General features: G+C 68.4%; 66 protein-coding genes and 2 pseudogenes (1 of these 68 running past the window's edge). 18 read left to right on the top strand and 50 right to left on the bottom strand.

The window, feature by feature from the left end; translation table 11 throughout:
* Positions 1-13: 13 nt before the first annotated feature.
* From WS92_RS00005 to WS92_RS00140, 28 genes and pseudogenes are all read right to left on the bottom strand, one after another.
* Entirely contained in the window at positions 14-655 is a 642-nt protein-coding gene (locus WS92_RS00005; RefSeq protein ID WP_171845171.1) for a biotin/lipoyl attachment domain-containing protein, read from the bottom strand.
* A pseudogene (locus WS92_RS00010) lies at positions 652-2,252 on the bottom strand (efflux transporter outer membrane subunit). The gene WS92_RS00005 and the pseudogene WS92_RS00010 overlap by 4 nt, the downstream one beginning before the upstream one ends.
* A gap of 50 nt (positions 2,253-2,302) precedes the next feature.
* The gene (locus tag WS92_RS00015; RefSeq protein WP_061083845.1) at positions 2,303-3,262 is read right to left on the bottom strand and encodes a glycosyltransferase family 2 protein; all 960 of its coding nucleotides are present in this window, start codon (positions 3,260-3,262) and stop codon (positions 2,303-2,305) included.
* A gap of 107 nt (positions 3,263-3,369) precedes the next feature.
* A complete protein-coding gene (locus WS92_RS00020) occupies positions 3,370-4,947 on the bottom strand; it encodes a DHA2 family efflux MFS transporter permease subunit (protein WP_061083792.1) in 1,578 nt (525 codons plus the stop codon).
* Positions 4,944-6,245: a glycosyltransferase gene (locus WS92_RS00025; RefSeq protein WP_059931670.1), complete on the bottom strand. Its 1,302-nt coding sequence runs from the start codon at positions 6,243-6,245 to the stop codon at positions 4,944-4,946. The genes WS92_RS00020 and WS92_RS00025 overlap by 4 nt, the downstream gene beginning before the upstream one ends.
* A gap of 220 nt (positions 6,246-6,465) precedes the next feature.
* Complete coding sequence (locus WS92_RS00030; protein WP_006029873.1) at positions 6,466-7,377, bottom strand: alpha/beta fold hydrolase; 912 nt, start codon at positions 7,375-7,377, stop codon at positions 6,466-6,468.
* Between the two features lie 534 nt (positions 7,378-7,911).
* Positions 7,912-8,187, bottom strand: a complete 276-nt coding sequence (locus tag WS92_RS00035) for a hypothetical protein (protein WP_059931668.1) — start codon at positions 8,185-8,187, stop codon at positions 7,912-7,914.
* A gap of 279 nt (positions 8,188-8,466) precedes the next feature.
* Positions 8,467-8,760, bottom strand: coding sequence for a hypothetical protein (locus WS92_RS00040; RefSeq protein WP_009914468.1), 294 nt, complete (start codon positions 8,758-8,760; stop codon positions 8,467-8,469).
* A 148-nt stretch (positions 8,761-8,908) separates the two neighbouring features.
* Positions 8,909-9,268, bottom strand: coding sequence for a DUF6277 family protein (locus WS92_RS00045; protein WP_006029749.1), 360 nt, complete (start codon positions 9,266-9,268; stop codon positions 8,909-8,911).
* 58 nt (positions 9,269-9,326) lie between these two features.
* The gene (tssM, locus tag WS92_RS00050) at positions 9,327-12,830 is read right to left on the bottom strand and encodes a type VI secretion system membrane subunit TssM (RefSeq protein WP_059931566.1); all 3,504 of its coding nucleotides are present in this window, start codon (positions 12,828-12,830) and stop codon (positions 9,327-9,329) included.
* Positions 12,827-14,497: a type IVB secretion system protein IcmH/DotU gene (gene icmH, locus WS92_RS00055; RefSeq protein ID WP_059931564.1), complete on the bottom strand. Its 1,671-nt coding sequence runs from the start codon at positions 14,495-14,497 to the stop codon at positions 12,827-12,829. The genes tssM and icmH overlap by 4 nt, the downstream gene beginning before the upstream one ends.
* A gap of 82 nt (positions 14,498-14,579) precedes the next feature.
* Complete coding sequence (gene tssK, locus WS92_RS00060; protein WP_015602850.1) at positions 14,580-15,941, bottom strand: type VI secretion system baseplate subunit TssK; 1,362 nt, start codon at positions 15,939-15,941, stop codon at positions 14,580-14,582.
* A complete protein-coding gene (tssJ, locus tag WS92_RS00065; RefSeq protein ID WP_059931562.1) occupies positions 15,938-16,531 on the bottom strand; it encodes a type VI secretion system lipoprotein TssJ in 594 nt (197 codons plus the stop codon). The genes tssK and tssJ overlap by 4 nt, the downstream gene beginning before the upstream one ends.
* Positions 16,532-16,536: 5 nt before the next feature.
* Positions 16,537-16,926, bottom strand: coding sequence for a DUF4150 domain-containing protein (locus tag WS92_RS00070; protein WP_009914464.1), 390 nt, complete (start codon positions 16,924-16,926; stop codon positions 16,537-16,539).
* Positions 16,927-16,962: 36 nt separating this feature from the next.
* Entirely contained in the window at positions 16,963-17,661 is a 699-nt protein-coding gene (locus WS92_RS00075; protein WP_059931559.1) for a DUF3540 domain-containing protein, read from the bottom strand.
* Positions 17,662-17,663: 2 nt separating this feature from the next.
* Positions 17,664-18,734 carry a pentapeptide repeat-containing protein gene (locus WS92_RS00080; protein ID WP_015602998.1) on the bottom strand — a complete coding sequence of 357 codons (1,071 nt, stop codon included), beginning with the start codon at positions 18,732-18,734 and terminating at the stop codon, positions 17,664-17,666.
* Positions 18,734-20,950: a DUF2169 family type VI secretion system accessory protein gene (locus WS92_RS00085; protein ID WP_059931557.1), complete on the bottom strand. Its 2,217-nt coding sequence runs from the start codon at positions 20,948-20,950 to the stop codon at positions 18,734-18,736. Before WS92_RS00085 ends, WS92_RS00080 begins: the two co-directional genes overlap by 1 nt.
* Positions 20,951-20,953: 3 nt before the next feature.
* Positions 20,954-23,245 carry a type VI secretion system Vgr family protein gene (vgrG, locus tag WS92_RS00090; RefSeq protein WP_061083793.1) on the bottom strand — a complete coding sequence of 764 codons (2,292 nt, stop codon included), beginning with the start codon at positions 23,243-23,245 and terminating at the stop codon, positions 20,954-20,956.
* A 114-nt stretch (positions 23,246-23,359) separates the two neighbouring features.
* Positions 23,360-25,651, bottom strand: coding sequence for a type VI secretion system Vgr family protein (gene vgrG, locus WS92_RS00095; protein WP_061083794.1), 2,292 nt, complete (start codon positions 25,649-25,651; stop codon positions 23,360-23,362).
* On the bottom strand, positions 25,642-28,494 hold the full coding sequence (tssH, locus tag WS92_RS00100) for a type VI secretion system ATPase TssH (RefSeq protein ID WP_059931550.1): 2,853 nt from the start codon (positions 28,492-28,494) through the stop codon (positions 25,642-25,644). Before tssH ends, vgrG (WS92_RS00095) begins: the two co-directional genes overlap by 10 nt.
* A 2-nt stretch (positions 28,495-28,496) precedes the next feature.
* Entirely contained in the window at positions 28,497-29,486 is a 990-nt protein-coding gene (gene tssG, locus WS92_RS00105) for a type VI secretion system baseplate subunit TssG (RefSeq protein WP_015603404.1), read from the bottom strand.
* Positions 29,483-31,342, bottom strand: a complete 1,860-nt coding sequence (tssF, locus tag WS92_RS00110) for a type VI secretion system baseplate subunit TssF (protein ID WP_059931548.1) — start codon at positions 31,340-31,342, stop codon at positions 29,483-29,485. Before tssF ends, tssG begins: the two co-directional genes overlap by 4 nt.
* A 13-nt stretch (positions 31,343-31,355) precedes the next feature.
* Entirely contained in the window at positions 31,356-31,787 is a 432-nt protein-coding gene (locus tag WS92_RS00115; protein ID WP_006029763.1) for a GPW/gp25 family protein, read from the bottom strand.
* Between the two features lie 78 nt (positions 31,788-31,865).
* The gene (locus tag WS92_RS00120) at positions 31,866-32,393 is read right to left on the bottom strand and encodes an Hcp family type VI secretion system effector (RefSeq protein WP_004530039.1); all 528 of its coding nucleotides are present in this window, start codon (positions 32,391-32,393) and stop codon (positions 31,866-31,868) included.
* 143 nt (positions 32,394-32,536) lie between these two features.
* A complete protein-coding gene (gene tssC / locus WS92_RS00125) occupies positions 32,537-34,042 on the bottom strand; it encodes a type VI secretion system contractile sheath large subunit (RefSeq protein WP_009901014.1) in 1,506 nt (501 codons plus the stop codon).
* Between the two features lie 2 nt (positions 34,043-34,044).
* Positions 34,045-34,596 carry a type VI secretion system contractile sheath small subunit gene (gene tssB / locus WS92_RS00130; protein ID WP_009914448.1) on the bottom strand — a complete coding sequence of 184 codons (552 nt, stop codon included), beginning with the start codon at positions 34,594-34,596 and terminating at the stop codon, positions 34,045-34,047.
* 33 nt (positions 34,597-34,629) lie between these two features.
* Positions 34,630-35,556 carry a type VI secretion system protein TssA gene (locus WS92_RS00135; protein ID WP_059931545.1) on the bottom strand — a complete coding sequence of 309 codons (927 nt, stop codon included), beginning with the start codon at positions 35,554-35,556 and terminating at the stop codon, positions 34,630-34,632.
* 1,314 nt (positions 35,557-36,870) lie between these two features.
* The gene (locus WS92_RS00140) at positions 36,871-38,385 is read right to left on the bottom strand and encodes an acetyl-CoA hydrolase/transferase family protein (protein WP_009893778.1); all 1,515 of its coding nucleotides are present in this window, start codon (positions 38,383-38,385) and stop codon (positions 36,871-36,873) included.
* Positions 38,386-38,747: 362 nt separating this feature from the next.
* Here WS92_RS00140 and WS92_RS00145 point away from each other — a divergent pair, with 362 nt between their 5' ends.
* The 8 genes from WS92_RS00145 to WS92_RS00180 all read left to right on the top strand — a co-directional run bounded on the left by WS92_RS00145 (position 38,748) and on the right by WS92_RS00180 (position 47,283).
* Entirely contained in the window at positions 38,748-39,437 is a 690-nt protein-coding gene (locus WS92_RS00145) for a CDP-alcohol phosphatidyltransferase family protein (protein ID WP_006029768.1), read from the top strand.
* On the top strand, positions 39,434-40,207 hold the full coding sequence (locus WS92_RS00150) for a HalD/BesD family halogenase (protein ID WP_015604018.1): 774 nt from the start codon (positions 39,434-39,436) through the stop codon (positions 40,205-40,207). Before WS92_RS00145 ends, WS92_RS00150 begins: the two co-directional genes overlap by 4 nt.
* Positions 40,204-41,205, top strand: coding sequence for an HpnL family protein (locus tag WS92_RS00155; protein WP_006029770.1), 1,002 nt, complete (start codon positions 40,204-40,206; stop codon positions 41,203-41,205). Before WS92_RS00150 ends, WS92_RS00155 begins: the two co-directional genes overlap by 4 nt.
* 41 nt (positions 41,206-41,246) lie before the next feature.
* Entirely contained in the window at positions 41,247-42,014 is a 768-nt protein-coding gene (locus WS92_RS00160; RefSeq protein WP_059931543.1) for a phosphocholine cytidylyltransferase family protein, read from the top strand.
* On the top strand, positions 42,011-43,699 hold the full coding sequence (gene aepX, locus WS92_RS00165) for a phosphoenolpyruvate mutase (protein WP_006029772.1): 1,689 nt from the start codon (positions 42,011-42,013) through the stop codon (positions 43,697-43,699). The genes WS92_RS00160 and aepX overlap by 4 nt, the downstream gene beginning before the upstream one ends.
* Positions 43,696-44,877, top strand: a complete 1,182-nt coding sequence (gene aepY / locus WS92_RS00170) for a phosphonopyruvate decarboxylase (protein ID WP_059931541.1) — start codon at positions 43,696-43,698, stop codon at positions 44,875-44,877. The genes aepX and aepY overlap by 4 nt, the downstream gene beginning before the upstream one ends.
* A gap of 14 nt (positions 44,878-44,891) precedes the next feature.
* Positions 44,892-45,959, top strand: a complete 1,068-nt coding sequence (locus tag WS92_RS00175) for a 2-aminoethylphosphonate aminotransferase (protein WP_059931539.1) — start codon at positions 44,892-44,894, stop codon at positions 45,957-45,959.
* Positions 45,960-46,209: 250 nt separating this feature from the next.
* A complete protein-coding gene (locus tag WS92_RS00180; RefSeq protein ID WP_015602722.1) occupies positions 46,210-47,283 on the top strand; it encodes an FUSC family protein in 1,074 nt (357 codons plus the stop codon).
* Between the two features lie 42 nt (positions 47,284-47,325).
* On the opposite strand, the pseudogene WS92_RS36190 reads toward WS92_RS00180, so the two are convergent.
* Positions 47,326-47,528 (bottom strand): annotated as a pseudogene (locus WS92_RS36190) (MFS transporter); the annotation flags it as partial.
* Between the two features lie 179 nt (positions 47,529-47,707).
* On the opposite strand from WS92_RS36190, the gene WS92_RS36930 reads away from it, so the two are divergent.
* The 3 genes from WS92_RS36930 (at position 47,708) to WS92_RS00195 (ending at position 49,543) form a co-directional block, all read left to right on the top strand.
* The gene (locus WS92_RS36930; RefSeq protein WP_006029776.1) at positions 47,708-47,836 is read left to right on the top strand and encodes a hypothetical protein; all 129 of its coding nucleotides are present in this window, start codon (positions 47,708-47,710) and stop codon (positions 47,834-47,836) included.
* 166 nt (positions 47,837-48,002) lie between these two features.
* Positions 48,003-48,815: a DinB family protein gene (locus WS92_RS00190; protein ID WP_015603356.1), complete on the top strand. Its 813-nt coding sequence runs from the start codon at positions 48,003-48,005 to the stop codon at positions 48,813-48,815.
* Positions 48,812-49,543: an alpha/beta fold hydrolase gene (locus WS92_RS00195; protein ID WP_059931537.1), complete on the top strand. Its 732-nt coding sequence runs from the start codon at positions 48,812-48,814 to the stop codon at positions 49,541-49,543. Before WS92_RS00190 ends, WS92_RS00195 begins: the two co-directional genes overlap by 4 nt.
* A gap of 156 nt (positions 49,544-49,699) precedes the next feature.
* Here the strand turns inward: WS92_RS00195 and WS92_RS00205 are convergent, their stop codons facing one another.
* Positions 49,700-50,905 carry a multidrug effflux MFS transporter gene (locus WS92_RS00205; RefSeq protein ID WP_059931535.1) on the bottom strand — a complete coding sequence of 402 codons (1,206 nt, stop codon included), beginning with the start codon at positions 50,903-50,905 and terminating at the stop codon, positions 49,700-49,702.
* A 105-nt stretch (positions 50,906-51,010) separates the two neighbouring features.
* On the opposite strand from WS92_RS00205, the gene WS92_RS00210 reads away from it, so the two are divergent.
* Entirely contained in the window at positions 51,011-52,591 is a 1,581-nt protein-coding gene (locus tag WS92_RS00210; protein WP_059931533.1) for a MocR-like pyridoxine biosynthesis transcription factor PdxR, read from the top strand.
* On the opposite strand, the gene WS92_RS00215 is transcribed toward WS92_RS00210, so the two are convergent.
* From WS92_RS00215 to WS92_RS00240, 6 genes are all read right to left on the bottom strand, one after another.
* Positions 52,540-53,568 carry a transglutaminase family protein gene (locus WS92_RS00215; RefSeq protein ID WP_059931531.1) on the bottom strand — a complete coding sequence of 343 codons (1,029 nt, stop codon included), beginning with the start codon at positions 53,566-53,568 and terminating at the stop codon, positions 52,540-52,542. The genes WS92_RS00210 and WS92_RS00215 overlap by 52 nt on opposite strands.
* A complete protein-coding gene (locus WS92_RS00220; protein WP_231755928.1) occupies positions 53,559-56,168 on the bottom strand; it encodes a circularly permuted type 2 ATP-grasp protein in 2,610 nt (869 codons plus the stop codon). The genes WS92_RS00215 and WS92_RS00220 overlap by 10 nt, the downstream gene beginning before the upstream one ends.
* Positions 56,169-56,441: 273 nt before the next feature.
* Positions 56,442-59,858 carry a transglutaminase family protein gene (locus WS92_RS00225; protein ID WP_059931527.1) on the bottom strand — a complete coding sequence of 1,139 codons (3,417 nt, stop codon included), beginning with the start codon at positions 59,856-59,858 and terminating at the stop codon, positions 56,442-56,444.
* Positions 59,859-59,971: 113 nt separating this feature from the next.
* Positions 59,972-60,937, bottom strand: coding sequence for a transglutaminase family protein (locus WS92_RS00230; RefSeq protein WP_059931526.1), 966 nt, complete (start codon positions 60,935-60,937; stop codon positions 59,972-59,974).
* A gap of 8 nt (positions 60,938-60,945) precedes the next feature.
* Positions 60,946-61,887 (bottom strand): alpha-E domain-containing protein, encoded by a 942-nt coding sequence (locus WS92_RS00235; protein WP_009914420.1) that lies wholly within the window; start codon positions 61,885-61,887, stop codon positions 60,946-60,948.
* Between the two features lie 69 nt (positions 61,888-61,956).
* Positions 61,957-63,372: a circularly permuted type 2 ATP-grasp protein gene (locus WS92_RS00240; protein WP_015603545.1), complete on the bottom strand. Its 1,416-nt coding sequence runs from the start codon at positions 63,370-63,372 to the stop codon at positions 61,957-61,959.
* 645 nt (positions 63,373-64,017) lie between these two features.
* Here WS92_RS00240 and WS92_RS00245 point away from each other — a divergent pair.
* The 3 genes from WS92_RS00245 (at position 64,018) to WS92_RS00255 (ending at position 66,748) form a co-directional block, all read left to right on the top strand.
* Positions 64,018-64,641: a nitroreductase family protein gene (locus WS92_RS00245; protein ID WP_059931521.1), complete on the top strand. Its 624-nt coding sequence runs from the start codon at positions 64,018-64,020 to the stop codon at positions 64,639-64,641.
* 70 nt (positions 64,642-64,711) lie between these two features.
* Entirely contained in the window at positions 64,712-65,203 is a 492-nt protein-coding gene (locus WS92_RS00250) for a hypothetical protein (protein ID WP_059931518.1), read from the top strand.
* A gap of 447 nt (positions 65,204-65,650) precedes the next feature.
* Positions 65,651-66,748, top strand: a complete 1,098-nt coding sequence (locus WS92_RS00255) for a lytic polysaccharide monooxygenase (RefSeq protein ID WP_059931516.1) — start codon at positions 65,651-65,653, stop codon at positions 66,746-66,748.
* Between the two features lie 334 nt (positions 66,749-67,082).
* Here the strand turns inward: WS92_RS00255 and WS92_RS00260 are convergent, their stop codons facing one another.
* The 14 genes from WS92_RS00260 to WS92_RS00325 all read right to left on the bottom strand — a co-directional run bounded on the left by WS92_RS00260 (position 67,083) and on the right by WS92_RS00325 (position 105,366).
* Positions 67,083-68,180: a cupin-like domain-containing protein gene (locus WS92_RS00260; protein WP_231755922.1), complete on the bottom strand. Its 1,098-nt coding sequence runs from the start codon at positions 68,178-68,180 to the stop codon at positions 67,083-67,085.
* A 137-nt stretch (positions 68,181-68,317) separates the two neighbouring features.
* On the bottom strand, positions 68,318-68,539 hold the full coding sequence (locus tag WS92_RS00265; RefSeq protein WP_059931514.1) for an MbtH family protein: 222 nt from the start codon (positions 68,537-68,539) through the stop codon (positions 68,318-68,320).
* The gene (locus WS92_RS00270) at positions 68,536-70,146 is read right to left on the bottom strand and encodes a cyclic peptide export ABC transporter (RefSeq protein ID WP_059931512.1); all 1,611 of its coding nucleotides are present in this window, start codon (positions 70,144-70,146) and stop codon (positions 68,536-68,538) included. The genes WS92_RS00265 and WS92_RS00270 overlap by 4 nt, the downstream gene beginning before the upstream one ends.
* A 2-nt stretch (positions 70,147-70,148) precedes the next feature.
* Positions 70,149-79,352 (bottom strand): non-ribosomal peptide synthetase, encoded by a 9,204-nt coding sequence (locus WS92_RS00275; protein ID WP_059931510.1) that lies wholly within the window; start codon positions 79,350-79,352, stop codon positions 70,149-70,151.
* Between the two features lie 71 nt (positions 79,353-79,423).
* Positions 79,424-80,314, bottom strand: a complete 891-nt coding sequence (locus WS92_RS00280) for a phytanoyl-CoA dioxygenase family protein (protein WP_230479315.1) — start codon at positions 80,312-80,314, stop codon at positions 79,424-79,426.
* Positions 80,311-81,900, bottom strand: a complete 1,590-nt coding sequence (locus WS92_RS00285; RefSeq protein WP_231755921.1) for an amino acid adenylation domain-containing protein — start codon at positions 81,898-81,900, stop codon at positions 80,311-80,313. Before WS92_RS00285 ends, WS92_RS00280 begins: the two co-directional genes overlap by 4 nt.
* Entirely contained in the window at positions 81,884-85,270 is a 3,387-nt protein-coding gene (locus WS92_RS00290; protein WP_059931506.1) for a non-ribosomal peptide synthetase, read from the bottom strand. The genes WS92_RS00285 and WS92_RS00290 overlap by 17 nt, the downstream gene beginning before the upstream one ends.
* Before the next feature lie 159 nt (positions 85,271-85,429).
* Positions 85,430-87,322, bottom strand: a complete 1,893-nt coding sequence (asnB, locus tag WS92_RS00295; protein WP_059931504.1) for an asparagine synthase (glutamine-hydrolyzing) — start codon at positions 87,320-87,322, stop codon at positions 85,430-85,432.
* Between the two features lie 24 nt (positions 87,323-87,346).
* A complete protein-coding gene (locus tag WS92_RS00300) occupies positions 87,347-90,604 on the bottom strand; it encodes a non-ribosomal peptide synthetase (protein WP_059931502.1) in 3,258 nt (1,085 codons plus the stop codon).
* Positions 90,601-91,581, bottom strand: coding sequence for a nitroreductase family protein (locus WS92_RS00305; protein WP_006029585.1), 981 nt, complete (start codon positions 91,579-91,581; stop codon positions 90,601-90,603). Before WS92_RS00305 ends, WS92_RS00300 begins: the two co-directional genes overlap by 4 nt.
* 3 nt (positions 91,582-91,584) lie before the next feature.
* Positions 91,585-92,046 carry an antibiotic biosynthesis monooxygenase family protein gene (locus WS92_RS00310; RefSeq protein ID WP_059931500.1) on the bottom strand — a complete coding sequence of 154 codons (462 nt, stop codon included), beginning with the start codon at positions 92,044-92,046 and terminating at the stop codon, positions 91,585-91,587.
* A 57-nt stretch (positions 92,047-92,103) separates the two neighbouring features.
* Positions 92,104-93,645, bottom strand: a complete 1,542-nt coding sequence (locus WS92_RS00315) for a serine hydrolase domain-containing protein (protein ID WP_059931498.1) — start codon at positions 93,643-93,645, stop codon at positions 92,104-92,106.
* Complete coding sequence (locus WS92_RS00320; protein WP_015603934.1) at positions 93,642-94,247, bottom strand: c-type cytochrome; 606 nt, start codon at positions 94,245-94,247, stop codon at positions 93,642-93,644. Before WS92_RS00320 ends, WS92_RS00315 begins: the two co-directional genes overlap by 4 nt.
* 1 nt (position 94,248) lies before the next feature.
* The gene (locus WS92_RS00325) at positions 94,249-105,366 is read right to left on the bottom strand and encodes a hybrid non-ribosomal peptide synthetase/type I polyketide synthase (RefSeq protein WP_059931495.1); all 11,118 of its coding nucleotides are present in this window, start codon (positions 105,364-105,366) and stop codon (positions 94,249-94,251) included.
* A 324-nt stretch (positions 105,367-105,690) separates the two neighbouring features.
* Between WS92_RS00325 and WS92_RS00330 the strand changes: the two genes are divergently transcribed.
* The 3 genes from WS92_RS00330 to WS92_RS00340 all read left to right on the top strand — a co-directional run.
* Positions 105,691-106,068 carry a VOC family protein gene (locus tag WS92_RS00330; RefSeq protein WP_015602511.1) on the top strand — a complete coding sequence of 126 codons (378 nt, stop codon included), beginning with the start codon at positions 105,691-105,693 and terminating at the stop codon, positions 106,066-106,068.
* A gap of 129 nt (positions 106,069-106,197) precedes the next feature.
* Positions 106,198-112,800 (top strand): MupA/Atu3671 family FMN-dependent luciferase-like monooxygenase, encoded by a 6,603-nt coding sequence (locus WS92_RS00335; protein WP_231755920.1) that lies wholly within the window; start codon positions 106,198-106,200, stop codon positions 112,798-112,800.
* Between the two features lie 4 nt (positions 112,801-112,804).
* Positions 112,805-115,343 carry the 5' portion of a non-ribosomal peptide synthetase gene (locus WS92_RS00340; RefSeq protein ID WP_059931492.1) on the top strand. It continues 3,554 nt past the right edge of the window, so 2,539 of the gene's 6,093 nt are visible here — the first part of the coding sequence; it begins with the start codon at positions 112,805-112,807; its stop codon lies off the right edge, out of view.

Raw genomic sequence — 115,343 nt, forward strand, 5'->3', positions numbered from 1 at the left:
GCGTCGTCGAGCTTCACCAGCGCCTGCCCGCCTTCACCTGCTGCGTGTCCGCCACCAGCACGTCGGTCACCGTCCCCTGGATCTGCGCGGCGATCTGCACGACGTTGCCGGCCAGTAGGCATCGTCCGTCTCTTCGCTGAAGCGCCCGACGAGCCACCAGTAGAGCGCGGCGGCCAGCGCCGCGATCGCCAGCACGCCGAAGAACAGCGCGAAGCGGCGCGCCGCGCCGCACGGCGCGCGGCGAGCGACGCCGCGGTTTCGGGATGCGGCCGCGGCCCGGGCTCCGGCGCGGGCTTCGCGGCGCGCCGCCGATGGCGGCCGGATCGGTCGGCGCCTTCGCGCGCGGGTGGCGGTGGCGGTGTCGTTCAAGGGCTTCGCGTGCGTGATGTCGGCGGCGCCGGGCTGCGCGGGCCGGCTCGATGCGCTTCGATGCCCGGCGGCGGTGTCGGTCGAATCTCTCGTATTCACAATGATAGTGGCGTTGGGTGTGGATGTCTTCGCGCTCGATGGCTTCGTCACAGGCTCCTGCGATGCGTTTGTACCGATGCGTTCGCGCATCGATCCCGGCGGACAGCGATGCATCGGAAGCCTCCACCGCGGCAATCGTCATCCCGCCGCCGTTCGGCCATCCGCCGCGCCGCGCGATCCCGATCAATCGTGTCGCGTGTCGTTCGCCGCGGCCGGCGGCGCCGCCGCGAACGGCTTGCCCGCCTGCGCCAGCGGCGCGCCGTCCGCCTGCCGGGCGTCGAAGCCCCCGCCCAGCGCACCGATCAGCCCCACCCGCAGGCGCCCGCCGCCGCGCCTGCAGCTCGATCGCGTGCGTGCGCTCGTCCAGCAGCGTCAGCTTCGCCATGTCGACGTCCTTGCGCATCCCCATCCCGCGCCGGTGCCGGTCCTCCGCCAGCGCCACCATCCGCTGCGCCGCGCGCACCGCCTGCTGCTGCTCCCCGAGCAGCGCATCGACCGTCGACAGCGACGTCAACTGCCGCGCCACCTCGCCCAGCGCCGCATCCACCGTCTGGTTGTACAGCGCCAGCGCCACCTCCGCGTTCGCCACGTCGCCCCCCAGCTTCGCCTTCAGCCGGCCGCGATCGAAGATCGGCAGCGACAGCGCCGGCCCGATCGAGCCCCCAGCGCGTCGTGCCTGAACAGCGACGCCGGCGCGAGCGCGAACAGCCCGCCCAGCGCCGCCAGGTTCACGTCCGGGTAGAACGCCGCGCGCGTGCCGTCGATCGTCGCATACGCCGCCTCCACCCGCAGCCGCGCCGCGACGATGTCCGGCCGCCGGCCAGCAGCTCCGCCGGCAGCCGCCGCGGCAGCGGCGCGTCCGCGGGCGGCGCGAGCCTCGGCCGCGCGAGCGACAGCCCCCGTTCCGGCCCGCGCCCGCTCAGCACCCCCAGTTGCAGCTTCTGCAACTGGATCTGCTCGTCGGTCAGCGCGATCTGCTCGAACAGCTTGCTGCGCTTGAGCGCCGCGTCGTCCGCGTCGTAGCCGTTGTCGATCCCGCGCGCCGCGCGCTCGCGCAGCACCGCCTCGACCTGCTCGCTCGCGCGGCGCTTGAGCTGCAGCAGCTCGCGCAGCGCATACGCGCGGTCCAGCTCGCCGTACAGCGTCACGATCGCCACCGACAGCGCGAGCCGCGCCTGCTGCGCCTCGACCCGCGCCGCGTCGCGCATCGACAGCAGCCCGCGCGTGGCCGCCGCGTTCTTGCCCCACAGGTCCAACTGATAGTTCAGCCCGACGAACAGCGACGACGACGACACCACCGATTCGCCGACGAGCGGCACCGACACCGGCAAGCCGTTCAGCGTCGTATTGATGGTGCCGCCCGAGCGCGGCACGTGCGCCTTGGACAGCGACGCGCCCGCCTTCGCGGTGAGTCCCGTCAGCGATTCGAACTGCTGCAGTTGCGACTGCGCGACGCCGATGCGCGCCTGCGCGGCCTGCAGCGTCGGGTTCTGCCGCAGCGCTTCGTCGACCAGCGCATCGAGCTGCGGATCGCCGAGCTGCCTGACCCAGTCGGGGCTCGGCCAGGCGCCGTGCGCGGCGCCCCCCGTCGTTTGCGCGAGCGCGTCGTCGCCCGGCGCGCGCGGCGCGAGCGCCGGCTCGAAGCCCGACGGCGCGCAGCCGGCGAGCGCCCACGCGAGCGCGGCCGCCGCGAGCCGGCGCGCCGCGCGGCTGCCTGCCGTGGTCGTTGCGGTCGTTGCCGCTTGCGTTGCGGCCGTTGCCGCTTGCGTTGCGCTCCGCCTCATGCTCGTGACGCGTGCCTCGTTCTCATATCCCTCTGTCCGGCCTGCTCCGGTCATTCCTGCCGCACCGGCTCGCGCGCCGCCGCGCCCGCGCGCGCATCGTCGAACGATCCCAGCCGCCCGAACAGGCCGTCGAGCACGCCCAGCGCGATCCCCCGCAGCTTCGCGCCCTTCTCCCGCTCGCACAGCACCACCTGAACCACCTGCCATAGCGTCAGCAGACTCGGCACCAGCGCCACCGGAAACCGCAACCCGTACTGCAGCCCCAGTTGCATCGCGTTGCGCGCGCCGTAGTACCGGCGCAGCCACCCGTGATGCATCGCCGTCAGCTCGAACGGCCCCACCTTGTGCCGGCGCCGCGCGCCGATCCGGTGCGTCAGCACGAGCGACGGCACCACGTACAGCGGCACGTTGTGCGCGAGCGCGCGCAGGCAATACTCGGTGTCGACGTGATCGATGAACAGCGCCTCGTCGAATCGCCCGAGCCGCGCGTACGCGGCCCGCGAGATCACGCTGCCCGACGAGATCAGGAACGCGCAGCGCCGCGGCCCCGTCTCGCCCTCCACCCGCACGCGGCGCACCGTCACGCCGCTCGTCATCAGCACCGGCAGGAAGCGCCGCTCGTTCGCGTCGTAGATCCGCGGCCCCGCAATGAATGCGCCCGCGTGCGCGCCCGCGCCCAGTTGCGCGCACGCCTCGCGCATCCGCGCGAAGTACGCGGCCGGCACCGTCGAGTCCTGGTCGAACAGCGCGACCGCCTCGACGCCCTGCGCGAACAGCGCCGACAGCCCCGCGTTGTACGCGCCCGCCACCCCGCCGCGGTTGCCGTGGTGCTGCCACACGACCCTCGTCCGCGCCGACAGCGCGCGCACCCGCTCGCGCGCCGCCGCGTGCTCGTGCGGCGTGTTGTCGATCACCGCGAGCGCATCGCTGTCGCGCGCGAGCGCCTCCAGCCCCGACAACTGCTCGTCCGTCGGGTCATACAGAATCACCAGCGCGCCCAGGGTCGTCATCGCTCTTCCTTCCTCCTTCCGTGGTTCGAGCTTCGGCGTGCTCGCCTCGCCATCGCGGCGATGCGCCGCATCCTCAGGACTTCGATGCATCGCCGCTCGCCTTCGCCTCAATGCCCGAGCGCCGCCGCCGCGCCCCGCTTCGGCCGTGTCAGCCACATCAGCCCCGCCAGCAGCAGGCACGTCACGCTCGCCATGCAGAACATGTCGTTCGTCGCCATCATGTACGCCTGCTGCCGCACCACCTGATGCAGCGAGCTCAGCTCGCGCACGCCGTGCAGCCCCATCGCGTGCAGCGCGTCCACGTACCGCTGCGTGTTCTCCGACGCGCGCGTCACCGACTGCGACACCACCGCGTAGTGGTACGTCGCCCGGTTGTCCCACCACGTCACGCTCAGCGCCGTGCCGAACGCCGCCGACAGCGTCCGCAGGAAGTTCGACAGGCTCGACGCCGCCGCCAGCTTGTCGTCCGGCACCCGCGACAGCGTCGCCGCCGTCAGCGGGATGAAGAAGCACGGCAGCCCCATCCCCTGGATCAGCCGCGGCGTCACCACCTGCGCGAACGTCATCGACAGCGTGAAGTGCGTGCTCCACCACATCACCGCCGCGAACACCCCGAACCCGAACGTCACCAGCACCCGCGCGTCCAGCCGGCTCGCGTACAGCCCCACCAGGATCGAGAACGCCAGCGCCAGCACCCCCATCGACGCCGTCGCCAGCCCCGCCTGGTACGCCGTGTACCCCATCACCGCCTGCAGCCACAGCGGAAACACCACCCCCACCACCGAGAAGCTCATCATCCCCAGCGAGATGATCACCACGCAGAACGTGAAGGTCCGCTCCCGGAACAGGCTCAGCTCCACCACCGGATGCGCCTCGCCCAGCTCCCAGATCAGCAGCGACACGAGCGACACCCCCGCCGTGATCGCCAGCCCCGTGATCAGCGGCGAATCGAACCACCCCCGGTCATGCCCCAGATCCAGCATCGCCTGCAGCGCGCCCACGCCGATCACCAGCAGCACGATCCCCGGCACGTCGATCGGACTCGCCTCGCCCCGCTGCGCCTGCGGCCGCAGCATCAGCGCGCACACCGCGAACGAGAACAGCCCGATCGGCAGGTTGATCAGGAAGATCCACGGCCACGAGAAGTTGTCGATCAGCCAGCCGCCCACCACCGGCCCGAAGATCGGCGCGAGCAGCACCGTCATCCCCCACAGCGCCAGCGCCAGCGTGCGCCTGGCCGGCGGGAACGCGCGCATCAGGATCGTCTGCGACAGCGGCACCATCGGCCCCGAGAACAGCCCCTGCAGCGCCCGGCACGCCACCAGCACCTCCAGGTCCCGCGCGAGCCCGCACAGCAGCGACGTCAGCGTGAACAGAAGCACCGACGCGACGAACAGCCTGAGCTCCCCCACCCGCCGCGCGAGCCACCCCGTGAGCGGCACCGCGATCGCCGCGGCCACCGAGTACGAGCTGATCACCCACGTGCCCTGGCTGTTCGCCACCCCGAGGCTGCCCGAGATCGCCGGCACCGCGACGTTCGCCACCGTCGAGTCCAGCACCTCGATGAACGTCGCGAGCGACAGCGCGAACGTCAGCAGCGCGAGCTTCGCCCCGCGCAGCGGCGCGACGGCGGGCGGCGCCACGCCGGCCCTGGCCCGATCCGCCGGCAACGCCTGCGCGCTCATGCCGGCTGCGCCTGCCGCGCCGCGACGCCCGGCGCGAAGCGCTCGATGAAGCGCGCCGCCTCGTCGCAGCCGTTCGGCTGCGCCGCCATGCGCGCGCGCACCTCGGCGCAGCGCGCGGCCAGCGCCGCGTCGCCCAGCACGCGCGCCAATGCCCGTGCCAGCGGCTCGCCGCGCACTGGCGCGTCCAGCCGCACCCCGCAGCCGCTCGCCGCCACCCGCTGCGCGTTGTCGAACTGGTCGTGCGCGAACGGCGTCACCACCTGCGGCACGCCCGCCGCGTACGCCAGCGACGCCGTGCCGATCCCGCCGTGATGCACCAGCGCCCGGCACCGCGGCAGCAGCGCCGCGAGCGGCACGTAGCGGCGCTTGAGCAGCGCCGCGCCCGGCGTCTTCACTGCCGTTGGCCCCGTCGTCCCATCCCATGCCGCCGGCGCGTCCGGCGCGAGCAGAATCCCCCGCACGCCCGTCGCCCGCAGCACCTGCGTCACCGCCCGCTCATACGTGTGGCCGTCCACCCGCGTCGAGCCCACCGTGAACACCACCGGCGCCTCGCCCGACGCGACGAACGCCTCCAGCTCCGCATCCGCCTGCGCCGGCCCCGCGTCGTTGAACAGCGCAAACCCGCTTTGCACGCAATTCGCCGGCCAGTCCGGCTGCGCCGGCGCGAACCACGACGGAAACAGGCACAGCACCCCGTCCGTCGAATGCAGCCACCGCCCCAGGATCCGCTTCGCCGGCGCCAGGCCCAGCGCCTGCCGCGCCGCGTTCAGCTCCGGGCCGCACACCCGGTCCAGCACCTGCCGCTCGATCAGCGTCATCAGCCCCGCCTTCACCGCCAGCGGCAACCCCGCAGGGATCGTCAGCCGCTTGTGCGTCGGCGGCGCGTGCGCCGACAGCAGCGTCGACGGCGACACCTGCACCGACACGTAGCGCGTGCCGAAGCGCTCCTGCATCAGCCGCGCCGAGAACGCCCACAGCGTGCCCACCAGCACCGTGTCCGCGTCGCTCAGCGCGCGCAGCACGTCGAAGTGCGGCCGCACCACCGGCGCGATCACCCGCCACAGCGTCCGGAACGACGTGCGCGGTTCCCACAGCGCCGGGTCCGCCATCGCCTGCGCGTAGTCCTCGGCCGTGCCCACCGGCACGAACGCGAACCCGCTCGCGCGCACCGCCGCCTCGAACGGCGCGTGCGTGCAGAACACCACCTCGTGGCCGCGCGCCGACAGCGCCCGGCTCACCCCCAGCAGCGGGTGCACGTCGCCCGCCGACCCGATCGCCGTCACGATTACCTTCGCCATCGCTTCGTCATCCCATCCCGCGCGGCAGCCGGCGGCACATCCGGCCTCGCCAAACGTTCGAACCGGATCGTCCATCCCCGGCCGGAACCCGTCCGCCTGCCGCCAAACAGACGCCTGCGTCATGCCGATGCGCCTGACCATCGCCTCGCGCCGCGCGCCGCGTTTGCCTGTCTGATTGAAGGAGCCTCGACTGCCGGTGCGTCACGGCCGATGCCCGCCGCTACGACAGCGCCGGCAATTGGCCCAGCGGCGGACCGAGCGGCGCGAGCGTCTCGTCCTGCGCGTCGTCGCGCGCCGCGCTCGCCCGCTCGTCGCCGAAGAAGCCCAGGATCGACGCGCGGAGCTGCTCCTGCGGCTGACGCCCCTCGAGGTCCAGGAAGTGCCCCGCCTGCCGGATCGTCGCGAACTCCGCGCGCCGCACGTACGCCGCCAGCCGCCGCACGTCCGACGCCGTCGTGTACTCGTCCAGCTCGCCGTTGATGAACTTCACCGCGCAGCCGATCTGGCGGAACTCCGGCAGATACTGCTCCGGCTGCATCGACAGGATCTGGTCGACGTGGAACGCCACCTGGTCCTGCTCGTTGCGCGGCAGCTTCGTCAGATACCGGTAGTTGTACAGCTTCATGATCCGCGGCAGGTAGCGCCCCACCGTGTCGTTGAGCAACTGCGCCGCCTTCAGGTTCTCGCCCGCCGCAATGTGATCGCGCGCGCGCGTCACATAGTCCGTCATCGCCTCGTTCAGGAACGGCGAGAACGACGCGATCACCGCCCGCCGCACGCTCGCGCACCCGCGCGCCAGCGCGAACAGCGACGCCACCCCGCCCCACGACACCGACAGCATGAAGCTCGGCTCGAACCGCTCGGCCAGGTGCAGCAGAATCTCGACCTCGTCGTCCTTCGTCAGAATGTACTCGCCCGGATTGTGCTGGCGCGACTGCCCCGCGTACGGCAAATCGAAGCACACCGCGTTCACGCGTTCGCCCAGGTAGCGAATCGTCTGGCCGAACGACGCGCTCGTCGCCAGCGCGCCGTTCACGAGGATGACCGTCTCGAAGGCCGGATCGAACACGTGACGCTCGACGTGGACCTTCAGTCCGCTCGGCAGCGCTACAACCTGTTTCTCAATAGGCATGGCGTATCTCCCGCATCTGCTCGGCAAATGAGCTGATCCCGCGCCCTTGACAGGACGCCAACACGTAGCCGCACACCCTCCCGCGCGATCCGTACGCCCTGCCTCGCGCGCCGCGGCGGCTACCCACCCGCCGGAGCCGCGCATCGCCTCGTCCCCCTATCCGACCGGCAATACGCTCCCACCAGGCCCAACACGGTCATCCCGCTGCCTTCGGCCCGTGGTCTCCAGCGCCTCTTACTCGCATGACGCCTCTTGAAGGATTAACCGCTTCCCGACATCCTGCCGCCCGAATTACGCCGTGCGGCGACGTGTCTTATTGAACTGAGAATTCTGCGATGCAGCATAAGATATCAAATCCCAAATGTAAACATTTTTAAATCTATTTTCGAATTTCGAATCGGGCTTCAAAAATGCACTTGCTCACCACCATCATGCCGATATGGAATTTTCAAATAAGCTTAATCGTGCATTTACGGCACCGCTTCCGGGAAATGACATCGCACCCTGATCGCCATCGGCCGCCGCGCACTGGAATCAACGCCCGACGCCGGCCAGCCCCACGTATGACACGCGGCCGTTGTCCGCCGGATCGACCATCACCCGCACCCGCTCGCCGACGCGCGGGATATTCCCCAAATCGATGAATTGCTTGATCGTCACGTCCCACGATGCGCCATTGTGGTGAATGCGCAGCTCGATCTGCATCATCGGCACGTTATTCAGCGTCACGCCGGTTTGACCGATGCTCAAGACGTCGGCCACCGCCTCATAACCGTTCTTCACGACGGTCTGAGCCCGAACCGACGACATCACCATCGACAAAGTCTTTGACGTCGTCACCACCACGAAAATCAAGACAATCGCCACCAATATGCCGACGACGCTGATTATCGAAGTCTGGAACATGAATACGCTCCCTTTCCGCCAATAAAACACTCCTGGTTGATTCCGAGAAGAGTCTCGATTACTGCATACGCAAATCGATGTTTATACGATAGTTTTACGCTTATTCAAGTGGCTTTCACGACGGTCGCGCCACACGTCACGCGCCACGCGCCGCGAAAGCCGTCCGGCACGGCGCGCCGGCCGTTACTTGCGCGCTTCGTTCAGCGTCGCGTCGTTCGTCTCCGCGGTCGTCGAAGTCGACGTGGCCGCGGGCGACGACGACGGCGAGCGCACCGAGTCGATCGCCTTGCGCGTGCGCGTCGACGTCGCCTGCACCGCCTCGTCGGTCGCCGAGCGCACGCCCTGGTTGACCTGCGACGTCGCCGCCTGCGTCACCTGCTCCTTCACCGACTGGAACAGTTGGCCCAGTTGCGCCTGGCTGCTCATCGACACGAGCCCCACCACGATCCCCGCCACGATTTGCTTCTTCATCGACATCTCTCCATTCCTCACAAAAGATTGAAACGGGCGCGCCGGCGCACGCCCGGAATTCGCCTGTGCATCGCCAGGCATCGCGCGACGCGCGACGACGCCCGCGGCCGCAGCGCGCTGACGCCGACGCAACTGCCCACGCAGCCGAAGCGCATCACTTGCCGGTCCTGAACGGCGCGAAGAAGATCGACGGCATCTCCTCCGGGAAGCCGACCGCGTTGGTCGGACGCAGGTCCCGCATGTCGACGTTGAAGTCGTAGGTCTTCTGGCGCTGCTGGTTGTCCTGATGGATCATCACCTGCTTGTCGACCGCGGACTTGATCGTCGACATGTGCTCGAGCATCTTCGAGCCGACCTGCTGCACGTTGCCGATCAGGTTGCTCGCGTTGCTCGACGACGCCGTCGACAGATCCGGAATCGAATCGATGAACGGCTTGGCCATCGAGCCGCTCGCGTCCTGCCCGTACTGGTGCGCGTTGTTGCATGCAGCGAAGATTTCCTTTGGATCAATCATGTCTTGCTCCTTTCCAGTGTGCGCGCCCTGCGGCGCATGAATAGCGATGCTCGACGCATCACGACGGACACCTGAACGACTGCAGGATGCCCGACCATATCGGCGACGGCAGCGTGAGCGCCTGCCATTCGATGCGGACCGTGCCGAGGCTCGTCTGATAGAGCCGCTCGCGCCGGTCCGCGGTGCCCGTGCCGCCCACTGCCTGCCCCGCGTCGAAGAAGCGGAACAGCGCCCACGGCCCGTCGAACTGCAGCGTCGTCATCCGGCCGTCGACGGACTTCAGTTGCAGCTTGATCGCGAGCTGCGTGTTCTGATTGGTCCAGTCGACCCGGTGCGGCGACGTCACGCCGTGCGCGAAGCGCACCGTCTGGCCGGCGGCGCTCAGTTGCGCTTCGGACAACTGCGAATCCATGTCGATGAAGCGCAGCACGGTCGACACGCGCAGGTGCCCCGAATCGTCGAGCATCGCGCCGCGGATGCGATCGGCCGTCTCGTACGAGTTGAGGACCGACTGGCTGACCATCCCGTTCGGCCCGCCGTTCGAGCGCAGCGCCTGCCACGGCTTCGCGGACGTATCGACATAGGCGGCGAGGTGATCGCGGAAGTACGTCGCCATCAGCCCCTGCGAGCTGAACAATCGTTCGAAGTCCTCGACGCCCGCATCCGCCTGCGCGTTGCGGCGCATCGGATAGCGGCCCGTGAAGCCCTGATCGCAGACCATCTTCGTCGCGCCCGCCGCGCCGCGATTGAGCAGCGCGCCCGATTCGCGCGTCGTCATCGTGCTGCCGCTGCTCACGAGGTCGAGCATGATGCCGCGCACGGGCTCCGGCTGACGCGCGGCCGTCTCCTTCAGCCGCGAGAACGCGTCGTACTGCGCGGGCAGCACCTGGCCCGCCTGCAGCGCGCCGTTGACGAGGCCGAGCTGCCGGTACAGCGGCTCGAACAGGCGCGACAGCGGATTGTTCGCAATCGTGTTGTTGCGGTTCAACTGCGCGGCGAGCTGGCGGATCGCCTGGAAGTGCTCCTCGACGACGTGCTCGGGCAGCAGCACCGTCCGGTAATGCTGGCCGCTCAGCTCGCCGACGACCTGCCGCCGCCCCTTCTCGAAGCGATACTTCTGGCGATCAATCCAGCTATCGATGTTGCCCTCGTCGCTCGCGCCCGTTAGCGTCGTCTCGCGCGCGGCGAAGCGCAGCAGGTTCGCGAGCGGCGATTGCGCCTCCATCATCGCGGCCGCGAGCTGCGACGCATCGTCGAGGCCCGTCACGCCGCGCACCGTCACGTCGTTCAGGAAGTTCTGCCACGCGGAGATATAGTCCTGAAGGAACTGGTTGCGCGCGGAATCGGCGAGCTTCTGCACGAGGCCGTCGATCTGGAAGCTGTTGCCGGACAGCGTCTCGTCGCGCAACACCCAGCTCTCTTCCTCGAGCATCGCGCGCGCGCTCTTCTGCAGGCGCGGCACGAACACGTCCGTGTAGCCCGCGCGCGTGAACCAGCCGGACACCGCGGTGTCGGTCGACGGCACGTTGCTGCGCATGCGCAGGCTCATCGACGCCTCGAAGCCCGCCGCGCGCGACAGCGAGATGTCGTTGACCTGCTGCGGCAGCCCCTGCGCGTGGATGTGCTGCAGCACGCGCGTGACGAGCGGAATCTGCGCGGCCTTCGCGCGCGCCGAGCGCACGAGGTTCGCGTCCTCCGGCGTCGCCGGCACGTTCTTCAGCGATATCAGCGTGCGCACGTGCGCGAGCAGCGAGCGGCGGTCGTCGTCCGAGTACTGGCCGCCCGCGAGCGCGTCCCAGCGGCCGTCGAGCCAGCGCACGACGTCGTCCGCCGAGCGTCGATCAGGACGACAGAGCATCAGGTAGACCTTCAGCGTCTGATAGATGTCGCCCGGGCTGCCGTCGACCTGCGACACGAGCGTGCGCCGCACTTCGTTGTACAGCTCCGGCATCAGCATCTTCTGCAAGTGCCGGTAATAGGTGTCGCGCGCCGTCTCGGCGACGAGCCCGTGCTCGAAGTACGGCGTGGCCATCCCCTGTGCGGCGTCCTCGGCCTGCAACTGCGCATAGCGCATCTGGTTCGCGATCTCGATGAGCGTCGAGCCGCCGTCGTTGCCATAGGACGCCTCGGCCTGCGCGAGCCGCTTCGCCTCGGTGAACTGCGCCCAGACGCCGTCCAGATAATCGCGCTCGGTGACGTAGCCCCAGCCGAACCACAGCAGGAGGCCCAACGCGACGATCGGCACCGCGCTCCAGCGCAGCGCCCCGCCGAGGCGGCCGCGCCACGACTTCGGGCCGCTCGGCCGCACCGCATCGCGCTCGAGCGACACCTGCCGGATGAGCGGCGTCCACAGCTCGCTGAGCGGCCGTGACAGCACGGGCAGCTCCGACGAGCCGGCGCCCGCCGCACCCGCCGGATGCGCCTGCGCAAGCTCGGCCATCGAGCCAAGCCACACGCCGCGCAACCGCGCGGCCGTATGCGTTTCGCCCGGCGCGAGCGCGACGTGCAGCCATGCGACGAGCGCCTTCTGCAGCCGGCTGAACGTCTCGACGAAACGCAATTGCGCGTGGTTCATCGACACCTCGGTCGCGGCGGGCGCCGAATACAGCACCTGCTGCTGGACGCGCTGCTGCAGCCCTTGCAACGCGTGCTGCCACGTCGCGTCCGCGCGCGCCGCGTCGGCTTCGGCGCCGTCGTCGGGCAGGCTGAAGCCGACGCCCTTCGCCCACTTCGACGCGTCGAGCAGCGACAGCGTCGACACCGCGCCGTCGAGCCGGTCGAGCCCGTTCAGCGCGACGTACACCTGCACCTGCTGGCCGAACGCCTCGCGCATTTCGTCGAGCCGCGCGCGCACCGAATCGGCGAGGCGCTTGCGCGCATCGAGCGGCGCATCGACCATGTCGGCGCCGTCGACGCACAGCACGACGCCGCTGATCGGCGCGCCCTTGCGCAGCCGCCTCATCCCGCGCAGCAGCTTGCGCCACGCATCGAGCTCACCGTCGTCGACGCCCGCGCGCAGGCTCCAGCGGCCGCCGACGTCGAACCACACGGCCTCGCGCGTGATCCGGAAGTTGAAATCGTCGCCGCGCCCGTAAGTGGCGTCGGAGCCGAGCACGCGGTCCTGCAGCGAGCCGGACACGCTGACCGCCTTCGCGACGAGGCTCGACTTGCCGCTGCCCTCCGAGCCGAGCACCAGATACCACGGCAGCATCGCGCGATGCTCGCGCGTGAGCGCGCCGATCCCGCGCTTCCAGCGGCTGCGCGGCTCCTTGCGCCAGCGCTCCTTCAATTGCTGGTCGAGGTTGCGCAAATGCTTGTCGACGAAATCGAGCTGCTTCGTCTTCGGCGCGACCTTCACCTGCCGCGGACTCATCGCGAGCCGCGCCCAGAGCCGCGCGAGCGTCGGCCAGAAGCCCCAGATCAGCACGAGCGCGACGAGGATCTCGCGCACCCACACGGGGCCGAGCGGGTGATAGATGCCGAACGCGAAGAGCGGCCCCACCCACCAGATCAGGATCGCGATCAGAATCGCCGCGAATACTCTCAAGCTCGTGCGGATCATGGCTGACGGCCCTCCGTGGCCGGTCTCGTTGCTGGCATCGTGGTTGGCGTCGCGGTCGTGATCTCCGTCGTCGCATACGGCAGTTGCCCTTCAGGCGCGATCTCGACGCCTTCCGGCATCGCCGGACGCATCGGGACCTGGCCGGGCTTCTCCGGCTGCTGCAGATTCAGGCTGCGGCCCGGTTGCGACGCACCGTCGGGAATCACCTTCCACAGCACGTCGACGCGGCGGTTGCGCTCGTAAGCGGCGGCCGTCTTCGCGGTGTCGATCGGCTGCGCGTCGCCGCGCCCCGAATACTCGATGCTGCGCTGCACCGCGTTCTCCGGCGCGCGCGCGCCGCCCGGCAGCGCGGTCGTGCGCAGTTCGTCGGCGACGGTGCGCGCCCGCGCTTCCGACAGCGCCTGGTTGTCCGGGAACTCGCTCGTGCGGATCGGCCGCGAATCGGTGTGGCCGATCACCTCGAGGTCGCCAGGCCACGGCGCGAACGCGAGGCCGAGCCGCTCGATGTTGTGCATGAAGTCCGGCCGGACCTTCGCCTTGCCGACGTCGAACGCGCCGTCGCTCTTGAACACGAGCAGCCATCCTTGCGGATGCTTGTACGCGGTGAGCCACCCTTCCGTGAGGATCTGCGGCAGCGGCGGCGGCAGCGTCTCGGCGATGTTGATCGTGCGCGTGGGCGGCATCCACGCGGCGAGCGCGTTGCGGATCGGCCGCCCCTGCGAATCGAGCCAGAGGCTGATCGCGCCGTACGCGAGCACGAGCACGCCGAGCGCGACGGCCGCCGCGCGGCCGGCCGTCCACCACGAGCGGCGCCGCTTCGCGGGCGTGACGAGCTCGGTGCCGAGCGGCTCGGGCGGCACGTGATGCCAGATCAGCGCGTGCAGTTGCGAGCGCAGGTCCTGCAACAGCACGTCGCCGCGATCGAGCACGCGGTAGCGGCCCTGCCAGCCGAGCGACAGGATCAGTTCGTAGAACGAGAGAAGCGGAATCGGCGGCTGGTCCGCCTTCATCCAGCGCGACAGGTCGGCGAACGCGTCCTCGCCGCCCCATGCGTCATCGTGGAACTCGACGAGCAGGCTGCGCTCGCCGTCATAGACGACCTGCGAATGCTCGCGCGCCGAATCGTTGACGGTCTCGTCGAGATACGTGCACAGCAGGTACGACGCATCGCGGATCTGTTCCCATTCGCAGCCGGAGCCGGCGAGCCGCTCGCGGTAGAGCCGCACTTCGAGCCCGAGCTGCGTGCGGATCGCGGCCTGATTGAGCGGCCCGGCCGCGAGATGCCGCTGCAATTGCAGCACCGCGGGCAACGCGTGCGACACGAACGGGTTGTTCCAGCTCGCCTGCTGCAGGCCCGCCTTCATGATCGCGGCCTGCTCGCCCTGCGCGCTGTAGACGACGGGCGCCGCGCCCCGCGCGTCGGCGGGTGCGTGCGCGCCGCCCGGCACCGGAAACTGCAGCACCGCCGGATTGCGCGGCGAGCCGTCGGCATGCGGCGGCGCGTCCGCGGCCGCGGATCCGGCCACCGGCGCGGCGGCGCCCGACGCAGCCACGTTCGTCGTGCCGGCGGTCGACACGGCGGAGCTCGACATCGCCGCGCTGGACAGCGACGACAGCGTCGGTATCCGCGTCGCGAGATCCGGATTCGCCGCCGCGCGATCGAGCATGTTGGATGCCATCGATACGCGGCGCAGCGTAGTGGAAAGATTTCGTAGCAGGCTCATAGCAGATTGCGTCTCATGTCGTGGTTCACGCCACCTTGCCGTCTCTCAGCCCCCAGGCTTCGAAGCGAAGATCGGGGAAATCGCCGACGATGCGCAGCGCCATCGCCGAGCCGGCGAGGGTCTGCTTCCAGAACGGATCGGTCGATTCCACTTCGAAGTACGTGCTTTGGGCGTAGTAGGGAATCTGGCGCGGGGGATTGGGCAGCGCGTTCAGGCGCGCGCCCGGCAGTTGCAGGTCCACGAGCTTCTGGATCTGCTCGACGGCGCCCAGCTTCGTCTGCTGCGGCAACAGTTGCCGCAGCTTCTCCGCCGGCATCGCGGCCGAAAACGCGAAAATCAGTTTCTTCAGGTTCCACTGCTTGTCGATGATGCAGATGTGCACCTGATCGCCGCGATCCTCGAAGCGCAGCGGCAGCACCGGCGTCTCGATCACGCGCGCGAGCGCCTGGCGCAGCATCGTCGCGAGCGGCTCGAAGCTCGTCTGAAGATCGTCGTGGTCGTAGCCGAGCTCGCGGTCGGCGAGCTCCTCGTCGACGCCCGGCAGCACGCTCAGGCGCCCGAGCAGGCCGACCAGCTCGTGATACAGCATCGCGGGCGGCAGCGGATCGAACGCGTCGAGGTTCGCGAGGCGCATCCGGTACTCGGCGATCGCCTGGCGCAGCAGCAGCTCGATCAGATCGGCGACGCCGCCGCCCGTCGACAGCACGCGCTGCGCGGACGTGCTCGCGAGCCGCACGCGCAGCGTGCTCTGCAGCTCGTCGATCAGCGAGCGCAGCACGAGATGCGCGCGCGTGTCGAGGAGCGGCGGAATGAAGCGCGGGTCGAGCGATACGGTGCGGCTCGCGTTGCGGCCCGCCACGCGCGCGATCGGCAGCGCGGCTTCGTCGGAGCGCAACTGCGACTTCCAGCAAAGGCGCGTGACGAGCTGCCCGGTCTCGATCGTCAGGCGCCGCGGCGTGCCGGGCGCGTCGAGGCCGACCGCGAGATCCGGCACCTCGGTCGACACCGCGCGATAGCGCGACGCCGACGCGACGTCGCCGAACGCCATTTCCGGGCCGCCCGTGCGCGCCGCCTGCAGCGCGAGGCACGCGATGTCGCCCGCCTGCGCGAACTCGGTCTCGAGCGGCGGCGGCAGCGGATCGTCGGACGGCAGCGAGAACGCGGTGCCGTCCTGGAACACGCCGCGCGCGTGGCGCAGCCCGAGCCTGCCGAGCCCGAGGCCGTCCTGATCGAGATCGAGCAGCGTGAAGCCCCAGCCGTGATTCGACGTCTGACCGAGCCGCAGCGCGGCCTGATGCGCGAGATGCCGCTCGAGCTGCTGGAAGTGCTGCGTCTCGATCAGCATGCCGTCGCTCCACGCGACCGGTCCTACCGGCAGACTGCTCATTGCCTGCTTCTCCTTGTCCCATAGGTGGTTTTCGTCCTGCGCTCGGGCGGCGGCTCGTCGCTGCGGACCGCCGATGCGGCGAGCGCGCCGCCGACGGGCACAGGCCCCGGCAACAACGCGTTGTAGATGCCGTCGCGGTCGAGCCAGACGGCCATGTGAATCAATCCGCGGCCCTCGATGCGCACGCGCAGCGGCCCGTAGTTCGTCGGCCGGCGCGCGTAGTCGGCGTCGGCGACGAGCCACAGGTCACCCGAGCGCGGCAGGTTCAGCGAGAACTGCAGCACCTGGTTCGGCGCGACCACGTGGCGCGAGTCGGCGACGACCGTGCTGTCCTGCCCGCGCGACGCGCACGACGAATCGTCGCCGCCTTGCGTCGGCAGCCAGTCGGCCGCGGTCACGACGTACACGCACGTCTGCACCGGCCGCGGCTCGCCCGTCGGCGCGACGTTCAGCCGGTTGCCGCCGACGAGCGTCACGTGCAGTTGCCGCGGCTCTTCCGGCTTCGACGACGAGAACATCGAGCAGCCGGCGAGCATGCCGAGCGCGAGCGCCGCCGCGAATGATTTGAAGGGGCCCATCTTGCGACGCACGATGCTTAGCTGAGTGTCATCGTGATCGTCTGCGACGGAACGGCGGAAAAGCCGGCCGTGTTCTGGTTGTTCGGCAGGTTGGTGTCCGTGAGGCGCGTCTCCGGCGCGCCCTGGATCATCACCTTGCTCGAGCCTTTCGCGTGCCGCGACGGCCCCGACACGGTGCCCGACGCGACGCCGCCCATCGATCCCGGCTCGTCGCTGTGCGTGACCGGAATGATCGTGTTCATGTTGTGAGCCGGCCCGCCGTTGATCAGGATGTTCGGCACGTTCGGCACGGCCTCCGGCTTGTTCGCGATGTTCGTGTACGGCATGGGAATCGCGAGGGGCGGCGTCTTGCAGACGTCGTTCCCCGGCGCGATCGCCATCCCTCCCGCAGAGCAATTTGCAAACATGATTGCCTCCTTCTAGAAACCGGGCGCGAGCGACGCTCAGCCCATGTGGATCTGGCCGGCGTCGATCTTCAGGAGCGACGCCGCCGTGACGGCCGCGCTCTTCGCGTGCATCGCCATGTGCCGCTCGGTGTGGACGACCGTGCTGCCCGCGTGCGTCGCGTCGGTGCCGCTCACGTGCGTCTGGCGCTCGGCCGCCGCCTGCGTCACCACCTGCGCGCGGCTCGCGAGCTGCGCGGCCTCGAGCGACAAACGATCGCGCGCCTCGACGCGCACGTCGCGCGCGCGAAGCGCGACGTGCGCGTCGCCGAAATCCAGCGTCACCTCGTCGTTGGTCCTGTCGTTCGCTTCATCGCTCGCGCCGCCGCGCTCGAGCACCGCGAGCACCCAGCACCGCTCGCCTTCGCGGCAGATCTGCACGAGGTCGCCCGCCCGAGGCGCGACGACGCAGCTCACCGCCTTCTTCGCGCGCAGCACGACGCCCGGGCGCAACGCGACGCGCCATTCGCCCGCCGCCGTGCGCTCGCCGTCGATGCGCGCGAGCGCCGTCGTCGCGGCGGCGTTCGCCGGCGGCGCCGACTCGCGCGCCGGCACGTCCGCGGACGCGGCGCGCGCGCTCGCATCGGCATCGCGCCCGCCGCCCTTCATGATTCGCGTCAGCGCGCGACGCGACGCCGAATCGTCGTCGCCTTCGTATGCAAGCGCGTCGTGCGCGACAGCCATTTCCCGCGTGCTCATCGTCAAACTCCTCTTGCTCCGGGTTGCACTCGCTGCCACCAGAGCCGGTCGTCGGCGCTCGTGGCTTCCTCGAAAACCGCGTCCCGCGTATCGGCCGCCGCCCACGTGTGGCGAAGCTGGCCGATCAGATTGCCGCCGCGGCAATCGGCGCCGCGCAGATCGACGCGCTCCAGATGCGCGCCGCGCGCGTCGAGCTGCTGCAATTGCGCGCCCGACAGGTTCACGCGCGTGAGCCATGCGTCGCGCAACGCGATGCGCGGCGCGCGCACGCCCTGGAGCGCGCTGTCCGCGACGCTCGCGCTGTCGAAGATCGCCTGCGGCAATTCGCTGTTCGTCACGGTCAGGCCGTTGACGCTCGCGTGATCGAAGCTCGCGATCGGCAGCCGGCTCGCATGGATCTCGCCCGTCGCCCATGTGCTGTGCGACCACGCGGCCTGCTTCAGCTCGCAGCCGTGCACGGTCATCCGTTCGATGCGCGAATCGATCCAGCGCACGTTGATCCCGCGGCATTCGACGAGCACCGCGCACTCGAAGCCGCTTTGCCCGGCGATCAGGTTCTCGAGCCCGACCGATTCGAGCCGCAGATCGGCGAGCCGGCAGCCGATCCACGACGTGTCGCTCCAGTGGCCGCCGCGCAGCGTGACGCCCGCGTAGTCGCCCGCGACGAGCGACACGTGCGCGCCGCGCACGGCGTCGAACGTCCAGGCGCCGCCCTTCGATTGCGTGCACACGACATCTTTCAGCAGGCAGCCCGTCCACGTACCGCCGTCGATCTCGCATTCGTCGAACGTCACGCGCTGCAGCGCGCTCTGCGTCCACGCGCCCGTGCGGATCCGGCTCGATTCGTGAGAGAGCTTCACGAGCTCGCAGCGATCGAAACGGTTCGCATCGAACGTGCAGTTCACGAAGCGCAGGTTCGACAGCCGGCAGCCGGTCCATTCGACGCGCTCGAAGTGGCAATCGACGAACAGCGTGTCCGCGAGCGCGACGCCCCGCTGCGGCGATGCGTAGCGCTGCCCCTCGACGATTTCGGGTAGCGGCGGCGGCGGCACCGCCGAGCGGATCTTGCTCATCACGCCCTCCTCGGCACGTCGAGCTGGCCGGCGTTCAGATTGCCTCGCCACGCGCCCGCTTCCGGAGGATGGATCCACGACGTGCGGACCCGGACGAGATTGCAGTCGCGCATCCGCGTCTGCCGCATGTCTGCGCCATAGAACATCGCCTCCTTCAGCGAGCAGCGGTCGAACGACGTGCCCGTCAGTTGCGCATGCATCACGTTCGCGCCGTCGAGCACCGTGCGGCTCCAGTGCGACTGCTGCGCATGCAGGTGCTGCGCGTTCAGTTGCATGAACGAACAGTGGTCGATTTGCACGCGGTCCGCGCGCAGCTCCTGCAGGCTCGACGACTTGAACACGCAATCGGTGAGCCGCGCGCCGTTGATCGACGTGCCGTGCGATAGCACCGCGAACGTCAGCATGCTGCGCTGCCAGATGCTCGCGGACAGGTCGGTCAGCAGGATGCTCGGCTTCGCGAGCGTGCATTGCGACACCGCGAGGCCCGCCATCCCGCACTCGACGATCGCGAGGTCGTCGGCGCGCACGCGCGTCCAGGTCCACCCCGGCGCGCTCACCTCGGACCACGACACCGAATTCCATTGGACATCCTGAACGTCGCCGCGCACGCCGCCGCGCCCCTGCACCGCCAGCATCGACCACGATCCGCCCGCAACCTTCAGATCGTCGAGCCGGCACTCGTCGAGCGAGATCCGCTCGATCTCGACGTTCAGCCACGCGCTGCGCTCGAGATTGCAGCGCTGGAGCTTGCCGCCCTTCCACCAGCCGTCGCTCATCTTCACGTCGGCGAACGAGCAATCGACCGCATGCACTTGATTGAGCCGGCAGTTCGCCCACTCGCTGCGATCGAACGTGCAGCGCTCGAAGCGCACGTCGTCGAACTTCCAGTCGTCGAAGCGCATCGACGACAGATCGGCGTCGCGAATCGTCACGTTCGCGAGCTCGGGCGTCTTCGCCTGGCGCAGCCGCGTGCGCCAGTTCTCGCCGCCGCGCGGCGCGCCCGGCAGCTTCGCGTTGCGGTTCGCTTCCTCGAACGCCGAGAGCCGCTCGCCCGCGTCGCGCGCCTCGGCCAGCTCGCGGCGGTTCTGCTCGACCCGCGCACGGACTTCTTCATAGCCGCGCGGCGCCGGGGCGAAACGCGGGTGGTCTTCCGTGTCGAGGATCATCTCCCAGGTCCAGCCCCTCGCAACGGCGGGCATCAGTTCGTGATCCGCCTGCTGCAGCGGATCGGTGCAGTTCAGATCGGCGCGCTGATCGGCGAACTTCATCAGCGCGCCGACGTCGATGCGCTCGGCGTCGTCCTTGAATGCGGTGACGAGCATCGTCGGGCTGTCGTCGAGCAGGAAGTCGAGCGCGACCGCGCCATTCCACCACAGCACGCCGATGCCGCGATCGGGCAGGAACCACGCCGTCTGCTGCTTGAACGTCAGGCGCTCGATCCCCGGCCGGCCGTTGCGCGTCACGAGCGCGACCGGCGCAATGCGCGGCAGCTCGCCCGCGAAGCCCTCGCCCTGCGGCCCGAAGCCGCTCATCTCGAAAGGCGCGCCGGGCGTCCAGCATTCGCCGCGCGCCCACTGGTCGGGCGCCGCCTGCTGGAAGAAGCGCAGATCGACGTCCGCGGGCCAGCCCATGTGCGTGCCGTCCTGCGCCATCGCGTCGACCGTGCCCGGCCGCGCCGGCATCCATTGCGTGCGCTCCGGCCAGTCGCTGCCGATCGCGCCCATCGCCGCGAGCGGCGCGGGGCCGACGCCGAACGTGCTCAGTTGCTGCAACGGCGGCGTGCCGGACGCCATGCCGAACGGGTTTTCCTGCGCGCCGCCCGCTGCCGCGTGCCGGTGATCGATCGCGATGCGCGCGTAGCCCCCCGGCGCATGCTCGTCGCCCGACTGCGCCGCGCACGAAACGATCTTGCGCACGCCGTCGAGCTCGACCCAGGCGGTCCAGTCGACGTCCCGCGAGCGAGCGAGCGGCGCGACCGCGTGCACCGAGTGGCCGGCGAGCAGCCATTCGGCGCGCTGCTTCGGCAACGCGGCCTCGTACAGCGGCAGCGAAGGCGCGGCCGCCTTCAGCGCCTCCCAGACAGCCGCTTCGTGCACGAGGATCGACGGCTGATCGAGCCGGAATCCCATCCCGACGCTGATGCCGAGCATCGGCTGCGCGCCGATCTGCGTATTGGTCGTGGCCACGAGGGCCGCTTGTGGTTTGATATGTCGCATAGGTCAGTTCTTCGTCTGCATCCCGAGCTTTTTCAGATCGACGCCCACGTCCTCGTAGCTCGCCCCCGTATACGAGAAGCTGAAGCCGGTGACCGACATCTTGCTTCCCGTCGTCGATACGCTCGAACCCGTCGTGCCCACCGAGCTGCCGGTGGCCGACATGCTCGAGCCCGTCGTGCTCACCGAGCTGCCCGTCGTCGACGTCGACGTGCCCGTGATGCTCGTCGAGCTGCCGGTGTTCGACATCGACGTGCCGGTGATGCTCGTCGAGGTGCCCGTCACCGACGTGCTCGTGCCCGTCATGCTGTTCGACGTGCCCGTGTACGACAGCGACACGCCGGTGATGCTCTGCGACTGGCCGGTCGTCGACATGCTGACGTCCTTCCACGACGACGAGATGCCCGTCATGCTGTTCGACACGCCCGTCACCGAATTGCTGGAGCCCGTCATGCTCGTCGCGACGCCGACCATCGACGTGGCGACGCCGGTGAAACTCGTGTCGACGCCCTTGAATCCGGTCGAGACGCCGGTGAAGCTCGTATCGACGCCGGTGAACGAAGTCGACACGCCGGTGAAGCTCGCGCTCACGCCAGTAAACGACGTGCTCAGGCCGGTGAAGCTCGCCGATACGCCGGTGAAGCTCACCGACAGCCCCGTGTACGACACCGAGATCCCGGTGAAGCTGACCGAGATTCCGACGACCGACGTCGACGTCCCCTTCACCGACAGGTTCAGGTCCTGCGCGATCGATGTCGAGCTGTTGCGCTCGACCGTCTGCTGCATGTCGCGCTCCGCGTGGATCATCACGCGCTCCGCGCCGCGCTGGTCGTCGAACGTGATCTGGCTTGCGTTCTGGAAGCCGCCCGCGCGCTTGATCGAGCGCGACACGAGGCCCGTGTAGCGGATGTCCTTCGGCAAGTCGTATGGCGTCGGGTTTTCGCCGTTGTAGACGATGCCCGTCGCGAGCGGCCGGTCGAGATCGCCGTCGACATACGTGACGAGCACTTCCTGCCCGACCCGCGGCATCGCGATCACGCCCCAGCCCTTGCCCGCCCATGCCTGCGACACGCGAATCCAGCACGACGCATCGGCCTCGGTCGTCTTGTAGCGGTCCCAATGGAAGTGCACGCGGATGCGCCCGAGCTTGTCGGTATGCACCTCCGACATCTCCGGCCCCACCACCGTCGCGCTCTGGAGACCCGACACGCGCGGCCGCCTGGTGACGAGCAGCGGCCGGAACGGCTGATCGTCGGCGAGCGCGCGGAACTTGACCGCGACGTTGCGCCCCTGCGACGTACTATCCGGTCCGTCCTGAATGAACGTCAGCTCGCTGTTCGTCACGTAGTACCGCCAATTGCGGCCCAGCGCCGGATGTCCGATCAGCGTGAACGCCCGGCCCGTCGCCAGCGCGCGCGCGTTCGCCTCGCCCACCAGCGTGTGCGATTCCGCCTGAAGCGCTTCGAGCCGCAGGCGCGCGAGACGCTCGCCCTCCTCCGGGTCCCGATAGCCCGTGGCGTAGTCGTAGTATTCGAGCGGAATCCCCTCGAGATTCGGCGGCGACTCCTGCCGCGCATCGCTATCGAGCTTGTTCGACGGCGCGTGATAGTCGAAGTCGCGCAGCGCAACGTTGTTCGACTTGATCCGCCGCGTGCGCTGCAACCGCTGCACGCCTTCGCGCCCCTGGATCGCTCGCGATTCCTCGCCGTCCGGCAAGTATTCGAGCTCATCGTTCGGCAGCGGCAAATCCTCGAACCGCTGCGTATCCGAGATCACGACGACGTGACGGTCCTGCTCGTGCTCGACCCGGAAATAGATCCCTTCGTCCTCCAGCAACCGCTTCACGAAGTTCAGATCCGTTTCCTGGAACTGCACGCAGTACTCGCGCGGCTCGTACGCGCCTTCCAGCTCGAACCGATAACCGTTGCGCTGGTGCCCCTGAAACACCTGCTCGACGATCTGCGGCACGCTCACGTTCTGGAAGATCCGGCTGTTGCGGTTCTCCGCAAGAAATGACAACCAGCTCCTCAGTTCCAGCGTGTACGTGTACTGCCCGCTCATCTGCCCCGTGTCATAACCGCCGAACACGTGCGTGTTGAACGTGCGCACATCGCCTCCGCCCAGATCGATGTCCGCCGACAGCGTCGAGCCGAGCAGCGCGTCGAAATCCAGATCCGGGTCGTGGCTCAGCAGGTCGAGCTGATACGTCGGCTCCTGCGACAGGCTCTCGTGCACCACGAAGCTCAGCGCCACCGCGTCCGGGTCCAGCAGGGAACTACGCAATTCGATCAGACGCATGGCCGCCCTCCGATCGTCCCGGCATCCGCGGATGCAAACGCCGCGCGCAGCGAGCCGTTCCCGTCAGGCGACGCGGCCGAAGCAACCGCTTGTGAATGAATATCGCTCATAGGATCAACTCTTCACTTGCATGCCGACCTTCTTCAGGTCGATGCCGGTATCCGAATAGCTGACGCCGGTGTACGAGAAGCTGAAGCCTGTCGTCGACACGCTGCTGCCCGTCGTCGATACGCTCGATCCTGTCGTGCTGACCGAGCTGCCCGTCGTCGACACGCTCGACCCGGTGACGCTCGTCGAGCTGCCCGTCGTCGACATCGACGTGCCCGTGATGCTCGTCGAGCTGCCGGTGTTCGACATCGACGTGCCGGTGATGCTCGTCGAGCTGCCCGTCACCGACGTGCTCGTGCCCGTCATGCTGTTCGACGTGCCCGTGTACGACAGCGACACGCCGGTGATGCTCTGTGACTGGCCGGTCGTCGACATGCTGACGTCGGTCCACGACGACGAGATGCCCGTCATGCTGTTCGACACGCCCGTCACCGAATTGCTGGAACCGGTGATGCTCGTGCTCACGCCGGTAAGCGAAGTCGATACGCCCTTGAAGCTCGTGTCGACGCCGGTGAACGAGGTCGAGACGCCCTTGAAGCTCGTATCGACGCCAGTGAACGAAGTCGACACGCCGGTGAAGCTCGCGCTCACGCCGGTAAACGACGTGCTCAGGCCGGTGAAGCTCGCCGATACGCCGGTGAAGCTCACCGACAGCCCCGTGTACGACACCGAGATTCCGGTGAAGCTGACCGAGATTCCGACGACCGATGTCGACGTCCCCTTCACCGACAGGTTCAGGTCCTGCGCGATCGATGTCGAGCTGTTGCGCTCGACCGTCTGCTGCATGTCGCGCTCCGCATGGATCATCACGCGCTCCGCGCCGCGCTGGTCGTCGAACGTGATCTGGCTTGCGTTCTGGAAGCCGCCCGCGCGCTTGATCGAGCGCGACACGAGGCCCGTGTAGCGGATGTCCTTCGGCAAGTCGTATGGCGTCGGGTTTTCGCCGTTGTAGACGATGCCCGTCGCGAGCGGCCGGTCGAGATCGCCGTCGACATACGTGACGAGCACTTCCTGCCCGACCCGCGGCATCGCGATCACGCCCCAGCCCTTGCCCGCCCATGCCTGCGACACGCGAATCCAGCACGACGCATCGGCCTCGGTCGTCTTGTAGCGGTCCCAATGGAAGTGCACGCGGATGCGCCCGAGCTTGTCGGTATGCACCTCCGACATCTCCGGCCCCACCACCGTCGCGCTCTGGATGCCCGGCACTTCGGGGCGCGGCGTCGTCAACAGCGGCCGATACGGCTGATCGTCGGCGAGCGCGCGGAACTTGACCGCGACGTTGCGCCCCTGCGACGTACTATCCGGTCCGTCCTGAATGAACGTCAGCTCGCTGTTCGTCACGTAGTACCGCCGATTGCGGCCCAGCGCCGGATGCCCGATCAGCGTGAACGCCCGGCCCGTCGCCAGCGCGCGCGCGTTCGCCTCGCCCACCAGCGTGTGCGATTCCGCCTGAAGCGCTTCGAGCCGCAGGCGCGCGAGACGCTCGCCCTGATCCGGGTCCCGATAGCCCGTGGCGTAGTCGTAGTATTCGAGCGGAATCCCCTCGAGATTCGGCGGCGACTCCTGCCGCGCATCGCTATCGAGCTTGTTCGACGGCGCGTGATAGTCGAAGTCGCGCAGCGCAACGTTGTTCGACTTGATCCGCCGCGTGCGCTGCAACCGCTGCACGCCTTCGCGCCCCTGGATCGCTCGCGATTCCTCGCCGTCCGGCAAGTATTCGAGCTCATCGTTCGGCAGCGGCAAATCCTCGAACCGCTGCGTATCCGAGATCACGACGACGTGACGGTCCTGCTCGTGCTCGACCCGGAAATAGATCCCTTCGTCCTCCAGCAACCGCTTCACGAAGTTCAGATCCGTTTCCTGGAACTGCACGCAGTACTCGCGTGGCTCGTACGCGCCTTCCAGCTCGAACCGATAACCGTTGCGCTGGTGCCCCTGAAACACCTGCTCGACGATCTGCGGCACGCTCACGTTCTGGAAGATCCGGCTGTTGCGGTTCTCCGCAAGAAATGACAACCAGCTCCTCAGTTCCAGCGTGTACGTGTACTGCCCGCTCATCTGCCCCGTGTCGTAACCGCCGAACACGTGCGTGTTGAACGTGCGCACATCGCCTCCGCCCAGATCGATGTCCGCCGACAGCGTCGAGCCGAGCAGCGCGTCGAAATCCAGATCCGGGTCGTGGCTCAGCAGGTCGAGCTGATACGTCGGCTCCTGCGACAGGCTCTCGTGCACCACGAAGCTCAGCGCCACCGCGTCCGGGTCCAGCAGGGAACTACGCAGTTCGATCAGACGCATGACGGTTCTCCCGTCGTGCCGGCGTTCGCCGAGGTCGTTTCGTCGGACCGATGCGCGTCGGCCTGAGGTTCGTCGCCCGCATCGGCACGCGCGCCGCCGATCGCTTCATGCGCGTCATGCGACTCGGGGGTGCCATGCGCATCTTCGTGCGCGTCGCGCGCTTGCGCTGCAGCGGCTGCCTCGCGCGCCGCCGCATCCGCCTGCTCGCCGAGCGCCGCGGCATCCGTGCCGCTCAGCTCCCACGCGTCCTCGTCGAACACGAGCGACAGCTTCTCGTGCGCGGCGAGCCGCACCGTCTTCAGCGCGCGCCCTTCCGCCCGCGCGGCGAGCACGCCGCGCGCGACGGCCGGCATCACGTGCTGGCGCAGCAGGTCGCGCACCGCGCGGCCGTTCGCCGGATGCTGCGACACCGCGTGCGCGACCCACGACGCGACGCCTTCGTCCGCGCGCCATTGCAGATCGTTCTCGGCCAGGCGCTCGCCGAGCTCGTCGAGCGCCTGCGTCGCGACGCCGGTCAGTGCGTCGACGTCGAGCGGGCGGAACGCGACGAGCTGGATCCGCGCGAGCAGCGCGGGCGAGAAGCGCCCTTGCAGCCGCTCGCCGACGAGCTTGTCGAGCTTCGCCTGCGAAATCCGCGGATCGGCTTTGCACGCCGCTTCGATCTCGACGTCGCCGAGATTGCTCGTCAGCAGGATCAGGCAGTTGCGGAAGCTGATCCGGCGGCCTTCGCCGTCCTCCATCCAGCCCTGATCGAAGACTTGATAGAACACCTCATGAATGTCCGGATGCGCGCGATCGAATTCGTCGAGCAGCAGCACGCTATACGGCTTCTTGCGCACCGCCTCGGTCAGGCGCCCGCCCTTGCCGTAGCCGACGTATCCGGGCGGCGCGCCCTTGAGCGTGGACACCGTGTGCGCTTCCTGGAATTCGTTCATGTTGAACTGCAACAGGTTGCGCTCGCCGCCGAACAACAGCTCGGCGAGCTTCGCGGCCGCCTGGCTCTTGCCGGTGCCGGTCGGGCCGGCGAGCAGCATCACGCCGAGCGGCCGGCGCGGATCGTTGAGCCCCGAGTGCGACACCTGCAGCGCCTGCGCGATCGAGCGCATCGCGCCCGTCTGCCCGTGAATGCCCGCGTTCAGCGCGCCCTCGAGCTCGACGACGCGCTGCGCGTCGTCCTGCGCGAGCTGCGCGACGGGCACGCCCGTCCATTCGGCGAGCACCTCCGACACGACGTGCTCGTCGACCCACGGACGCACCCAGCGATTCGCGCCGATGCGCGCGGCGAACGAATCGCCGTCGCCGTCGCTATCGGCCGACACATGCGTTTCGTCGTTCAGGCGCGCGAGCCACGACCGCACTTCGTCGCGCTGCGCGCCGACCACCGTCTCGAGCGTCGACGCCTGCTGCACGAGGCTCGCGCGGCGGCCTTCGAGCCCGGCTTCGTCGCCCGGCGTGCGCACGCCCATCCGGCGGTCGCTCGCGCGCCAATCGAGCGTCTGGCCGATCGCGAACGCCTGATGCCGCAAACGCTCGAGCTCGGCGGGCGCGCAGTTCTGGCTCATCGCAACGCGCGCGCACGCGGTGTCGAGCAGACTGATCGCCTTGTCCGGCAGTTGCCGCGCGGGCAGATAGCGGCGCGACAGCTCGACCGCACCGCGCAGCGCCGAATCGACGATGCGCACGCCGTGATGCGCGGCGAAGCGCGGCGCGATCGTGCGCAGCATGTCGACCGCCGCGTCGTCGCCCGGCTCGTCGACGGGAACCGCCTGGAAGCGCCGCACGAGCGCGGCGTCCGGCTCGATGTACTGCTTGTATTCGGACCACGTCGTCGCGGCGACCATCCGCAGTTGGCCGCGCGCGAGCATCGGCTTGATCAGGTTCGCCGCGTCGCCCGTGCCGGCCGCGCCACCCGCGCCGATCAGCGTGTGCGTCTCGTCGCAGAACAGGATGATCGGAGCGGGCGACGCAATCACCGCGTCGATCAGCGATTTCAGCCGCTGCTCGAACTCGCCGCGCACGCCCGCGCCCGCCTGCATCCGCGCGAGATCGAGCGCCCATACCTGCGCGCCGATGAGGCCCGGCGGCACTGCGCCCGCATGGATCTTCTGCGCGAGCGCCTCGACGACGGCCGTCTTGCCGACGCCCGCCTCACCGACGAGGATCGGGTTGTTCTGCCGGCGGCGCGACAGGATGTCGATCACCGTGCGCAATTCGTCGTCGCGGCCGACGACGGGATCGAGCTCGCCGCGCGCGGCCTGCTCGGTCACGCACGTCGCCCATTTCGCGAGCGCGTCGCTCGCGCCTTCGGCGCCGGCTTCGCCCGCATGCTCGCCGAGCGCGCCGCCGCCGGCCGCGGCGGGCGCTTCGTCGGTCTCCGGCCAGCCGGCCGCGAGCGCCTCGTAGCGCTTCACCACTTCGTCGAGCGCGACCGACGTGATGCCGCTCGGCACGCGCTGCTGCAGCCAGCGGCGCGTCAGATCCTCGTCGAGCCACGCGAGCAGCAGGTGGCCGGAGCGCACCTTGGCCGCGCGCGCCGCGATCTGGCTCCAGATGACGGCCGGCCCGACGCTGCGCTCGAGCGAGCTGGAGATGTCGCGCAGCGAGTCGCCGCTGACGTCGAAGCCGTCGAGCGCCTTCTCCATCCGGCGCTTCGCTTCGCCGACATCGCTGCCGAACTGCTCGAACAGCCGGGCGAGATCGCTCTGCTCGCGCTGCAGCAGGCACAGCGCCCAGTGATCGAGATCGATGAAGGCGTGCCGACGGGATCGGCCTAGCGCCGTCGCATCGACGAGGGCCGCATAGGTCGTGCGGCCGAGACAGTTGAATATGCGTTCGCGATTCACGTCTAGTCCCGAAAAGATTCAAAGACAGTCAAGGTGCGCAGCGCCCGATTCGGCCGTGACCACGCGTCGACGCCGACGCGCATGCACCCAACCCTTCCTGCGAGCTCAGGGCGCGTCCACACCTGAACCTTGATGACGGGGTAAATTCGTCCGTCGACGAAATCCGTCACGACCGCGGACAGCGCCATCACGGCGGCCGCGCGGCGTTGCCACCGGTAGAACTCGTCGGCCTCGATCGGACCGACGACGATCTCGACCGAGTGCTGCACATCCCAGATCCGCGCGCCGAGCCGCCATCCGCCGAGCCGCCGCGCGCGGCTCGGCGCGGCCGGCACCGGCACCCAGCGGCCGTGGCGCGGCACGACCCGCAGCGCGACGCCGAAGTACGCGCACAGCAGCCGCTGCAGATCGGCGAGCGAGCGGCGCGGCGCGCAGTAGATGCCCGGAAACGCGCGCCGGCATGCAAGCGCGTGCTGCTCGAACGGCTCGCCGTCGCCCTGCTGCGCGCGACGCGCATCGGCGAGCGCCGTCACGCGCTCGACGAACGGATTGCGCGCGCGCTCGTAGCCGAGCACCGGATGCATCGACGACCACGCCGAGTAATGCAGCCATGCGAGATCGCCGCACGCGACGTTGACGAAGCGCTCGAACGCCGCGTTGCGCTCGAAGCGCTTCTCCTGCATCGCGTGCTCGGTCACGTGCAACGGCAGCGGCCCGTACGGCGCGAACAGCCCGAAGTGACGCTGGGCCACCGTGACCTGCGGGTGGTCGTCGTCCTCGATGAAGCGCGCGAGCGCCACGTGCACGCGCTCGACTTCCGTGCTCGCGAAATGCATCTCCGCCGGCTGCTCGATGCGCAGCCACTTCGGCATCCGGCGCCTGCGCGCCGAGCGCTTGTCGTGCCTGCGCTGCAGCGCTTCGACCCGCCGCATCAGCTCGAAGAACGTGCGGCGCGGCGTCAGCGCCTGGGTCACGCGCTCGAGCGTCGTCATGCGAGCCTCCCGTCGCGCGACGCGACGTTCGTGTGCGTGCTCGCCGCTTCGCCGTCGAGCCGCACGACGATCTCGATGCCGTCGTTGAGCGTCGCGGCCTCGGCGAGCGCGTGCGCGAGCAGCCGCCCGAACAGCCAGCCGCCGCGATCCGCGTGCAGCGATTCGGCGATGTCGATCTCGACCTGCGTCGCGCGCACGAGCGCGGTCGGCGTCGCGCGGCCCGCCGCGACGAAGCGCGAGCGCAGCAGGACCGAGCGCAGGCTCTCGAGCCGCTGACGGTCGAGCGCGTCGTCCTTGTCGATCGCGAGCAGCAACTGCTCGACGATGCGCGCCGTCACGTCCTGCTGCGGTGCGCGCAGCGCGAGCGGATTGCGGCCGACGTGCGACACGGCCTCCCAGCACGCGTCGATGCTCGGCTTGCCGCGCGGCGCGCTCGCCGGCCACAGGCACTCGATGCGCTTCACCGCCGTCGGATCGAGCAGTTGCAGCTCGGCGTCGAGCAGCCCGCTCGGACGCCAGTCGCGATCGGCCACGAGCGCGCGGCCCGTGATCGTCGCGACGTCGTCCGGGGCGAGCGTGTCGTCGACCATCGAGACGGCGATCAGGTCGTGGCTTGCGAGCGGATCGAACCGATCACGCCGCACGCCGTCGACAAGCAGCGCGTCCTCGCGCCGCATGCCGTAGCGGATCGAGCCTTCATGCCCTTCGTAGCCCGCCGTCTCGAGCACTGAGCGCGCGCGATGCGCGCGGCCGTTGGTCTCGCACACGAACACCTCGGTCAGCGCCCACAGGTGATGCGCGGCGGGCCGCATCCGGTCGACGGGAATCCACTGCTCGGGCTGATTCGCGTCGTACGGCACCGGATCGAAACGTTTGGAATACAGATTGATCGCCGGCGTAGCGAACAGGCGAAACTGGCTTGCGTCGACGTCGCCGACCAGATCGCCCGGCGCGTCGCGCAACGCGAAGAACAGCTCGAACGCGCGCGCGGACGGCGCCTTCGCGGCGATCTCCGCCAGTGCGTCGACGTAGACGCCGAGCAGACGCGTCGGCTGCGCGAAGTACTCGCGCAACAGCCGCAGGCCGGGCAACCCGCCGAACTCCTCCGGCAGCAGCGCCTCCGCGTCGTCAACGCCGGACAGCCGGATGCCCGACATCGGCAGCGTCAACACCTCGTCGCCGCGGTTCGTCGACACGAGCGCGTACCACGCGGTCGTGTCGGCGAGCATCGCGCGATGCAGCGCATACGCGCGCGGCAGATCGCCCGCGAGGCTCAGGTGCAGCGGCTTGAATCCGTCATCCTCGCGTGAGAGCTCCGCGATCGACGCGCCGCCCTCGACCTCGAACCTGAAGCGCAGCACCGCGTGCGACGACGCAAGCCGCTGCGCGAGCAGCGCCGGCAGCCCGGTGATGCTGCGTCTGCACTCGACCGACGCGATGCGCAGCGGCAGCAGCGTGACGTCGCGCGCGGTCGAGAACATCACCGGCAGCTTGCGGCCCGGCAGGTGCGCGGCAACGAGCGAGCCGCGCGGCAGCGTGTTGCCGCGAAACGCGTCAGGCGAGCCGAGATCCGGATGGAACGCGAACGTCGAGATCGCGGGCGTCGACGCCATATAGAGCGGACAGATGCGCCCGAGCGCCTGCTGCGCGAACTCCGCGCACTCGCGATCGAGCCGCTTCTGCACGCGCGCCGACAGATACGCGACGCCCTCGAGCAGCCGCTCGACGAACGGATCAGTGACCGCATCGGGATGCAGCCCGAGCGCCGACGCAACCTGCGGGTGCTCCTTGGAGAAGCGCGCGCCCGCATCGCGCAGTTGGCGCAATTCGTCGTTGTAGTGATCGAGGAAATTCATCGCCGTTCGCCGCTCATCGGTCGTCCGCCAGGCTGAAATAGCCGCTCAGGTAATCGAGCGCGAGGCTCGCCCTGAGCTCGGCTCCGTCTTCGCGCGCCTTCATCGACACATCGAAATAGATCGTCTGCGCGAGACGCTTGCGGCTCTCGGTCCGAGGCTTGACCGTCGTGGCGACGGGATCCACGCGCGGCTCGAAGCGACGAATCACCTCGCAGATGTGCGCGGCCGCATGAGCCGGATTGATCTTCGTCGCGCCGGCCGTCTGCATCGGCGGACAGCCGAAGTTCAACACCGAATGCGCCGCCGGGCTGTCGTCCGCGATACGCATGCGCGCGCCGCGGATCGCGTGATTCATCAGGTCGACCAGGTGATCGGCGACGACCTCTTGAAGCGAATGGCGACGAATCCGTCTCGACAGCTTGTTGTAGAGTTGAAGATCGCTCATGTGCGTGTTCCCGAGTGTTGTGGCGCGAGGCCACAACACTGCCCAAGGTTAGCCTGGAAACCAGAACCTTCCGACGGGTTAGATCGGGGCGTTCTGCTTGAGGTCGTATCCGGCCTTGATCACCGCGCCCATCGTGCCGTCGTTGCGCTGCTCGCGGTACTCGAACTCGATCTGGGCGAAGTTGATCCGGATCTGGTCGGTCGGCAGCACGCCGTCGACTTCGCCGCTGGCGTGGCCGAGCTGCGAAATCGGCATGTTGCCGAGCGTGCGGAACGACGACACGAGGCCGCTCGCGAACGAGATCGTCAGGAATTCCTGCTGGCCCTTGCCCGACTTGCGGCAGATCAGCTTCGCGTTCTGAATGTGCTCGCCCGTCGCACACATCAGGAACAGCTTCGGCGAAGCCTTGTTCGACACCATGCGGAACTCGAAGTCCTTCATCTCGACCTTGCCTGCGCCGCCGCCGCTGCCGAAGCCCCAACGGCCGGAGTTCTCTTCCGCCCACTGCCAGCTCTGAATCTGGATCAGGCCGGGGTATTGCTGATCGGTCGACTCGCCCTCGACGCCATCGATCTGCAAGAAGTAATCAACCAACGCATTTGCCATGCTATGAACTCCTAATTAGTTATAACAAGACCATATCGAAAAGACCGCTGTTGAATCTGCTGCGAAACGGTTCGACTCCGTCCCGCAGCGCCTCGAACACCTCCTTCTTTAAGCGAAACCGCAACCGGCCCGGGAGTCGCGGCTCAGGTCGTCACCTCTTGCTTGGTCGACGGAAGCTTCGAAACCAGCCGGAGAGAAACGGTCAAACCCTCCAGTTGGAAATGGGGGCGCAGGAAAAACTGCGCGCGATAGTAGCCGGGGTTCTCCGGAATCTCATCGACGACCACCTCCGCCGCCGACAGCGGACGCTGCGATTTCGTCACCTCGCTCGAGATGCTCGGGTCGCCGTCCACGTAGTTCATCAGCCAGTCGTTGAGCCAGCGCTGCGTGTCCTCGGCCGACTTGAACGAGCCGATCTTGTCGCGCACGATGCACTTCAGGTAGTGCGCGAAGCGGCACGTCGCGAAGATGTACGGCAGCCGCGACGACAGATTCGAGTTCGCGGTCGCATCGTCGTCCTCGTAGATCGCCGGACGGTGCACGGTCTTCGCGCCGATGAACGCGGCGGTGTCCGAATTCTTCCGGTACACGAGCGGCATCAGGCCGGACTCCGACAGCTCGTGCTCGCGGCGGTCCGAGATCGCGATTTCCGTCGGGCAGTGCAGATCGACTTCGCGATCCTGCGACGGCAGCACGAACTTCGGCAGCACCTCCACCGCGCCGCCCGACTCGACGCCGCGAATCTTCGTGCACCAGCCGTAGGTCTTGAATGCGCGCGTGATGTTCGCGCCCATCGCATAAGCGGAGTTCGCCCAGCAAAAGTCCTCGGCGCGGTTCGGATCGACCTTCTCCTCGAAACCGAACTCTTCGACGGGCTGCGTCTTCGGGCCATACGGCACGCGCGCGAGAAAGCGCGGCAGCGTGAGCGCGAGATAGCGCGAGTCGTTGCTCTCGCGCAGGCGCCGCCAGAATGCGTATTCGGTCGCGGTGAAGATCTTCGACACGTCGCGCGGATTCGACAGCTCGCTCCAGTCGTCCATCTGCAGGAGGCCGGGCGCGGCGGCCGCGATGAACGGCGCGTGCGCGGCCGCCGAGATCTTCGACATCTCGGTGAGGATCGACACGTCCTGCATGCTGTGGTCGAAATAGAAATCGCCGATCAGGCAGCCGAACGGCTCGCCGCCGAACTGGCCGTACTCCTGCTCGTAGATCATCTTGAAAATCGGACTCTGGTCCCACACGACGCCCTTGAAGCGCCGCAGCGTCTTGCCGAGATCCGCTTTCGAGATGTTCAGGTAGCGGATCTTCAGGTTCTCGCTCGTGTCGGTGTTCGACACGAGGTAGTGCAATCCGCGCCACGCGCCTTCGAGACTCTGAAAGCGCTTGTTGTGCAGCACGAGAGTCAGTTGCTCGGAGATCTTCTTGTCGAGCTCGGCAACCAGTTGCTCGATCGTCTGCGCGACATCCTCGCGAACCACGACCCGGCTGCGCCGCGCATACGTGAGCAGCGTTTCGACGGCGTTCTGCACCGCCTCGGCGGCTTCGTTGGTGCGCGGCCGGAACGAGCGGCGCAGGATGTCCTTCAGATCCTCGTTGACGTTGTTCTGATCGACGACCACCTTCTCGGCAGACGATTCAAGCTGCTGCATACTCATTTCGCACCCTCTTCCGGTTGATGGTCTCCACCCTCACCGGCGCTGCCGGATTGCCCCGGCGCCGCGTCGGCCTCGTTCGCCCACTGCGGGCTCTTCAGCAATTCCTGGATCACGTCTTCCGCCGCCGCCTTGCCGTCCATGTAGGTCAGCAACTCCTTCAGGCGGTTGCGGGCCTCGAGCAGCGTCGACAGCTCGGGAATGCGCTTGACGACCGCCGCGGGCTCGAACGATTCCATCGACGAGAACGTGAGATCGATCGGAATCAGCGTGCCGTCGTTGGTGAGCACGTTCTTCACGTGATAGCTGAGCGACGGTGCGATCTGCGCCATCCGCTCGTCGAAGTTCTCGACGTCGATCTCCTGAAAGCGCCGATCCTCGACGGGACCGAGCGGCTCGACGTTGTCGCCCGACAGGTCCGCCATCACGCCCGCGACGAACGGCAGCTCGACCTTCTTCTGCGATCCGTACACCTCGACGTCGTATTCAATCTGCACGCGGGGCGCACGACTCTCCCCGATGAATTTCTGTCCATCCTTTTGTCGAACCATGATGAGCAAACCCTCTACACGAAGTTGTTCACGTTACTTGATGGAGCTCTGCGGCCGGTTCAGTTGGGCCACGAGAGATGCCGCCTCGGGATAGAGCTCCGCCATCACTTCCTCGAAACCCGCCCCCAGCATTCGTTGAATTCGCGACAGGAAGATCGGCGCCGGATGGCTCGGCTCGTGCAAGCGGAAGTACTCGACGATCCGCTCGAGCGCCGCGCCGACTTCCTGCCTCGACCTCAGCCCGCCGCCCGGCCCCGCGGCGGGCTGCTGCGCGCCGGGCGCCGCATCGGCCGGCTTCTCATCGGCGACGCTTGCGGTTGCCTCGCTCTCCGATCCCGTTTGCGCGAGCCGCGACGCCGCGACGCTCAACAGGTCGAGCGCGCGAGAGAGGTTGAGCTCCTGCTCCACCACTGCAATCGATTTCCTGATTCGCGATAAGGAATCCTGAATGTCATGTACAAGAGTATTCGCTCTATCGCGATAGTCGCGATCCTCCACGATCGCGGCGGCGCGCCCGCCGATCAGGTCGTTGAGCGTCGCATCGCGGTCTTCGAACCGGGAACCGCCGAGCTGATGCAGAAACTGCGGCCCCGCAAGCCAGCCGAGATGAATCAGGAGCGTCTCGCCCGGCGATTCGTCAGGCAGCGCGCGAGGATGCAATGCCTCGACGGGCGCGCTCATCAGATCGGCCAGCAATCGAACGCCGTCGGCCAACCCGCTCAATCCGCGCCGCGCGATACATGCGCGCAGATGCCAGATGGCGACCCGAACGTCCTTCGCCTTTTTCAATAGCGCGAGACAAGCCGTTTCGACGGACGCCCACTGGAACGCACTCTCGCCCTTGCGTTGCGGCGCATAACCGACGGAATCGTATTCGCAGATGGCTGCGTCGATTTTGATAAAATCCTCGTCGAAATCCAGCAAATCCGGCGAATGGCCCGGCAGTGCATCGTCGTTCATGGTCTGTCCACAAATCACAGGCGTCGGGTACCGACTGCGCAAAACCAGATTAGCTTGCGCTTTGTCAAAATACCCAAATTTATTTCTTCGAATGTATTAGCGACCACATAACTCGATGCCGACTATCAGTCAAAGCGGCTTGGGGAATTAGATTGGCAATCGCCGACAAAGGCAAACAAACGGCCGTGGGTTCCAGGAATATATTCCACGGAAACCGCTTACGCTGCTGTTTTTTTCTCAGCGGCATTACCCCCCTTCCGCCCAGCCCAATCCCTGCGAACCGGCATGCGCCGGCTTTCCGCATCGGTAATCGGTAAGATGCGCTTCCGTTAAATCAAATACAGCGTACACATAAATCAATACGCCGTTGCGATTGCGGCGGAAACAGCATCCAAGCATCGGGTTTTATCTGAAGCGTCACACCTTAGCGGCCCTCAACGACACCGGCGTGACAATCGTTCATATCGTTACAGTCTACGCTGTAAACTTATAGAACGCTCGTAAATTTGGCAAGTGGAAATAATTTTTTCTTACAAACGGGACTGTAAGTTTGATTCAATGAATTTGAAATAAGAGGATTCTCTCCGAAGCGGAGCGAGTGTCGAACAACGCGGAGATTTTTATCTTGGGCGCTCCTTCCGGGCGACATTTCCTCGCCTGGCTGCCAATTTACTCAATCACTACTTCATAGCGCCCGGCCTGATTTCTCAGACTACTTAATATGTATTCGCAATCGTTTGCGCGACCTGTTGTCCCACAGTAATCCCACCTCGAAGTAATTGCAACCCGGTTGAAAATATCCGCCGCATGCGAGCAGAAGCCGGCCGGGCGAGCGGACAGTCCGAATGCATGCCGGAACGTCGGGCGAAACATCTTTGTTACATCAGGTTCATTTTAACTCGCACAAGAGACAACTTTTCTGCATACCCCATCATATGTCCGCTAAATAATCGAAATCGATGCAATAACGATTGAATCGACCAGACAGACGAGCCGTCCCGGTCGATGCCTGACGAATCGATGCCCGCTCGCCGCGCAACGGCAGCGCCATCCATTCGACGAGAGCGGACGTCACCGCATTCAGTAGTATCACGAACTGTTTTTAAGAAGACTGTGCATCCGCAGTTTCTCGACGGAACCGAGTACATCCTCGAGACTCCCTCGCCCGAACTCGACACCGCGCCAAGCCTCTGCGCACAACGTCCCACAACGGCGCCACAACGAAACGGCGCGGCCACCTTCCGGTGCCGCGCCGTTTCATTCGCCTGTCCGGGCGGGAGATGCCGCCCGCCCGGCGCCTTGCCGTACCGGAAGTCAGGCTTTCATCGAGCCGGTCCGCACGTAGCGCTCGTGCCACGACAGCGCTTCGCCGAGCAGGTGCGGCGTCTGCTTGCCGAAGCTCTCGCGGCTCGCACGCTCGAAGTAGTCTTCGAGCATCGGCCGGTAATCGGGGTGCGCGCAGTTCGCGATGACCTTGCGCGCGCGCTGCTTCGGCGACAGCCCGCGCAGATCCGCGAGCCCCTGCTCGGTCACGACGACCGCGACGTCGTGCTCGGTATGATCGACGTGGCTCGCCATCGGCACGATCCGCGAGATCGCGCCGCCCTTCGCGGTGCTCGCCGACATGAAGCACGACAGATAGCCGTTGCGCGCGAAATCGCCGGAGCCGCCGATCCCGTTCTGGATCTTCGTGCCCATCACGTGCGTCGAGTTCACGTTGCCGTAGATGTCGGCCTCGATCATCCCGTTCATCGCGACGATGCCCAGACGCCGCACCAGTTCCGGATGGTTGCTGATCTCCTGCGGCCGCAGCACGATCTTCGAGCGGAACGTGTCGATCTCGTCGGCGAAGCGCTTCACCGCGTCCGGGCTCAGCGACAACGCGGTCGCCGACGCGAAGCTCAGCGTGCCGTTCGCGAGCAGATCGAGCATGCCGTCCTGGATCACTTCCGTATACGCGGTCAGGTTCGAGAAGCCGCCCTCGCCGAGGCCGGCGAGCACCGCGTTCGTGATGTTGCCGACGCCCGACTGCAGCGGCAGCAGGTTTTCGGGCAGGCGGCCGCGCTTGATCTCGTGGCGCAGGAAATCGATCAGGAGTCCGGCGATCTGCTTCGACGTCTCGTCCGGCGCGGCGAACGCGTTGCTGCGATCGGGCGCGTCGGTCTCGACGATCGCGACGATCTTCTCGGCCGGGCAGCGCAGATACGGCTCGCCGATCCGGTCGTCGCTCTTCACGAGCGGAATCGGCTTGCGGTTCGGCGGCAGCGCGGTGCCGTAATAGATGTCGTGCATCCCGTCGAGGCCGAGCGGCTGCCGCGCGTTCACTTCGAGGATCACGCGCTTCGCCTGGTCGAGCCACGTCTTGTTGTTGCCGACCGACGCCGACGGAATCAGGCGCCCGTCCTCGCGAATGCCCGCGACTTCGACGATCGCGACGTCCAGCTCGCCGAACAGACCGAACCACGCGTACTGCGCGACGTGGCTCAGGTGGATGTCCTGGTAGTCGAGCTCGCCCGCGTTGATCTTGTCGCGCAGCGTCGGATCGGACTGGTACGGCAGCCGCATCGAGATGCCGTCCGCCTTCGCGAGCGCGCCATCCAGCTCGGGCGCGGTCGATGCGCCCGTCAGCACGTTGATGCGGAAGTCTTCGCCGCGCGCGTGGGAAGCCGCGATCCGCGCGGCGAGCGCGGCCGGCACCGCTTTCGGATAGCCGGAGCCGGTGAAGCCGCTCATCGCGACGGTCATGTTCGGGCCGATCAGCGCGGCGGCCTCGTCGGCGGTGCGGACGAGGGAGCGCAGACTGGGGGCGAGGATACGAGAGGTTGGCATGGCTGAATGTCGAACGGTTGTATTAGATCTGGCGACGCAGCGCCGCAGGGGTGTCTCCGGAGTGGCGCGCGCTCCCGGCGCCGGCGGCAGTCGTGGCCGGGTGGCGGAAGCACGGCCGGAGTATCGCAGACCGCACCGCGGCATAGTGTCCGCCCCGTGCAAAAGTAACTTGCCGGATTTGCTGGCTATTTGCCCGAAATCAAATCCGGGCGCGACTTGCGGCGTGGCCTGCTCGACGTTCGGGGGTCGCGGCGGCCTCGGCGAGACGGTACAAAACCTTACACTTTTCTTTCTGTTGCGCGCAATCAGCACGTTCCAGTCATGAAAAAGCAACAAATTACAATTCCGTATATATTTCGCCGATGGACCCAAGAAAAACCGCCGCCAACCGTATTTCGAGCCCGCCGCCCCGCACCTGGGACGCCCGGCTCGCGCGTCGGCTCGTCACGCCGCTCGTCGGCACGCCGGTCACGCCGAACCACCTCACCACGCTGCGCCTCGCGATCGGTCTCGCCGGCGCCTGGTGTCTCGCGCAGCCGGGCTTCGGCTGGATCAACGCCGGCGCGTTGCTGATCGTGCTGTCCAATTTCGTCGATCACACCGACGGCGAGCTCGCGCGGATCAGCGGCCAGTCGAGCAGGCTCGGTCACTTCTACGATCTCGCGAGCGACGCGCTCGTCACGATCGCGCTCTTCGTGAGCATGGGCGCCGGCGTCGTCGCGGCGGGCGGCCAGATGGCCGCGTCGCCGGTGCTGCTCGGCACCGTCGCGGGCGCGGCCGTCGCGCTCATTTTCTTCCTGCGGATGCGCATCGAGTCGCTTGCCGGCAAGGCCGGCACGAAGCAGGCGTTCGTCGGCGGCTTCGAGACCGAGGACGTGCTGTATCTGCTGCCCGTCGTCACGCTGCTCGACGGCGTCGAGCCGTTCCTGCTCGCGGCAGCGATCGGCGCGCCGCTCTTCGCCGCATGGGTCGTGATCGACTACTGGCGCATCGTGCGCCGCGGCGCCGCCGCTGGCGCGCCCAACTCAACCGAAATCCAGCCCTCGAAATGACGATGGACCTCGAAGCACCGGCGGCGCACGGTTCGGCTGACGCCGCCGTCGCCGCGCGCGTGGCCGCGCTCGACCGCGCACGGCTGCGCGACGACTTCGCCCGCCAGGATGCGTTCCTCTATCTGGACGAATTCCTGCCGAAGGATCTCGCCGGCCGCCTCGCCGACTGCGCCCGCGCGCTCCTGCCCGACATCAACCGCAACTATCTGCCGGGCCACAAGCAAGGCGGCAGCGTGAGCCGCCACACGATCGACGAAAAGGCGCCGCTCATCGCCGAGCTGTACCGGTCGAAGGCGCTCGTCGGCCTCCTCGAGACGCTGACGGGCGACAAGCTGCTGCCGTCGCCGGACGACGATCCGCACGCGTACGCGCTGTACTACTACACGAAGCCGGGCGATCACATCGGTTGGCACTACGACACGTCGTACTACGACGGCCGCCGCTACACGCTGCTTTTCGGCGTGATCGACAATTCGACGAGCCGGCTCGACTACGAGCTGCACACGCGCAATCCGGACGCGCCCGACGAGCCGGGCTCGGTGCAGATCGCGCACGGCGGCATCGTGCTCTTCGACGGCGACAAGCTGCGCCATCGCGTGACGCCGCTCGGCGAGAACGAGATTCGCGTGTCGCTCACGTTCGAGTACGTGACCGACCCCGGCATGCGCCCGTGGAAGCGCTTCGTGTCGAACATGAAGGACGCGATCGCGTACTTCGGCTTCCGTCAGGTATTCAGGCAAACGGCAGCACGCCGCCCGTCGCGCTCATGACGCGCACCGGGATGATCCTGCTGTCGCTCGGAACGGCGGCGTTCGTCGCCCTCCTCGCGTGGCAGGGCCTCGGCGCGGTCGCGGCGACGCTCGCGTCGGCCGGCTGGGGGCTCGCGCTCGTCGCGGCGTTCCATCTGGTGCCGCTCGTCGTCGACGCGACGGCGATCGCGGTGATGTTCCGGCCCGGCGAACCCGGCAGCCGGCTCGGCGACGCGCTGCGCGCGCGCTGGGTGGGCGAGGCGGTGAACAGCCTGCTGCCCGCCGGGCAGATCGGCGGGCCGGTGCTGATGGTCCGCTATCTCGCGCAGCGCGGCGCGCGCCTGGCCGACGCGGCGGCCGCGATCACGGTCAGCACGACGATGCAGGCGCTCGCGCAGATGGTGTTCGCGCTCGTCGGCATCGTGGCGTTCAGCGCGTATGCGACGCACGATGCCGCCTCGCATCTGCGCACGCCGGCGCTGGTCGCGACCGCGGTGCTGGGCGGCTGCGCGGCGCTCTTCTATTTCGCGCAGCGCCGCGGCCTGTTCGGGCGCGGGCTGCGCGCGGCGTCGAAGCTGCTCGGCCCGCGCGACTGGTCGTCGCTCGCGACGCGCGCGGACGCGATCGACGACGCGCTCGGCCGGCTGTACCGCGAACGCGCGAAGGTGCGCACAACGTTCGTGCTGAGCTTCATCGGCTGGGTCGTCGGCACCGCGGAGGTATGGCTCGCGCTGCGCTTCCTCGGCCACCCGGTGAGCTGGCTCGACGCGCTGCTTCTGGAGAGCGTCGGGCAGGCGATCCGCGGCGCGGCGTTCGCGATCCCCGGCTCGCTCGGCGCGCAGGAAGGCGGCTATCTGCTGCTCGCGCCGCTCGTCGGCCTGCCGCCCGACGCAGCGCTCGCGCTGTCGCTCGCGAAACGCGCGCGCGAGCTCGCGCTCGGCCTGCCGGGCCTCCTGTACCTGCATTTCAGTGAAAGAAACTGGCAGCGGCGGCGCGCGCCGCAGCCGATCGCCGATTGATCCGACGACGAGACGGTCGGCGTCCTTTGCGTGGAGAACTCATGCGAGCCATCATTCTTGCGGCGGGCCTAGGCCTGCGCCTGCAACTGCCTCCCGAGGCTCAATTCCCGAAGTGCCTGCTGCGCTTCGACGACACGTCGCTCCTCGAGCGGCACCTGCGCGTGCTCGACGCGGCGGGCGTCGACGAGATCGTGCTCGCGCTCGGCTTCCAGTCCGAGAAGGTCGAGGCCGAGCTCGTGCGGCTGAACCGCAGGGCCGAGATCGTGCTCAACCCGCGCTACGACCTCGGCAGCGTGCTGACCGTCCACACGGCCGCCGGCGCGCTCACGCGCGGCGGCGACGTGCTGCTGATGGACGCCGACGTGCTCTACGACGACGCCATCCTGCACGCGCTCGTCGCCGATCCGTCGCGCGCGATCGATCGCCTGCTGATCGACCGCGATTTCGAAACGGGCGACGAGCCCGTCAAGCTGTGCGTGAAGGACGGCGTGCCGGTCGAGCTGCGCAAGCAGCTCGCCGCGGGCCTCGAATACGACACGATCGGCGAATCGGTCGGCTTCTTCCGCTTCAGCGAAGGCGCCGCGCGGCGGCTCGCCGAGATCGTCGCGGGCTACGTCGACGGCGGCCGCGCGAACATGCCGCACGAAGAGGCGGTGCGCGACCTGCTGCTCGAAGGCGGCCGCACGTTCGACATCGCGGACGTGACGGGCTCGCCGTGGATCGAAATCGACTTTCCGGGCGACGTCGCGCGCGCGCGCGACGAAGTCCTGCCGCACATCCAACAACGCACGATAGGGGCCATCCGATGAATGCACGCGAACCGAACTTCACCGAATCGCGCAGCGCGCGGCTGCGGCGGATGCTGACGAGCCCGTCGCTCGAATTCCTGATGGAGGCGCACAACGGCCTGTCCGCGCGGATCGTCCGCGAGGCGGGCTTCAAGGGCATCTGGGCGTCGGGGCTCGCGATCTCCGCGCAGTTCGGCGTGCGCGACAACAACGAAGCGAGCTGGACGCAGGTCGTCGACGTGCTCGAATTCATGGCCGACGCGAGCGACCTGCCGATCCTGCTCGACGGCGATACCGGCTACGGCAACTTCAACAACGTGCGCCGGCTCGTGAAGAAGCTCGAGCAGCGCGGCATCGCCGGCGTGTGCATCGAGGACAAGCAGTTCCCGAAGACCAACAGCTTCATCGACGGCGAGCGCCAGCCGCTCGCCGAGATCGACGAGTTCTGCGGCAAGATCAAGGCCGGCAAGGATTCGCAGAGCGATCCGGATTTCTCGATCGTCGCGCGCGTCGAGGCGCTGATCGCCGGCTGGGGGATGGACGAGGCGCTGCGCCGCGCGAACGCGTATGCGCAGGCCGGCGCCGATGCGATCCTGATCCACAGCAAGCTGTCGCGCCCCGACGAGATCCTGCAGTTCGCGCGCGAATGGAGCGGCCGCGCGCCGCTCGTGATCGTGCCGACCAAGTATTACAGCACGCCGACCGATGTGTTCCGCCAGGCGGGCATCAGCACCGTGATCTGGGCGAACCATCTGATCCGCGCGTCGGCGTCCGCGATGCAGGCGGTCGCGCGCGAAATCCAGGACAGCGAAACGCTCGTCAACGTCGAGGAGCGCGTCGCGAGCGTCAACGAGATCTTCCGGCTGCAGGACGCCGACGAATACTCGGCCGCCGAGCGGATCTATCTGTCGTCGAGCGCGCGCGCGTCGAGTGCGGCGCTCGTGCTCGCGGCGAGCCGCGGCAAGGGGCTCGAGGCCGTCACCGAGGACAAGCCGAAGGTGATGCTGCCGATCGCCGGCAAGCCGCTGTTGCGCTGGCTCGTCGACGGCTTCAAGAAGCAGGGCGTGAACGACATCACGGTCGTCGGCGGCTATCGCGCCGATGCGATCGACACGTCCGGCGTGAAGCTCGTCGTCAACGAGCGGCATGCGCAAACGGGCGAGCTCGCGTCGCTCGCGTGCGCGGCCGAGCGCATGACGGGCGACACCATCGTCTCGTATGGCGATCTGCTGTTCCGCAGCTACATCCTGCGCGATCTCGCGGAGAGCGAGGCGGAGTTCAGCGTCGTCGTCGACTCGTCGCAGACGCAGCCGTCGAACCAGAGCGTGCGCGACTTCGCGTTCTGCTCGGCCGCCGACGACCGCGGGCTGTTCGGCCAGAAGGCGCTTCTGCGCCGCGTGTCGAGCGACGCGAGCGAGGCCGGGCCGCACGGCCGCTGGATCGGCCTGCTGAACGTGCGCGGCGCGGGCGTCGCGCGGCTGAAGGCGATGCTCGACACGCTGAAGGCGCGCGACGATTTCGATGCGCTCGATCTGCCGGCGCTCCTGAACGCGCTCATCGACGCGGGCGAGCAGATCGAGGTGCAGTACGTGCACGGCCATTGGCGCGGCGTCAACGATCTCGACGACTTCCGCCGCGCGGGCGATTTCGCGCACGGCCAGACGCCGTATGCGGAGCAGAACGCGGGCAACGGGGACGCGCGATGATCGAAGCCGCACAGTTCGTCGAGGCGGCGCGCGAGCGCGGCTTCGACTGGTACGCGGGCGTCCCCTGCTCGTACCTGACGCCGTTCATCAATTACGTGCTGCAGAATCCGGCGCTGCATTACGTGTCGGCGGCCAACGAAGGCGATGCGGTCGCGCTCGTCGCGGGCGCGACGCTCGGCGGCCGGCGCGGAATCGCGATGATGCAGAACTCGGGGCTCGGCAACGCGGTGAGTCCGCTCACGTCGCTCACGTGGACGTTCCGGCTGCCGCAACTGCTGATCGTCACGTGGCGCGGCCAGCCGGGCGTGCCCGACGAGCCGCAGCACGCGCTGATGGGCCCGATCACGCCCGCGATGCTCGACACGATGGAAATTCCGTGGGAGACGTTTCCGACGCAAGCCGACGCGATCGGTCCGGCGCTCGACCGCGCGATCGCGCACATGGACGCGACGGGCCGCCCGTATGCGCTCGTGATGCAGAAAGGCAGCGTCGCGCCTTACGCGCTCGAACACGCGGCGATGCCCGAGCGTCGCGCGCACGTCGCCGCGCGCGCGACGCCGCGCGCCGCCGCGCCCTCGGCATGGCCGACGCGCCATGACGCGCTCGCGCGTATCGTCGCGCGCACGCCGGCCGACTCGACGGCCGTGCTCGCATCGACGGGCTTCTGCGGCCGCGAGCTGTACGCACTCGACGATCGCCCGAACCAGCTCTACATGGTGGGTTCGATGGGCTGCGTGACGCCGCTCGCGCTCGGCCTCGCGCTCGCACGGCCGGACCTGACCGTCGTCGCGCTCGACGGCGACGGCGCCGCGCTGATGCGCATGGGCGCATTCGCGACGCTCGGCGCGTACGGGCCGTCGAACCTCGTGCATCTGCTGCTCGACAATGGCGCGCACGAATCGACGGGCGGCCAGGCGACGGTATCGCAATACGTGTCGTTCGCGAACGTGGCGGCCGCGTGCGGCTACGCGACGGCGATCGAGGGCGACGACCTCGGCGTGCTCGACGCGGCGCTCGACGCGGCGCGCGCGGGCGCGCAGGCGGCGAAGCAAGGCGGCGCGCACTTCGCGCGCCTGTCGATCCGCACGGGCGTGCCCGACGGCCTGCCCCGCCCGACCGTGACGCCCGTCGACGTGAAGACGCGCCTGATGCGCCACCTCGGCGCGACGCCAGCCTGACAAGGAGTACGAAGATGCTGTTGCTGAACCCCGGTCCCGTCACGCTGACGGAGCGCGTGCGCAAGAGCCTGCTGCAGCCGGACCTCTGCCATCGCGAAAGCGAGTTCTTCGATTTGCAGGACGAGGCGCGCGCGCGGCTTGTCGCCGCGTACGCGCTCGATCCGGCCGAGTGGAGCGCGGTGCTGATGACGGGCTCCGGCACGGCCGCGGTCGAGAGCATGATCGCCGCGCTCGTGCCGGAAAACGGCAAGCTGCTCGTGATCGAGAACGGCGTGTACGGCGAGCGGATCACGCAGATCGCGACGCAGTACCGGATCGCGCACGACGTGCTGAAACATGACTGGATGCAGGCGCCGGATCTCGCGCGCGTCGCCGGGAAGCTCGACGCGGATCGCGCGATCACGCACGTCGCGGTGATCCATCACGAAACGACGACGGGCCGCCTGAACGACCTCGCCGCGCTCGCCGCCGTGTGCCGCGCGCGCGGCGTGCGGCTGCTCGTCGACGGCGTGAGCAGCTTCGGCGCGGAGGCGATCGATTTCGCGGGCGGCGACATCGACGCGGTCGCCGCGACCGCGAACAAGTGCCTGCACGGCGTGCCGGGCGCGGCGTTCGTGATCGTGCGCCGCCGCGCGCTCGCCTCGGCCGAGAGCCGCACGTATTACCTCGATCTCGGCCGGCTCGCGAAGCTGCAGGACGCGCGCAACACGCCGTTCACGCCGTCGGTGCACGCGTACTACGCGCTCGTCGAGGCGCTGCGCGAGTTCGACGAAGCGGGCGGCTGGCGCGCGCGCCACGCGCGCTACGCGGCGCTCGCCGAGCAGGTGCGCGCGGGCCTCGCCGCGCGCGGGATGCCGCTCGTGCTGCCGGACGGCGAATCGTCGGTCGTGCTGCGCGCGTACCGGCTGCCCGCCGGCGTCACGTACGAGCAACTGCACGACGGCCTCAAGGCGCGCGGCTTCGTGATCTATGCGGGTCAGGGCGGGCTGTCGAGCGCGTTGTTCCGCGTGTCGACGATGGGCGCGATCGAGCCCGCGGACGTCGAACGGCTGCTCGACGGATTCACGGCGCTCACGCGCTGACGCGCCTCCGTCGCCGGGCGGCGCCTCGCTCGAACCCCGCGGCACCGCTTTTTTCGCGAGCGGTTCCGCGCCGCGCGGTGCCGGCTGTCGCGCCAGGCATCGATGACGGCCGGCCCGCGTGCGAACGATCCGCGGCACTGCGTGCTCACCGCGATGGACAGCGCATCATGCTTAGGTTAGCGTAACGATCGATCCCGCCGCGGCGCGCATCGCGTGCGGCGGTCAGCGTTTTCGCCCACTCCGCTGTTTCATGACGTCGACCTTACAATCCCGCCTGCCCGGCTTCGCCCGCAACGCGTTGCGTCCGGTGCTCGATCCCTATCGCCGCTATCGGCACGCGAAACTGATCCATGCGGCGCGCGTCGCGCTGAGCGTGCTCGCCTCGATCGCGCTGACGACCGGCCTGCACGTTCCGCACGGCGAATGGGCGACGATCACGGTGCTGATCGTGATCGGCGGGCTCCAGCATCACGGCAACATCCGCAAGAAGGCCGCCGAGCGCGCGCTCGGCACGCTGATCGGCGCGATCGCCGGCCTGTCGCTGATCCTGCTGCAAACCACCGTGCATCTGTCGCCGCTCACGTTTCTCGTGATGAGCGTCGCGTGCGGCGTCTGCGCGTATCACGCGATCGGCAAGGCCGGCTACATCGCGCTCCTGTCCGCGATCACGATGGTGATCGTCGCCGGCCACGGCGACAACGAGATCGCCGACGGCCTCTGGCGCGCGGTCAACGTGCTGGTCGGCATCGTGATCGCGCTCGCGTTCTCGTTCGCGCTGCCGCTGTACGCAACCTACTCGTGGCGCTACAAGCTCGCCGACGCGCTGCGCGGCTGCGCGGCCGTCCACGCGCGGATCGCGGGCGAGCGCTACGTGAGCGACAACGAGCACCTGAAGGACATGGCGAAGCTCAACGCGCTGCTCGTGCAGCTCCGTTCGCTGATGCCGTCGGTATCGAAGGAGATCTCCGTGTCGATGCCGCAGCTCGAGGCGATCCAGCGCGGCCTGCGGCTGTGCATGAGCTCGCTCGAGATCCTGTCGAACCTGCAACCCGGCGAGGACGACGAAGCAGGCAGACGCTTCGTCCAGATCCAGATGAAGGCGGACAACCGGCGGGTCCAGGAAATGCTCGTCGGCGCCGGGCGCGCGCTGAAGTTCGGCACGCCGAGCCGGCTCGGGCCGCCGCACCGGCAGGCCATGCCGGCCGGCGAGCAGGTGCCGCCCACGCACTTGTCCGGCTACGTCTCGCTGACGGCGAAGCTCTCGCACGAGATCGAGCAGCTCAGGCAGCGTCTGCACGACACCGCGCCGCAATGGAATATCTGAGCGCGCCGTCACCGCCGCGGCGCGCCCGATCAGGCGTCCGAGCACGAAGCACACGCCGATCGCGCCGCTGAACAGGCCGAGCTGCGCGCTCGTGTAATGGAAACGCGTTTGCAGCAGCAGCATGATCGTCTGCAGATGGAGACCGTGCCGACCTGCATCAGAAAGAACACGGCCGACAGAAACGCGACGCTCGAATGGATCGCCGCCTGATGGATCGCGCGCAGCGGCATCAACGGATCGACGCGCAAGCGGCCGTCTCGCGCGGCGGCTCGGGCACGTGCCGCGCGTGCTCGCCGCGCATCCGTTCATCCGCGTGCTCGGCCTCTTCGACGCTCGAGCGATTGCGCCTCCTCGACGCGAAGCGCTCGAGCGTCGATGCGCCCGATCGACGCCGCGATCGGCACGAGCCATTGGCGGCCGGTCTATGAGCTGCTGCGCGCCGGCGGGCTTCGATCTGCATGCGCTCTATCCCGCCGCGCGGCCCGTGCCCGCGAAGACGCGGATGATGCTGTCGATGCTCGGCAGGCATTTGCCGGAGGCGATCGTGCGATGAGGCGGCGAGGCGGTTTCGGCGCGCGGCGTTACGAAACGCCGCGAGTGAATACCGAGCATCCGAGCGCCCGAGCGCCCGAGCATCACGACCGTCGAAAATCCGGGTTGACCGACATCCGCCTCATAACGTATCGTTTTGATACGTTATATTGCCGGGTACGCCGCCCATGCATTCCCGTTTCGACCGCTTCAGAACCACCCCGCTCGGACAGCAGCTCGCAGCGTTGATCGAGCAGCCGGAGCGTTACATCGAATTCGCCGCGCTGTCGCGCGTCGGCGTTGCCGCGATCGCCGCCGTCGCCGACGAAATCGCGCGGAAATTCCCCGAGATCGAGCACGATACGACCGCCAGGCAGTTTTGCGGCGCGATGGTCGCCGACGTGATGCGCCGCCACGGTCACGAGGTCGTTCAAGCGCGGGGGCGCGTCGGCGGCGCGTTGTTCAGCTACGGCGCGGTATTCGGCCCGCAGCCGAATCGGCCGCCGTTCGCGGAAGTCGTCGGCCTGCTCGCACGGATGCCGGCGGCACTCGCCGATGCGATCGCACGCATTCCAGCCGAACAGCGTGCGCAACGGCCGCCCGGGACCGGCTTCGCGCTCGTCGAACACGCATGCCACCTGCGCGACCTCGATGCGATCTTCGCCGAGCGGATTCGCGCGGTCCGGACCACGCCTCTGCCGGCGATCGAATCGGTCGACGGCACGGCGCTTGCCGAGCAGCGCGGCTATCTGCGGGAGAATCTCGACGAAGCCGTTCGCGCATTCCGCGAGTCGCGACAACGCCTGTGCGCGTCGCTGCGAAAGCTGCGGCCGGATCAACTGACGCGCTGCGGCATCCGCGACGGCGTGCGACGAATGACGCTCGAAGAACTCGTGCGCGAGTGGCTCGACCACGATCGCACGCATTGCCTCGAACTCGACGAACTCCGTGCGGAGCTGAACCAGGCCGCCGCGCCTCATCGGCATCGGGAACGCTCATGAACGCCTCGCCGCCCGTCGTCTTCGTCCACGGATTCATCGGCCGCCTCGGCATGCATGGCAGCGCGTCGCAGCGCACCGCGCCCGATCTGCTCGGTTACGGCGAGCATCGCGCCGCGCCGCCCGAATCGATCACGCTCGGCGCACAAGTCGAGCATCTGCGCGCGTTCGTCGATGCGCATGCCGGCGGGACGCCCGTCGACATGGTCGGGCACTCGGTCGGCGGCGCGATCGCCATGCTGTTCGCGCACGCCCATCCGGCACGCGTTCGGCGCATCGTCAACGTCGAAGGCAATTTCACGCTGGCCGACGCGTTTTGGTCGGCGTCGGTCGGCCGGATGAGCGAGCCCGACGCGCAAGCGATGCTCGACGGCTTTCGCGCCGATCCGCTCGGATGGCTCGGCGGCGCGGTCGATGCGCCCACGCCCGCGATGCGGGAGACGGCGATCCGCTGGCTCAATCATCAGCCGGCGTCGACGCTTCGCGCGATGGGGCGATCGGTCGTCGAAACGACCGGCGACACCGGCTATCTCGCTGCGCTCGCGCAGGTGTTCGAACGCCATCCGGTGCATTTGATCGCAGGCGAACGCTCGCGCGCCGGATGGAACGCGCCGGATTGGGCGCTCGCGCAATGCGCAGGCCACCACGTCATCGACGGTTGCGGCCATCTGATGATGATCGAGCGGCCCGATGCGTTCTCGACATTGATCGATCGATGTCTCGCGTCCTGACGGTCGCGACGTCACGCCACGCGCCGCCGCTCGCGACGAATGTCCGTTCGCCGCTCGATGCGCGGAATTCGCCACGGACGTTCAGTTCGTCACGCGCATTCCTTCGGATTGCTGACCGCGCATTCGCGCATTTCATCGCCTGCGACGCCGGCAATGTCATGCCGCCCGCGGCAAAGAGCGGCGGCAGCGCACCGCGGCGGCCATGAACGCCGCGCTCGATGCGGCGGTGACGACGGCCATCGGTCGCGCGGAGCCATCGGACAGCCCGCTCAGCATCCCGCCGCATGCGGCCGTCATCGCCATCTGAATGAAGAAGAACAATCCGGAAGCGGTGCCCGCGATCTTCGCGAACGGCTGCAGCACCGCAAACTGGCAAGCCGGGATCGAGACGCCGACCGACACCATGACGACGAACATCGGCAACGCGATCGACCAGACGGACGGCGATGCGGCGGAGGTCCAGATCCACAGCGCGGCCGCGCCGCACAGATTGACGACCGCGGCCGACGCGACGATCGCGTCGATTCCGAATCGCCCGCTGGCTCGGCGAAACACGCTCGAACCGATCAGGTAGCCGAGCACGGTGATTCCGAATATCGCCGCATAGACGGCGCCGGATACGTGAAGCGTCCGTTGAAACAGCGCCGACGATTCGGCGATGAACGGAAAATACGTGCAATAGACGAAGCCGATCGCGAGCGAGTAGCGAACGAACCGGCGATCGCGAAGCAGCGACAGGTAAGTCTTCGGCAGGCTCGCATCGCGCTCGCTGCCCATCGCGCGCACGCGCGTCTCCGGCAGGTAGCGATGCACCATCAGCGCGGCCGCCGCCCCGCCGAACGCGAGCAATGCGAAGACGCCGCGCCAGCCGAGCCAATGCGCGACGCATTGCCCGGCAAGCGGCGCGACGACGGGCGACAACGCCATGCCCGCCGATATCCGGCTGAGCATCGTCGCCTGCATCGCCGCATCGAAGCGCTCGCGAACGATCGCGCGGCCGATCACGGTGCCGCTGCAGCCGCCCAGCGCCTGGCAGACTCGCGCGACGACGATGGCCGGCATGCTCGTCGCCATCGCGCACGCGACGGTCGCGCCGAAATACACGAGCATGCCGGCGAGCAGCACCGGCCTGCGCCCGTAACGGTCGGACAGCGGGCCGGACACCAGCATCGACAGCGCGTAGCCGACCATGTACATCGTCAGCGTCAGTTGCATCTGCGCGTCGGTGCCGTGAAGCGCGTCCGCCATCGCGGGCAGCGACGGCAGGTACGCGTCGATCGTCGCGCGCGGCAGGCAGACGACGAGCATCAGCAAGCATGGCCAGCCCCAGTCGGGCAGTGTGTTTTTGTCGGTCGCGTTCATTCGGGCAAGGTCCACGCGGCCCGGATCGAATGGCCGCAGGCCAGAATGTAAAGGCGATGTGGTATAAGCCGAAGAACCACTTGATCGAAACCTGAATAGACCACTATGACGCGAGGGAAAACCGCGATCCCGCTCGACCTGCCGCGCCCGCCCGGCTTGTCCGAGCGCTCCGCGCAATCGAAGCAGGACTGCATCGGCGACGCGCTGCGCGACGCCATCTTGCGCAAGCTGTTGCCGGGCGGCAGCCTGCTGCCTTCCACCCGGACGCTCGCCGCGCGATGGGGCGTCGCGCGCGGCACGGTCGAGGCGGCGTTCGACCGCCTCTGCGCGGAAGGCTACATCGCCCGCGCGCACGGCTCGGGCACGCGCGTGAGCGCCGTCGTCCCCGACGACTATCTGGCGCCCGCGCAACGTCCGGCGAAGCACGCGTCCCGTCCGCGCAGCGAGCCGGCCGGCAAGATCGCGCGAAACCGCGCGGCCGAACCGGCTGGTCCGGATGGTCCGGTCCGCGCCGGCGTGCCGTTCGTCGCGCGTCTGGCCGACCCCGCCCTGCTGCCGATGCAAACCTGGAAGCGGCACGTCGGCAAAGGGCTGTCCGAAGCGACGCCGGCCGAGCTCTGCGCGTTACCGCCGCAGGGCGCCGAGCCGCTGCGCGCGCGGATTGCCGACTATCTCGGCCAATATCGCGGCATCGCGTGCAGCGCGGCCGACATCTTCATCACGACCGGCATCCGGCATTCGATCGATCTGATTGCCCGCACGATCGCCGGCAACGAGAGCCGGATCGCGATCGAGGATCCCGGCTATCGAACCGCGCGGCGAATTTTCGAGCTGGCCGGCGCCGAATCGATCTGCGTTCCGGTCGACCCGGAAGGCATCGACACGAACGCGTTGAGCGCGCATCGCCGTGTCGCGGCCGCGTATGTGACGCCCGCGCATCAATCGCCGCTCGGCGTGACGATGTCGGTCTCGCGGCGTCTCGACCTGCTCGACTGGGCGCATGCGCGGCGCGCGTGGGTGATCGAGGACGACTACGACGGCGAATTCGGCTATCAGTCCGCGCCGCTGCCTGCGCTGAAATCGCTCGACGTGCGCGATCGCGTGATCTACTGCGGCTCGTTCAACAAGACGCTTTTTTCGGGAATTCGCGTGGGCTTCATGGTCGTGCCGGCGGCGCTGCGCTCGGCGATGTCGGCGCTCGCGCAAGCCGTCGGGCGCTCGGTCGGCACCACGGAGCAACTCGCGCTGGCGAGCTTCGTCGGCAGCGGCGATTTCGCGAAGCATCTGCGGACGAGCCGCCACGCGTACCTGCAGCGCCGCGATGCGGTGCTCGAGCAGCTTCGCCGGCACGCGCACGGCCAGTACGCGATTTCCGGCGAGCATGCCGGATTTCATTTCGTGCTGTGGCTCGGACACGGAATCGACGAACGCGCGTTCGTCGCGGATGCGGCAAAAGCCGGCCTCGCGCTCGAGCCGCTGCACGCGTTCCGCACGCGCGCGGCGCTGCCCGCGGGCGTCGTCGTCGGCTATTCGGCGTTGAGCGTCGCGCAAGCGCGTTACGCGGGGAAAAAGCTCGGGCAGTTGCTCGCCGGCATGCGGCGCGACGCCGCTGCGCCGCGCACCCTTCGCGCGGATCACGACGCCGGATCGAGCGGCTCCACCGTCACGCCGACGGTCAGCACCTGATCGGCGCCGCCGCCGCGAATGACCCCGCGCAACGGCGTCACGTCCGCGTAATCGCGGCCGACCGACAGCATCACGTAATCGTCGCCGGGCGCGCGATCGTTGGTCGGATCGAGCTGCAGCCAGCCGGCGTCCTCGGGCCAGGCCGGATCGTAGACCTCGACCCACGCATGCGACGCGTCCGCGCCGATCAATCGCGGCTGCCCCGGCGGCGGCTGCGTCAGCAGGTAGCCGCTCACGTAGCGCGCGGCGAGCCCGAGCGAGCGCAGCGCGCCGATCATCACGTGCGCGAAATCCTGGCACACGCCCTGGCGCAGCGCGAGCGCGTCGAGCGCGGTCGTGCCGACGTCGGTACTGTCCGGCGTATACGCGAAATCCGCGTGAATGCGGCGCATCAGCTCCCACGCGGCCTGCACGAGCGGGCGGCCCGGCGTGAAGCTCGCCGCCGCATAGGCGGCGAGATCCGGATGGCATGCGACGTGCGGCGACGCGAACACGAATTCGCTCGCCGGATCGAACGGCCGCCCCGCGCGAAACGTCAGGCACTCGCGCACCACTTCCCACGCGCTCGCGCATCCGTCGCTCGGCGCAGCGATCGCGGGCGGGGGCTCGCCGCGCTTGCCCGCCGACAGCGCGGGCGGCGCGACGCGCACGACGCTGCGGCTGCGCACGAACAATGCTTCGTGCGGCTGATTGAGCGCGAACGACGTGCGCTCGTTGCCGAACGAATCGGTATCGACGACGAGCCCTTCGGCGCGCGGATCGATCTCGAGCGAGAACTCGAGCACGCGCTGCCGCGGCGTCTCGAGCGGCCGCAGACGCGCCTGATGCTGCGCGGATTCGACGCGCGCCGCATAGCGATAGCGCGTGTCGTGCGTGACGCGCAGCAGCGCGCCGCGCGCCGGCTCCGCGCGCACGGCCGCCTTGCGCGCGCGGGCGCCCGTCTTCGCGTTCGCAGGCGATTGCTTCGTCATCCCCATAGCGACCTGCCCGCGTCGCGCACGTGGCTGAAATAGCGCTCGCCGATTCGGTTCGACACATCCCGCGCCGCCTTGCAGCACGCTTGCAGGCGCGCGAGCAGCGCCGCGTGGCGGCCGTCGCCGTCCGTCTCGCACAGCACATGCAGCGGCCAGCCGGCGATGTCCGGAATGCCGTCGGCAAGCTCCGACAGCGCATAGCCTTCGCTGCGCTCGACCTTCGACAGCCGGCCCCGCAGCGCCTGCGCGACCCACGCGAGCGAACGCGGATTGTCGGTATCGAGCACGACGAGCGACAGCAGCGGCGCGACATCGAAGCAGCGCTGGAAGCGCGAGCGGAACGTGATGCCGCTGTCGAACAGCTCGAGCACGAGCTCGAGGCCCTCCTGCTTGTGGATCGCGCCGCCGTCGAACGCGTGGCCGAGCACGTCGCCCAGGAATTCGAGGCGATCGATCTGGCGGCCGATCGACAGCAGGCGCCAGCCGTCGTCGCGCGTCATGTTGTCGGTCTGCGCGCCCGTGATCGCCGAGAGCAGCAGATTCAGCCACTCGAGACGCAGCAGCGCGTCGTTGCCGAGTTGTTCCTCGGGCTCGGCGGCGGCGTCGCCGGCTTCGTCGAACAGTTGCGTCGCGTCGTCGATCAGGCGCCACTGCTCGCGCGACAGCCGCTCGCGTATCGCCGCCGCCGCGCCGCGCATCCCGAACAGGCACGACGCGATCCCCGTCGAGCGATCCGCGCGAGGCGTGAGCGAGAGCGTCAGCGCCTGCTGGAACGCGCGCGGCGCATCGACGGCCGACGGCGCGTCGGCAGGCAGCAGGCCGTTGTCGCGGCACAATGCATCGAGCAGATGCAGGTGGATGGGCGTCTCGACGTCGTCCTCGCCGCGCAGCCGCTCGAGCGCCGCGCGCGCGAGCCGCGTCAAATTCGTCGCGCGCTCGGTATAGCGGCCGAGCCAGAACAGGTTCTCGGCCGCGCGGCTCGCTATCGCGCGCGATCGCTCCTGCAGGTCGTCCGGGCCCAGGTGCGTCTGCAACAGCGTCGTCGGATCGACCGCGCCTTCCGTCATCACCCAGGCATCGACGCTGCTGCCGCCGCGCGGCATCGGCGCGTTGAACAGTTCGTCGCGCGTGCCGACGCGCGCGAGGCCGCCCGGCAGCACGCGCCACGAGAGCGCGCCGTCCGCGAGCGCGAACACGCGCAGCAGCAGCGGCCGCGGCACGATCCGCGCGCCGCCGTCGCCCATGCCCGCGCCCCCCGCCCATGTCGGCGCCAGCGACGGCGGCAGGTCCGCCTGGATCGTGTAGTGCGCGGGCTGCGCGGCGATCCGCGCGCGCCATTCGGCGAGCTGCGGCGGCGCAAGCCGCGCGCCGATCACCGGCTCGAACACGCCGCCCACTTGCACGCTCGCGGGAAATGTCGGCTTCACGATGCTGCGCGCGAGAAGCGGCAGCGCTTCGTCGCACGCCGCCTGCTCGCCGCACCACCACGACGGCACAGCGGGCAGCGACAGCGTCTCGCCGAGCAGGCTCTGCGCGAGGCGCGGCAGGAAGCCGAGAATGCCGGGAGATTCGACGAAGCCCGAGCCCGGCAGGTTCGCGAGCAGCACGTTGCCCGCGCGCACCGCCTGCATCAGCCCCGGCACGCCGAGCAGCGAATCGGGGCGCAGTTCGAGCGGGTCGAGCCATTCGTCGTCGACGCGCCGCAGGATGCCGTGCACCGGCTCGAGCCCGCGCAGCGTCTTCAGATAGACGCGCTGGTCGCGCGCCGTCAGGTCGCCGCCTTCGACGAGCGTGAGGCCCAGGTAGCGCGCGAGATACGCGTGCTCGAAATAGGTCGCCGCGTGCGGGCCCGGCGTCAGCAGCACGATGCGCGAGTTCTTCCGCGCGGGGCTCAGCGCCTGCATGCTCTGCAGCAGTGCGCGATAGCTCGCGGCGAGCCGCTGCACGTGCAGGCCGCGAAACGCGCGCGGGAAGAGCCGCGACACGATCAGCCGGTTCTCCAGAAGATAGCCGAGCCCCGACGGGCCTTGCGTATGCTGCGCCATCATCCGCCACGCGCCGTCCGGCCCGCGCGCGAGATCGAACGCGACGACGTGCAGCCACGTACCGCCCGGCGCGCGCGCGCCGCACATCGGCCGCAGATAGCCCGGATGCCCGGTGACGAGCGCGGGCGGCAGCAGCCCGCGGCGCAGGATCGTCTGTTCTCCGTAGAGATCGGCGAGGATCGCGTTGAGCAGGCGCACGCGCTGCAGCACGCCGCGCTCGATGGCCGCCCAGTCGTCGGGCGCGACGATGAGGGGCAGCAGGTCGAGCGACCACGGCCGCACCGCGCCGCCGCCCGCCGCCCGCTCGTGCGGATGATAGGCGAGCCCGTTCTCGCGCATCCGGCGCTGCAGCGCATCGGCGCGGCGGTCGAGATCGGCGAAGCCGACGCTGCCGAGCTGCGTGAAGAACGCGCGCCACGCGGGCGCGAGCGACGCGCTCGACAGCACGGCCGCGCCGCCGCGCAGTTCGTCGTAGCGGCCCGTGACCGCGGGCGCGGCGAGCGCCGCGCCGAGCTCGGCCGCGTCCTGCTGCGAACCCGTATCGAATAGCGTCTGCATCGCGTCGGCGGTCAGATCGTCGTCGGAGGAAAGTGAAAGCACGATTCGATTTTTCAAAGGCGGCGGCGCCGGGCCGCCGTCGCGTCGCGAACGCCGCGCGCACGCGGCGCGCGCCGCCCGTCGATGTCGAATCCTAACATTCCTGCCCGGTACCATATGCCCGGCACGCCTGGCGCGCTACGTCCGCACGCCGCGCGTCGCGGCGACGCGGGCGCCGTTGCCGCGGCCTTCGACGCGCCCCGCACCCGCACCCGCACGCGCTCGCGCATCCGCTCAGCCACGCCGCAAATCCAGCGTGAACGGGAACTCGCGGCTCGGTGCGGCCGGCTCGACCGTCATCGTGCCCGGCGTATGCCCCATCGACACGAAGCGCGCGAGTCGCCGGCTCTCGGCTTCGTATGCGTTCACCGGGAACGTGTCGTAATTGCGGCCGCCCGGATGCGCGACGTGATACCGGCAGCCGCCGAGCGAGCGCCGCATCCATGTGTCGACGATGTCGAACGTGAGCGGCGCGTGCACGCCGATCGTCGGATGCAGCGCCGACGGCGGCGCCCATGCCTTGTAACGGACGCCCGCGACGTATTCGCCGGCGGTACCCGTCGGCTGCAGCGGCAGCGCGCGGCCGTTGACGGTCACGACGTAGCGGCTGTCGTTCAGCCCGCTCACCTGAACTTCGAGCCGCTCGAGCGACGAATCGACGTAACGCACGGTGCCGCCGATCGCCCCCTCCTCGCCCATCACGTGCCACGGCTCGAGCGCGCCGCGCAGCGCGAGCGCGACGCCGCGCGCCGCGATCCGCCCGAACAGCGGAAAGCGGAATTCGAGGTGCGGCGCGAACCACGCCGGATCGAACGCGAAGCCCGCGTCGCGCATCTCGGTCAGCACGTCGTCGAAATCCATCCCGACGAAGGTCGGAAGCAGGAAGCGATCGTGCAGCGCGGTGCCCCAGCGCGCGAGCGGCGTCGTGTACGGCGCGCGCCAGAAGCGCGCGATCAGCGCGCGCAGCAGCAGTTGCTGAACGATGCTCATCCGCGCGTGCGGCGGCATCTCGAACGCGCGCAGTTCGAGCAGGCCAAGGCGCCCCGTCGCCGAATCCGGCGAATAGAGCTTGTCGATGCAGAATTCGCTGCGATGCGTGTTGCCCGTCACGTCGATCAGCAGATTGCGCAGCACGCGGTCGACGAGCCACGGCGGCATCTCCTCGCCGTGGCGCAGTTTGTTGCGGCGGATCTCGGCGAACGCGACGTCGAGCTCGTGGAGCTGATCGTCGCGTGCCTCGTCGACGCGCGGCGCCTGGCTCGTCGGGCCGATGAACAGGCCCGAGAACAGATAGGACAGCGACGGATGGTTGTGCCAATACGCGATCAGGCTCGCGAGCAGATCGGGACGGCGCAGGAACGGGCTGTCAGCGGGCGTCGCGCCGCCGAGCACGAAGTGATTGCCGCCGCCCGTGCCGACGTGCCGCCCGTCGACCATAAACTTCTCGCTCGACAGCCGCGATCGATACGCGGCGTCGTACAGGAATTCGGTGTGCTGAACGAGCTCGTCGAAATCGTGCGCGGGATGGATGTTCACCTCGATCACGCCGGGATCGGGCGTCACCTGCAGCATCTTCAGCCGCGCGTCGCGCGGCGGCGGATAGCCTTCGAGCACGAGCTTCGCGTCGAGCGACTCGGCGGTGAGCTCGATCGCGGTCAGCAGATCGAGATAGTCGTCGAGCGCCGCGATCGGCGGCATGAACACGTAGAGCACGCCGTTGCGCACCTCGACGCACAGCGCGGTGCGCGTGATCCACGCGGCGGATTCGAAGCGCTGCGGATGACGTGCGGCGTCGGCCGCGCTCACCGCGCCCGCATGCTCGCCGGCGCGCGCCTGCATCACGGTCCGCGCGGGCGCCGCGGCATCGCGCGCGGCCGCGCCCGGATCGCGCGGCACGCCGTAGCCGCCGCCCGCATAGCGGGCGCGCAGTGCGCTCGCGTCGGGCAACGCGTCCTGCGGCGCAAACGGATCGCGCTCGACGAGATACGGATAATCGCCGCGGCTCACCCAGGGCAGCGAATCGAGCGGCAGACGATAGCCCATCGGCGAATCGCCCGGCACGAGATACATCCGCTCGTCGCGGAAGAACCACGGGCCCGTCTCCCAGCGCGGCCCCGCGAGCGCGGGGTTCGGCGCGAGCGGCTTGAGCGGCAGCACGTAGCCGATCACGCTGTCCAACTGCTGCGAAAACACCTTGCGCAGGCGCGCGCGCTCGAGCTCGTCGTCGAGCCGCGCGTCGAACGGATCGACGTTCACGGGCAGCCGCCGCTCGCGCCACAGGTAGTACCAGACGTCTTCGTAGCCTGGCGTCACGTAGTCGCTCGTCAAGCCGAGACGCGCCGCGAGCGCGCGGATGAAGCGCCCGGCGTCCGCGGTCGTGTACGCGGCGGGCTCGCGCTCGTCGGCGAAGCGCGCCGGATCGCGCCAGACGGGCTCGCCGTCCGCGCGCCAGAATACGGACAGCGCCCAGCGCGGCAACTGCTCGCCCGGATACCACTTGCCCTGGCCGAAGTGCAGGAAGCCGCCCGCGCCGTACTCGGCGCGCAGCTTCTGCACGAGCGACGTCGCATAGCCGCGCTTCGTCGGCCCGAGCGCATCCGTGTTCCATTCGGCGCCGTCGCGGTCGTCGATCGACACGAACGTCGGCTCGCCGCCCTGCGTGAGGCGCACGTCGCCCGCGTTCAAATCGGCATCGACCTGCGCGCCGAGCCGCAGCACGCGCTGCCAAGCTTCGTCCGTGTACGGCTTCGTCACGCGCGGCGATTCGTGGATCCGCATCACGCGCATTTCGTGCTCGAACTCGACCTCGCATTCGTCGACGAGCCCCTCGACGGGCGCGGCGCTCGTCGGCTGCGGCGTCGCGGCGAGCGGGATGTGCCCCTCGCCCGCGAGCAGCCCCGACGTCGGGTCGAAGCCGATCCAGCCCGCGCCCGGCAGATACACCTCGCACCATGCATGCAGATCGGTGAAGTCGACCTCGGTGCCGCTCGGGCCGTCGAGCGACTTCACGTCGGGCGTCAGTTGAATCAGATAGCCGGACACGAAGCGCGCGGCAAGGCCGAGATGGCGGCAAAGCTGCACGAGCAGCCAGCCGCTGTCGCGGCACGAGCCCGACGCGAGCGCGAGCGTCTGCCCGGGCGTCTGCACGCCCGGCTCGAGCCGCACGACGTAGCGGACGTCGCGCTGCAGCCGCTGGTTCAGCGCGACGAGGAAGTCGACGGTGCCCGCCGGCGCGCGGTCGATCGATTCGACATACGAACGAAACGCGTCGGACGCGCTCGTGTCGGGATCGCACGCGAGATACGGCGCGAGCTCGCGGCGCAGCGCGCCGCCGTAGTCGAACGGAAAGGTTTGCGCATGCTCTTCGAGGAAGAAGTCGAACGGGTTGTAGACCGACATCTCGGCGACGAGATCGATCGCGATCTCGAACGTGCGCGTGCGCTCGGGAAACACGAGCCGAGCCATGTAGTTCGCGAACGGGTCCTGCTGCCAGTTGACGAAGTGCTGCACAGGATCGACCTTCATCGAATACGAGAGGATCGGCGTGCGGCAATGCGGCGCGGGCCGCAGGCGCACGATCTGCGGCCCGAGATGGACGAGCCGGTCGTAGCGATAGCGGGTGACGTGGTGAAGCGCGACGTGAATGGACATGACGTGGGCCGTTCGGTGCGGTTGCGGGGACGGTCGGGTGCGACGCGCGGCGGCGCGGCGGCATCGCGAGCCACGCGCCGCCGTTGGCCGCGCCGCTGCGCGCGGCGCGCGCGTCAGACGAGTTCCGGGGACTGGATCACGCTGATCTCGACGCCGACCGGCTTCGCGCCCGGACCGTACACCGGCATCGCGTCGCGATAGTCGAGACCCGCCGCGAGGCGCACGTAGCGCTCGTCCGGGCAGCGGTTCATGAACGGATCGAAGCCGACCCAGCCGAGCCCTTCGACGTACGCCTCGGCCCACGCATGGCCCGATTGCGGTTGCGTCGCGACCGCGGTTTCCTGCATCGCGACGCTCGTGCGGCGCGATGCATCGCCCGGCGCCTCGTGCACGCCATCCGCGCCATCCGCGCCATCCGCGTCGTGCCGCATCTGCATCGCCTGCTGCGCGACGCCGCTCGCCTGCTGGAGCGCTTCCGCGATCCGTCGCATCGGGCCGTCCGTCAGCAGATAGCCGGACACGTAGCGCGCCGGAATCTGCAGCGCGCGCGCCGTGGCGACGAACACGTGCGCATGATCGCGGCTCGCGCCGGCGCCGCTTCGCAGCGCGGTCTCCGCGTCGCGCGGCGCCGATTGCGCATGCGGCTCGTAGGCGACGCGGCTGTGCACCTCGGTCATCAGCCAGTGCAGCGCGTCGAGGCTCTTGTGCTCGATCGGCAGCGCGTCGGCGAGCGCGCGGATCGCGTCACCCGCGCGCGTCAGGTCGGTCGTGCGCTCGTAGATCCAGGGCGGCGCATATGAGACGACGTTGCCGAGAATGCCGGCGCGATCCTGCGTCTCGACGACGCCCGCCGCGACGATCGCGAACTCCGGCTTGTCGCGCTCGTGCCGCACGAGGTCGACATGATTGCCGAGGCCGTCCGCGTAGGTGAGCGTCGGCTCGACGCCGTCGATCGTCACCTGCCACGCCCGCACGGTCTGGCATGGGCCGCTTTGCGGGCGCAGCCGCAGGCGCTGCAGCACGTGCGGCGCGTGTTCGTCGAATTGGAAGCGCGAGATGTGGCGGATGGCAAGGCGCATGGCTGACCTCAATCGAAGTTGTAGGCTTGGGCGATTTCGAGGCCGAGACTGTTGTTCTTGGCGATGAAATCCGTCAGAAACTCGTGCAGTCCGCTCTTGAAGACACGTTCGACCGTGTTGCCCTCGAGCGACTGCCTGATTTTGGCGGCGGTTTCGTGACAACCGTGCGTGAGCCCGTAATCTTTCGCGAGATGCTCGAGGCTCGACACGACACGCCCGTAGCAGTAGCGCAGCGAGCGCGGCATGCGCCCGTTGAGGATCAGATAGTCGGCGATGTTGAGCGGCTTGTACTGGACGTCGTAGACCCAGCGATACGACCGGTGCGCGGCGACGCAGCGCAGGATCGATTCCCACTGGTAGTTGTCGAGGATCGTGCCGACGTGCGACACCGACGGCAGCAGCAGGTGATATTTGACGTCGAGAATCCGCGCGGTGTTGTCCGCGCGCTCGACGAACGCGCCGATCTGCGCGAAATCGAAGATCTCGTTTCGCAGCATCGTGCTGTAGAAGCTGCCGAGGATCAGCGCGGTCTCGCGCTTGATCTCGTCGAGAATCGCGGGCAGCGCGCTCGCGCGGATCGGCTGCGCGAGCGCCCGCTTGATCGCGAGCCATGCGCCGTTCACGCTCTCCCACGCCTCGCGCGTGAGCGCCGTGCGCACCATCCGCGCATTCGAGCGCGCGTACTCGATGCACGAGAGCACGCTCGACGGATTGTCGCGATCGCGCAGCAGATAATCGGCAACCGTGTCCGCCGCATATGTTTCGTACTTCTGTCGATAGCCGTCGTCCGCGCCCGAGCTGACGAGCACCGACGACCATTCCGCGGGCGCGTCCGACGTGCGCGTGAGCGCCATCCGCAATCCGGCGTCGACGATGCGCGCGGTGTTTTCCGCGCGCTCGATATAACGGTACATCCAGTAAAGACCGCTTGCTGTGCGTCCGAGAAGCATGTTTGCCGTCCACTCCGATCGTTGTTCGGTGCGGCGCGCGCGTTCGCATGCGCCGTCTTGCGCGTGCGTTCAGTCGGCGAGCACCCAGGTGTCCTTGGTGCCGCCGCCCTGGCTGGAGTTGACGACGAGCGAACCCTCCTTCAGCGCGACCCGCGTGAGGCCGCCCGGCGTGATGCGAATCCGGTCGGACACGAGCACGAACGGCCGCAGATCGACGTGGCGCGGCGCGAGCCCCCGCTCGGTCAGGATCGGCGTCGTCGACAGCGCGAGCGTCGGCTGCGCGATGTAGTTCGACGGCTTCGCGCGCAGCTTCGCCGCGAACGCGTCGCGCTCGGCCTTCGACGCCGCGGGGCCGACGAGCATCCCGTAGCCGCCCGAGCCGTGCACCTCCTTCACGACGAGCTCCTCCAGATGCTCGAGCACGTACTTGAGGCTGTCCGCTTCCGCGCAGCGCCAGGTCGGCACGTTCTCGAGCATCGCGCGGCGGCCGGTGTAGAACTCGACGATCTCCGGCATGTACGAGTAGATCGCCTTGTCGTCGGCGATGCCGGTGCCGGGCGCATTCGCGATCGTCACGTTGCCCGCGCGGTAGACGTCCATGATGCCGGCCACGCCCAGCACCGAATCCGGCAGGAACGTGAGCGGATCGAGGAACGCGTCGTCGAGGCGGCGGTACAGCACGTCGATCGGCCGGAAGCCTTCGGTCGTGCGCATCGCGACGCGATCGCCGATCACCTGCAGGTCGCTGCCCTCGACGAGATGCACGCCCATCTGGTCGGCGAGGAACGCATGCTCGTAATACGCGGAGTTGTGAATGCCGGGCGTGAGCACCGCGACGGTCGGATTGTCCGCATTGCCGCCGGGCGGGCAGACGGCCGCGAGCGACTGGCGCAGCAGTTGCGGATATGTCTCGACGGGCCGCACCTTCACCCGCTGGAACAGCTCGGGGAAGAGCTGCATCATCGTCTCGCGGTTCTCGAGCATGTACGACACGCCGGACGGCGTGCGCGCGTTGTCCTCGAGCACGTAGAACTGATTTTCCGCGGTCCGGACGATGTCGACGCCGATGATGTGCGTGTAAACGTTTCCGGGCGGCCGGAAATCGATCATCTCCGGCAGGAACGCATCGTTGTGCGCGATCAGGTGCTTCGGCACGATTCCCGCGCGCACGATCTCCTGGCGGTGATAGATGTCGTCGAGGAACGCATTGAGCGCCATCACGCGCTGCTCGATCCCCTGCGACAGCCGGTTCCATTCGCTTGCCGAAATGATCCTCGGCACGATGTCGAACGGAATCAAGCGCTCGGCGGCCTCGGCGTCGCCATACACGGCGAACGTGATGCCGGTCTTGCGGAACACGCCTTCGGCGTCGTGCGCCTTCTGGGCGAGGCTCGCGGGATCCTGCGTGTCGAGCCATTGCTTCAAGCGCTCATACGGCGCTCGTACAGTATCGCCGGGTTGCAGCATTTCGTCGAACGGCTTCATCGAAAAATTCTCCATCCATCATTCACTCGGCATCTCTCCATGCCGAACCGGCGCAATGTCTGATGAGCAAAGAGCGTGCCTTGCTGGAATCCTCCGGCCTCCCGTCTGATTTGGCACTTTTGCGCGGCACACCGCACCACGAAGGTGCGAAGGCCGGCGGCCAGCATGTGCCGATTCGGCGCAGCCGGTGTCGCCCGCGTGGCAGATTTCCCGCGCGTCTGTCTATGCGGGCGATCACTTCGGTATCCGATCGAACCATCGGCTCTTTCTGGATTAACCAGATAGTTATGACTGCGCGAACCTCGGCATCGCGGGCGCTCGAACCGCTTTCCGCGCGGCGGCGACGGCGACGGCGCCGCGATAACACACTGCCAGGAATCGATCAGCCGATGCATCGCCCCGAAGCTTCCTGGCGTGCACGAATTGAGAACGCGCGCTGCAAGCGGCCGGTTCGGGAGAATCGATGCACGCGCCTTGCTCGCCGCCGGAATCCCGCGAACCGCACGGCCGCCGGTGACGCGCTGCCCCACCCGAATCGTTACGCGGCCCTCGAATCGCCTCATTCGCAAATGAGAATCGTTTGCATTTAAAGCGAATCTGTTCGATGATGTATTCCGTTCATCGCCCGATACCGGAACCTCGACCATGAATGCCATCGCCTCCGCGGCGCCCGCGCGCGCCGCCGTATCCGACGACCCGCGCGGCCCGCTGCGGGGACTGCTGTCGCGCCGCTCCCGCTGGCCGCTGACCGAACCCGCGCCCCGCCCGTGCGAGCTCGACGCAATCTTCGATGCCGCTCTGTGCGCGCCCGATCACGGCAACCTGCGTCCGTGGCGATTCGTCGTGATCCGCGGCGCGGCGCGCCACGCGTTCGGCGATCTGCTCGTCGAGCTCGCCGATGCGCGTGCGCCCGGCGATCCGCCCGGCTCGCACGAGCACCGCCGAGCCAGGGCGCTCGCCGCGCCGCTCGTCATCGCGCTCGGCGCGGCACTGAATCGCACGTCGAAAGTACCGGAGGTCGAACAGTTGCTTGCTGTCGGCGCAGCAGCGATGAACATGCTCAACGCGATCCATCAGCTCGGCTACGGCGGTTTCTGGGCAACGGGCGTCGATTCGCACGAGCCGGCGATGCACGCCGCGCTCGGCTTCGGCGCCGACGAGCGACTCGTCGGCTTCCTGTTCGTCGGCACGCCGGCCGCGCCCGCGAGCGACGCGCGACGTCCGGATCGCGGCGCGCACGTGCGCGAATGGCTCGGCCCCGCACGTTGACGGCCGCGCCGCCCGACATCCATGCGCGGCCCGCCGATCGCGTGCCGCATCGAACTCCGGAGGTTCCGCCATGCATTTCCCTCACGCCGCCCCGAACGGCGCACCGCTCGCCGAAGCCGACGTCGAACCGCGCGATGCCGATGCGGCGCGGATCGTGCTGACCGCGATCCGCAGGTGGCTGCATCCGTCCAAGGTCGCCGACGGCGACACGCGACGCCGCCGGCAATCGTGGCGCGACGTGCTGGCCGCGGCCGGCTTGCGCGCCGACGGGCTCGTGCATTTCGACATGCTGATGCGCTTCCTCACGTGCAACGCATGCCACCCGCTCGACACGCACTGCCGTTGCGCGTGCGGGCCCGCGAACGACGAGGCGCAGCTTCTGCAGGCGCTCGCCCACCTGCAATCGGCGCGCAGCGAAGCGGCGCTGCGCGCGCTCGCCGACTGGCTGCCGCGCTGTGCGGACAGCGGCGTGCTGAAGATCGCCCGCTGGTTTTCGATCGCGCTGCTCGACGCAGGGCTCGCGATTCGCACGCCTACGCAGCCCGCCGCGTATCTGCATTGACGCGCGCGTCGAACGCGCGGCCGCTTGACCGCTTGACCGCACGCGGACGAGGACGAGCGGACGAGCGGACGAGCGAATGAGCGCGCGCCCGGTTCGACCGCCGCCGCGCGATCGTCGCGCGCCTCGCCGGTCAACCTCCCAAGTTTCGTGGTAACGCCCACCTCCGCACTGGCGATAGGCTGCGATCTCTTTGCTTGCGACGCGCCCTCTTCGAACGGATCGGGCAGACAGAAGGCCGCCCGTCGCCCCGAACGCCCGGCATCGCGCGAATTCACCGCGCCTGCCATTTTTGGTAGGCCGTGCTGGCGTGCGACGTCATCTACCATCGTGACGGAATCCTCGGAAGAAAGCGCCAACGCCGTACATTTCGACATCCAAAACAATCGACGCATCTCCATCACGCTGCGGAACGCGAACCGTGTCATTTCTCACCAGGAGGAACGCTACATGAAGTCGCTCTTCGATGCGCCGTCACCCCGTCAGCGCGTGCGCGCCGCAGTCGCGCTCGGTGCCGCCGCCACGCTGGCCGCTTCGCTCGCCGCGCTGCTCGCGCCCGCCGACGCCGACGCGCACGGTGCAGTCGGCTTCCCGATCGCGCGTCAATATCAATGCCGCCTCGAAGGCGGCTACTGGGACCCGCCCGACGGCTCGGCGATCCCGCACGACGACTGCCGCGCCGCCTATCGCGCCGGCAACAATTCGGCCTACCCTTTCACGCAATGGAACGAGGTGTCCGCGAATCCGGTCGGCCAGGGCAACGATCTCGCGCAACTGAAGGCCGCGGTGCCCGACGGCCTGCTGTGCGCGGGCGGCGACACGTCGAAGGCGGGTCTCGACAGGGCGCCGACGACGGTTTGGCGCAAGACGCAACTGACGCCAAACAACGGTCATGTCGAACTTCAGTGGGAAAACACGACGTCGCACAATCCGGCGCGCATGCGCGTGTTCATCTCGAAGCCGTCGTACGATCCGTCGCAGCCGCTGCGCTGGGACGATCTGCAACAGATCTACGACGCGCCGGCTCCCGCGCCCGTCCCCGCGAACGGCGCGGGCCATCTGCCCGGCTCGATCCAGTCGTTCTACACGCTCGACGTGACGCTGCCCGCCGGCCGCACCGGCGATGCGGTGCTGTACAGCTACTGGCAGCGCATCGATGCCGGCAACGAAGGCTTCTTCAATTGCAGCGACGTGACGATCGCCGCCGACGAGCGCGCATCGGGCTTCCCGTGGGTCGCGACGCGCGCGTTCGTCGAGCCGGGCATCGCGCCGCAAGCCGGCCAGCAGGTTCGCTTCCGCGTGATGGGCGCGGATGCGCGCGGCGCGGAAGTCGTCGACGTGCGTCAGCCGATCACGCCGTACAACGCCGATCGCGGCGTGTGGGCGAAACAGCTCGCCGATCAGGTCAACGGCCGTTACGGCAACGTCGCGAAAATCGGCGTGCGCTCGGGCAACACGATCTATTTCGACACGACGAACCTGAACGCGAACAAGGTCTGGCTGCAGCCGAACTACAGCAGCGCGCTCGGCGTCGTCGGCGCAAAATAGCCAACTGACGGGCGACGCGCGCGGCACACCGGTGCGCGCATCGCCTCACATAGCGTGCTTGCGGATATTCCCTCGATATCCGCATTGGGCGACGCATCTCGATCCTCGATGCGCCGCCTTTTTTTTGGATCTCCTCGCAATAACGTGACTGCATAACGGCGTTCGATGCCACTTGGTGTCCAGTGCCGGAAGATTATAGTGCCTGTGTTGCTTAGTCTCGAAAGGCAATCTCTTTGTAAAATGATTGATCGAACCCCGATGCGGTCGAAGCGATTCGCGCACTTACGTTCGTATCGGATAAGCCTTGGCGCAAGATCTGCATACCTATGTGGATTCAACGCTGCCGCGCCTCCAATCCGCCGCGCGTTGATAACACCGCCCACGCATCCTCACGCATGAAGCGATTCACCGACATTACCGCACCATCACCTCTTACCGTGTGAAACCATCCAACTGGCAAAATGAGCAACTCACCGGGGTGTAATTCACACTCGATCGATTTTGCTCGCCTTGCGAGTGGAAACTTCGTCAGATCTGGCCGAAATGGATCAAATCTCGCAATCTGGAACATATTGAAGCAGGCGCCTGGATATAGATATTCTGCGTCGTCCGGTCTGTATAGGACGAATCTCTTTGAGCCTATTACTTGCCCAATAAATGCATGTAAGAAATCACGATGCAAGCGAGTGCATGCGCGGAAATCCTGGCGCCCCATCCATAATTGCGGCCGCGTAAAACACTTTCGGTTCAGCAACGGGAGCTCGAACATTTCATGCATGGGCCCGGGCAATGCGCACCCACCGCTGTAGACGCCGGACGCGTCGCCATCCAAAGTGGCATCGATCAACGCCCCCAAGGTCGATAGGCCCAGCGTGGCCCCAAGAATATCGGCATCCAGTCCAGCGAGCGGCAGGTGGCCAAACCTTTGCTGAAGTTCGTCGAACGTCGTCCGCCAGCCTGAAGCATTGAGCATCGCCGTTAGAATCACCGGCGTCCCTCCATGCAATATCTGCATCAATTGCCTTGCATCGACGGTCGCCATTCGATGCACCTCGGTCTCGGGCAAAGCCAGATCTGTCACCTGCAAAGTCAGATCGCGCAAGCGGGTCCGGCCGCTATCCACTTCCGGCTGCGCAGCATGAGCGATGAGAGAAACCAAAGCGCGATTCCCAGTCACCTTGACGGTATCCTCCAAGGTTGCGTATGGCTGCTCGATCAGCATACGAAATACTGCAGCGGACATTTCGACCACAGCGTCCGGCGCTTCGCATACGCCATCAAGAAATCTGATGTTTTCTGAAATATCCGCATAAAACTTCCCATCGGTTTCGTCGGACACGATGAATTGCACGATGCCACCCTGATACCCCGGCAAAAAATTCCGACTGATATGTCGACAAAGAATTGACTTGATGTTGCAAAATAATTCCATTTTTTGCTGATTGATTTAACCATATGGAGCGCCGGCCGCGCAGCCTTTCGCAAGATCAGCATGCGCAGCGCAAGCGCTTCAAATTCACCCTATGAGAACGATGGTCAATCGGGATGAACATCGACTCAAATCAAAGCTCACTTCGATTCGCGCGCGTTTTCCTCAAGCGCGCGCCTCAGGCTCAACGGACGCATGTCTATCCACGTCTTTTCTATGTAATCGAGACACACCGCTTTCTTGCCACTCACGCCCACTGTTTTCCAGCCGGCCGGCACTTCCTTGTAAACCGGCCAGATCGAATACTGCTCTTCATGATTGACGACGACGTTAAATTCGGTATCTTCACGATCCCAACTCATTTTTCATTCTCCTTGACAAAGCTAATTTGCATATCTTTCATATGCACGATTGTGTCGGCCACATCGAAATAGTCACTGTCATGCGTCACAACGATGACCAGTTTCTTCAGCGCCGCCAGTTCGGGCAGGAACCGTCGATAGAACAATTCCCGACGGCTCCTGTCTTGATCCGCAGCCCATTCATCGAAAATACAAACCGGCTTATCGTCGGCCAGCAGATTGACCAGCGCCAGCCGCTTTCGCTGCCCCTGGGAAAGGCGCGGAGCCGATTGCCAGCCGCCCGCCGCAGACAATTTGTCCTCGAGCCCAAGCAGTTGAATCCATTGGCTCAACATCGGGCTTCGTGCCGAAGCGGCCGTCTCAAAGGGCATGACAAAAAAATCGCTATGGATCGCGCTGACGCACCGCCGCAGCATCAAGGCCGAATCCAGGCCGAGCGCGACATCGTTCAGCAGCACAGATCCTTCGCTCGCCGCATAAAGCCCCGATAGCAATTTCGCCAGCGTCGTCTTGCCCGAGCCATTGCCGCCTGTGACGAACACGATTTTTCCGGCGGTCAACTGCAAATCAATCGGGCCGATAGATACGGGCTGCTCGTCCGCGTCGACGGGATAGCGAAAACGCAGGGCCCGCAGCGCGAGGCTCCGGACTGTGGGTTCAGTCACGTCGGCACGCTCGCGCGGCAATTGAGGCTGTTCAAACCGGGCGAGGCGCTCAAGGGCAACTTTACCCGCGACGAGGGTCGGCACCATTTCCATCAACGCCATCATGGGGCCGCGCAACAGCAGCAACACGAGCGCATACGTCGTCAACGTGCTGGCGTTGCCGAGCGACAACTGGTTCGGCAACACGGCCGCCATGGCAAGAAGCATAAAGAAAACGAAGTTGTTCCATTGCACCGTCGCCCCCCAGAGGATGCCGCTCGCCCTCTTGCGCGAAGCAAGCCGCAGACTCAACGGCGCGAACGTCGACTCGATGAAGCGTTGCCGACGACCGGCGCTGAGCCGGAACTCCTTCGCGCCTTCAATGAGCGCGCGATACAGCCCCTGCATCTCGTCCTCGTCGGTCCGCGCTTCGCGAAGCGTTCGGCCAAGGCGCGCGGACGCGTATCGCGCGACGCTCATCCCGACCAGCAGAACCGCGGCCACCCCCACAAAATGAACGGGCGAAAGCAGCAGCAGATACCCGAATCCGAATGCCACGAGGCCCGCGCAGACGACGAAAGACGGCAGCGTTCCGAGCGCGGAGGATGCCTTGGCGACGTCCTCCGACAAGATCGCATGCATGTGGGACGCCCCGAGCCGCTCGTGCGTCTCGTATGGCAGATGCATGATGCGCGACACAACCTGGCTTCGCAGATCATGCATGATCCGCGCGCCGATATGGCTCAGCGTAACCTGCGAACACAGGCCGCCCAGCACGGTCACGACAAGCGCCGCGATGAATACGGGCCACGCGAAATGCTGACCGGCGACGCGATCCGTCAACGCAAAGGCGATCTCGCGAATCGCCACGATGACGGCACACGACGACGCCAGCCCGGCGAACACGCATAGCGCGAGAAACAGCGCCCGTTCACGGCGCAACAACAGAATCCTGACTGGCATGTTCAGATCGACTCCGTCACTGGCATCCCATGTGCCGCAGCGTGATCGAGGGACGTCATGATCCACGACGCCACCTCCTGCACCCAGGGCCGGCGCAGCAGCGCGTAGTGATGCGCGTCAAGCGCATGCACGTGCAACAAAGCCGTCCTCGGCCAGCTCGACGACGCGCTGACGTGCGCCGGACCCGCGCTTTCGAGGAGCGCGATGCAGGGCGTCGTTACCTCATGTCCGCCTGTCGCGCCCACCTGCAGGAGAGCGACGGATGCCTCGCGCAATTCGGCCAGGGCTGCACCGTCGATCGCATCGGACAGCAATCCCGCCACCGCGTCGGACGTCTCGCGCGCCGCGTCGGGCTGCCCGGCCCCGCCGCCGACCGCATCCATTACGCCGAACGCATCGATCAGCAGCGCGGGCGACGACAGCGTCAGCCGAGACGCATCGGCCCAGCCCAGCAGATTCGCCGCCAGCATGCCGCCGAACGACCATCCGCACGGTATCGCGCGTTCGATTCCGGCCTCCGCGAGCGCGGCCGCCATCAGTCGGCACAGCGCGCCCACCGACTGCTCCGCGCCATCGCGCCACCGCCGCAACAGCGGCAACGTGAGCGCAACCGTGCCAAGCCCGCCTGGCCAGGCCCGCAACTCGTCCATCAACGCCGCATAGCAGGCGCCGTCGGTCCCAGGCGGCGCGATGAAGATCAGCATCGGCGTGCGACCGTCTCCGGCCTTCCAGACGCTGACCACCGCCGGGTCGGCGGATGACGCCGGCCGGGACGGCGGCTGCGCGTCGGGCGCGGCGATCCGCATCGCGAGCCGGGTCGGCGTCGGATAGCGAAAGACGTCGATGACCTGCAATGCCGCGCCGAGCCGTTCATTGACGAGACCAATTATCCGCACCGCCATCAACGAAGTTCCGCCGTAGTGGAAGAAGCTCTTTTCCATGTCTTCAACGGGGGTGCCCAGCACTTCTTCCCATAGTGTCGCGAGCCGGCTCGCCAGCGTACTGAACGCGGTTCGCGGACTGCGGCTGGCCGCCCTGCCGTGATCGGACGCAAGCCGCTCGCGGTCGACCTTGCCGTTGACCGTCGTCGGCCATGCGTCGATGAAATGAACCGACGCCGGAACCATGTAGTGCGGCAGCCGCGCGCCGAGATGACTCAGCACCTGCGCGTCGTCGAGCGCGCCCGGCCCAGTGAGTTGGACATAGGCGCGAATCTCCTGCCGGTCGGCGTCCATCAGCGCCAGCGCGGCGCGCACCTCCGGCATCCGCTGGATGGCGCTTTCGACTTCGCCGAGTTCGATCCGATAACCGCGCAACTTGATCTGCGTATCGGTCCGGCCCAGTATCCATAGCGTCCCCGATGCATCGCGCCTGACCCGGTCGCCGGTGCGATAAAACCGCCCGGACGCCGCGAAGGGATCCGGAATGAATCGCTCCGCAGTCAGCGCAGGGGCGCCGAGGTAGCCATCCGCGAGACAACCGCCGCCGATATACAGCTCGCCTTCGACGCCGTCCGGGCAGATCCGCAGATCGTCATCCATCACGAAATACGCTGCCGCGCCGAATGCGCGCCCATAGGGAACCGCGCGCTGCCAGCGCATCGCCCGCGCCGCCTCCGCCCGGCCGATGTCATGGAAGTTCGACCAGATCGCCGCTTCGGTCGCGCCGCCCAGCGCGTACCAGTGCGCGTTCGGAAAATGCCGGCTGCCGTCGGCCGGCAACGTGACCGGAATCCGGTCGCCGCTCAGCATGACGAGCCGCATCGTCTCGCTGCGGAATGCGTCTCCCAGCACTTCGCAGCCAGCGAGCGCGAACTGCAGCACGGCCGGCGCGGAATCCCACATCGACACGTTCCAGTGCGTCAGATAGGCGGCCAGGACGGTCGGGTCGAACAGCATGCCGCGATCGGCCACGCAAACCGTGGCGCCCGCCCCCAGCACGCCGAACACGTCGTAAACGGACAGATCAAACCCTGGCGACGCGCACCACATCAGCCGGTCGCCGGCGGCGACCTGGAACCGCGTGTTGATCCAGTCGAGCGTGGCGCACGCTGCCGCGTGCCCGATCATCACGCCCTTCGGCGCGCCGGTGGAACCGCTCGTGAAGATGACATAGGCGGCGTGCGACGCATCGTGCGCGACGGAGACGGGCAACGGGCGCGCGTCGGCCCAGTCCCGCGCGGTCACGACTGCCCCGAATCCGCCCGGCGCGGACGGACCCCGTTGCGTCCCGACGTCGTACAGGCAGACATCGCGCATCGACTGCGTCGCTTCCGGCGACCAGCGCGCGACGATCGCGTGGGTCGACACGAGCCGGGTGATGCGATGCTGCGCCATGATGCCGCGCAGACGCAGCGCCGGCACGTCGCTGTCGAACGGCACGAAGCAGCCCGCCGCCTTGCTGACGGCCAGCAGCGCGACGATCAGCGGATAGTCGCGCTCCACGCAGAGCGCGACGCACTCGCCCGGTTGCAGGCCATCCGCCAGCAAGCGGCGCGCGAGTCGATTCGAATCGGCGTCGAGCGTCGCATAGCTGAATTCGCCCGAGACGGTCTTGACCGCGATCGCATCGGGATTCGCCTTCGCGTGGCGTGCGAATCCGTCGGTCAACCGGGCGTCGCGCACGGCCGGCGCGACCACGGAGGCGCCGACATCGACGCCCGGCAACGCGGCGAGCGGCACGTCGAGATGCGTCGCCAGACAGCTCAGCAAGCGCCGCAGGTGCGCGCCAAACGCGGCGATGCTTGCCGGTGCGTACAGCGCGGTCTTGTATTCGAGCGTCACCCACATGCCGTCCGGCGTTTCGTTGCAATGGCAGGTCAGGTCGAACGGCGTCGCGTAACGGCCACCCTGTGACACACGCCAGCGCAGCCCGTGCGCGTCGTTTGTCGCGAGCGCCTCATCCGTATGCGCGAACGCGAGCTGGAACAACGGGTGATATCCGGGCACGCGCTCGGACTGCCGGTCCGCGACAATCGCCTCGAGGCCGGGCTCCTGGTGACGGAAGGCATCGACCCAGACGGCATGCACGCGCCTGATGAAGCCGGCCAGCGTATCACTCGGCGAAAAGCGCGTGCGCAGCGGCAGCGTATCGACAAAGAAGCCCTGCATCGCGCGGGTCGACACGACCTGACGATTCGTCACGGGTGTGCCGATACAGATGTCCCGACTGCCCGCATAGCGATGCACCGCCAGCTTGAACAACGCGAGCAGGCCGACAAAGCGCGAGACGCGCAGCCCGGCCAGCAGGCCGCCCACCTGCTCCAGCTCGTCCCGTCCGATCAGGAACGCATGCGTCGCGCCATCGTGACGCATCGTCGCGTCGCGCGGGTAATCGGCGGGCAGCGACAGGAACTCGGGACAGTCGCGCAACTGCTCACGCCAGTACGCCAGATGCGCATCGTGCGCGGGGCCGCGCGCACGCGCGCGCGCCCATGCCGCGTAGTCGACGTATTGAATGGCGGGCGCGGCGAGTCTGGCCGGTTGCGCATACTGCTGGCCGATCTCGTCGACCAGCAGCGAGATCGAATCGGCATCCGTGATGACGTGATGCAGCACCAGCGCCAGCAGCCGCGTCTGCTCGGACAGACGCGCCACCTGCAGCCGGAACAGCCCCGGACGACGCAAATCGAAACGATGCGACGCCTGCATCGCGCGCCATGCGGCTTCGTTCTTGCGCTGCTCGAGCTCCGTCAGCGTCGACCAATCCTCACACGCCAGATCGGGAACATGCGTATCGTCGATCTGCGCGACGACCTCGCCGTCGACGAAATGAAATGACGTCCTGAACACCTCGTGACGCTGAAGGCACGCGCGGATCGCGGACAGAAACCGCGCATCGTCCGTCACGCCCTGCACGCGCAGGACGACCGACACGTTGTAGTGCGTCGCGTCCGGGTCGAGTTGATCCAGAAACCACATGCGCCGCTGCGCGCTCGTCACGGGGAGATGTCCGCCGCGCGCGATCGGGCGGATGCCGTCCCGTCCCGGCTGCGACGCCCCGCCGGCTCGCGCGAGCGCGTCCGCCTGCGCCGCGAACTCGGCAAACACGGGGAATTCGAACACGTGCACGAGCGGCAGCGCGAGCCCCGTCGCCCGTTCCAGTTCCGCCAGCATGCGCAGCGCGAGCAACGAATGACCGCCCAACGCGAAGAAATCATCGGTTTGCGCAATGTCGTCCCGCTTCAGCGCGTTTCGCCATGCGTCGCGCAGCAGGTGTCCGAACGGGTCCGACGGCGCGAACGGCACCCGTGGCTCGGGCCTCGCGCGCCATTCCCACTGTGCGAGCAGGTGGACGTCGACCTTGCCGTTCGGCGTCAGCGGCAGTGCATCGAGCGCGATGAAGCGATTGACGAGGCGGCCGTACGCGAGCGGGCGGGTGCGCGCCACGCGCGCCCGGAACGCCTGTCGCAGCGTCGTTTCATCGAGGATCGCGCCCGCTTCGGGCACGCAGAACGCGATCACGCGCGCTTCGTCCTCGTCGTCGCCGGATGCGATCGGCAGCACCACCGCGTCGCTCACGCCGTCGCACGCGCGCACGTCCGCGGTCAGATCATGGAAATTGACCCACACGCCGCGCAGTTTCCGGACGCCATTGGCGCGCCCCAGATAAGCAACATGGCCGCGCTCGTCGACCCGGCCCAGATCGCGCGTGCGGTACATCCTCGCGCCCGGTTCGCCGGCAAAGGGATCGGGAACGAAGTGCTCGGCCGTGAGCGCGGGTTGTCCGGCATAACCGTGGGCGAGTCCGCTCCCGCCTATGCAGATCTCCCCCGGCACGCCCGCGGGCATTTCCGACAGAGCGTCGTCCACGAGATACAGCGCGGCGTGCGGATGGGGACGGCCGATGCCCACCGCGCCGTCGAATGTGGCGCGCCGGATATCCTCGACGCTCGCGTAGATCGAGCATTCGGTGGGACCATACAGATTGACGACGCGCTGTACGTCCGTCTGCGCAAAGATCCGTTCGACCAGCCTGCGCGGCAGCGGCTCGCCCGCGACGTTCAGCGTCGCGGCGCCGGCCGGGAAGTCTCCCCGGTCGAGCAGCATCGCGATGTGCGACGGCGTGCCGCTCACGCAGGTCAGCGGGGCGTCCGCCTCTGGCACGACCTGCAGACTCTCCAGCATCGTCGCGCAGCCGCCCAGCGCCCAGGGCGTGAACATCTCGAACAGCGACACATCGAACGTCAATGCGGTCGCGAACGTGCTGTTGCGATATTCGCGCGCGGCATACGCGCCGCACGCCCACGCAATCAGCGCGAGCACGCCCTGATGCGGCACCGTCACGCACTTCGGCCGGCCTGTCGATCCCGAGGTGCGAAAGACCACCGCGCTCGCCTGAGCGGTTCCCGACGCGGCCACCGCGGCCGGCCCATCGGCCATCGGCGCAACCAGATAGTCGAGCGCGATCGTGCGCACGCCGTCGAGGCCCGCGCCAGCCGGTCCGGCCAGCACGATCGCGTCGAGGCCAGCGTCGCTTGCGTGCTCACGCCAGTCCGACGCGCAAGCCTGCATGTCCATCGGGCTGTAAGCCGCGCCCGCGCGCAAAATACCGAGCAGACAGACGATCGCATCGGCCGAGCGCGGTACGCCCAGGCCGATGCGCGAACCCGCGCCCACACGTTGCGCCCGCAACCGCGCGGCCACGCGATTCGCGCCAGCATCGAGTTCGGCATAAGAGAGTGTCGTCGCGCGATCGCGCAGCGCCGGCTGATCCGGCGCACGGCGCGCCTGCCGGCTGACGATCTCGCACAGCGCACGCACGCCGCCCAATCCGGCCTCATCGGCGGAAACCGGCGCGACCGGCGACACGCGCGCCGTGTGCGGCGTCAGCGCCAGGATTCCCGCGTCGGGATGCGCTGCCCATTGCTCGAGCATCGACACATAATCGGCCGCCAGGCGCCCGATCATCGCCGGGTCGAGCAGATCCTCGCGGAACTCGAATTCGCCGTAGCCGATGCCCGCTCCGAGCGTCACCGTGCCGCTCAGCTTGAACTTCGCCTGCTGCGTGCGCTGCGCGATACCTCGCAGCGTCAGGCCGTCCGGCGCCGACACCGACGGCGGAAACGCCTGAAACGCGAACATGGCCTCGAACAGCGGCGACGCATCGAGATGCCGCTGCGGCTGCAGCGCCTGCACGACTTCCTCGAACGGCGCGCCTGCGTGCGCAAGCGCATCGATGACCGTGTCCCGGGTCGCCGCGAGCAGATCGGCGAGCGAGCGCCCCGCATCGATCCGCATCCGCAGCACGACGGTATTGACGAACAGCCCCACGATCGGCGCGGTCCCTTCCTGATCGCGGTTCGCGACCGGCGCGCCGATGCACAGATCGCTCTGGCCGCTGTATCGCGACAGCACGATCGCAAACCCGGCCAGCAGGATGGCGTGAATCGACGCGCCGTGCGCGGCGGCGATCCTGCCAAGCCCCTCGCACAGCACTGCGGACAAGCGGAACGAATGATGACCGGCGCGCGGGCCGGCACCCGGCTCCGCCGTCCGTGCCGGCAACGCCAGTTCGCCGCGCGCGCCGCCCAGATGGTCGCGCCAGTAACGCAGGTCCGCATCGACGGCCTGCCGCGCCTCGTCCGAGCGCCGCCAGCAGCAATAGTCCCGATACTCTGCGGGCAGGACGGGAAGCGCGTCGCGGCCCGAGTAAAGCCGCAGCCAGTCGTCGACGATCACCCCCATCGACCAGCCATCCGCCACGATGTGATGAAGCGCGACGTACAGGTAATGCACCTTCGGATCGTTGGTGTGCACGAGCCGCGCCCGGATCAGCGGCCCGCTGCCCAGATCGAACGCCGCATCGAGGTCCTGGATCAGGTGCGCGGGCGGCGCATCGCCTGAAGGCGTCTCGCCCTCCCAGCGCGCTTCATCGAGGCGCACCGCGCCGGTCGGCAGCAGGCATTGCCGGATCTCACCGCCCACCGCCCGAAACACCGCCCTCAACTGTTCGTGCCGCCGCACCAGCGCCGCGAACGACGCGCGCATCGCGCTCACGTCGAGCGCGCCGTCGATCCGGTAGGCGGTCTTCATCACGTAACGGTCCGACACATCGGGCAGGCGGTCGAGCACCCACATCCGCGCCTGCGCCTCGGAAACCGGGTACGACAGGCTGCCATCCTCTTCGATGCGGGTCCACTCGTCACTGCGTGCGTCCGGCTGCATGTACCAGGCGCCGCGGGCGGCGTCCTCTCGGCGCTGCGCGGCCATGACGGCAAAGCGCGCGACCGTGCGTGCGTCGAACAACTGCTGAAGCGTCGACGTACAGCCGAACTCCCGGTTGACCTCGGCGACGATCAGCGCAGCGGACAGCGAGTTGCCGCCCACAGCGAAGAAATCGTCCTCCGCGCCGAGTTCGGGAAAGCGTAGCGCGTCCGCCCAGATGCGCAACACCGCCGCCTCGTGCGCATCCCTCGGCGGGCGCTTGCGCGACGCGTCGTCCGCATCGCGCCCGACCCGCCACAATTCATCGAGGTCGGGCGCGCCGCCGACCTGCTCGACGATCCATGGCACGACGCGAAATCGCGACGGCACGCCATGCATCGGCAACGACGCGAACAGCGCGCGACGCAGCACGGCGAGCGCGAATGCCGCCTCGTCCACCATGAGATGCATGACCAGCCCGTGTTCGACATCGTGCGTCAGCAGCGCGCGACGCACCCCCGTCACAGCGCGCGCGCACCGTTCGACCGCGTCGATGTCGATGCGGCCGCCGTCGACGTCGTAATGCGCCGGTCGCGTGTCCAGCGTCCGCACACTGAGGTCCGCCAGCCGCCGCGCCGGCACGCCCAGGCGCACCGGCGCGGCCGACGGATCGTCGAACCGGCACAACTGCCCGACAAAACCAGCGGGCACCGGGACGCCCCAGTCGTCCAGCACGTCCGTATCGCCCGCCATCCTGGACGCGATCGAATCGCGCCGCGTCCAGCCAAGATGAGTGAGCGGCGTATCGGGTTCCCGCGCGGCATCCATGAGCATTCGCAGATACACGTCGAGCCAGGCCTGCGCCGTCGACAGCTCGACGACGCTCGCGTCGTATTCGAACACCACCTCCACGGCCGCGTCTTTTTCATACGCGGTCAGCTTCAGGTCGTAGGTCGATCCCGCGTCGATGCCGCCCAACTGCGCGAGCGCCACGTCGCCGAGCCGCAGACGCGGCCCCGACGCATTCATGAACGCGAACAGCGCCTGCGTGAACGGCACCCGCGCGGGATCCCTGACGGGGCACAGCCGTTCGACGAGGTACTGGAACGGAACCTGCTGCCGCGCCATGCCTTCGAGCGTGATCTCGGCCACTCGCGCGGCGAAGTCGCGGAACGGCTGATCCGGCCGCACGTCCGAGACGAGGACGATCGTGTTGAAGAAAAGGCCGACCGTATCCTCGAATTCGCCGTCGCCGCGATTCGCGACCAGCGTCGCGACCGGCACGCGTTCGCAGCGGGACAGGCGCCACAACAGCACGTCGTAGGCGGCCAGCAGGATCGAAAACAAGGTCGCATGCGTGGCACGGGCGAGCGCGTGCAACTGGCGCGTCGCCGTGACGGGCAGCACGCCCGTCAGGGTCCGCTTGCGCGGCGCGCCCGCGACGCTGCGCTGCCGATCGACCGGCAGCGCAAGCTGGGCGGGCAGCGCGCCAAGGCGATCGGCCCAATACGCGACCGCGCGCGCGCCCTCGTCGGAGCGCAACCACGCGTGCTGGCGCCGGGCGAAGCGTAGATAGCGCGCGCCATCGTCCCGCGCGGGGCGCGCCGGATCGCGTCCGGCATAGCGGGCCGCGAGTTCCCGGTGCAGCAGTCCCATCGACCAGTCGTCGGCCAGCAGATGATGCACCGTGAGCAACAGGCAACTGTCGCGCGACGACAGGCGCACCAGCGCGTATCGGAACAGCGGGGCGGCGGCCAAATCGAAAGGCGTTTCCCGGAACCGGACGCGCAGCGCCGCGAGTCGCGCCGCCGCCTCGCCGGGCGGCAGGCCGGACCAGTCGTGCACCGGGCACTCGATCGGCGCGATGTCGTCGAAGCGCTGCGCGACGCCGTCGTCGTCGTCCGCGCACGGCACGAAGCGCAGATGTAGCGTCGCATGGCTGGCAAACGTATCGGCCAGGCTGCGCGCGAGCCGCGGCAGATCGACGTCGCCCTGCAGCGCCAGCACATCGGTCATGTGGAAATGGGCCGCGTCGCGATCGATCCGCATCGCGCGGTACATCTGCTTTTGTCCCCAGGACAGGGGCGCTTCGTCGGCGTGGCGGGAACCGAAAGACGGGCTGTTTCGCTCGTTCATCGTGATTGGTCTGGTGCGAAGTTGTCGGTCAGCGTGAGCGGGCTCGACAGCGCCCACGACAAGGGGTTTCCGCGTACCGGACGCCGCTTCCCCGTACGCGTGAAATAGTCGGCCCCGAAGCCGGGCGACGTGAACACGCCGTTGAACACCCAGCGTTCGCCCTGCGTGAAATCGCCCGCGCGGTGATAGCCGCGCGTATCGGCGAAAACCAGCGTGCCCGCCGGGCCGTCGCACGAGACGGCCTGCCGATCGAGGCTCGCCGGCGCAATCTCGATCCGGCTGCCCTGCGCGCCCTTGCGGTGCGTGCCGCGCGCGTAGCGCATCGCGCCATTGCCTGCGCCGACATCGGCGAAGTAGGCAAACAGACGCACCACCGACGTATCGCACCGTCCATCGCGATGCCACTTGCCGTTCTCGGACAGCCCGCCCCCCGAATGCCGGAATACCGCGTACTTTCTCAACTGAACGAACATGTCGAAGTACGCGTTGATGATTTCGAGGAACGGGGCCTGGCACGCGAAACGCGCGTACACGCTATCGGGATTGAAGCGCGGGTACGAACCCAGCACGTTCGACATGAATGCATAGACCCGCGCCTGGTCGGAGTTCGCGGGCACGCGCTTGCGGCGTTGCGACTCGGCCCGACACGCCTGCTCGCGCAATGCGTCGAACAGCGGCTGCATTCCGGCGAAGCGGCTCACATGCGAGATCGCCACGCCGTCGTCGTTCAACGCCTTCAGGATCCGGCGTCCCTCGTCGCACAGCACGGCGCGGTGATGGCGGTACTCGCGCGTCGGACGGCGATTCAGGACGTTCCGGTACAGGAAATCGCATTCGACAAGGCGATGGAAGATGCGGTCGAACAGGTTCATGGATTGGACTTTCACTGAAACGGATTCAACGCGCGCAGGAGTCGCGTCGCCGCGGCCCGGTCCGTCTTGCCGCGTTCGTTGAGCGGTATCGCAAACACGATTTCAATCAGTTGCGGCGTCATGTACGCGGGCAGCGCCGCCGCCAGACGCGCGCGGCACGCTTCGCGCAGCGCGTCGACGGGCAGATCCGGCTCCGCGCGCTCGACGAGCGCCGCCAGCTCGGCACGCTCGCCATCGCGGTAAAGCATCACGACAGCCGCGCGCACGTGCGGGTCCCGCAGCAGCACCGCTTCGATTTCCTCGGGTTCGATCCGATGGCCGCGCAGCTTGATCTGCAGATCGAGCCGACCCAGGAATTCATAGACGCCGCCGCGTCGCCTGACCCGGTCGCCCGTCCGATAGAAGCGCCCCCGCGCGAACGGCACCGCGACGAATGATGTGGCCGTCTGTGCCGGCGCGTCGATGTAGCCGACGCCCGTCGCCACGCCGCCGATCAGCAGCTCACCCGCGTCGCCGTCCGCCACGGGCGCAAGGTCGGCATCCACGACATGCAGTTCGGCGCCCGGGATCGCGCGGCCGATCGGCACGGCGTCGCCGTCCGGCGCGCATGTCATCACGTGATGCGTGACGTCCACGCCGCACTCGGTCGGGCCGTACGCATTGACGAGCGGCGCGTCGCTGACGTCGAACCAGCGACGCGCTACCGCGATCGGCAGGCTCTCCCCCGCCGTCACCATGATGCGCAGCGTGTCGGGCGCGCGCGCGCGATGCCGCGTCACGACATCGAGCAGCGTCGCCAGATAGCTCGGCACCGCCTGCAGCACGGTCACGTTCGCGCGCGCCAGCGCATCCAGCAGCGCCGGCGGATGCGCGACCGCGTCCTGCGCCACGACCGTCACGCGCGCGCCGACCAGTCCCGCCGCCAGAAACTGCCAGACCGACAGATCGAACGCGCACGGCGCGGTCTGCGCGATCCGGTCGCCCGCATGAAGGCCGAGATCGTCGATCTTCGCCCACAGGTGATTGACCAGGTTCGCCTGCGACAGCAGCGCGCCCTTCGGCTCGCCGCTCGAGCCCGACGTGAAGATCACGTAGGCGGGATCGTCGAGGGTCACGTCGGGCAGCGCGTGGCCGGCTTGCGGACCCGACGCCAGCCACGCCGCGGGATCGACGACCGTGACGGCGCGATTCGGATCGATCGCGTGGTCTGCATGCGCATCCGCCAGCATCAGCGTACATGCGCAACGTGCCAGCATGTACCGCTTGCGCTGGGCGGGCGCGCCGGGATCGATCGGCAGATAGGCCGCGCCGCACTTGAAGGTCGCCAGGATCGCGGCAAGCATCACGACATCGCGCCCGCGCGAAATCGCGACGATCGCACCGCGCCCCGCGCCCAGCCGCCGCATTTCGTGCGCGAAGCGATTCGCCAATCCGTCCAGCTCGGCGTAGGTCACGCGCCGGGCCGCGTCTTCAGCCGCGATCGCCGACGGGTGCGTCCGCGCCGTTTCCTCGAACCGGTGAATGTACGGCACGCGCCGCGCCGTCCGGTTGCGGTCCACGTTCGTCAGCATGTCGCCCGCCCGCTCACAGCTCGACGTCATCGAAGCTGTCGGCGCCGACCGTCCACTCGATCAGGTCGCCCAGCCCCGCGATCGTGACCGCTTCGAACACATTGCGAATGTCGAGCTTCACGTTCAGTTCCGCCTGGATCCGACGCACGATCTTGACCGCGCTCAGCGAGTGGCCGCCCAGTTCGAAGAAGCTGTCATAAATGCCGAACGGCCGGTCGGCGGGCAGGTCGAGCACGTCGCGCCAGATCGCGACCAGCACGCGCTCGTGCTCCGTGCGCGGCGCCCCTTCGGGCGTGCTCGTCGGCGCCGCCGGACCGGCGCCGTATGCGGCCAGCGCGACGCGATCCACCTTCCCGGTCCGACCGCGCGGCAGCGCATCGAGTTGCGTGATGCGCGCCGGCACCATGTAGAACGGCAGTCGGGCCTGCAGGATGGCGCGCAGTTGATCGGCGAGCGGCGCCTGCACATCTTTCCGGCGCACCGGGAAACGCGCCTTGAGCAGTTGCGCGATCCCCTTGCGCTGTTCCACCGGCAGCGGCCGCGCGCGAATGAAAGCGGCAATCGCCGGCTCGCCGCGCAGATCGGACGACACGACGACCGCCGCCTCGTCGACGCCGTCGATCGACATCAGCGCATGCTCGATTTCGCCGAGATCGATCCGGTAGCCGCGGATTTTCACGCGCTGGTCGCTGCGCCCGCGCAACGCAAGTCGCGCTTCCTCGTCCCATGAGCCGAGGTCGCCGCTGCGATACATGCGGCTGCCCGGCGCGCCGAACGGATTGGGCACGAACTTTTCCGCCGTGAGACGCGGATTCCCCATATAGCCCCTCGCCAGCAGGTCGCCCGCAATCGCGATCTGTCCGGTCACGCCGGTCGGCACCGGCCGCAGGTACGCATCAAGCACGTAGACCGCGGTGTGCGGCGCAACGCGGCCGACCGGCGCGAGCCCCGCGTCGGCCGCACCGTCGCACGGATGGAACGTCACCGGGCACGCTTCCGTCTGCGCATAGCTGTTGTATAGCGTCGCGCCCGACATCGCGACAAACCGCGCCGCCAGTTGCTGCTCAAGCGACTGTCCGACGCAGTACACCAGCTTGAGATCGGGGCAACGGGCCAGCGCCCGGTCGTCCAGCAAAGCCGTCAACACCTGGGGCAATACGCTGAAGTGGGTGATCCGCTGCTGTTGCAGAAGCTCGCCCAGATAGACGGGGTCCTGATGCCCGCCCGGGCGACACATCACTACAGTCGCGCCGTTGAGGAGCGGCCACAGCAATTCGCCGACGAGTCGCGCCGAGCTGGTCGGCGCGGTCATCAGCAGCCGGTCGCCGGGACCAATCGGATGCGGGCACGTCTGCGGCAACTGCCCGTTCAACACGCCCGCATGCGTCAACTCGACCGCGTTCGGCACGCCGGTCGAACCCGATGTCATGAAGACGAAGGCCGTCTGTTCGGCGCATACGCGGCGCGCCCCAGGCGCGGGCGCGGCGCACGCGCGCGCGGCCAGCGCATCGAGCGTGATCGCGTCGCCCGGCAGGTTTCCCGCGGCTTCCGGAAGCGGGTCGCACAGCAGCGTAACGATGCCGTGCGCGCGCACCGCATCCCCGATCCGGAGCGCCGGCGCGCTGTGATCGAGCATCGCGCACACGCCGCCCGCGCGCAGCACCGCGAGCACCGTCTCGACCATCGGGATCGAACGGTCCGCGAGCAAGCCGACCCGCTGCTCCGGCGCCAGCCCCGCGAGCGGCGCGACGCCGGCAAGCCTCGCGCTGGCATCCGCCAGCGCCTGGTATGTCACGACCCGCTCGCCGTCGATCAGCGCGGGGCGATCGGCCCAGCGCGTCGCCATCCGCTCGAACCACGCGTGGATCGCCGCCGGCGGCTCGGCGTCGCGCGGACCGGGGCGCGGCGCCGGACACAGCGCGCGAACCTCGTCCTCCGAGAGCATCGCAAGCGCGTGAATCGCCGTGCCCGGGTTTGTCACGCCCTGTTCGAGAATGCGCAGGAAATGCCGGATCATCCGCTCGATACGGCTCGGCGCGAACAGTTCCGTGTCGTACTCGACGCCCCCCAGCACCTTGCCGTCGCGCTCGCGCAGGTACATATAGATGTCGTATTTCGTGGTCGGGTGCGGCACGGTGAAGCGCGGCTTGTCGTGCAGCTTCCCGGTATTGATCTGAGGCAGGCCGATATCCGCCCACTTGATGTTCTGAACCGAAAAGAACACGCGCAACAGCGAATAGCGGCTGAGCCGCTCGCCCTTGCCCCGCACGCCCAGCGCCTCGACCACCGACTGGAACGGCGCCGCCTGGTGCTCGTACGCTTGCAGCGCGCTCGTGCTCACGCGCCGCACCGCGTCCTCGAAGGTCGGATTGCCGTCGAGTTCGGTGCGCAGCGCGAGCGAATTGATCGTGAAACCGATCACGTCGCGCATCACATCCAGTTCGCGGTTCGCATGTGGCGTGCCGACCACGATATCGGACTGTCCCGTATGGCGCGCCAGCATGATCTTGAACGCGCTCAGCAAGACCATGTAGAGCGTGACGCCATGGCTTCTCGCGTACGCATTGACTTTCTCCAGCAGATCCGGCTCGATCAGCACGAGGCTGTTGGCCGCCCGGTGACTGCGCCGCTCCGGCGCGGGGAAATCGGTCTCGAGCTGCAGCGGCGGCGCCTCGGCGAGCCGCTCGACCCAGTAGTCGACATGCTGCGCGTGCGCGCCGCGCGCGATCTGCTCGCGCTGCCAGATCGCATAGTCGCCGAACTGTGCCGCCACAGGCGGCAGCGAGCACGGACGCCCGTTCACGATGTCATCGTAATGCGTGCGGATCTCGCGATCGATGATCGCCACCGACCATGTGTCGCATACGATGTGATGCAGCGACACGATCAGCACATTCTTGTTCGGCGCGACGATCAGCAGCGTGAAGCGGATCAGCGGGCCCTGTTCGAGATCGAACTGGTGGGCCGCCTCCTTGTCGACGAGCTTCCATCCCGTCGCTTCCTTCAGCGCATCCGGCAGCGGCCGCAGATCGACGCGCTCGAGCGCGGGCGGCCAGCTCTCATGCACGATCTGCACGGCGCCGGCGTCGTCCTGCCGGAACGTCGTGCGCAGGATCTCGTGGCGCTCGATCATGCGGCCGATCGCCTGCAGGAGCGCCGGTTCGTCGATCTCTTCCTCGGGCAGGCCCATCGGATACACGACGTTATGCGCGGTATCGCCGCCCTCGTACCGGTCGATGAACCACAGCGGTTCCTGATAGCTGGTGAGGGGGATGCGCTGGCCCGGCGCGCGCGGGGCGATGCCCTGCCCGCCGGGATCCGCGAGGCGTCGTTCCGCGAGCAACGCCCGGTAGCGTTCGCGCTGGTCGGCAGACAACAACAATGTATCCAGATTGCTCATGATCGATTCCCAATGAGGCCGCGCCGAACCCGCCCGGCCCGCGCGCGACCAATCCAATCAATTCGACGGGCGATGCGCACCACCGCCCGTATTCCCCTCCAGGATCGCCGTCCGCCACGGCACAACGACGCGGCGGCAGCGCGGTCCCCGGTCCGTCCCTCAGCCGGCCACGCCGAAACATCGCTGCAACGCGAAGAAGCTGAGCGCCATCATCAAAAAGCTGTCGACCCGTTCCTGCGATTTTCTGGACAGCGACGGCAGCAGGCTGTCCAGCCACAGCAGCCGTCGATGGTCGAAAATCGACGAGTGCCGCGCCGCGTCGCTATGCAGCACGTCCTGCCAGTAGCGCTGGAACGCGCCGCTTCGCCGCGCCGAGATCGGCGGCGCCTCGAACGGCCGCTTCGGCGCGCGGCGCGCGCACTCGGGCGTCAACGACGCGACCGCGGTCCTGAGAAAACGCTTGTCGCGCACATCGTCGGCGAGCCACGCATCCGGCAGCGCATCCGCGACGGCGGCGACGCGATGGTCCAGATACGGGTAGCGCGTCTCGAGTCCATGCGCCATGTCCAGCCGCTCCGATACCAGGATGTGATTCACGAACAGCGACTTGCGCCATAGCTGCAGCGACCGGCGCATGGTTGACCTCGACGGGTCGCTGAAGCCGCCCGTCGCATCCAGCAGCATGTCGTACGGGTTGTGCTCGCGAAACTGCTCGAGAAACGGCTGCGCGAGCAGCAGGCGCATGCCGCTGCGCTGATAGTTCCAACTGGTCACGAGGTAAGGCGCGATATCGCCATGGCGCGCGACGTCCAGCCCGAAGAGCGGCAGCGCCTGGCCAAGCTCCGCCGCGAGCGCCGCGCGACCGCTCTCGAGTACATGCGTGATCAGGTCGCGCTGACGCGGCGAGCCGCTGAACAGGCCGTCCATCACGGAGAAGCCATACCCGCCGAACAGTTCGTCGGCGCCGTCGCCCGCGAGCACGGCCTTGTAGCCGCTCGCGGCAACCGCCCGGCCGAGCATCCAGCGCGCGGACCCGATGAAATTGAAACCGATGGTCTCCGCGTGCCGCACCGCGTCCTCGAAATGCGCGACGAGTTGCTGTTCGTCGAACGGCAGGACCTGATGCTGGATGCCGAGACTCGACGCGATCGCCGCCGCGCCGGCCGCATCGTCGGCATGGGCGCCGAAATCCACGGTGAAAGCCGCCAGTCCGTCGGGCCGGTGGCGGACCGCCAGCGCCGCAAGCGTCGCGGAATCAACGCCGCCGCTCAGATAGCAGGCAATCGGCGCGTCGCCCTCCAGCCGGTCGCGCACGGCATGGTCGAGCCGCGTGCGCAACGCCGGCATCAGCGCGCGCACGGGGTCGCGCGGATCGCGCGGCAACGCATCGTCGGCCGCCGGTTCGTAGGGCGTCACGCGCCAACCCTGCGCATCCCATTCGAGCACATGGCCCGGCGGCACCTGATGAATGCCGTCGAACAAGGTCTGAGCCGGTCCGAGCGACGCGAAACAATGCTGGAACAGCGCGCCGTGGTTCCAGCGCAAGTGCGCGCCGAGCGCGGCCAGCGCCCTGATCTCGGACGCGAGACGGATGCCGTCGCCGTCGATGCGGTAATAGAGCGGCTTCACGCCCCATTGATCGCGCATCGCGTATAACGTCCGCGCGCGCTGGTCCCAGATCACGCCGGCGAATTCGCCGTTCAGCCGCCGCACGAAGTCGATGCCTTCGCGCCGGTAGCCGTGCAGCATCACTTCGCAATCGGATTGCGTCGAGAACCGCGCGCCGCGCGCGGTCAACTCGCGCCGCAGCGCCGCGTGTCCGTACAGTTCGCCGTTGACCACGACATGCACGTCGCCGGCGTGAAACGGCTGCATCTCGTGAGCGGGCCCGACCAGCGCGAGACGGTGGAATCCCATCGCGCTACGCGCGTCGTCCGCGCGCCATAGCGCGCGACCGTCGGGACCGCGATGGCGCAGCGTGTCGAGCGCGTGGCCGATCCGCTCGATCGGCACGGCTGCCTCACGATGACAGACGACGACGAATCCGCACATGGTGTCCGCTCCTGTTCATCTCAATCATTCCGGTCGGTTCCGTGCGAGCCGTGAACGCCGCGTGTGCCATTGGGACGGCGCGCGCGTCTGCGGCGCGGGTGCGTCGCGCTCGCCCGATGCAAGCCAGTGCGCGAGCCGCCGGGCCGTAGGAAAGGCGTATAGATCGGCCAGTTCGATGCGCGTCGCAACGCGCGGCGCGAGCCGCGCGTACACCCTCGACAGCACGATCGACGTCGCGCCCAGTTCGTGAAAATTCGCGTCGACGGTCACGTCCGAGCGGCCCAGATCTTCTTCGAGCGCGTGCACGATATCCGCCCGCAACCGGGCTTCGTCAAGTGACGGGGCATCGGACGCCGACGCACCCGCCGCCCGCTCCAGTTCGGCCTGGATCGCATCGAGATCGGGCTTGCCGTTGCGCGTCAGCGGGAACGTCGGCCGATGAACGAAACGTATCGGCAACAGATAACGCGGCAAGGTCTCGCGCGCGAAGCCGGCCAGCGTCGCGAGTGGAATCGGCTGGCCATCCGACGACGTATACAGTGCGCCGACGCCGTCATCCGGAAGATGCGCGCAGCCGACCTGCGCGATCCCGGGACACGCCGACAGTGCGTGCGACACGGCATCAAGCTCGACGCGATAGCCATTGATCTTGACCTGCCGGTCTGCCCGTCCGACGAACAGCAATCCGCCGTCGCGCGAATAGCGGACGCGGTCGCCGGTGCGATACATGCGTTCGCCCGACCGCCACGGATCGGGCACGAACGCGGCTGCTGTCGCGCCGGGCGCGCCCAGGTAACGCGTCAACTGCGGCCCGCCAAGATAGAGCTCGCCGGTCTGACGCTCCGGCGCCCACCGAAGTCGTTCGTCGAGCACATAGGCGCGCATGCCCGCGAGCGGATAACCGATCCGCGCGTCCTCGTCGTCGGCGCGCAGCCGCGCGCACGTGGCCCAGACCGTCGCTTCCGTCGGGCCGTAAAAGGTCCACGCGTCGACGCCGAGCGACGCGAGCCGGTTGACGAGCGCACCGTCGACGGCAGCGCCGCCGACGCACACGACCTTCAGGGTCCGCACGCCGCACCGGTCCAGCACCGGCAGCAGCAGACGGCAGGCGGCCGGCGTCAGTCCCATGTGCGTGATGCCGTCGCGCACGAGCGCGTCGTACAGCGCGTCGGGCGAGGCCGCTTCCCGCTCGCCGAGCACGGTCAGCGCGCCGCCGTAAGCAAGCGGCCCCCACAACTCCCACATCGAAAAATCGAAGCTCGGATGATGCGCGAGCGTCCAGTGCGCATCGGCGACGTCGAACATGAACCGGCTCGCCGCCAGCAGGTGCTGCAGGCTGTTCCGGCTCACCGCGACGCCCTTGGGCAGGCCAGACGACCCCGATGTATGGATCACATACGCGGTATCGAGCGGATCGGGGCTGGGCAGCGCGGCGTCGCCGACCTGCTCGGCCAGCGCCCGCCACCGCGAATAAGCGAGCGTCGGCGCCGGCATCGACGCGGCCAGTCCGGCGTGCGCGGCCAAACACACGAGGTGGCGCACGCCGGCATCCCGGCATGCGCGGGCCAGCCAGGCGGCGGATTGATCGGGATGCAGCGGCGCGACGGCAATCCCGGCCCGGAATCCCGCGATCACCGCCAACGCGGCATCGACGCCGCGTTCCATCAGGATGCCGACGGGACCGCCCGCCGGCGCGAGTTGCCTGAGCGCGAGGGCCATGCGATGCGTGACGCGCATCAATTCGTCGCGCGACAGACGCTGCTTGCCGTCGCGCAGCGCGATCGCATCCGGCGCGCGGCGCGCATGCGCGCGCAACGCGGCTTCGATGAAATCGGCCGGCGGCGCCGGCGCGACCGGTTCCCGGCAATGCCAGTCCGGTGGCTGCACGAACGCAAGCTCACCACATGGCGTCGCCGGCGCGCCGGCGAGCAGCAACGCGAAACGCGGCAGGTCGGCGACGCATCGCTCGACGAAATGCCGGGGCACCATCGCGGCGTCGTGCTTCAGTCCGCAGGTCCACCCGTCGCTCCGCACGTAGACGGTCAGTGCCAGATCGTATGGCGTCCCATGCTGCTCGACATGCTGCGTGTCGAGCCATGCGTCGGCATCCGGCTCCGGCATCACATTCCACACCAGCCCGACCTGCGTGAATGCGGTCATGCCGGGGCTCACCTCGCGCACGCCGGCGCGTTCGCACAGCGCGGGAAACGGCACCGGCGCCGCACGCAGTCCGCCGCGCAACGCATCGCGATTGCGCAGCAGGAGATCGGCAAAGGTGTCGCGCGCGTCGATGCGCTGGCGAACCGGCAACGCATTCGCGAAATAGCCGATCGTCCGGCTGAATGCGCGGGTCCGGCCGTGAACCGGCGTGGCCACGCTGACGTCGTCCGACGCGCAATGAACGTGCAGCAGCAGTTGAAACACCGACAGCATCGCAACATATGGCGTCACGCCGTGCGTGCGCGCGCAGACCGCCAGCGAATCACGGACAGCGTTCGGCAAGGCGAAGCGGTATTCGCGTTCGGTCCGGTTCGCGGGCCGCGCCGCGGGCGCGCCGCCGAACGACAGCAGTTCTGCCGGCTGAACCAGATGAACCGCGTACGCGTCGGCGCGCGCGCGCGCATCGGCGCTGTCGAGCCAGTCGCGCTCCCAGGTCGCGAGCCGCCGGAAATTCGCGTCGGCCTGAAAGGCGCGCCGCGTCCGCGACGCAGCCGCGGTCTCGTCCGCGTAGTGCGTGTCCAGCTCTCGCAGAATCAGCGGAAACGACAGGAAATCCACCACGATGTGATGCGCGGTGAACACGAGCAGCGCGACTGTCCCGGCCGCCGGATCGCCGAGCGGCGCGCACACCCGCGCGCCGTTCAGAGTCAGGCCGTCCGCCGCCGCGCGGGACGCAAGGACCGCCACGCAGCGAAACAACGCCACGTCGCCGACGGCGTGCGCGCGCGCAAAGCGCGCGTCGATGAAGGCCGCCAGGCGCTCGCTGGACCAGTCCTGCGCCGGTTCGAGCGGCAACAAATCGTCATCCCCGATCCGCCCGAGGTCGAGCGGATACGCGGCGAGCCCGCTCGCTCCGTCGCCGATCCGGCACCGGAGAATCTCATGACGTTCGACGAGGCGCCGATACGCGCGCCGCAGCGACGCGATGTCCGGCACCGTGCGCGCACGCGCAATGCCCAGCATCGCGTACGTCGCCGCGTCCGGAAACATGGACTGATAGCGCCACAGCAATTGCTGGTTGACGGAAAGCGGATAGCCGTCCCGCGTCTGCGCGTGATTCACGGCGCCAAGCCTCCGAGCAGCGTGTGCAGACACGCCTGCCCCTCGTCGAGTTCGAACCAGCCGCGCACCGGCTCGAACGCGAAATCGCCGATCGCGCACAGGCCGATGCCGCAGGACGGGGCGCGCATGCGCAGCAACTGCGCCATCGCCCCCGCTTCGAGCAGGCTGTAGTCGCGCGCGCGTGCGCCGTACATCGGTTCGATGGCGGCCGGCCGCGACACCAGATGAATCGAAAACGCGGCCTGCCGATGGATCTCCGCGTTGAGCAACGGGTCGTACAGCGAGCCATCGATCACGAGATCGGGCGCCAGCAGCCACAGCTCTCCGCGCGTCGGATGGAAGTAATACAGGCCGCATGACAGACCCGCGACGGCGCCAGCCTTGACGTACAGATAGGCCTGCACTGGATAGCGCGCGCCGGCCGACGCGTAGGCGGCGCGGCGCGGCGAGTTCGCATCCGTTTGTGCGAGCACGCCCAGCAGCCGCGCCAACTGCGCGAGTTCCAACGGCGTCTCGCGAAACGTCCGGACGCTGCCGGCGCACGGACTGTCCGATGCATCGACCGCGAGACGCACGACCGGCCAACCGGCGTCGTCGCGAAGCGCGTCGATCACCGGCCCGACGCGCCGCTCGTCCGCGCCGCCGATGTCCGCCGCATCAGGAGGCGCCGGCGGCGCGACCGCGTCTCCTCGCGCCGCATCGACGCTTGCCGCCAGCATCGCGACGGACGGCGAGAAATTCAGCGCGTCGAAGCCGATGCGCACGCCGGTGCTGTCCTCGATGCGGTTGATGATGCGCACCAGCTCCATCGAGTTGGCGCCGAGGCCGATGATGTTCGTGTCGTGGTCGGGCACGGCCACGCCCAGCACCGATTCGACGATCTGCCGGATCTGCGCGAGGGTCGACGACGCGCCATCGGAACCTTCGCCGACGATGGGCGAACCGGCCGACGGCGATGCAAGCGATGCGTCCATCATCGCTCAGTTCGCCGCGCCGGCGGCGGTCGCCGTGCTCGCCGCGTTGCGGTGAACGGGCACCGCGTACAGTTCGTAAATCGGACGCCGCGTATACAGGTCGCCTTCGCCGCCATAGCTGCTTTTCGCACCGGCCGGATGCTCGCCGCTCGTCACCTTCGCGAAGAACTTGTCGTAGGACGCCCGATCGCGCCAGATCGTAAAGTGCTTGAAGGGCGCTGCGTTGTCGTCGGCGAGCGGCGCCAGGAGATAGGATTCGAGCAGGCCGTCCGTGCGCCCGAGGGCGCCGGCGTAGCGCTGTTCGTACAGTGCCTCGAATTGCGCGCGCTTGCCCGGCGTCACGTAAATGCTGGCGATGGAAGCGACGGGCGCGTTTGAGTCGGCCGCGCTCGTCGCGGTTTGCGCGCAGGCCGGAACGCCGGCGAGCGCGGCCAGCAGCAGGATTGCCTTGCCAATGCGGGTCTTCATGGTTTTCTCATGACGTATCGAGGGGTGACGGAATACGATCGGCGACGATGCGCCGGATCAGTCCAGGCGGGGCACGATGTCCTCCAGCACTTTGCGGGCCATCCAGTTGCCGTCCGCCGAGGTCGCGCCCAGCCTCACCACCACGAGATCCTGGTCCGGAACGACGATCACGAACTGGCCCTGGAAGCCGCCGAGATAGAACGCGCCGTGCGACACCTCCGGACCCAGGGAATTGAGCCAGTAGCCGGCGCCGACTTCCGTGCCGATCGGCATGTTCCGCGCAAGCGTCGGGCGCAGGCTGTCCTTCAGCCAGTTCGCGGGCAGCAGTTCGCCGGCGCGCGCGCTGTTGCGCGACTGATCGAGCAGGAACTGGCCGAGCCGGCCCCAGTCGCGGGCGGTCGCGAGCATGAACGACGACAGCATGTAGTTGCCGTCCGGCGCCGCTTCCAGCACCGCGCTCGTCATGCCCAGCGGACCAAGCAGCGCGCGATATGGATAGACGAGCGGGTCTTCCCGGTGTGCGCGCAACGAATCCGCAAGCACGGCCGACAGGATTTCGTACGAGCCGCCCGAGTAGCGCCATGCCTCGCCGGGCAGCATAGTCCGCGCAACGTCGCGGGGCGTCAGACTCTTCGCCGGGCCGAGCACCGATTCGAAACGCTGCGCGTCCGGGAGCGGCTTCGGCGCACCGGCGGCGTCCTCGCGCGCGGCCAGCGGCTTGGCCGCCGCGTACGCCGCGGGATCGTGCGCCGCGGTCAGCATCTTCATCAGATCCGAGCGCGTGCCGAGATAGCTTTCGCTCCACGCGAGTCCCGACGTCATGCGCAGCAGTTGATCGACGGAAATCTGCCGGCGCGCGTCGTCGGGCGCGCCGCGCCATTCCTGCCGAAGGTCCTGTTGCGCGAGCGTCAGCCACCCGCGCCGCACGAGCGTCCCGGTCAGCAGATTGGCGACGCCCTTCACCATCGAATAACCCGGCAGCGGCGTATCCATCGTGACGCCCTGCGCATATCGCTCCGCAACGATCCTGCCGCGATGCATGACCAGCACCGCGCGCGTATTCTTCAGCAGCGCGGAATCGTTCTCGTCGAACGCATGGTCCAGCGCGGGGATCAGCGCCGGGAGCGGAGCGGCCGCGAGCGGCGCGGGATGGGTCGCGCTGGCTTCGCCCACCTGCGGATAAGGTTTCGGCGACGCCGCGCGCGTCAGCGCGGGGGACACCGCGTTGTCGAGCGTGCAGCCGAGCCCGTCCCGATAGCGGGCGGTGCGCTTCACCGGGCCCAGGCTCGCGGAGACCGCGCGGCGGTCGCGATCGATCTCCACCGGGATCGGCGGCAGATCGGCCAGATCCTGCGTGCGGATCTGCCGTTCGTCGAGTCCGGCAACGAAGAGACCGGAGCACATGATCTTGGCGTAGGTCGACGCGCCGATGAAGGCCGGGCTGGGGCCGTCCGGCGGGTTGTCGGCGGCGAGCGCGGCAAGCGGCGCGCCGGACAGCGCGGCGCTCAGCGCGACACCCTGCAAGTAGCGCTGCGCCGGCAGCAGGTCGAGGAGACGCGGCGCGCGCGGCGAGCGGGAGGCAACAGACGAACGTTTCACTGGTCTTTCCTGTTCGAAGAAGTTGTCAGAAAGCCGATCACGGCATTCAGATCGTCGGCCGACAGCGCATTCAGGCTGTCGCGCATCCTGTCGGGCATGCCGCGCCGACCGTAGACGAAATCGCGCAGCGCGCCGACGAGGTACGCGCGGCCCTGCCCTCGCAGCAGCGGACTGTCGGCCGCCTGCTCGTGGCAAACGGCGCAATGCTGCTGATAACGCGCAAAGCCGATGCCGGCCGTGCCGGCGCCCGCGCCAGTCGACGGCAGCAGGCCGGAGCGCTGCGACGCCAGATACGTCGCGAGCTGGTCGATTTCTTGCGGCGTGAACGCCGGCATCAGACGCGGCATGAGACTGCCGTCGGCCCCGGGGTGGCGAAACGCGTCGAGCCGGCTGACGAGATAGCCTTTTTTCTGCCCGAGAATGACCGGTATCGCCCTGTCGTGTCCGCCCGCCGTGTCGTGACAGGACATGCAGTCCTTCACGTGATAGCGGTTATCGTCCGCGACCGCCGACTGCGACGCGCAGACGAGCAGGCTCGCGTACACCGCGCGGCGCAGCGCGCCGTGCGTCCGATGAATCGTCCAGTGCGCGAATCGCGCCATGTCATTCAGCCTCCATGAGTGCCGCTTCGATGCGTTCGCGCATGACGCGCCGATCGAGCTTGCCGTTGTCGTTCAGCGGAATTGCCATGCCGCGATGCCAATGCCGCGGCACCATGTACGCCGGCAGTCGTTCGCCGCAATGCAGCCGGATGCGCTCCGTCGACAGTGCGTCGTCGGCCTGCAATACCGCATGCAGTTCGACCACGCCCGCGCGGCCCGCGACCGGCACCACGACGGCGCGGGACACCCCGCCGCACGCGCCGATCACATGCTCGATCTCCGCGCACTCGATCCGATGACCGGCGATCTTGACCTGTGAATCGATGCGTCCGAGCAGTTCGATCACGCCGTCGGCCCGATAGCGCGCGAGGTCGCCCGTCCGGTAGCGGCGTTCGCCGGTCAGCGCGTCGACGACGAAGGCCTGCGCGGTCAGATCGTCGCGCTGCCAGTATCCGTCGCTCAGGCTCGCGCCCGCGATCGTCAGTTCACCGGCGACGCCATCCGGACAGGACAGGCCAAAGCTGTCCACGATGTCGCAGCGCTGTCCGCGCAGCGGCATGCCGTATGGGATGCGGGTCCAGTCGGGGGCCACCGTGGCCACGGGAAAGGACACCGACCAGATGCCCGCCTCGGTCGCGCCGCCGAGCGACAGGAAGCGCGCGCCCGGCGCGAGCTCTCGCAGCGCGTCCGGCAGATGCAGTGCGATCCAGTCGCCGCTCAGCATCACCCAGCGCAGCGGCAGCGTGCCGATCCGCGCGGTCTTGCCCTTCGCATAGTCGACGAGCAGTTCGAACAACGCGGGCGCGGTGTTCCAGATCGTGACCCGATGTTCGACGCAAAGCGCCCACCAGGCCCCCGGCTCCATGCGCGCCGACGCATCCGGCATCACCAGCGCGGCGCCGGACGACAGCGTGCCGAACAGGTCGAACACGGACAGGTCGAAGCCAGGATCGGACAAACCGAGCACGCGGTCGCCCGCGCCGAGCCGCAGGCGGGCGCGCAGGTCGTCCAGCGTGTTCGCCACGGCGTGGCGGCGCATCATGACGCCCTTCGGCTCCCCGCTGCTGCCTGACGTGAACATCACATACGCGAGCGCGGCGGAATCGAAGACCGGCTGGAATTCGCCCAGATCGGTCTCGTCGTCGCGCTCGGGAACGTGGAACGTCCGGACCGCCGGCCGATCCGGTCGCGACGGCAGGTCCGCGCCGTCCGAGAACGCATACCGGATGCCGTACCGGTCGATCACACGGGCCACGCGCTCGCGCGGCCAGCGCAACGACAGCGGCACGTACGCGAAACCGGCCAGTTGCACGGCGAGCGCCGCTACCGCATAGCGCCAGCCGGGCGTCATATGGAGCGCCACGCACGTCGCGCCGTTGGCTTCGCGCGTCAGGCGCGCGGCAAGCCGCGTCGCGCGCGTCCACAGCGCGCCGTAGGTCAGCGTGCGGTCCGACGCAATGACGGCCGCCGCATCGGGTGCCTCACGGCATCGGCGCGCGAACCGGCTCAGATAGTCCTCGCCGGGTTCGCTCTCGCGTTCGGTCGCGCGACGGCGCGCGCGTTGCGCGGCGGGCAGCCGGACGGACGGCGCGTTCACTTCGTCCGGCGCGGCGGTCAGCGCGATCACCAGATCGCGGTAGGCCGCGAACATGTCGTCGATCACGCCCGGCGCGAACCGCTCGTCGACGCTGTCCCAGTGCAGGCGCACCAGACCGCCCTCGCCCACCACCTGGTTGTCGATCCACACGCCAGCCGTGCGCGTGATCCGGTGGCGCTCCGTGCCCAGCGACGCGAAGGACGCCGCGCCGCCGTCGAGTTCCGGGATATGCGTAAAGACATAGCGCATCGCGTCCTGAGTCGCCGACGCGTGCCGCGCTTCGCGGGCCACTTCGACGCCGCCATAGTCGCGATGGTCCAGGTCCGCAAGCAGGCGCGCGTGGACCGCGCGCGCGAACGCAAAGAACGACGCGGCGGGCGCGCCGTCGATTTCGAGCCACAGGACCGACGTGAAATCCCCCGCCACGCGATTGACGTGCGGGTGAACGGGCGGCCGGTCGAACCAGGTCAGCGTGATGGAAAACGCCTTTCGCTCCGACCAGCGTTGCAGCACCGCCACGTAAGCGGCGAGATACAGGCTGCTCGCCGGCACGCCAACGCGGGCGGCGAGCGCCGCGAGCGCCCGCTGCGCATCGGCATCGAGCGTGAGCGCGCGCCGCCTGATCACCGGCAAACGCGCATCGGCGTCGTTGCGCACCGGCAATGCCGGCATCCCCGGCAACGACGCGAGCCGTTCGCGCCAGTACCGTCGCGCCGCGTCCCGTATGGCCGGATCGGCATGCCGGCGCCGGTGCTCGAGTACGTCGCGGAATGAAATGTCGAGCGCCGGCAGCGCGGCGTCCGGATCACGATAGAGCGTCGCACATTCGCGCGCGAGCATGCCGAGGCTCCACGCATCGGCGATCAGGAAGTCCACCTTGACGACGAGAATGTCCATCTCGGCCGAGAGCCGGAACACGCGCAAATCAAACAACGGCCCGCCATCGAGCGGGAGCGGCGCGAACGCGTGCCGCTCGCGCCATTCCAGCAGCACGGCCGCCTGGCGCGCCGGATCGAGGTCGCGCAGGTCCCGGCAAGCGATGCGATACGGCCGCGCGGGCTGCACCGACAACTGGCCGTCGCCATCGAACCAGGCGCGCAGCATGCCGTGACGCGCAATCAGCCGATTCCACGCATGCGTGAGCCGGTCCGCGTCGAGGCGCGCGATTTCCCACTCCTGATACAGATGGCTGCCGCCGCCGTCGGATCCCGCCTGGTGGCGCGCGATCCAGTACGCCTGCTGCAACGGGGTGGGCGCGAACGGAACGGCCTCCGCGACCGGGTCGCCGACGAGCGGCGTCGCGGCGGGCGCCGAGGTTCGTTGCGCGCGCACCAGTTGCGCCTCGTCGGCCAACGTCGGCGCGGCCAGCAGCTCCGCAACGCTCAGCCGGCAACCGAACCTGCGCTCGATCAGGCCGCCCAGTTGCAGCAGCAACAGCGAATGACCGCCGGCTTCGTCGAAGCGACTGTCCCGCGTGACGTCCGCGTCCGGCAACAGTTCGCGCCACAGGCCGGCCAGCGCCGCCTCCACGTCGTCCAGCGAGGTCGCGGCGGCGCTTTCGAGACGGCGCGCGCTCGTCGTGCGCAATGCCGCGCGATCGATCTTGCCGGTCGGCGTGAGCGGCATCTGCTCGAGCCGCCAGAACTGCGCGGGCCGCGCCTCCGCGCTCAACTGCGCGCGCAGCGCCTGCCGCCACGCGTCGGGATCGCATTCCGGCGCACACTGCAGGAAAGCGATCAGCACGCCGTGCTGCTCGATCACGGCGGCGCGCCGCACCCGCGGCAAGCGCTCGAGACATGCCTCGACACCGTCGAGATCGACGCGCACGCCGCGCACCTTGATCTGCCGGTCACGCCGGCCGACGATCTCCACGCCGTGCGGGCCGACCCGTGCGAGATCCCCGGTGCGGAACAGCCGGCTGTCGCCGCGCTCGCGCGCCCAAGGATTCGGCATGAAGCGCTCGGCGGTCAACGCGGGCTGCCCGAGGTAACCGTGCGCCAGCGCCGCGCCGCTCACATACAACTCGCCCTCGCCTCCCGGCGGCGCCGGGTCGAGGTTCGCATCGAGGACATGAAGGCACAGGTTGTCGAGCGGCGCGCCGACGGGAACGCCCGGTCCCGGATCGTCGGAGTCAGCGCACGCATCCAGTGCGAAAGCGCTGACATCCGCCGCCACCTCGGCGCTGCCATACAGGTTCAGGCATTGCACCGTGGGCAGCAGCGCGCGGACGCGTCGCGCGAGACCACGCGTCAGCGGCTCGCCGCTCACCGCGATGCGGCGCAACGCCAGCCTGGGCCGCGATGGGCGCAGTTCGAACTGCGTCAGCAGGGATTCGAGCAGGGTCGGCACCACGACGAGATGCGTGACGCGGTGCTGCTGCAACAGCTCAGCGATACGCCCGGCATCGCGGCATTCGGCATCGTCCGGCAGGACCAGCAGCGCGCCCGCGCACAATGGACCGAGTACTTCGCAGAACACGTCGACAAAGCTCGCCGCCGTCTTCGCCAGGCAGACATCGCCCGGCTCGAGCGGATAGCGCTTCAGTTGCCACGCGATGCGGTTGCTCAATCCGGCGCGCGTGCCGACGACGCCCTTCGGCTCGCCCGTGCTGCCGGACGTGAAGATCAGATAGGCCGGCAGCGCGCCTGCCGACGGCCAGCGTTCGAGGACCACCCGGTCCGGGTCCGAGACGCCGTCGACCGGCGCAACGTGCCGCCCGGACGGGAACGCGCAGCCCGCCCCTAGTTCGTCCGCGATGACGAACGCGGGCTGGCTCGCACGCAGCATTGCGTCGATGCGCACGGCGGGAAGCCGCGGGTCGATCAGCACCGCCGTCGCGCCCGCCTTCATGACGCCGAGCAGCGCCACGACCCAGCGAAACGAGCGCGGCACGATGATCGCGACGATCGCGCCGCGTGCGTCGCCGGCATCCAGCAAGCGCCGGGCCATGACCTGCACCGACGCGGCGAGCGTGCGATAGGAGTACTCGCGGTCGCCTTCGCGTAGCGCGATCCGCGCGGCATGTGCCGCCCACGCCGGCTCAAACAGGTCGCCGAGTTCCGGCACGGCGACCGGCGCGCCCGCCAGCCGCGAAGGCGTCATCTCCAGCCGCGTGACCGGCGCGACGCCGATCGTCAGCACATCCGCGTCGGGGGTCCGCGCGAACGCGCTCAGGATCGCGTCGAACTGCAACGCGAACGCGTCGGCCTGCTCCGGCGCGACGCGCGCGCGATCAAACGCCAGATAGAGCCGGTACGCACCCGTGGCGGCATCCCGGTCCACCCACAGCTTGAACGGATAGTGGGTCTTCTCTTCGCCGAAGTAGCCGCGAAGCTGCAACGCGCGGCCCAGCGCACCGGTGTCGGCGATCGCCTGCAGTTTGCGAAAGTGCGTGTAGTTGAAGCAGTTGTCGAACAGCGCCACGGACCAGGGCCGCTGAATGTCGCTCAAGGGCAGATGCCGGTGCGCGATCACCTGCGCCTCCGTGCGCATCAGCGCCGCGAGATAGCCGCCAACCGGCATCGATGCAAACACATGACGCAACGGCACCGTGTTCAGATACAGGCCCAGTACCTCCGCACCGCCATCGGTCTCGACGCGGGTGTGCGTCTCCAGCCCGACGACGACATCCAGTGTCCCGCACCAGAGCGACAGGGCTCTCAGATAGGCGGCGAGCAGCACGACCTTCGGCGTCGCGCCATGCGCGCGTGCCACGGCGTCGACGGAACCGGCCGCGCCGAAGGGCATTTCACGGATCACGATGTCGGGCGGCGGCCCCCCCGCGGACGGCGCGTCACGCGTCACGCGGCTCGGTGCGCAGTCCTTCAGGTGTTCGCGCCAGAATGCGCGCGCGTCGTCGCGCGCCACGACGTCGCGTTCATGGCGCACGTAATCATGGAAGGTGAGCGCAGGGGGCGCGGGACGGACTGGCGCGTCGCCATCGAGGAGGCGACCGTAGTGCGCCACCAGTTCCGCCAGCAGCGACGTGGCGCTCCAGCCGTCGAGCAGCGCGTCATCCAGCAGCAGCAGCACATGCAGGACGGGGCCGGCGGGCAGCGCGAACAGGTGGACGGCCCGCCCGATCGGATAATGTGCGGCCGGCGTCCGTTCCGCCAGCCATTCGCGCACGGTCCGCCCGTGCAGCGCCTCGACGGTCACGAACGCGCCGCCCGCGGGATAGACGATCTGCATCGGCTCGCTGTAGCCCGACGCGTCGATGACGGTGCGCAATACCGGATGCCGTTCGACGCAGCTCGACCATGCCTGTTCGAGCAGCGCGGGCTCGAACGCCACGCGGCTTTCGAGTTCCGCCCACAGCACGTCGCGGTAGATCGTCGCATCGCCGTAACGGGACCGGTAATACACGATGCCCTGCTGCAACGCCGACAGCGGAAAGGCATCGACGGCCGCATCGGGCACGCGCCGGCGATCGTCGCCCGACAGCAGCGCGAACGGCTCGGCGCGCCGCGCCGGACCGGTGGGCGGCGCGGCCGCGTTCAGTCCGGCGAGCTGTGCGATCGTGGGCGCGCGATACAGGTCGGCGAGCGATATCCGGAACCCCGCCTTTTGCGCGCTTTCGATCACCAGCAGACCGCTGAGCGAATCGCCTCCCAGCGCGAAGAAGTTGGCGTCGGCGGCGACCGATTCGAGGCCGAGGTGCCGTGCGACGATGTCGCGGAGCATCGCCTCCCGCTCGCTCTCGGCGAGTCCGTCATCGTTCGGCCGGTCGGCGATGCGGGTGCGGAACCGCTGCGCGCGCTGCTCGACCCGGTTCGCCAGATCGGCGACCGGCGCTGCGGCTACGATCAGGCTTTCGAGCGCGCATCCGTCGATGAGGCGTTCGAGCGACGCGAGCGCTGTCGACGCCGGCAACCCGTGAGAAAGCGCATCGCCCGCGATCGCCAGCGCGGGCAGCACGCGTTCGTCGAGCGGCGCGAAACGCACGCCGGCCATCGCCAGCAAAGGCACGTCGTGCGCATCCGTCACGCAGACATCGGCGAGCACGAACTCTTGCGCTACGTCGCGAATCGCGACGTAGCTATAACGCGCGGCGGCTAGCGATGCCACCGCTCGAATCCGCCCGAATGCGACCGGCACGGAGAACGTGGCCGCGCATGACTGGATCGGCGCCAGCGCGGCATCCATCACCGCAGGATGCATGGGCCATTCGTCGAAGTCACGGTCCAGCGCGTCGACCCGCAATTCGACGCGATAGAGGCCGCCGCACCGGCGAACCTCGCCCAGGCAGCTCCAGCGCGGGCCGACGCTCAGGCGCGCGGGAAGCCGAACCGCGCACGGCGCGGCGCGCCCGTCCGAACAGGCCGCGATCCAGCGCGCCGGAACGTCGTCCAGAATCAGCTCGTCGGGCTGCGTCGCAACGGCCGTGCAGACCACTGCGCCGCTCGCGTCGCTGACGTCGAGCTTCCGGGACGCATCCGCGCGCGACACCGACAGCGCGACCCCGGCGCCGTCCGGCGCCAGCACAGGCGCAAGCAGCGCGACGTCGCTCAGATCCGCATCTGGCGCCACGCGCAGCAGCAGTGCGATATGGGCGGTTCCCGGCAACAGCGCGACACCATCGACCCGATGTTCGCGCAACAGCCATGCGTCGCGCGGCAAGACCACGTGTGCAGCGACGCTGCCGGCGTCGCGGGACCGGCCGGCCAACGCGGGGCGCGCGCCGCACCAGCCGCGCAACGCGCGCGCCATGCCCGTGTCCAGCCAAGTGTCCCAGGCAATCGACAGCACGCGCCACGGGGTCGCGCGGCTTCGTGCGAACGCGTCGAGATACGCGTTCGCCGAGCAGTATTCGGCTTGCCCCACGCCGCCGAGCCAGGCGTTGACCGAGCTGGCCAGCACCATGAAATCGAGCGGCACGTGCGCGAACACCCGGCATAGCGCCTGCACGCCGCGAACTTTCGCCGCGCAGCGTCGCCAGGCCTGGTCGGGCTTCTTGGTCAGCAGCACGCCTTCGCCGCTCGCGCCCGCGCAGTGGAAGACACCGTGAATCGCGTGCAGCCCGCCGTCGATCCCGTCGCCCAGCCGCGCGAGTTGCGCGTCGCTTTCGACGTCCGCCTGAACGTAGACGACGGACGGATGCTGCTCGCAAAAGGCGCGCCAGTCGTCGAGCGCCGTCTGCGCGCGTCGCCCGCACACGAGCACGCGCGCGCCATAGGCGCTTGCCAGCCATGCCGCCAGCGCTCGCCCGATTCCGCCCGCGCCGCCTGTCACCAGATAGGTTCCGCCGGTGCGCAACACCGGACCGGGCGTCGCGGTCGCTTCGTCGAACCCTCCCGGCATGGTTTCGATACGCGGGGCGTACACGCGCGCGCCGCGCACGGCGAAGACGGCGAACGCGCCGTCAGCGTCCGCGTCGGCCGCGATCAGGGCCGCGGCGGTTCGCCAGCCCGCATCGTGTTCGATGCCATCGGAATCCCCCGCGACGTCGTACACCCGGCAGACGACGCCTGACGTTTCCTGAGGCAGCACGCGCGCAGGCCCCCACATCGCGGCCCGGTCGGCACTCGGCGACACGCCTTCAGCGTCAGTCAGTCCCGACGAGATCCAGTGAATGCGCAGCGCCTGTTTCGCGTCCGTCGGCCCTGCCGCGATCGCGCTCGCGAATGCGAGCGCACAGGCGAGCGACGTGTCGAACGGAAGCGCGGTCGCACCCGCGCCGTCGAAATAGATCAGCGACGCGGGAACGTTCGCTGCCGCTTGCCCGGCCCACGCGCGCCGCCACGCTGCGACGGAGGTGAAGTCGAAGCACTGCGAAGCGGCCCTGCGCGCATCGTGCGCGACGCCATCGGGCACATGCATCCATACGTCGAGCTCGCCCATCGCGGCGAGACTGTCGCGCAACGTATCGGGCAACGGCGTCGCCGCGACGCACAGGAGCCGGCCTGAACTGCGAGCGGGAACCCGGCGACGCGAATCGCGCACCCAATGCAGATGCGCGACGTGGGCATTCTTGCCCGCTTCGGGGCGCGGCACGTCAGGTTTCGCCTGATACGTCAGCGTCGTTCGCTTGAATGGATAGCCGGGCGCCGACGTCGGACGCGGACGGGACCGATGCAGCCGGGTCCAGTCGACATCGACGCCGCGCGTCCACAGCTCGGCTAGCGGACGCACGCCTGCCGCTTCGTCGAACCCATCCGCGATGACCGTACACGAGGAAAGCGCGTCGAGGCACCGTGCAAACGGCGAGTCCGGCGCGGTCCCGACGCCGATCCGTTGAAGAATCGCCGCGCCGCCGGACAGTGCGCTCAGCACCGTGTCTGCCAAGCGCGCGGGCGCATGGGCGCGCATCGCCCAGTGCGACGGCTGACGCGCGTCGTTTCGCGTCAGCCAGCCGCCCGTGACGCACGATGCGACGGGAATCGCCGGATGAGCCGTCTCGACATCCAGCAGACCCTCGGCAAGCGAGGCGGCGGCCCATGACGGCGACGCGCGCCACGCGTCCGCCTCGTCAACGTCGCGTTGCCGGCCGGCCCCGCCATCGGCATCCGCCGAGGTCGCCGAGGTTGCCGCGGACGGCGCGAGCCGGTTCGCGCAGCACTGCGCCAGTTCGAGCGCATCGTCCGGCGAGAACATCCCGGATACGGTCGCGGCGATCAGTTCGCCGATCCCTTCGCCCAGCAGCGCGCGCGGCGCCACCCCGCATGCCAGGTAATGCTGCGCCAGCGCGTAGCCATGAACGAACGTCGCCAGATACGCACTGCGCGCATCGTGCACGCGCGTCTCGTCCGCCGCATGCGCGTGGCCGCCGAGCAACCATTGCCGCACCCGCGCCGCCGCGCGTGCATCGAGTCGGCCGAGCAGCCGGTCGAGGTTCGCCGCGAACACCGGCGCATTGCGATAGGACGTCGCGCCAGCGCCGGCGAACGGCATGCATTCGCCGGAAAACGCCCAGATCACACCCGGCGCGACGTCCGGCGCCGGTTCGGCGCCCACGATGCGCAAACAGGAAAGATCGCCGCGCACGCCATCGCGCCGCGCCAGCAACACGCCGCGATGACGGCCCCGCCCGCGCCTGCGCTGCAGCGTGTGGGCGAGGTCCGGCAACCCGGCCGGCGGCGCAGCGCGCGTCGCCTCGACGAGCACGTCCAGGTAACGCAGCAGCGAATCGACATGCGGCGCGACGAGCGGCATCGCCTGCATCGCGCCGTCGCATCCCGCACATGCCGCGTCGCCGCTCGTGTCAGGCGCCTCCTGCAGCACGACGTGCGCGTTCGTGCCGCCGATGCCGAACGAACTGACGCCAGCCAGCCGCGCGCGCGTTCCGCGCGGCCACGGCGCGACTTGGTCGCAAATCGAGAATCGTCCATCGGTCGGAAGGGCCGCGGTTTCGCTGGAGACATTCAGCGTCGGCGGCAGCACGCCGTGATGCAGGCTCAACGCGGTCTTGATCAGCCCGGCGATGCCGGCCGCGTTGTCCGTGTGCCCAAGATTGCCCTTCACCGAGCCGAGCAGGCAGCGCCGCCCAGACGATCCGGCCGCGCCGAACGCCTGATCGAGCGCGCGCAATTCGATGCGGTCGCCGACCGCCGTGCCGGTGCCATGCGCTTCGACGTAATCGATGTCGTCGCCGCTCACGCCCGCCACCGCGTGCGCCATGCGAATCACTTCGGCCTGCCCGCGCTCGCCGGGCGCGATGTATCCCGCCTTGTCGGCCCCATCGTTGTTGACGGCCGACCCGCGAATCACCGCGTAGATGCGGTCGCCGGCCGCGCGTGCGTCCGCGCATCTCCGCAGCACGACCACGCCGACGCCATCGCTGAAAACCGTCCCGCCCGCATCGCGCGCGAATGGCCGGCACACGCCGTCCCGCGCCTCGATGCCGTCCGCGAAATGGCGATAGCCCTGCTGCAACGGAAAATGAACGCTCGCGCCGCCCGCCAATGCGACGTCGCAATCGCCGTCGAGAATCGATTGGCACGCCAAATGCACGGCGACCAGCGACGTCGAGCAGGCGCTCTGCACCGTGACTGCCGGGCCATCTAAATCGAGTTTATAAGCCACTCTTGAAGTGGCCGTATCCTTGTCATTGGCAATACCGGCGCGCCACCGGTCGAGTCCACTCCATTTGCGCAGATCATTTGACAAATGCGTGACAAGATAGGTGTTAAAGCCGACGCCGCCATATACGCCAATCCGCTCGTCTTTATCGTCCGCGAGCGCGGCGTCTTCGAGAGCATGCCAACAGGTTTCGAGAAAGATGCGCTGCTGTGGATCCAGCAAGGCCGCTTCTTCGGGCGCATAGCCGAAAAACGCGGCGTCGAAATCGAGCGCATTATCAAGGCTGCCATTCGCCCTGACATAAGCGCTATCGGCAAGAACTTCCGGCGTAACTCCGGCGGAACGCAATGCGTCGTCGGACAGCAGGCGAATAGCGCTGCGGCTTTCCAGCAGAAAACGCCAGAATGCCTGGACATCGCTCACGCCCGGAAAGCGGCACGCGATGCCGACAATGGCGATCGCTCCATGCTCGCCGGACAGCGTAAGCCCCTGATTCTCTTGCATTCTGACTCGATCCCGCTCGTATCGTGTCTACGCCCGCACACGCCGCTCTGCCGCCCCGCGGACATTGACTGCCCGCGCCTCTCGCCGTCGGCCGTTCACTCAAAAAATAAGGCAGCCGCTTCTTTCCCCCATGCCGCCGCCCCGGCTTTACGAGGCCGCTTACGACATGTAAGTCGCGCAGGAGTATGACATAGAGGCCTCAAGAAACGCAAATCATTCTCGCTACCAATAGCAATTACAAATTGAATCGGCTACTCTATCGTGGCATTACGTCTCCCTGACATACGACTGCCCACCCTCTTATCTGATGAAGCAGGAGCTCCAATGACCCTTCCCATGACTCGTGTGATTCTTTACGTCCACGACGTGGCGCTGCTTAAGTCGTTCTATCAAAAGTATTTCGATCTGCCGGTCGTCGAGGAAATAGACGGCGAATGGGTGGTATTCAAGGCGGGAGAAATCGAACTGGCTCTGCACCTGGCCGGCGAGGCCTATCAGAAGAAGCCCGCGGCGCCCGCTCGACGGCGCACCAACACGAAATTCGTGTTCTTGATCGGAACGGGCATTGCCGAGCATCACGATCAGCTCGCGGCGGACGGCGTCGTCGTGCAGCCGATGAAGCGTTACGACGGCTTCGCTTATCAGATGTACGACGGCGTCGATCCGGAAGGCAACGTATTCCAGGTCATGCAGTTCGACTGACGCCGTCCGCTTTCCCGTTTCTGCCGTTGCTTTCGATCATCCGCGATTTCACAGGCCCGAGCGCCATTCATGACTACGCCCTCCCTGCTGGCGGACGCCCCGGGCCCGACGTGTTCCAGAACGCTTCCCATGACGCTGGGACAACGGCGGCTGTGGACGCTCGAACAACGTCATCCCGGCAGCGCCGCCTACCACCACCTCAGCGCGCTGCGACTCGCGGGTCCGCTGGACGAGGCCGCGCTGCGCGTGTGCCTGCAGCAAGCCGTCGACGCGCACGACAGCCTGCGCATGCGCTTCCCGCGCGTGAACGGCGAGCCAGTGTGCCGGATCGACGCGCGCTGCGCGCTGCCGTTGCGGCGCTACGATCTGAGCGGAATCGATGCGGATGCGTGCGACGCAGCGCTCCGGCAGTTGGCGCACGAAGAAGTCCGGCGCGCGTTCGATCTGGAAGCCGGGCCGCTGCTGCGGGCGAGTCTGCTGTCGATCGCGCCCGGACAAGCCGTTCTGCTGCTCTGCTTTCACCACATGATCACGGATGGCTGGTCATTAGGCATCCTGGTCAATGACATCGCGACGCGATATCGCGCCTATATATCGAACGACGCGCCGCCCCGGGACACTGCGCCCCGCCCCGCGCGCGAGACGATCGACGACTATGTCTCCCAGACGCTCGGCGCGATCGGGACGCCCGCCCATCTCGCGTCGCTGAACTACTGGCAACAGCAGTTGGCTGGCCTGAGATGGACGCGGATTCCGGTCGACGCCGCGCCGGCGGCACACGCGCCGGTCTCCCGGCGGGGCCGCACGCTGCGCCGCCGTTTCGACGACATGCCGACGGCGCTCGACGCACCGGCGCGCAAGCTGTGCGTAACGCGCTATCAGTTGTTGCTGACCGCGTTCCTGCTGTACCTGTCCCGACGTTGCGGCAGCAACGATGTCGCGATCGCGACGCTGCTCGCCAACCGCAACACGCGCGCCCGGCAGCACCTCGTCGGCTACCTCGCCAACACGGTCGTGGTTCGGCATCGTTTCGCGCCGGACCAGCGGGCGGCCGAACTCGTCTCCGGCGTGGCGGCCACGGTCCGCGATCTGCTGCGGCACGGCGAGGTGTCGCTGTACAGCATCGCGGAGCACATCCCGCAAGCGGTATCGCGGGAGCCGTCCATTCTGTTCGCTTTCCAGAACAACCCGTTGCCGCCGATGCAGCTCGGCGACGTGGCGCTGACGGCGCTCGACCTCGAAACGGGTTGCGCAAAATTCGATCTCAGCGTCTATGTCGCGGAAAGCGAAGGCAGTCTCGATCTGTGGATCGAATACGATACGGGGCTTTATCGCGACGCGAGCATCGCGTCGCTCATCGAGGGCTTCCGCGCGACGATTGACGCACTGTGCGCGGCGCTCGCCGATCCCGGCACGAGCGTCGAGCGGCGGCTCTCCGGCGTCGTCGCGCCGTCCGCGCTGCTCGGCGCCGATCCGGTCGCGAACCCGGACGCGTCGCTGCTCCGCGCGCTGCTGGACTGCGCGGCGCGCACGCCGGACGCGGTCGCGCTCGAAGCCGACGGCCAGATCCTCACCTTTGCCCGCATGCGCGACGGCGTCGCGTCGATCGCCGCCGCCCTCGATCGGCTTGGCGCGGCGCCGGGCGAACGCGTCGCGATACTTGGCGAACGCACCCCGGCCACGCTGTGCACGATCTGGGCCTGCCTCGCGCTCGGTCTCACCTACCTGCCGCTCGCGCGGGATCTACCGAACGCGAAGCTGCGGCTCATTCTCGATGATGCGGCGCCCGACTGGCTGCTCGCCGACGCGCCCGTGCACGATCTGCCGGGCACGTGGCGGGTGGTGTCGCCCTGGCTCGCGGGTCCGCCGGCGCACGCGGCGCTCGCGCGCGCGGCGTCGTTGCCGCCGATGCTGCCGGCCTACCTGCTCTACACGTCCGGATCGACGGGCCGCCCCAAAGGCGTCCTCGTGTCGCGCGCCAACCTGGACGCCTTCTGCGCGGCGATGGACCAGACCGTGCCCCGCACACGCTCGGATGTCTGGCTCGCGGTGTCGAGCCTGTCGTTCGACATTTCCGCCGTCGAACTCCTGTGGGCAATGAGCCGGGGCTTCCGGGTCCGGGTCGACACCCTGGCGGCGCTCTGCGCGTCGCGCGCGCCGAGCACGCGCGAGGACGCCGGCCCGATCCCGTCGCTGAGCGCCTTCTACTTCGGGTCCACGGACCTGTACGCGCCCGACGAGCACCTCCGGATCCTCGAGCACACGGCCCAATGGGCCGATCGCCACGGCTTCCACGCGCTCTGGACGCCCGAGCGTCACTTCTCGTCGTTCGGCGGTTTTTTCTCGAACCCCGCCCTGACCTGCACGCATCTCGCCGCGCTCACCGAGCGCATTGCGATTCGCGCCGGCAGCGTCATCGGTCCGCTGCATCATACTGTCCGGCTGGCGGAAGACTGGGCCGCCGTCGCGCGGCTGTCGGGCGGCCGCGCCGGCCTCTCGCTCGCCCCGGGCTGGAATCCGGCCGATTTCGTGCTCGCCGGGCGACCGGTCGCGGAACGCGCGGACACCGTGGCGCAGCAAGTGCGCGACCTGAGGCGGCTATGGAACGGCGAGCCGATCGCGTTTCGCGATCCCGACGGACGCTATTTCAACGCCCGCATGCCGCGTGTGTCGCGCGCCGACGTCCCGCTCGCGTTGACGGTGTCGAACCGCCCCGAGCAGTTCGAACTCGCGGCGGAACAGGGACTCGACGTACTCACGCATTTGCTCGAACAGGACGTGACGCAGCTATCGCGCAATATCGAGCGTTACCGCCAAACCTGGCAGACCTGTCACGGCGAGGCGAGCCCGCCGGGCCGCGTCGTGCTGATGCTGCACACCTACCTCGACGCCGACGACGACACGGCGTCCGCCGTCGCCCAGCCATTTCTCGCCCGATATCTGGCCAGCGCGCGCAACGCGCTGCGCAGTCTCGCGAACGGCCATGAGACGCCCGAGCCGCACACGGAAAGCGGGCTGCTCGACAGCGCCGCCCGGCGGCTCATCGCCGAGCGCAGCCTGATCTGCGGCGCGGGGACGGCGAGGCGGCGGCTGCGGCAACTGCAACGGCTCGGCGTAGACGAAATCGCCTGCCTGATCGATTTCGGCCCCGATCGCGCAGCCATCCTCGCCAGCCTGGAGCGGCTCGCAACGGTGCGCGACACCGCCTGCCAGCCGCGCGCCGAACCCGTCGCGCCGCCGCCCGCGACCCACTTGCAATGCACGCCGTCGGCCGCACGGCTGCTCGTCGCGCGTGCGGACGGTCTGCCCGCGCAACTGGACAGACTCGCCTGCTGGGCGATCGGCGGCGAGGCCCTCGACGACGCGCTGGCGCGGCAGTTGCGCCAGTCGACCGACGCGACCCTGCTGAACCTGTATGGCCCGACCGAAGCGACGATATGGGCCACCTGCGCCGCCATTCCCGCGCGGCGCGTCGGGCCGCTCAGCATCGGCCGGCCGCTGGCGGGCACGCGCGTCCATCTGCTGGACGACGCGCTGCGCCCCGTGCCGCCGGGCGTCGAAGGGCAGATCCATCTCGGCGGCGCGGGCGTCTCGCAAGGGTACTGGCGACAACCCGCGCTGAGCGCGGCAGCCTTCATCCCGGATCCGTTCGGCGGGCCCGGCGCGCGCCTGTACGCCACGGGCGACTACGGCCGCATCACTGCGTCCGGGACGCTCGAATTCACTGGCCGCCGCGACAGTCAGATCAAGCTTCATGGCCATCGCGTCGAACTGACGGGCCTGCGCGACACGCTGCTGCAGCATTCCGCCGTGGCGGATGCGTACGTTCATCCGAGTGCGGACGCGGCGACGCACAGCGGGCCGCGGATCGTCGCCTTCGTCGTGCCGCGCGAGCCGGCGGGCGACGCACTGGCCGCCGATTTGCGCGACCACCTCGGCCATTACTGGGAGCTCGGCAGCCAGCCGCACGACATTGTTCTCGTGCCGTCGATTCCGCTCACCGCCAGCCAGAAGACCGACACTCGGCGTCTTGACGCCATGCATCGCGCGCACCTCGAACAAGCGTCATCCGTCGCGCCGACGTGCGTCGACGATCCCCGGTCAGCCGCGGCCCGCGCCGAACTGATCGACATCTGGCGGACGGCGCTGCCCGGCTTCGAGGCCGGCGCGGATTTTCATCGCGCGGGCGGCAATTCGCTGATCGCGGTGCGGCTGCTGGCGCAGGCGAACGCCCGCTTCGGCGTCGACCTCACGCTGCAGGACTTTTACCGCTCGCCGACGCTGGCCGGTCATCTGCGCGCGATCCTCGAGAGCGGCGCCCGCGCGCCAGCAGGCGCGCTGACGCGCATCGCACGACGCGGCGACTATCCGACCTCGTTCGCGCAGCGCGCGATGCTCATTCTCGACGCGATGGGCCATGCGCGTCGCGACGCCTATCACGATCATGTCGTGCTCGAACTCGACGGTGCGCTGTCGATCGACGCGCTCCGGCGAGCCTATGCGACGCTGTTGCAGCGTCACCGCATCTTCACCACCGCCTACCGCTTCGAGGCAGGCGACTACCTGCAGGTATGGCGCGACGATGTCCCGCCTGATTTTCGTATCGTCGACGCCCCGGCGTCCCGTCACGAAGCCCTCCTGAGCGCTTTCGTCGAGGAGCCGTTCGATCTGGCCAGCGGCCGGGTCGTGCGCGCGCTGCTGCTGCCGATTGGGGGCTCCGCGTCGCGCCTGTGCGTCGCCATCCATCACGTCGTCAGCGACGGCGCGACCTTGCGGATGATGCTGGAAGAATTGCTACACCACTACCAGCGGGCCATGGACGGCCAGCCGGTGAACGCGGCCGAGGCCGACTGGCAGTACGTCGATTTCGCGCACTGGCAGCGCCAGCACGTCGATGCCCGCCGCGCGGAACTGGAAGCCTTCTGGAGCAGCCAGCTCGCCCGCGGCCGCTGCGCCACGCGCATCGGGCCGGCGCGCGCGCCGGTCGACGCCGGCCCGATGCCCGCGGCCGGACACCTGCACATCGAAATCGACGCCGCCGCAACGCGGATCATCGACGAACAGGTCGTCACGCATCGCATCGGCGAACTGGCCGTGCTGACCGCGCCCCTCGTTCTCGTGCTCGAGCAACCCAGCGCGGACGCGCCCGTCGCGATCGCCACCGATGCGCGCAACCGCGAACGTCCGGAGTTCGAGCGCATTCCCGGCATGATGGTCAACCAGTTGCTGCTGGCCATGCGCATGCCCGACGCGGGCGACCTCGACACGGTCCTGCAAGCCTGTCAGCGCCAGATCGCCGATGCGTTCAGCCATCAGGCGTATCCGTACGAGCGGCTGGTCGCGCTGTCGCGCAAATCGCCGGCAGGGCCCGACGGCACGGCGCTGTTCGACGTCAAGTTCGTGCTGAACGATGCGCGCACACCGGTCGCCGCACCTGGCTTTCACATCGTCGAGCGCACGCTGCCGCCGCGCGTCGCGAAGTTCGGCATGCTCATCAACATCGCGCGCGACGGCGACCGCTTCACGGGAAGCATCGTGTTCGACAGCCGCCGCTACTCGGCCGATGCCGTCCGGCAACTATGGGACGACTACCGCTTCATGCTCGAACACCTGCCGCGCATGCGCGACGTGCGCGACGCGCGACACGCGCTGGCGGCGCGGCGCAGCCGCGGCGACGCGCCACGCGGCCCGACGCCCGAAGCCGCGCGCGCTCCGGACATGCCGCCGCTGCTGATGCAGTTGCGCAATGCGCGCCGCCAGCCGTTGGCGCCCGCGCGCGCGATGCTGCGCGTGCTCGCGGAGGACGCCGGCTGCCCCGTGCCCAGGATCGAACCGGAGCGTCCCGGCACGCCGCTCGCGACCGTGATCGCGGAAGCGAGAAGCGCCATCGTCGAACACGTTCAACGCGACGGCGCGGTCTTGCTGAAAGGTTTCGCCGGCGTCACAGCCGCCGAACTCACGCGGGTCGCGACCGACCTGTGCGGTGAACTCGTCCCGTACATCGAACGGTCGACGCCGCGCATCCGTCTGGGCGATTCGCTCTACACGGCGACGGAATACCCGGCGCACCAGCGTATCGACCTGCACAATGAAAATGCCTATGCGCATCGCTGGCCGGGGACCCTGTTCTTCTGGTGCGCGCAGCCCGCCTCGTCGGGCGGCGAAACGCTGCTGGCGGATTCCCGCCGCATCCTCGCCCGGCTTCCGGACGCGCTGCGCGACACGTTCCTGCGCAAAGGCGTGCTGTACCGGCGCGAGCTCGGCCCACCGCTCGGCATGGCGTGGCAGTACGTGTTTCAGTGCGACCAGCGCAACGAAGCCGACGCCCTCGGCCGCGCCGCGGGCTACCAGATCACCTGGCGTTCGGACGAACGCGTCAGCCTGGCCCGTGTCGCGGACGCGGTCGCGACGCATCCTGTCACCGGCGCCGCGTGCTGGTTCAACCACGCGCTGTTCTTCCACGAAAGCAGCCTGCCCGACGGCATTCGCGACGGTCTGCGCACGCTGTACGGGGAAGACTACCTGCCTCATCAGTCGTTCTACGGGGACGGCTCGCCGATCGATCAGCCCGCGCTCGATGCGCTCCGCTCGGCGCATCGGCATTGCGAACGCACGCTGCGGCTGGAACAGGACGATGTGTTGATCATCGACAACCTGCTGATGGCCCACGGCCGTTGCGCGTATGAAGGCCCGCGCGACATCCGGCTGATCATGGGAAAAACAATCGAATGACATCATGAAGATCGACTTGCGAAACGCGTCGCCGGGATACCGCCTTTCTCCACAGCAACAGGCGCAATGGCCGGGCGACGGCACCCGGCGCGCCTACGTCGTCACCCTGACGCTGGACGGCAGACTGGATTCGCATCGCCTCCTCGACGCCGCCAACGCCGTGGCGCGGCGGTACGAAATTCTTCGCACTGTCGTCCGTCCGCTTCCTGACGGCGCAGGCGCGATACAGATGGTCGGCGCGCATGAGCCGGCGACGACGCTGCCGGCGCGCTTGCCGTCCGACGACGCGCCGTTCGGCGTCGCGCTGCGCAATGACGCGGCGGGTTGCGTCATCGACGTGAGCATCGATGGTTCGTGCGCGGATCGCTGGTCGGTCGCGACGATCCTCGAGCGCCTGGCCGATGCATATCGGGATGCGCGGTTGCCTGACGCGCGCCCCGTCATCGAATATCCCGATCTGAGCGAGGGCTACCACACGCTGCTGCTCGACCCGGCGGGACGCCGCTATTGGAACCAGCGTCTCGCTTCGACGCGCGCGGCGACGCATGACGCCGCACCGCCCGCCCCGGCGAGCGAGGTCGCGCACAGCACGACGCTCGCGTGCGACGCCGGATTGACGGAAACCGAGTGCTTCGCGCGCTGGGTGCTGTTCCTGACGAAATGGACGCGCAGCCGTGCGGTCATCGCGGGCTATCTCGCGCCGGGCAACCGGTTCGCCGAGCATGCTGATCTGGTCGGACCCATCGCGCGGCCGCTCGCGCTGCCATTCGAAGTCGATTGGTCGTCGGACGTCGATTTGATCCTCCGCGCGATCGCCCGGCAGATCGATGCCGATCTCGCGCAGGCCGATCATTTCGACTGCACGACACCCAGGCCTGTCGCCGGTCCGGCGTTCATGTTCGAGCCATCTTGCGCGCTGCCCGCCGTCTTCGCCGGCCTCCGCGTGCTTGATGCGACGTTGCGGACGCCACCTTCGTCGGCCGTTCTGCAACTGTCCATGATTGCACCCGGCGTGCTGCGTCTGAGCGCGCGCGATCTGCCCCATGCGCGGTTCGAAACGATGATCGCGCAAGTGCGCGGCGTGTTTGACCCCGCCGCGCCCATCGGCGGCATGCGGCCCGGCGCCGTCGCCCCGCGCGGCAACGACGCCGCCTTGGACCAGGCGCACGACATGCCGTGCGTCGCGGATACCGTGCGCCACTGGGCGCGGCATCGTCCCGAGCACATCGCGCTGCGCGATGCGACGCAGTCGATGTCCTATGCCGCGCTCGACGTCGCCGTGCGCGACGCGGCCCGCACGCTCGCCGCGCGCGGCGTCTCGCATCGCGATACCGTCGCGCTGCAAACGCGCCGAGGGGTGGAATGGGTCGTCTGGTGGCTGGCGATATGGCGCACGGGCGCGGTCGTGTTGCCGCTGCCGGCCGATGCATCCGCCGAACGCACCGCGCAAGGGTGCGCGCAGGCCGGCGCGCGCTGGCTCGTCTCGACCACGACGCCTGCCGATCACACCGCGGGCCTGCCGCCCGTGATCACGCCGACGGCCGAGCGCGCGTGCGTCGAAGCGACCGCCCCGGACCAGCGCCCCGCCGCCAATGAGCCCGCGTACATCCTGTTTACGTCGGGCTCGACGGGCACGCCCAAAGCCGTCACGGTCAGCCATCACGCGTTGTCGACCTATCTCGGCTGGGCGCGGACGCGCTACGCAAGCGAGCGCCACGGCGGCACGATCGTGCATTCCGAGCTCACTTTCGATTTCACGCAAACCTGCCTGTGGCTGCCGCTGCTGGCGGGCGAAACGGTGCGCTTCGCGCCCGATCCCGTCACGCCCGCCATGTTGTACGACCTGCTGCTCTGCGAGCCACCGCTATCGTTCATCAAGCTCACGCCCGCGCACCTGCAAGGGTTCGCGGCACTCGAAACACTGAATCCGCGCGCCGTGCCGTGGCCGGATCACGTGGTGGTGGGCGGCGCGGCGCTCGCGGGCGCGATGTTGCCGCCCTCGCTGCGGCGCGCACGCGCGATCATCCACAACGAGTATGGTCCCACCGAAGCCACCGTCGGCTGCTGCGTGCAGAGCGAGCCGGCCGAGGGCATCTCGCCGGGACCTGTCTCGATCGGCGCGGCCACGCCGCGTAGCGCGCTCCTGGTGCTCGACGCCGAATTGCAGCCCGCCCCGGCAGGAGAAGCCGGCGAGCTGTATCTCAGCGGCGATCAACTGGCCCTCGGCTATGTCGGCAATCCAGCGGAAACCGCGCAGCGGTTCCTGCCGAATCCCGCCCCCGGCAGCCCCGGGGAACGGGTCTATCGCACCGGCGACCTGGTCCGGCGCACGCCTGACGATCACCTTGTCTTCGTCGGGCGCGTGGACGACATGATCAAACGGAACGGCGTGCGCATCGAACCTGGAGCCATCACGGCGCACGTGCTGCGCCATCCGGGCGTATCCGGTTGCCACACATTCGCGCAGCGGCCCGCGCCCGCGTCGGAACCGCTGATCGTCTGCGCCGTCGTCGGCGACGGGGTCGACGTGCATGCGCTGCGCG

Origin of the sequence: Burkholderia sp. MSMB1588 (assembly GCF_001546925.1) — a bacterium.
Taxonomy (GTDB): domain Bacteria; phylum Pseudomonadota; class Gammaproteobacteria; order Burkholderiales; family Burkholderiaceae; genus Burkholderia; species Burkholderia humptydooensis.

Coding starts and splice junctions, on each gene's coding strand:
- tssC (WP_009901014.1), bottom strand. CDS start 34,042: ATGCAGCAGCTTGAATCGTCTGCCGAGAAGGTGGTCGTCGATCAGAAC.
- tssG (WP_015603404.1), bottom strand. CDS start 29,486: ATGACGACGCTCGAGCGCGTGACCCAGGCGCTGACGCCGCGCCGCACG.
- WS92_RS00070 (WP_009914464.1), bottom strand. CDS start 16,926: ATGTTTGCAAATTGCTCTGCGGGAGGGATGGCGATCGCGCCGGGGAAC.
- WS92_RS00245 (WP_059931521.1), top strand. CDS start 64,018: ATGAATGCCATCGCCTCCGCGGCGCCCGCGCGCGCCGCCGTATCCGAC.
- aepY (WP_059931541.1), top strand. CDS start 43,696: ATGATCGAAGCCGCACAGTTCGTCGAGGCGGCGCGCGAGCGCGGCTTC.
- WS92_RS00320 (WP_015603934.1), bottom strand. CDS start 94,247: ATGGCGCGATTCGCGCACTGGACGATTCATCGGACGCACGGCGCGCTG.
- WS92_RS00075 (WP_059931559.1), bottom strand. CDS start 17,661: ATGAGCACGCGGGAAATGGCTGTCGCGCACGACGCGCTTGCATACGAA.
- WS92_RS00175 (WP_059931539.1), top strand. CDS start 44,892: ATGCTGTTGCTGAACCCCGGTCCCGTCACGCTGACGGAGCGCGTGCGC.
- WS92_RS00080 (WP_015602998.1), bottom strand. CDS start 18,734: ATGAGCAAGATCCGCTCGGCGGTGCCGCCGCCGCCGCTACCCGAAATC.
- WS92_RS00325 (WP_059931495.1), bottom strand. CDS start 105,366: ATGCAAGAGAATCAGGGGCTTACGCTGTCCGGCGAGCATGGAGCGATC.
- WS92_RS00220 (WP_231755928.1), bottom strand. CDS start 56,168: ATGCAGACGCTATTCGATACGGGTTCGCAGCAGGACGCGGCCGAGCTC.
- WS92_RS00145 (WP_006029768.1), top strand. CDS start 38,748: ATGGACCCAAGAAAAACCGCCGCCAACCGTATTTCGAGCCCGCCGCCC.
- WS92_RS00310 (WP_059931500.1), bottom strand. CDS start 92,046: ATGAAGACCCGCATTGGCAAGGCAATCCTGCTGCTGGCCGCGCTCGCC.
- WS92_RS00275 (WP_059931510.1), bottom strand. CDS start 79,352: ATGTACCGCGCGATGCGGATCGATCGCGACGCGGCCCATTTCCACATG.
- WS92_RS00215 (WP_059931531.1), bottom strand. CDS start 53,568: ATGGGGATGACGAAGCAATCGCCTGCGAACGCGAAGACGGGCGCCCGC.
- tssM (WP_059931566.1), bottom strand. CDS start 12,830: ATGATCCGCACGAGCTTGAGAGTATTCGCGGCGATTCTGATCGCGATC.
- WS92_RS00285 (WP_231755921.1), bottom strand. CDS start 81,900: ATGACGTCGAGCTGTGAGCGGGCGGGCGACATGCTGACGAACGTGGAC.
- WS92_RS00025 (WP_059931670.1), bottom strand. CDS start 6,245: ATGGCGAAGGTAATCGTGACGGCGATCGGGTCGGCGGGCGACGTGCAC.
- WS92_RS00120 (WP_004530039.1), bottom strand. CDS start 32,393: ATGGCAAATGCGTTGGTTGATTACTTCTTGCAGATCGATGGCGTCGAG.
- WS92_RS00225 (WP_059931527.1), bottom strand. CDS start 59,858: ATGTCCATTCACGTCGCGCTTCACCACGTCACCCGCTATCGCTACGAC.
- WS92_RS00160 (WP_059931543.1), top strand. CDS start 41,247: ATGCGAGCCATCATTCTTGCGGCGGGCCTAGGCCTGCGCCTGCAACTG.
- WS92_RS00230 (WP_059931526.1), bottom strand. CDS start 60,937: ATGCGCCTTGCCATCCGCCACATCTCGCGCTTCCAATTCGACGAACAC.
- WS92_RS00290 (WP_059931506.1), bottom strand. CDS start 85,270: ATGAGCAATCTGGATACATTGTTGTTGTCTGCCGACCAGCGCGAACGC.
- WS92_RS00335 (WP_231755920.1), top strand. CDS start 106,198: ATGACGCTGGGACAACGGCGGCTGTGGACGCTCGAACAACGTCATCCC.
- tssB (WP_009914448.1), bottom strand. CDS start 34,596: ATGGTTCGACAAAAGGATGGACAGAAATTCATCGGGGAGAGTCGTGCG.
- tssK (WP_015602850.1), bottom strand. CDS start 15,941: ATGAGCAGTCTGCCGGTAGGACCGGTCGCGTGGAGCGACGGCATGCTG.
- WS92_RS00155 (WP_006029770.1), top strand. CDS start 40,204: ATGACGCGCACCGGGATGATCCTGCTGTCGCTCGGAACGGCGGCGTTC.
- vgrG (WP_061083794.1), bottom strand. CDS start 25,651: ATGCGTCTGATCGAACTGCGTAGTTCCCTGCTGGACCCGGACGCGGTG.
- WS92_RS00040 (WP_009914468.1), bottom strand. CDS start 8,760: ATGTCGATGAAGAAGCAAATCGTGGCGGGGATCGTGGTGGGGCTCGTG.
- WS92_RS00255 (WP_059931516.1), top strand. CDS start 65,651: ATGAAGTCGCTCTTCGATGCGCCGTCACCCCGTCAGCGCGTGCGCGCC.
- WS92_RS00085 (WP_059931557.1), bottom strand. CDS start 20,950: ATGCGACATATCAAACCACAAGCGGCCCTCGTGGCCACGACCAATACG.
- WS92_RS00265 (WP_059931514.1), bottom strand. CDS start 68,539: ATGAGTTGGGATCGTGAAGATACCGAATTTAACGTCGTCGTCAATCAT.
- WS92_RS00035 (WP_059931668.1), bottom strand. CDS start 8,187: ATGTCGTCGGTTCGGGCTCAGACCGTCGTGAAGAACGGTTATGAGGCG.
- WS92_RS00205 (WP_059931535.1), bottom strand. CDS start 50,905: ATGAACGCGACCGACAAAAACACACTGCCCGACTGGGGCTGGCCATGC.
- asnB (WP_059931504.1), bottom strand. CDS start 87,322: ATGTGCGGATTCGTCGTCGTCTGTCATCGTGAGGCAGCCGTGCCGATC.
- WS92_RS00250 (WP_059931518.1), top strand. CDS start 64,712: ATGCATTTCCCTCACGCCGCCCCGAACGGCGCACCGCTCGCCGAAGCC.
- WS92_RS00030 (WP_006029873.1), bottom strand. CDS start 7,377: ATGCCTATTGAGAAACAGGTTGTAGCGCTGCCGAGCGGACTGAAGGTC.
- WS92_RS00115 (WP_006029763.1), bottom strand. CDS start 31,787: ATGAGCGATCTTCAACTCTACAACAAGCTGTCGAGACGGATTCGTCGC.
- WS92_RS36930 (WP_006029776.1), top strand. CDS start 47,708: ATGAGCTGCTGCGCGCCGGCGGGCTTCGATCTGCATGCGCTCTATCCC.
- WS92_RS00270 (WP_059931512.1), bottom strand. CDS start 70,146: ATGCCAGTCAGGATTCTGTTGTTGCGCCGTGAACGGGCGCTGTTTCTC.
- WS92_RS00240 (WP_015603545.1), bottom strand. CDS start 63,372: ATGAAGCCGTTCGACGAAATGCTGCAACCCGGCGATACTGTACGAGCG.
- WS92_RS00140 (WP_009893778.1), bottom strand. CDS start 38,385: ATGCCAACCTCTCGTATCCTCGCCCCCAGTCTGCGCTCCCTCGTCCGC.
- WS92_RS00135 (WP_059931545.1), bottom strand. CDS start 35,556: ATGAACGACGATGCACTGCCGGGCCATTCGCCGGATTTGCTGGATTTC.
- WS92_RS00195 (WP_059931537.1), top strand. CDS start 48,812: ATGAACGCCTCGCCGCCCGTCGTCTTCGTCCACGGATTCATCGGCCGC.
- WS92_RS00235 (WP_009914420.1), bottom strand. CDS start 61,887: ATGCTTCTCGGACGCACAGCAAGCGGTCTTTACTGGATGTACCGTTAT.
- WS92_RS00015 (WP_061083845.1), bottom strand. CDS start 3,262: ATGACGACCCTGGGCGCGCTGGTGATTCTGTATGACCCGACGGACGAG.
- WS92_RS00260 (WP_231755922.1), bottom strand. CDS start 68,180: ATGGAATTATTTTGCAACATCAAGTCAATTCTTTGTCGACATATCAGT.
- tssF (WP_059931548.1), bottom strand. CDS start 31,342: ATGAATTTCCTCGATCACTACAACGACGAATTGCGCCAACTGCGCGAT.
- WS92_RS00210 (WP_059931533.1), top strand. CDS start 51,011: ATGACGCGAGGGAAAACCGCGATCCCGCTCGACCTGCCGCGCCCGCCC.
- WS92_RS00305 (WP_006029585.1), bottom strand. CDS start 91,581: ATGATGGACGCATCGCTTGCATCGCCGTCGGCCGGTTCGCCCATCGTC.
- WS92_RS00020 (WP_061083792.1), bottom strand. CDS start 4,947: ATGAGCGCGCAGGCGTTGCCGGCGGATCGGGCCAGGGCCGGCGTGGCG.
- WS92_RS00180 (WP_015602722.1), top strand. CDS start 46,210: ATGACGTCGACCTTACAATCCCGCCTGCCCGGCTTCGCCCGCAACGCG.
- WS92_RS00330 (WP_015602511.1), top strand. CDS start 105,691: ATGACCCTTCCCATGACTCGTGTGATTCTTTACGTCCACGACGTGGCG.
- WS92_RS00045 (WP_006029749.1), bottom strand. CDS start 9,268: ATGATTGATCCAAAGGAAATCTTCGCTGCATGCAACAACGCGCACCAG.
- aepX (WP_006029772.1), top strand. CDS start 42,011: ATGAATGCACGCGAACCGAACTTCACCGAATCGCGCAGCGCGCGGCTG.
- WS92_RS00150 (WP_015604018.1), top strand. CDS start 39,434: ATGACGATGGACCTCGAAGCACCGGCGGCGCACGGTTCGGCTGACGCC.
- WS92_RS00190 (WP_015603356.1), top strand. CDS start 48,003: ATGCATTCCCGTTTCGACCGCTTCAGAACCACCCCGCTCGGACAGCAG.
- icmH (WP_059931564.1), bottom strand. CDS start 14,497: ATGCTCGATCGCGCGGCGGCGAATCCGGATCTCGCGACGCGGATACCG.
- vgrG (WP_061083793.1), bottom strand. CDS start 23,245: ATGCGTCTGATCGAATTGCGTAGTTCCCTGCTGGACCCGGACGCGGTG.